The organism is Idiomarina sp. A28L, from assembly GCF_000218785.1.
Classification (GTDB): Bacteria; Pseudomonadota; Gammaproteobacteria; order Enterobacterales; family Alteromonadaceae; genus Aliidiomarina.
The window spans coordinates 230,687-346,029 of record NZ_AFPO01000021.1 but is presented as its reverse complement, the minus strand read 5'-3'; the positions used below and the strand labels follow the sequence as shown (position 1 = coordinate 346,029).

Below are 115,343 nucleotides of genomic sequence, written 5' to 3'. Positions count from 1 at the left end.
CTTTAGGTGGACGACTCGCTAAGGCTGCGGATATATTTGAACAGCGCACGGGAAGCCGCCGGTGGTTTGTTTTGTTCCAGTTCTTTCGCAGCTTGCCGGGCATATTGGCGTAATTGCTGGCGATCGCCATGGGGATATACATCCAATAGTTCTTGAATGGCATCATCGCCTTGATTAATAACCCGATCACGCCATTTTTCGAGAGCATGGAAATGAGCTGCTTGGTAAAGCGCTCGGTTTTCGAGCTCATCAATAGCGGCTAAAATTGGCGCTGTATCACGTTGGCGCAAGAGCTTTGCTACCAACTGTAGTTGTCGGCGATAGCCTTCACGCTTATTTTCGATTTTTTTCGCAAGTTTAACGGCGGCAAAAGTTTCATCATCAAGCGGTATTTGTTTTAGGCCGTTGCTGCCCATTTTTACCAGTTTAACGCCGAGGTCGTGCATATCTTGGGAATGGCGTTTCAGTTGTGTTTTACTGAGGTCGCCATCATCTAAATGTTCATCTTGGTTATCGCGTTGCATGTTCAGGTTCACCTAACTATTCAATGCGCTAAGTTTATCAGGAAGCAGGCTTCGGTGATATACCGGCCGTTCACCATAATATTTGAGGTTTTTTTTGGCTAATTTAAATAACAATACGGGTTTAACATCGCGCGAACAGTTGCAACCGGATTTAGAACGGGCAATTTCAGCTGTAGAAGCGGCATTAGCAGCAGCAAAAAAACGCGGAGCTTCTGCAGCTGAGTGTGCCTTAGCACACAGCCGGGGCTTGAGTGTAAGCACCCGTTTAGAAGAAATTGAAACAGTAGAGTTTAACCAAGATGGCACGCTTGGTATTACCGTATATCGCGGCCAAAGCAAAGGTAGCGCAAGCACTTCCGATCTTTCATCGGAAGCGGTATTGATTGCAGTTGAAAAAGCCGATGCTATTGCCCGGTGGACAGAAGCAGATGCTTGTTCCGGGCTTGCCGATAAAGAGCTTATGGCAAGTGGTTACGCAGATCCAGAATTGTTTTATGCTGCAAACCAATCACCAGATTACGCAGCCGAACAAGCCTTGGCCTGTGAAAAGGTAATGCTGGCAGCAGATCCGCGTATTATTAATTCCGATGGTGCCCACTATTCTAGCCACTGTGGCTTTCGCGTGTATGGTAATAGCCATGGCTTCACCGGCCATTATATGAGTTCTCGGCAAAGCTTAAGTTGTATGCCGATCGCTAAAGAAGGCGATAAAATGGAGCGCGATTACGCCTACACTATGGCCCGTAACCCGGCATTATTGAACACTCCAGAAGCAGTGGCGTTAGAGGCGGCAGCAGCTACAGTATCTCGTTTAGGTGCGCGTTCGATACCTACGTGTTCAGCGCCGGTTATTTTTCATAGCGATTTGGCTCATGGTATTTTCGGGCAGTTTGCGGGGGCCATTAGCGGCGGCAATCTATATCGTAAAAGCACGTTCTTGCTCGATCATCTCGGCAAGGAAATATTCCCAGATTGGTTAAGCATTCATGAAAACCCATTGGTGCCAGGCGGATTAGCAACGAGCCCTTTCGATCATGAAGGCGTGGCCACAAAAGAGCGCGATATTGTTACTGCGGGTGTGCTCGATACCTATTTGTTAACCAGTTATGCGGCGCGCAAGCTGGGTATGCAAACTACAGGGCATGCGGGGGGTATTCATAATTGGTATGTGCAAGCGCAAGCTCCTCAGTTAGATGCCGATTTAGCGGCATTGTGTAAGCGTATGGGCACAGGCTTGCTGGTTACTGAACTTATGGGCCAAGGTATTAACTTAGTTACCGGTGATTACAGCCGCGGCGCTGCGGGCTTCTGGGTTGAAAATGGTGAAATCCAGTTTCCAGTAACCGAAGTAACGATTGCGGGTAACTTGCGCGATATGTTTAAGAACATGGTGGCAATGGCGGCCGATGTTGATCCGCGCCATGGCGTACAATGTGGTTCGGTACTGCTCGCAGATATGAAGATAGCGGGTTCGTAAGCACGGCACATGAGCGAAGCATAATAAAAAAGGAGCCTAGGCTCCTTTTTTATTATGCTGTAATTAGAAGGTTCGATGAGCATTATTCTTCTTCATGAAAACGCTCTTGTACCAACGTAGTAATGGCTTCTAATGCGGCTTCGGCATCTTTGCCGGTAGCTTTTACCTCAATGTGCTTGCCCTGTTGGCTGGCCAAAAGCATTAAGCCCATTACGCTTCCAGCATCTACTTCCTTGCCATCTTGAGCGATGATTACCTTGGCATCAAATTCACTCGCTAAGCGGGCAAGTTTGGTGGCGGCTCTGGCGTGCAGGCCCAGTTTGTTACGAATTTCTACTTTACGAGTTAGATTTGGCATTGTTTTTTCTTTCTAATTCCCGATGTTTAATTCGTATGTTGGGGTGTTGCGATGCAATACCTTCCGCTAATTTTTCGGTGATATAAACTGAACGATGTTGGCCACCTGTGCAGCCAACCGCGATGGTAAGATAGCTACGGTTGCTGCGTTGAAAATAGGGTAACCAAGTGCTGATAAAATTTTCGGTTTGGTAAATAAACTTGGTTACTAATTGCTGTTGGCTCAAATAGTGCTGCACCGGCGCATCGAGGCCGGAATATTGGCGCAATTCAGGTTCCCAATGCGGATTAGGCAAGATGCGTGCATCGAACACTGTATCAGCTGTAGTAGGAATGCCATGTTTAAAGCCAAACGACATAAATACGAGCATGAGCTTATTTTGTTTACGCCCTAATACGCGTTCTGTTACTTGTTCAATCAGCTCATGGAGGCTTAATTCGCTACTATCAATTCGCCATGTGGCCAAGTTAGCTAAAGGTTCTAAAATTTGCCCTTCTGCTTGAATAGCATCAGCAAGGGTTAAATCTGATTGTGAAAGCGGGTGTAAACGCCGTGTTTCACCATAACGGCGAATTAGTATTTCATCGTTGGCATCGAGAAATAAGATATCAGGCTTTACATCGTGAGGAAGGAATTCTAAGGCATCACTTAACTCATTATTATCGCCGGCAAGGTTACGCACATCGATGCTAATGGCGATGTTTTCATAGCGCTCTATTACGGTATGCACAAGAGTAGGTAATAGCGCTACTGGCAGGTTATCTACACAATAATAGCCCAAATCTTCAAGTGCTCTAAGCGCTACTGTTTTTCCTGAACCGGAGCGCCCGCTAACAATAATTAGTTGCATGAATCTGCTGTATCTTCCTTCGTCATTAGTTCGTAGAGCTCTGAGCTAGAAGTAGAGTGCCGTAGAGCTCTGCAGCAATCTTTTTGATTTAGTTTTGCAGCTACCGCCGAGAGCGTCTGCAAATGTAACTCTGGGTTATCTTTCGGTACCAAAAGTGCAAAAATGATATCCACTGGTTGATTATCGATCGCATCAAAATCAATAGGTTGCGCAAGAGTAATAAGTGCCGCAACCGGTTGGCCGGCATTCTCCAGCCGGCCGTGAGGGATTGCGATACCTAGCCCTATACCAGTACTACCTAAGCGTTCGCGTTGCAGTAAGCTTTCGAAAATATCAGCTTTACTTACGCCAGCAAGTTTAGGTGCTACGAGCTGGCTTATGAGCTCAAGAATTTTCTTTTTGCTGCTTTCTTCAACCGCAACGCGAGTGCTATCGGGGCTAAGGATATCTTTTAGTTCCATGATCCTAGTGCTTACTCAATTTTTCTTTGTGTTTAATAACTTGGCGATCGAGTTTGTTGATCAAGGCATCGATGGCTGCATACATATCCTGATGCTCTGATGTGGCAAAAACTTCACCCCCATTAAGATGAATGGTAGCTTCCGCTTTTTGCATGAGTTTTTCAACATTCAATATCACATGAACGTTATTTATATGATCGAAGTGGCGCTCAAGCTTGGAAAATTTGGTGTCAACATAGTTTCTTAGAGCATCGGTAATATCAACATGGTGACCCGTAAGATTAATTTGCATAGCACATCTTCCTTCTATTGATAGTTAAAGCAGACTCTTCCGTTGGCTCGAAGATGGGATATTTAGCGATTCCCGATACTTCGCAATGGTCCTTCTTGCTACTTGAATACCCTGGTCGGCCAATAGCGTTGCTAACTTATTATCGCTCAATGGCTTCCCCGGATTCTCTGCTGCAACTAGTTTGCGAATTAACGCACGAATTGCAGTAGATGAATACTCACCGCCTTCATCTGTGCTTACATGGCTGGAGAAAAAATACTTCAGCTCAAAAACACCTTGAGGGGAATGCATGAATTTTTGCGTTGTTACTCGCGAAATGGTTGATTCATGCATATCTATACTATCTGCGACATCACTTAGAATCATTGGTTTCATTGATTCTGGCCCATACTCAAAGAATGCCTGTTGTCGTTGCACGATACAATGGGCAACCTTAAGTAAAGTTTCATTTCTACTCTCAATACTTTTAATGAACCAGCGCGCTTCTTGCAAGTGTTGTTTAATATAATCGGCATCGCCACTGCTGCAACCATTGTTGTGCTTGTTGGTGTGTATAGCAGCGTAGGTTTCGTTAACGCGTAATTTGGGCATTGCTGCTGGGTGTAATTCGGCCACCCAGCGGCCATTATTTTTTCTTACTTGTACATCGGGTATTACATAATCTGAAGAGCCGGCAGAAAAAGAATCACCCGGGCGCGGGTTCAACTGCTGAAGAAGCGCTAACACATTTCGAATAACATTTTCTTTTAAGCGTGATTTTCGCGCTAAAGTTCGGTAATCACGTTTTCCGAGCAGTTCTAAATAATTATCGACTACGTTTTTGGTTGCCGCTAGTGACGGAGTGTCATTTGGTAATTGATTTAGTTGTAAAAGTAAGCACTCACGTACGCTGCGAGACGCTACACCGATAGGATCGAAGTGCTGAATGCGCTTTAAAACAACGGCAACTTCTTCCGCATTTATTTCCTCATCGTGCTGTTGTGCCGCTTCAAGAACTTCTTCTAATGATTGCGTTAAATAACCACTATCATCGATGGCATCAATAATGATCAGAGCTATGTGTTCATCGGTTGCTGAAAAATGGGAGAGGCGCATTTGCCAAATAAGATAATCTTGCAGTGATTCGTTGGTTTCGCCCTGATAGATGTAATCATCTTCAGCGGCAACGCCGGCACTTGAAGAAACGGTTGCGGAAATGTTTTGTTCCCAAGTTGGCGTTATTTCTTCTTCTGGTAATTCAAGCAGAGGGTTATTTTCTAAAGCTTCTTGTATCTCTTGTTGCAGCTCCAACGAAGACAATTGCAGCAACCGAATTGCTTGTTGCAATTGCGGTGTCATGGTTAAGTTTTGGCTAAACTTGAGCTGCAAGCCTTGCTTCATGTAATTATTATCTCTGGCGTTAAATAAGTTTGCATGTAATGAAAACACTACCCATAGGTATATCATGGGTGCGGTAGAAGAAATTACAAGGTGAATTGATCGCCTAGATAAACATCTTTTACTTGCTGGTTTGCTAAAACTTCTTCTGCGGTGCCTTTTGCAATCAAATTGCCTTGGCTAACAATATACGCAGTTTCGCACACGGAAAGTGTTTCGCGCACATTGTGATCGGTGATTAATACCCCAATTCCACGATCGCTCAACTGTTGAATGATTTTCTTGATATCCAATACTGAAATTGGGTCAACCCCAGCAAAAGGTTCATCGAGAAGAATAAATTTTGGTTCCGCTGCCAACGCGCGAGCAATTTCTACTCGGCGGCGTTCGCCTCCCGATAAGCTCATGCCTAAGTTATCTATGATATGGCCAATGTGAAATTCATTCACGAGCTCATCAAGCTTATCTTCTCGTTGGCTAGCACTGAGCTCTTTGCGTGTTTGTAAGATGGCCATAATGTTATCGCGCACAGTTAGTTTGCGAAAAACCGAGGCTTCTTGCGGTAAATAGCCGATACCTTTGCGAGCTCGTGCGTGCATTGGCAGCAGAGTTATATCTTCATCATCAAGCCGAATACTGCCTTTATCATTAGCTACAAGGCCAACAATCATATAGAAAGTGGTGGTTTTACCTGCACCGTTGGGGCCTAAAAGGCCAACAATCTGGCCAGCATCTACTTCGATGCTGACATCTTTTACAACGGTACGGCCTTTATAGGCTTTTGCTAAATGTTCAGCTTTTAGTGTTGTCATGCTTAATTCTGCTCGTTTTCAGTGCGTGGGCGCGGCCGGAAAATAGTTTCTACTTGCTCTTCGCCGCGGGTGGCGCTTACCTGCATGGTTTCTACATAATAGAGAATGGTTTCAGCGCGTACCGAGTTGCCGTCTTGGTTGAGTTCTGCTTCGCCAATTAACTTCAATACGCGTTCAGTAGCATCATATTCAATACGATTTGCATGCGCGTTTACTATTATCCCTGGTTCAATTTCTTGCTGATAGGTAGCTGGCGCCTCATCGTTACCCTCAAGAATAAACAGCTCTGCTGCACCAGTATCGTTTTCAAAGCCGGTAATCGATAACTTGTGCGCGGTTATTTTTAAACTACCTTGAGTAATTCGAACATTGCCAGTTGCGATTTTCACTTTGTTGGCTATATCAACAAAATCCTCATCAGCAAGAATTCGCATCGGCTCTGAAAAATCGCGAGCCAGGGGAGATTCTTGCGCGTTAGCATAAGCGCTGATGCTTCCAATGCTTACGCTGGTAAGGCTAAGGGCGAGCAGAGCGAGGGTAGTAAATTGTTTCAACATGATCGATAAGCTCCAGTTGCTGTACTTCTAAATCAACGCGCATTCCGTTGCCGTTAATAGTAAATTGGGGGCCCTGAATAGTAACAGGGGAATCTGTGTGCATGATACGATTTTGTAAATCGATGCTGATGAAATCGGTTTTAATTTCATCAATGTAGCCTGTATTGGAGCGGTTAATAATTAGAACATTTGATTCTAGCTCGAGGCGTTCACCTTCATAATAGCGCCCTTTATCGGCAGACACTTCCCATACACTTCCAGTTTCTGAGCTATCCACCGCAGATTCATCGAGATAGGTGATATACACCGCTTTTTCGAGTTCGGTAAGGTTCAAAGCACTAAAATGAGCCATGTGCTCAGCTCGGATTTGTTGAGCTAAACGCCCATCAGATTCGAATACACGGGTTTCCAACCCCGTTGCGGTGAAATCTGGAATCAGTTTCTCACTGCGCTGGCCGCTTTCAATCGCCTCTTCATCATCAAAGGCGCCCCATAAAATAATAGTAGCAACAAATGCCACTAACAGAATGATGAAGATACTTCTGCGGTTCACGTACTGCTCTCCTGAACCTGATGTAACAAGCCTTGGCTGAGCAATAGTAAATCTGCGATTTCGCGAACAGCCCCAAAACCGCCGCGTTGCTGGGTTATATAATGCGCGTGCTGTTGCACCTGCGGGTGGCCATCAAATACGCTGAATGCTAAGTGTGAGCCTTGAAATAGAGCGAGATCAGGCGTGTCGTCGCCAACACTTGCCGTGCGCTCGATGCCGATGCCCGTGTTTTTCTGAATTTCTTGTAAAGCCACCAGCTTATCGTGTTGCCCTTGATATATATGTTTCACACCCAGTGCCTGCATGCGGGTTTGCACAATTTCTGACTTGCGCCCTGTGATCACGGCAACTTCGATACCGGCTGAAAGTAAGGCTTTAACTCCGAGGCCATCGCGAGTGTGAAAGGCTTTTAATTCTTCGCCCTGATTACCGAGATAAATGCGGCCATCTGAAAATACACCATCAACATCGCATACGAGCAGTTTAATGCTTTGAAAACGCGCTAATAAATCTTCGTGGATATCACCATACCAAGTACTCACATAAGGGTTTATTGTGTTTTTCATTACATAACCCCCGCGCGTAGAAGATCATGCATATTAAAGGCGCCAATAACGGTTTGCGCTTTATCTAGGACTATTAAGCCGTTGATCTTGCGAGTTTCCATTAGCTTTAGTGCTTCAGCTGCTAATGTATCGGCTGTGGTAGTAATGCAGCCCGTAGTCATTACTTCAGAAATTTTGGTTTGATGAATATCTACTCGTTGGTCAAGAATTCTGCGCAAATCACCATCTGTAAAAAGCCCGAGCAATCGGCCTTGTCCATCAACTATAGTGGTCATGCCTAGGCCTTTTTGCGATATCTCTAACAAAGCCTCAGTAATAATGGCATTGCTCGATACCTTAGGTACGCGTTCGTTAGCGTGCATAATATCACCCACACGGAGCAAAAGGCGTTTACCTAAACTGCCGCCCGGGTGCGAAAGAGCGAAATCGTTTGCCGTAAAGCCTCGTGCGTGTAAAAGCGCTACGGCTAGGGCATCACCCATTACTAAGGTGGCTGTAGTACTCGCGGTTGGAGCCAAGCCCAGCGGGCATGCTTCTTCACTTACAGCTACACTTACATGTACATCGGCGAGCTTGGCAAGGGTGGAATCAGGTTGCCCGGTAAGAGCTATGAGGGGAACGCCCAAACGCTTGATAACCGGAAGTATACTTAAAACTTCATTCGTTTCGCCGGAGTTGGATATCGCAATAACGGTATCTTGTGGCGTAATCATACCTAAATCACCATGGCTGGCTTCACCAGGGTGTACAAAAAATGCTGGCGTGCCTGTGCTGGCAAGAGTTGCGGCTATTTTGCCACCGATATGGCCCGATTTACCCATGCCAGTAACCACAACACGGCCTTGACACCGAATCAGTAATTGGCAGGCCTGCGCAAAATCTTGATTTATAGCCGCTTGCATACCTTGTATGGCCGCTATTTCTATTTCAAGAACGCGTTTACCTTGCCATATATAGCCTTCGGTGGAAGCCGGTGAGATATGTTCAGACATAGATCCCTAATCCTATTTTGCAACGTAATAAAACTCTACCAAGCAAATACACAATATTATGGGTGCAGCGCTTTAGTAACGGGTTGTTCAGTGCTGCACAACAGGGTGAGTATACCATTGCTGGTGTTTAATTCAGCTATTCTCTGGTGGTTTCTAGCAATCAAGTTGGTTATTGCGAAAAACCAGTGCGGATGATACTTTACCGAACAGACGGTTTTTATAGTGGGTGTTTAATATGACAGATGCAACGAAAACCAGCAGAGGAGGCCGGCCGAGCAAGCGTGAGTTTATTTTGCAGCAGGCTGAGCTTCTAGTGCAAGAGCAGGGTGCCTCGCATCTAACTTTTGATGCTTTAACGGAAAAAACCGGCATTAGTAAGGGCGGTTTATTATACCATTTTGCCAGTAAAGAGGCGCTCATCGTTGCTATGCTGGAACGCTATATTGGAATGCGCGAAGCAAGAACAGAAGAGCTTCTGGAACAAGGTATTGAAGGCCCAAATGCGGAAATAAAGGCGATTATTCTTGGTGAGCTGAATGTGCCTACCTCAATGCTAGCGGTTGATAGTGCTATAATTGCCGCAGCGGCTAACAATCCGAGCTTGTTACACCCTGTACGGCACAAATTTGAAGAGTTATGGACAATACTAAATGCCAGCTCTAGCGGTGGTGCGCGAGCACAAACGGTATGGAAAGCAGCGGTAGGCGATCGTTTATTGCGCCAATTTGGCTTGCTCGATTGTGAAAGTAAGGAACAAAGAGAAGCTTTTACTGCCGAAATGATGGCGTTGCTTGAGGCGCCAGAGGATAATAACGGAAATTCTGGCAGTGTATTTGGCTAGTGAGCAGAGGGAATAAGTGGATAATTTAGTAGAAGTTAAAGATATTTACTTCAAGCGTGGCGATACTCTGATTTATGAAGATGTTTCGGTGCAAGTGCCGCGTGGTAAAGTAACCGCGATTATGGGCCCCAGTGGTTGCGGTAAAACTACGCTTTTACGCTTAATTGGCGGGCAATTAAAGCCGCAGAAAGGAAGCATTCGGTTTGCTGATTACGAAATCACTAAACTAGGGCGTAGCCAGTTGTTTGAGGCGCGTAAGCGCATGAGTATGTTGTTTCAAAGTGGCGCGTTATTCAGTGATTTAACGGTTTTCGAAAACGTAGCCTTTCCTTTGCGAGAGCACACCGATTTACCCGCAGATATCATTGCCACAGTGGTAAAAATGAAACTCGAAGCGGTGGGTTTACGCGGTGCTGGAACTTTGTTTCCGCAAGAATTATCAGGTGGTATGGCGCGCCGCGCCGCATTAGCTCGATCAATTGCACTCGACCCTGAATTGATCATGTATGATGAACCGTTTGCGGGCCAAGATCCTATCTCTATGGGCATGTTGGTAAAGCTAATTCGTTCACTAAATAGCACGCTTGGGCTAACATCAATCGTTGTTTCTCATGATATTCATGAAGTAATGAGTATAGCCGACCACGTGGTGATTTTGGCAAACAAAACCGTGGTTGGGCAAGGTTCACCGGAAGAACTCAAGCAAAATGGTAATGCTTTAGTGCAGCAGTTTCTCCAAGGTGAGCCTGATGGCCCGGTACCTTTTCATTATCCCGCTTCCGAATATAAAAGCGATTTACTTGCCGGAGGCCGCGCAAAATGAATTTCTTCATTAACATTGGCCGCAATACCCTAAACACATTGCGAGGGGTGGGTGCAGCTTCAATCATGTTGTTCCAAGCTTTAGTAGGCAAGCCTCAGCCGCGGAAAATGTTTCCGTTGTTGATTCGCCAGCTTTATGTGGTGGGTGTGCAATCCATGCTAATAATTCTGATTTCAGGGTTATTCATTGGCATGGTGTTGGGCTTGCAAGGCTATACTATTTTAGTTGATTTTGGTGCTGAACAGGCATTAGGGCCAATGGTAGCGCTATCACTATTGCGTGAACTTGGGCCGGTGGTAACGGCACTTTTGTTCGCTGGCCGAGCGGGCTCAGCATTAACCGCCGAAATTGGATTAATGCGCGCTACCGAGCAACTATCGAGCCTAGAAATGATGGCGGTAGATCCTTTACGGAGAGTAGTAGCACCGCGTTTCTGGGCGGGTTTCATCAGTATGCCTTTGTTGGCACTCATGTTTAGTGCCATTGGTATTTATGGTGGTTTCTTGGTTGGTGTGCAGTGGCTGGGCGTTGATGATGGTGCGTTCTGGTCGGTTATGCAGGCAAGTGTTGAGTGGCAGAACGATATTATGAATGGCGTTATCAAAAGCCTTGTATTCGCAATCGTTGTAACTTGGATAGCACTTTATAAAGGTTACACAGCGGCACCTACCTCGCCGGGAATCAGCGCAGCTACTACGCAAACAGTAGTCTATAGCTCGCTAGCCGTGTTGGGTTTGGATTTTATTTTGACAGCAGTGATGTTCGGGTGATTTATGGAAATGCGTAAAATTGAATTATTGGTAGGTGTATTTATTTCGGTAGCGATTGCTGCGTTGATTTTTCTTGCGCTACAGGTAGCTAATCAGAGTAATGCGCTGCGAGGGGAAACTTACACCTTGTACGCGAAATTCGACAACATTGGTGGCTTGAAAGTACGCTCACCGGTTAAAGTAGGTGGCGTAGTAGTGGGCCGCGTGGCGAGCATTGAGCTCGATTCCGAGTATTTCGAACCGGTTGTTGAGATGCGTATCAGCAATAAGTATGCAAAGTTTCCGGAAACCAGCACTGCATCAATTCTTACTTCTGGTTTATTGGGTGAACAATATATTGGTTTAGAGCCTGGCTTTATGGACGATGATATCTTCGTTTTAGCCGATGGCGATTCAATATTTAACACCAATTCAGCTATGGTGTTAGAAAACTTGATAGGCCAATTTCTCTTTAGCCAAGGTGATGATTAAACAATGTCAGATCTGAGCTTCAAGGTAGATAAAGATTGTGTTCGCGTAGCGGGCAAATTGAATCGCGATAACGTGGGCGCTGCTTGGCGCGCTCGCGGCGATTGGGTTGGAAGCAGCGGTGATTTAACACTTGATTGTAGTGATGTGCAGCAGGTTGATTCTTCTGGAATCGCTATGTTCATTCAGCTAATCGCTGAGCTAGCAGAATCGAACCGCTCGTTGTCTTTACAGAATACCAACACTCAACTGCGTCAATTTGCCGAGGTGAGTGGCGTTACTGAGCTGCTTTCGTTAAGCTATGCGGAATCAAAACAGTAAACAACGGAAGAATCCATGAATCCGAATGAAATCGAAGCGCTTTTGCAAGAAGCACTCGAGCTAGATGAAGTACACGTTAGCGGCGAAGGTAGCCATTTCCAAGTGATTGCGGTTAGCGCTTCGTTTGCCAACCTTTCTCGCGTAAAGCAACAGCAAATGATTTACCGGCCTTTAAACGATAAAATTTCTGACGGTACTATTCATGCGCTAAGCATCAAAGCGTACACTCCAGAAAAATGGCAGCGTGAAAAGCTGCTTAATATGCCTAGCTGAGTGTAAAAAGATGGAAAAATTAGTAGTTCAAGGCGGTACCCGCTTAGAAGGTGAAGTTCGCATCTCTGGTGCGAAAAATGCAGCCTTACCTATTTTGCTGGCGTCGATTTTAGCCGATAGCGAAGTGTTAATTCACAATGTTCCGCGCCTTCAAGATGTAGAAACTTCACTAGATTTGCTTGGCGAACTCGGCATTCCACACCAACGTGAAGGTGCTAATAGTTACCTTATTTCCCCACCTAAACATCATCACCATATTGCACCCTATGAATTAGTTAAAACCATGCGTGCTTCTATCTTGGTGCTCGGGCCTCTGCTCGCCAAATGCGGCAGAGCTGAAGTATCTCTGCCGGGAGGATGTGCGATCGGGGCGCGGCCAGTGAACCTGCATATCGATGGTATGCGGCAAATGGGCGCTGAAGTTGTTGTTGAGAACGGTTATATCAAAGCACATGTACCAGAAGCTCATGGCGGCCGTTTACAAGGTGCGCATATCATTATGGATATGGTGAGTGTTACCGGCACCGAAAATCTGATGATGGCGGCGGCTTTAGCCAATGGCAAAACCATTATTGAAAATGCGGCGCGTGAACCAGAAATTATTGATTTAGCAGGTTTCTTGAATGCCTTAGGGGCTGATGTTCGCGATGCGGGTACCGATACAATTATTATTCACGGGGTTGAAAGGCTGCACGGTGGTGAATATACGGTGCTGCCAGATCGTATTGAAACCGGCACTTTTTTAGTGGCTGCGTTAGCTACCCAAGGGCATATTCGGTGCACTCATACTAATCCTGATTTTCTAGATTCGGTTCTGAAAAAATTAACCGAAGCTGGCGCTGAAATTATTAAGGGCGAAGATTGGATTGAGCTTATTAGCCATGGGCGGCCGAAAGCGGTGAATATCGTTACTGCTCCGCACCCGGCTTTTCCAACTGATATGCAGGCGCAATTTATAGCGTTGAATAGCATTGCGAAAGGCACTTGCTGGGTACGTGAAACCATTTTCGAAAACCGCTTTATGCATGTTCCAGAACTGCGGCGCATGGGCGCAGATATTGAGCTAGAAGGCAACACAGCGATTTGTACTGGTGTTGATAAACTTACCGGTGCGCAAGTGATGTGTACAGATTTGCGCGCTTCTGCTTCATTAGTTATTGCGGGAATGGTTGCTGAAGGCGTTACTGAAGTTGAACGGGTATACCATATCGATCGTGGGTATGAATCAATTGAAACTAAGCTTGCTGGCTTAGGCGCGAGAATTGAACGTGAGCAAATGTGCCCAACACGGATAAAACGCACTCAAGATTAGTTATTTTCCGTTTATTGATTAGAAAATAAAAAAGCAGCAGGTTTTTTAAACCGCTGCTTTTTTGTTTCTATTGCTAGAGCTCTGGGTATTACTGCAGTTGCTCAATGGTTACAATAACAGCTCTAGGCTCACCACCACGATAGAATTTTATTTCTAATTCGGAGCCTGGTGTCGCTTCCGCTACCAAATCGAGCCCTTGGTTTACTGAAGTTACAGCCCGGCCACCAATTTCATAAATAAAATCACCAGTGCGCAAGCCAGCGCGCCAAGCTGGGCCTTGTTCTACCACATCGTCTACCCGTAATCCGCGAGTAGAAAAATCATCACTGTAGTATTGCCCAGCGGTGATACCGAGATAACCGCGGGTTACTGCGCCTTCGTTAATAAGCTGGCGCATAATTCGCTGCGCTAATGGGTAGGCTAGAGCAAAATAAATACCCTGTGAGCCTCGGCTACTGAATTCAGATTGATATGAGGCACTGGCAATACCCACTAATTCGCCACGGCTATTTACCACAGCGCCACCCGAGTTGCCTTCATTAATGGCGGCGTCCATTTGAATAAACTCTGCATAGGCACTACCTAAGCTAATTCGGCCGGTAGCCGAAATAATGCCTTGGGTTACCGTTTGCCCAAGGTTGTAAGGGTTACCAATCGCTAACACCACATCGCCAGCGCGGGGGGTGTAACTCTCATTTACACTAATCGTTGGTAGGTTGTTCGCATCGATTCTGAGTACTGCCAAATCAGTAAGTTCATCGCTACCCACTAATTGAGCGCCGAATAAGCGGCCGTCTTGTAATGCTACTTCAATTTGATCTACGTTTTGAACTACATGCAACGCCGTTAAAATATAACCGCGAGAATCCATAATAATGCCTGAACCCAGGCGCATGGCTGTTGCTGGCTGGCTACGTACTCGGCCATCTCGAATCGATTGTGCAGTGTAAATGTTAACAACGGCAGGAGCAGCGCGCTCGAAGGCACTTGAGAAAGTCATTAGCTCGCCATGTATTAACTGTTCTTGCTGTTCGCCTGCTGGCTGGCGTGTTATCACCCACAACACAATAAGTGCAACAACCACACCCAAAAGTGCCGGTTTTAAGAAGTATTGCGTAAAAATTTCGCTAAACGTGCTTTTTTGGCGCTTTTTAGCCGTCATGGGTTCTCACAAAGTTTAGTGATATTGCAATTTACAGTTAGCCGAGCAAAAGCTGCTTGGTAGCAAAGTAAATCGCATATTGGTGAAATATAACACTAAATATAGCAGGAAAGGCCGGCCTCTGATAGAGGCCGGCGGAGATTGCAAACGTGCTAGTTAGGAAGCACAAGATAGAGCTGCGAGTTACCCCGAAGCAAATTTAACGCAACAACGCCCTGAGTATTTTGAATAAGATTTTGCAGTTCTCGAGTGTTGCTCACTACTTGGCGGTTAACGGCCACAATGATGTCGTTCTCACGTAAACCCAGGCGCGCGGCGGGTGAATCGGTTTCAACAGCACTAACTACAACGCCTTGCTGATCCCGAGTGCTTAACTCTGCCCCCCGAAGTGCAGGGTGCAATATATCGGCCGTTATTTGTTGGCTCTCTTGTTGGTCAAGCTCAACCGTTACGTTAAGTTCATTACCATCGCGTAGCAATGTGAGTTCAACTGTTCTCCCAGCACCTATGGTTCCTACTTTTGCGGCAAGTTCTGCAAAAGAATAAACTGGGGTGCCGTTAAGCGCTAAAATTACATCGCCCGCTTCAATACCGGCTTTATGCGCTGCGCTATCGGCAACTACTTCACTAACCCATGCGCCTTGTGCTCGATTGATATCAAGTGCTTCGGCGAGTTCTTGAGTGAGGTTACCGCCACGAACGCCCAGAACACCGCGGCGTATTTCCCCAAATTCAATTATTTGTTCAACTAAGTTATTCATCATGTTGGCTGGAATAGCAAACCCAATGCCAATGTTGCCTCCCGTTGGGCCAAGGATCGCGGTGTTGATACCAATTAAGTTACCTTCCAGATCAACCAGCGCTCCTCCAGAGTTTCCGCTATTAATGGCTGCATCGGTTTGAATAAAGTTTTCCAACCTATCAACTCCCAAGCCGCTGCGGCCCAGAGCAGAAACAATGCCGGAGGTAACGGTTTGCCCGAGGCCAAATGGGTTGCCAATGGCCACCACGAAATCGCCTACTCGTAATTGATCTGAGTTGCCGATGTTTATAGATACTAAATCTCTTGGATTTTCTAATTTCAGCAGTGCAATATCCGATTCCTCATCGCGGCCGAGCACTTGTGCATCGAATTGGCGGCCATCGCGAAGAGTAACGGTTATTTCAGTAGCATCATTAACAACGTGTGCATTGGTTACCACAAGCCCTGCATCGGCATCAATAATAACGCCTGAGCCGAGGCCTTGAAACGGTTGCTCGCGAACTTCTTCACGAGGTGAGTTTGGCCCGAAGAAAAAGCGAAAAGCTTCCGGTAAGCGTTGGCGTGTTACGCGCTTTCCTTGTACCGATATATTCACTACAGCAGGGGTAACCTCATCAAGCATAGGGGCTAGAGTTGGAATGCCTCTTTCGTTGGTATGAGCGGCAGGGAAATTGGCATAGGCTTGCTGAGTATTTGCTTGTTGAGCATTTACTTGGTTTGCAAGTGCTTGCGCGCTAAAGCCGGCTTGAAGGGTTAGAATACTGGCCAGCGCCAGTGTGGTAATGAAGGATGTTAATTTTCTCATCAATATTACTCCGAATAGACATCAATTGTTCAGGGCAAAAACCATTGAAGGTGCAAAACAAAGACCATCAAAATCGGAAATAAGTTCGCTGTAAAAAAAATTCAAGAGGATAAAAACGCAAACAGGGCGCCGAAGCGCCCTGAGAGAATATTTTTTAATGTGGTTCGAGCGTTATTCTTCTTTCAACGCTTTCGGCACTGGCGTAAATAACCCACTGCCAGGCTCAGAGTAATCACGAGGCGGAGAATCAGCTGTTTCGCTATCTTCTCTGCGATCTCTATTCATCACGTTGGCCTTGCGAATTGAGCGAATGGTTTCTTCAGAAAACAATAACGGTTGCTGCCAATCTTTATCTTGCTCAAGCAAATGCTGGCTATCTTGCAAAAACAAGTTTAAACGATGCTGAATATCGGTTACTTCAGAGGCGAGTTGGCGGGCGGAAGCAAGTTGCTCTACCACATCTTTACGATAGGCCTCAAACTGCTGTTGCGAGCTCTCTATTTGTGATTTTAATTCTGCCGTATCGCCGGTTTGGGAAAGATAAAAACGCGCGGCGAAAAAGCCGATTATCACCCCCGCGATTAGTAGTAAAATTCCTATTAACCAATCCATATTGTGTTCCTCTTACTCATATTCAGCTCATATTCAGCCGTTACTCACACCAAAACTTGGTGCTTACTAATGCTTTGTTATATTTTAGCTGGTTTCAACGCCTACCGGGGCGTTCAATTGTAATATTAGCAACAAGTTCCATAATACTAGATTCTTGTTACATAATCCTCAATGCATGATGGTATCATGTAATGATTCAAACAGTCGTCAGATGTCAGGCAAATTTGTGTCGGAAAATGTAAATACACCGTTAGCAGCATATCAACGTGATTTAACACGTTCAGATTTTCACCACGATCCAGCGCAGGAAGAGGCCGTTAAGCATCTTCAGCGTTTGTTCGATGATCTTATTGGGAATAAACCCGGCAAAGGCTTCAAAAAGATATCCAGAACCTTACTCGGTAAAAAAAAGCAGCAAATTCAAGGTTTATATTTTTGGGGTGGAGTAGGCCGGGGTAAAACCTATCTTGTAGATACCTTTTATAACGCACTGCCGTTCGAGCGCAAATGGCGTGTGCACTTTCATCGCTTTATGCATCGGGTACACGCGGAACTGAAAGCGTTAAAAGGCAAATCTGATCCGTTGCCGTTAATTGCAGCTAAGTTTGCCACCGAAGCTAGGGTTATCTGCTTCGATGAGTTTTTTGTGCAAGATATTACCGATGCTATGATTTTAGCCACTTTGCTCGAAGCTTTGTTTGAAGAGGGCGTGGTGCTGGTTGCAACCTCAAATATAGTGCCCGATGATTTATATAAAAACGGATTGCAAAGAGCTCGGTTTTTACCAGCTATTCAGTTGTTAAATCAAAATTGTGAAATTGTAAATGTTGATGGTGGTGTGGATTATCGTCTGCGTACACTTACACAGGCAGAGATTTATCATTCCCCGCTCGATAAAGCAGCCGATGAAAACCTGGTACGTTATTTCCATCAGCTTGCACCGGAACATCAAGCTCATCGTTGTGATGAACCTATAGAAGTGAATGGCCGCAACATACTAGTACGCTGTGAAGCAGATGATGTGGCATTTTTTGATTTCAAAGAGCTCTGTGAAGGGCCAAGAAGCCAAAACGATTACATTGAGTTGGCGCGGTTATATCACGCCATATTGATTAGTAATGTACCGCAATTGAGCCGTGATAAAGACGATGCCACCCGTCGGTTTATTGCTTTGGTGGATGAGTTTTATGAGCACAAAGTAAAACTTATTATGTCGGCTGAAGTGCCCATGCAAGAACTCTATAGCGGCGGCACGCTAAGCTTCGAATTTCGCCGTTGTTTAAGCCGGTTGCAAGAAATGCAATCACACGAGTATTTAGGTAGCGAGCATCTTCCATAAATTAATACGATCTAGGCCTGATCGCCGTTGCGTTTAATTGCGTCCGTGTATATAATACCCGCCGCCCACGTTACCTCCCCCGGTTCAAAGCGGGGTGAAACATAATTGGCATTTCGCGGGGAAGCCCGGAAGGCCCCAGGTAAACTCATGAATTTGGGTAATAGATAACTCATGAAAACATTTGTAGCAAAAGCAGAAACTGTAAAGCGCGACTGGTTCGTAGTTGATGCAGACGGTAAAACTCTTGGTCGTTTGGCCACTGAGATCGCAACTCGTTTGCGTGGCAAGCACAAGCCTGAATATACTCCACACGTGGATACTGGCGATTATATCGTTGTTGTTAATGCAGAAAAAATTACCGTTACCGGTAATAAAGCAAAAAACAAAATCTATCACTCGCACAGTGGTTACCCAGGTGGTTTGAAGTCTATCAGCTTTGAAAAGCTACAGGCGAAGAAGCCAGAAATGATCATCGAAGCAGCCGTAAAAGGCATGTTGCCGCGTGGTCCTTTGGGTCGTGCCATGTTCCGTAAGCTTAAAGTGTTTGCGGGTCCTGAGCATGCACATGTAGCTCAGCAGCCTAAAACTTTAGAGATTTAATACGGAGCATATACAGATGGCAGATAATCAATACTACGGTACAGGTCGTCGCAAAAGCTCTACAGCTCGCGTATTTATGCGTGCTGGCGGCGGTGACATTAAAATTAACAATCGTACGCTCGAAGAATACTTCGGTCGTGAAACTGCGCGCATGGTAGTGCGTCAGCCGTTAGAGCTTCTTGAAGTAACTGAGAAGTTCGACCTTTACGTTACCGTTACTGGCGGTGGTACTACTGGTCAAGCGGGTGCAATTCGTCACGGTATTACTCGTGCACTTATGCAGTACGATGAAGCCTTACGCGGCGAATTACGTAAAGCGGGTTATGTTACTCGTGATGCGCGTAAAGTTGAGCGTAAGAAAGTTGGTCTACACAAAGCGCGTAAGCGTCCACAATTCTCTAAGCGTTAAGCTGGAAATTGGCAGGCCTACGAAAGCCCGGATTATTCCGGGCTTTTTTATATCTACTGAACTAGTTATTACATAAACTACCTTCCGCTAGCCCTTATTTTTCCTGCCTTGCAGAATATTACTCGAACACCACACTAACGCAAAAATAAACATCAGATCTATCTGATTTGATCGTGCGTTTACCTTGTAAAGAGTGTGAATTTTCATTATCATTGGATAGATTTTTTTTCGTGCGAGCATTGAGTTAAATAAGCTGCGTAATTTCGCACAGCGTCCAAATTGGAGAGAGATGGATGAGCAATGCGCCTGTAGATAAAGGCCGCCGCCGGTTTCTGACCGTTGCTACTTCGGTAGTAGGTGGTGCAGGAGTTGTTGGTGCTGCCGTGCCTTTTATAGCTTCATGGAATCCGAGCGCTAAAGCCCGTATAGCGGGTGCTCCGGTGGAAATGAAGATTGATAAAATTGAGCCTGGTCAGTTGGTTCGCTCTGAGTGGCGAGGAAGCCCTGTATGGGTTATTCGTCGTACTCAAGCCATGTTAGATAGTTTACCACTAGTGGAAAACAACCTACGCGACCCTGATTCTGATGAACCACAACAGCCTGAATATGCCAAGAACAAACACCGGTCAATTAACCCAGAGTGGTTTGTTGCGGTAGGTATCTGTACACACCTTGGCTGCTCACCGCAGTTTATCCAGCGCGATTTTGGCGCAATGGAGGGTGTTGATGCTGGGTTCTTCTGCCCTTGCCATGGTTCGCGTTTTGATATCGCTGGCCGTGTATTCCAAGGTGTTCCGGCGCCCACCAACCTTATGATTCCACCACATTATTTCATCGATGATGAAACAATCTTAGTTGGTGAAGAAGAGGGAGCTGCCTAATGTCCTTAATGAATTGGATTGATAAACGGATCCCTTTTAGCAACTCTATGAAGTTGCACGTAACTGAGTATCCAGCGCCAAAGAACTTCAACTTTTGGTATTTAATGGGCTCACTTGCGATCGTTGTTTTGGTAAACCAAATCGTTACTGGTATTTGGCTTACCATGAGCTACAACCCAAGTGCTGAGGGAGCGTTCGCTTCAGTTGAATACATCATGCGTGATGTTGAATTCGGCTGGCTGCTTCGTTATATGCATTCTACTGGTGCATCCGCGTTCTTCGTAGTTGTGTATTTGCACATGTTCCGAGGCATGATGTACGGTTCTTACCAGAAGCCACGCGAACTACTGTGGATTTTCGGTATGCTAATCTTCCTCGTGTTGATGGCTGAAGCATTTATGGGTTACTTGTTGCCTTGGGGACAAATGTCTTACTGGGGTGCTCAGGTAATTATCTCGCTCTTCAGTGCGATACCTATTATCGGCGATGATTTAACAACCTGGATTCGCGGTGATTACGTTATTTCAGGGGCTACCCTAAACCGCTTCTTTGCATTGCATGTAATCGCGTTGCCTTTGGTTATCGTAATCCTAGTATTCCTACACTTAATTGCGTTACACGAAGTAGGTTCAAACAACCCAGATGGCATCGATATTAAGAAGCCAAAAGGTACTGTGAAACCAGAAGATCAAGCGCAATACAAGTTCCACCCACGCTACACCGATAAGTACGATATTGTGGATGCGATTCCTTTCCATCCTTACTACACAGTAAAAGATATCGTAGGCTTGGTTGGCTTCTTGATTTTGTGTTCATTGGTGATTTTCTATGCGCCAACGATGGGCGGCTTCTTCCTAGAGCCACCTAACTTTACCGCAGCTGATCCAATGAAAACGCCTGATCACATAGCGCCGGTTTGGTACTTCACGCCGTTCTATGCAATTTTACGTGCAGTACCTGATAAGTTACTGGGTGTAATTGCAATGGGTGGTGCAATCGTAGTGCTTGCATTATTACCATGGCTAGATCGCTCGAAAGCTCGGTCAATTCGTTATCGCAGCACGTTGCATAAAGTGAACTTAACTCAGTTCGTAATTAGCTTCATTATCTTAGGTTACCTAGGTGTGATGCCAGCAACTGATTTATACACACTCATTGCACGTATCTGTACAGTGTTGTACTTCGGATTCTTTATCTTCCTGTTTATATACAGTAAGAATGAGAAGATTAAGCCACTTCCTGAGAGGTTGACGAAATGATGAAGCGATTTCTAATGGCTCTGGCATTCCTAATACCTGCTGCTGCAATTGCAGCAGGTTATTCAGGCCCGCTAGATAAAGCGAACATTGATCAATCAGATAAAGCTTCGCTACAAAGCGGTGCGCAGATATACATGAACTATTGCCTAGGCTGCCATAGCATGGAATATCAGCGTTATCAGCGTACCTTTGAAGATTTAGATATTCCGCTGGATTTAGGCGAAGAATTTCTACAATTCACTGGTGATAGTGTTGGCTCGCATAAGTTTTCTTCTATCGATGCTGATGCATCTGCAGAGTGGTTCGGCTTAACACCACCAGATTTAACTATGGTAGCCCGAGTACGTGGTGCTGATTGGCTATATACTTACTTCCGTAGTTTCTATGTTGATGATAGCCGCCCGTTTGGCGTGAACAACGAAGTTTTTGAAAACGTGGGTATGCCTCACGTATTACAAGAGCTTCAAGGTGTTCCGCGCAAAACTTGGGAACGTCGCCTCGTTGATGGTGAAATGAAAGAAGTTTATGTAGGTATTAAATCTGATGGTACCGGCTCGATGAGCGATGAAGAGTTCGATCAAGCGATGCTCGATCTTACCAATTTCCTTGTTTACACTGGCGAGCCGATGATTCTTGAACGTCAGCGCATGGGTATGTTTGTAATCGGTTTCTTACTGATTTTACTTATACTCAGTATTTTGCTGAAAAAAGAATACTGGCGTGACGTTAAGTAATTAGCTGCACTAGGTATTTGAAAGATAAGTTATATTTTCGGGGGCGAAATTTCGCCCCCTTTGCTGTTTTCAGAGAGTGGAGAATCTTATGGCTGTTGCCGCCAATAAGCGTTCAGTAATGACCCTATATTCAGGGAAAGATGATTTATTCAGTCATCAAACACGTATCGTGTTGGCTGAGAAAGGCGTAACCGTTGAAATTGCATTTGTTGAACAGGATAACCAACCTGAAGATTTGCTGCAGTTAAACCCTTACGCTGATAATGTACCTACATTAGTTGACCGCGAACTGGTGTTGTACAAAGCACAGATCATCATGGAATACCTTGATGAGCGGTTCCCACATCCGCCACTAATGCCTGTATACCCGGTTGCCCGTGGCACGAGCCGCTTAATGATGTATCGCATTGAACGTGATTGGTATGCGCTAGCTGATACTATTCTGAAAGGCACAAAGAAAGAAGCTGAAGCAGCACGCCAAGAATTGAAAGAAAGCCTATTGGCTCTAGCTCCTGTGTTCGCCGAAATGCCTTATTTTATGAGTGAAGAATTTACCTTGGTAGATTGTTATTTAGCGCCGTTGTTGTGGCGTTTACCGGTGTATGGTATTGAACTTGCTGGCGCCGGCGCCAAAGAAGTAAAATCTTATATGCTTCGCGTTTTTGATCGGGAATCTTTCCGTGATTCACTAACTGAAGATGAACGTGAAATTGGCCGTAGCTAATACAGCTGAAGTTAAGGTAACAGTAGTTTGAATACTAATTTATACTAAGGTTATACTTCATAAAACAGGCCAGCTAAAACTGGCCTTTTTTGTTTTTTAATCACAGATTATCGCAGTTAATTCGGGAGCAACCCCATGACGCCGAAACGCCCATATATTCTCAGAGCGCTTTACGAATGGTTGGTAGAGAATGATTTAACGCCGCATCTTGTGGTAGATGCTGAGTACCCATACGTAGAGGTTCCGCAACAGTTCGTACAAGATGGCCAAATTGTTTTGAACGTATTGCCCGGTGCAATACAAGGCCTCATTATGGGGAACGAGCAGGTGAGTTTTAGAACGCGTTTTAATGGCCAAGATCAAAAAATTGTACTGCCTATCGGTTCTATTCTAGCGATTTATGCGCGGGAAAATGGTGCTGGCACTATTTTTGAACCCGAAGATGCGTTGCTATCTGAAGTAGAAGGAGAAAGTGCTGAGCAGCATGATAATTCCAACTCCAGTAATAATAACGATCAACCGGAAAAGCCTAAAAAAGGCCCTACATTAACCGTAGTAAAATAGTTGCACTGCTATTGAATAGTAAGCACATCGATAACTTTTCTTACGCCGCGCACGTTACGGGCAATATCAATAGCTCTATCGGCGCTTGCGCGGTCTATAATGCCTAGTAAGAATACTTCATTATTTTCGGTAATTACCTTAATACCGGAAATATCAAACTCTTGATCGCGCAACAGTAGCGCTTTTACCCGTGTGGTAATCCAAGTATCGTCAGCGCGCGCAACTAGGTTAGCAGTTTCGCCCACCCGAATCTGATTATATACGCGAACTACCCCTTCAATATTACGTGCCTTTGCTTCGGCGTTACGAGATATTGCTTCACTTTCAGCTTGTCCATACAGCAATATATCGCCGTTATAGGCTACGAACTTTATTCGTTGCTCAGCAAAAGCATCGTTTTCTCGTAAGGCAGAAGCCATTTCCAAGCGCAAACCAGAATCATCTAGTTGTTGATTTACGCCCCGGTTATCGAGCGCTACAACTGTGCCACCAACGGTTGCACCAACAATCGCAGCAGCGCATCCTTGCAGGAGCGGGGTGGTAAGAATCAACAGAATCAGGTATCTACGGAACACAGATTTCTACCCTCCGTGAAATATTCGTTGTTCAATCAAATCACATAGTAATTGGCTGAGGAACAGCTGCTGTTCAACAATACGCAGCGAGCTTGTGCTCGGGATGCGCACTTCGATATCAGCGGGGCCAAGTAAACTAGTAATTTCTTGAGCGTCATCACCAATAATGGCAATAATGGTCATTTCCCGCGAGAGCGCCGCTTCCATCGCTTGGTGTACTCGCTCTGATTGTTGCTGGCTAACGAACGCAACTAACAAATCACCTTTAGAGCCGAGAGCGCTAAGCTGACGAGCTAAACACGCTTCTTGTGCCGGATGTGTTGAATTAACGCCAAGTGTAATTGCTGGAAAAGGAGGGCGCTCTAATTGGCTACCGTGTAGCAATAAATCAGTAAAATGTTGAGCGATGAAACTGCTGTTGCCATCACCACAAGAAAAAACTCTTCTACCCTCAAGCAGTGATGAAACCATCAAATCAGCTGCATGCTGAATAGACACGGCAAGCGCATCAGAAGCGGCAACCTGAATTTGAATGCTCTCGTTAAAATAGGCCTTAATGGTATCTTGCATGTTTAAAACGCGTCCTTAAACCATTCAATGTGAAAGGGTTCACCTGTTATCGTTACTAAATCAAAACGGCATGAGGTTTGATGCTCAATGATATTTTCGGTTGTCATCCAAACTTTCGCGGCATGCTTTATCCGTTCTAATTGTGATATCCGAAGTTGTTCTAAAATCTGTGAGAAATTTTGATCACGCCGATATTTTACTTCAACGAAAACCAAATACTCGCAATCTTTCAAAATTAAATCAATTTCAGCGTAGTGCACGCGTTGATTTCGGGCTAGCGGCAGCATGCCTTTATCTTGCAAAAACTGCTCTGCTAGTAATTCGTAACTAGTTCCGACCTCGCGAGTTGACATAGCTTTGCACTTCCAGTTTGATTTCGTGTCCATCAAACCTAGCCCAATCTAGCTCGCGTTCAACTATTTGGTTAGAAATACGCAATTGCCCCGTTAATCCCGGATATTGATAACCAGAAAAACGTAACATTATCGAAAACTTAGGAACCATTTCAAATGCATCAAATCCCATCGCAATTAAGCGTTGTCGGTTTAATGTCCATGGCAACATAGCATTACTAAGTTGCTGCTTAAGATCAGGTTCAAGGCTATCGCGAAGTGTCCATGGAGCATCTGAAAAATAAACATTGTTTAAATCATTCTCACCCAAGCTCCGCTGTTCTTGGTGAACTGCACTGCTTGCATACACCGGAATTCGCTTGCCAAAAGCACTTAAATTTACGTCAATATAAGGTTTTAACAATCGAACTTGGTTAGCATCACCGAGCAAGTAAATAGCATCGATATCTTGCCGGCTACGCACTTCGTAATTTAGCTCAGCGGCTTCACCGCGTGGTGAACGCAAACTTTGATCCCGAGCCAGTACAGCTTCAATGCGATCTATTCTTTGCTGGCTTAGGGTTACACTCAGCGCTTCCTGAACCGCTTCCGGCATATCATTACTAGAAGAATAAAAAGCCGAGCGAATGCTTTGGTTACCATGGTGTTGTTGCCACCAATCTTCGAGCCGCATTGCTGTGTTGCTGCCTCGTTGCGTATCAGGCCCCAATAACAATATATTTTTGTGGCCCTTCGAATCTAACCAACGCACCGCACTTTCTGCTTCCGATTCTGAATCTAAGGCAAAAAATGCATGTTCAGATTGCATCGGCATATCGTCGGGCTGCTGATTCAACCAAAGTTGATTCCACGGGCCTTGTGCATAAGGTACGAATGCATCGATTGCCGCGCGATCCAGTGGGCCGATAACGAAATCAACCCCCGTTTCTAGCAGTCGCTTCTGAATATCCTCAGGGTTCAACGTTGCGGTATCGTAAAAGCTCACTATCTCTGGGCGATCAGCACTCAATGCACCAAGCACGCCATTGCGTACCGCGATGCCGTGGTCTGCCAATGGCCCAGATAAAGGCAATAATACGGCAATATGCTGAGGCCGATGGGTAAATATCTCTGTAGTGAGCATTTCCTCGGCTATATTTTGCGCCGGATGATCCGGGTATGTGCGCTGCCAAGCTTCCAAAGCTGTTGCCACAGGGCGGTTATAATCGAGCGCTTGGGTAAGTTGCTGCATTAAACTAAACCAACCACGAGTAAGCTCATCACTTTGGTAGCGCGATTCACGCCAATACTCTGCGGGTACTTGCGTAAGCACTTGCCAGATAACAGCATAATCAACATCATCGGTATAGCGGGTGCGCAATATTAACTGCTGCGCAGCTTCAAGCCACTTGCCAGAATTTTCAAAGGCTTGGTAGCGCAATGTGTAGAGTTGCGCTCTCGCCGCTCGTTGGTTTAATTGCTGATTTAAATCATCAGTAAGTTCAAGCACGCGTTGCCAGTTTTCCAAAGCTGCGGCGAATCGAGCTTTTTGCAATTGCAAGCGGTTCGCTGCTTCCGGGCGAATCTGCTGAGGATTTATTACACTTAATACCACGCCTGCTTTTTGGGTGTTATCTTCATTTAGAAATTGAGTTGCTGCGGCAAGCAATAATTCCTGCTGTTGGTATCCAGGAGCAGCTGAACGCGCTTCTGCCAGCAACATATCAGCTGATATTGCCGGAGCATCTGGCGTTCGGGTATCAGTAACCGGTTCGGGCTCTGTTCTTTGCTCTGGGGCAGAGCTACATCCAGCAAGCGCAATTGCGCCTACAGCGAAAACAAATATGCAACGAGCTAACTTATTTGGCACAATAACCATCTCATGTAACGAGCGATGCTCTACTATAAACTGCCATTCGCAGTGAAACAAATATCGCTGCCATACAACTGCGTAAAGAGAGCGAAAAATGAAAACCGGAACCCTTTATATCGTGCCAACGCCGATTGGCAACTTAAATGATATCACGTTACGGGCGCTTGAGGTTCTTCGCAGTGTTGATGTTATAGCCGCTGAGGATACGCGCCATAGCAGTGTGTTGCTCAATCATTTTGGTATTGAGAGTAAGTTGTGGGCGGTACATGAACATAATGAACGGCAAAAAGCCGAAGCTATCGTTCAACGTATTCAAGAAGGGCAAAGTATCGCACTAATCAGCGATGCCGGAACGCCTTTGATCAGCGATCCTGGTTATCCATTGGTGAATGCATGCCGCGGTGCTGGTGTGCCCGTGGTGGCCCTGCCAGGTGCTTGTGCTGCTATTACCGCATTGTCGGCCTCAGGGTTGCCTACCGATCGGTTTTTATTTTGTGGCTTTTTATCGCCAAAACAACAAGCACGGCTAAGTGCATTGCAACGTTTACAAGATGAAACGGCAACCATGGTTTTTTACGAAGCTCCACGCCGAATTCTTGATACTTTAGCCGCAGTGCAGGAAGCATTTGGGCCGGAACGCCAGGTTGTGATTGGCCGCGAGATTACCAAGCAATTTGAAACTTACCTAAGTGGAAGTGTTGCAGAAGTACTCGCAATGGTTACCGCTGATTCGAATCAACAACGCGGAGAAATGGTGCTAATGATTGCTGGTGCGCCGGCACATGACCACAGTATTCCTGCCGAGGCATTGCAGTTACTAACTCTATTAAACAATGAGCTCCCGCCTAAAAAGGCAGCTAAAATTGTAGCTAGCCATTATAACTTACGGGCCAATGATCTATACAAGCACACGCTTTAATTGTTGGCGGCGCGGTTAAGCAAACAGCTGGGAGTTTTAGTTGTTATGTTCAGCAATGCCTTATTCCTTTCCCCGCAAACTGCACTGAGGTATACTCGCGCTCGGAGTCAGCCAAGACAATCGCCGCTTACGTAACTTTCGGGTTAACGCGAGGGGAGGAAAGTCCGGGCTCCATAGGGCAGGGTGCCAGGTAACGCCTGGGCGGCGTGAGCCGACGACAAGTGCAGCAGAGAGCAAACCGCCGATGGCCCATGTTTTCGCAAGAAAGTGTGGGATCAGGTAAGGGTGAAAGGGTGCGGTAAGAGCGCACCGCACGGCTGGTAACAGTTCGTGGCTGGGTAAACTCCACTCGGAGCAAGACCAAATAGGGATTCTTGGGGCGGCCCGCCTCGGATCCGGGTAGGTTGCTTGAGGCTATGGGTGACCATAGTCCTAGACGAATGATTGTCCACGACAAAACCCGGCTTAATGGCTGACTCCAACTTCTTTTCTAGTTATCTTTCTTAGCTAATTCTGTGTTGCCTTTAGCTGCACTCTTTCCACCATAGCGCTCAATTAATTCTGCAATCGGCATTGGCCGGGCAAAGTAAAAGCCCTGAATTAAATCGGCACAGTGTTTGTTCAAAAACTCCACTTGATTTACTTGTTCTACCCCTTCAGCAACAACATCTATTTCCAGTGCACGAGCCATGTGAATAAGGGCGGCAAGAAGAGCGGTTTGATGTCTATCCTCAGGCACTCTATCAACAAAGCTTTTATCAATTTTTAGCATCGATACAGGGAAGTGCTGCAAATAACTCGTAGAAGAGTAGCCGGTACCAAAATCATCAATCGCAAGTTGTATTCCTTTGTGGCGAATGCTTAGTAAGAGATCGCGCTGACGTTCACGATCGGGTAACAGCATCGATTCAGTTATTTCGAAAGTAAAATTACTTGGCGCAATATTGTGTTGGGCCATAATCGCAAACCATGTATCTACGGCCATTTGATCATAAAACTGATGAGAAGAAAAATTCACCGCAACACGGCCGGTGATATGTGCTTCGCGCAGGGCTGGAATATCTAAGCAGGTTTGGTTTAACACAAAGTTACCGAGTTCACGAATAGCACCACTTTTCTCAGCTATCGGAATAAATGCTTTCGGTGCCATTAAGCCATGCACAGGATGTTGCCAACGAACTAAAGCCTCAACACTGTGAAGCGAACCATCTTTAGAATTTACAACGGGTTGGTAATCAATAAAAAATTCATCATTTTGCAAGCCCAGCATAATGGCATGATGCAATTCCACGTGTGAAGCCGCTTGTTGGCGTAAATCAGCATTAAAAAATGAGGTAGTGCCACGGCCGGTATTTTTCGCGTTGTACATAGCTAAATCGGCTGATTTTAATAATTCATCAACACTTTCACCATCGCTAGGATAAATGGCGATGCCAATCGAAGAGTTCACGATAACATCTTGGTCTCCGAGGGTTACGGGCTCGTGAATATGTTTCAGTAGTTTTTGCGCTTGTACTTGCGCATGCATGGCTTCAGTGATGTTTTTCATAACCACAACAAATTCATCACCTCCCAGCCGCGCTACAATATCGTCTTTTCGCAACGAAGCTCGCAAGCGATTGCCAATAATGACAAGCAGTTCATCACCAGCGGCATGCCCAAGCGCATCGTTTACTTCTTTGAAATGATCAAGATCGATAAACAAAAGAGCACATTTTTCGCGGCGGCGTTCGCAACTATCCAGATAGTTACCCAGTTGCTCTTGAAAGTAGTGCCGGTTGGGTAGTTCTGTGAGCGTATCAAAGCGAGCCTGCTTTGTTATCAAGCGAAAGGCTTCACGAACCCGTTGCTGGTTTAAAAGAACCATGCCGGTTAGTAATGTCAACAACAAAACTACCAACGTGCCAATTAACCATGAGGTAACCATTGGGTAATCTGCTGGCAACCAATCGCCGTCGGCGGGTGCCGCAGCCAGTACCCATGAGCCTGTGGGAAGTAAAACATCTTGAGTAATGGGATCACTTTGCCACAAATCTTCGTCACCGAATATAACGTTTCCAGCTTGCCCGAGGCCATCGTTGCCTCGCAAACTAATTTGCAGGAATGGGTGTTGATCCAAGCCAGCATCGTGAAATAGCCGTTCGTGATCAATTACTTGTGAAATAACGATATGGTTTTGGCTTTCATCTTGAGGAACGGGAACACGGGCAATAAGGGCGCTACCGCCCTGCACTAAACTTACTGGCCCATTAATAGTTATTTCACCTGTTTCGAGGGCTGCCATGAATGAATTTAATTGTTCAGGTTGGCTACGATAATCAAAATCCAAAGCACTTTCATTGCCATCAAGAGGGTAAATCATCACAATTCGATAATTCTTACCTATAGCAAGATGGCGAATATGTAACTCGGAGGTAAGTAAACTCGAAGAAATTCTTTGAAAGCGTTCTTCATCTAAGTCCGGATTTAACATTAACTCAGTGCGAAGTTGCCGAATCGCAATTAGGTTTGCTTGCAGTAAACCTTCTAAACGAGCACGAACGGTTGATAATTGCTCTAAGCCTACATAACGATTTGTTTCAATAACACTGGCACGATCGGAACTAATCACACGGGCAACTACGAGCTCGCCACACAAAAAAACAGCAATGCTGACACCGATAATCCACAGCTTAGCGCGCACGTTTCCACCTCTCGTTTAATTATTAAACAAATAGTTAACGAAAGTAACTAAATGCGCAAGTAAAAAGTAAACCAACATTGTACAAATCTTAACGTATTTTTCCTTGACAGGGGATCAGAGTGGCACCTAGACTGTATCATTGTGGGGAAAAGTGGAGAGAAGTGGATCATTCAGTGATCCCGCTAAAAAACTATGTTTCGTGGAGCAACGAGTATAAGTCTTGATGATAAAGGTCGCCTAGCGATACCAGCGCGGTATCGTAACCTTTTGTCATTGGAATGCGAAGGCAAAATGGTCTGCACTGTTGATAACAAGCAGCCTTGCCTTTTGTTATACCCGCTTCACGAGTGGCAAGTGATTGAACAGAAGCTTGCTAGCCTCTCCTCGATGAACCCAGTAGAGCGCCGTTTGCAACGTTTGTTGCTCGGCTATGCAGAAGATTGCGATATGGATAAAAACGGTCGCCTCCTCATCGCTCCGCCGTTACGTCAATTTGCAAATCTCACAAAAAAACTGATGCTTGTTGGTCAGTTAAATAAGTTTGAGATTTGGGATGAAGAAGTATGGCAGCAGCAGGTTGCAGACGATATTGCTGCAGAACAGGCTGGTGATTTCACATTAACTGATCGACTACAAGATTTCTCATTATAATGACGCATACACCGCTCCACGTACCGGTGTTGCTAACCGAGTCGATTTCAGCGTTAGCGATCCAACCGGACCAAATATACATCGACGCGACCTTCGGGCGCGGCGGTCATAGCCGAGCTATCCTGCAACAATTGGGGCCGGCCGGTAAACTTATTGCGTTTGATCGCGACCCCACCGCGGCAAAGGCAGCTGAAGCCCTTTCTGATGATCCACGTTTTCAGTTTTTCCACACTCCTTTCTCAAAACTCGCAGAAATTATTTCAGCGCAGCAACTTAACGGCCGCGTGGCCGGTATCTTATTCGATCTTGGCGTTTCTTCCCCACAGTTAGACGATGCCGATCGAGGTTTTAGTTTTATGCGTGATGGGCCCTTAGATATGCGCATGGACCCTTCAGTAGGTGAATCAGCGGCTGATTGGCTGGCACACGCGGATATGGATTCGCTTTGTTATGTGTTTCGCACGTATGGCGAAGAAAAATACGCAGCGCGAATCGCTCGAGCAATTATTGAGTATCGGCAAGATAACCAATTTACCCGTACTTCCGAGTTGGCGAATTTAATTGCGAAAGTAAATCCGAGTCGAGAAAAGCAAAAACATCCAGCAACCCGGGTGTTTCAAGCAATTCGAATTCATGTGAATCGTGAATTAGATGAAGTTCGCGAGGCATTGGTGGCAGCGCTTGATGCGTTAATGCCGGGTGGCCGCTTAGCAGTTATTAGTTTTCATAGTTTAGAAGACCGCATTGCGAAACAGTTTATCCGTGAGCAAAGCCGCCGCGCACAAGTGCCTGCAGGGTTGCCGCTTAGAGATGACCAAATTGAAGATAACCGAACATTGATTTCAATTGGTAAGGCTATTAAACCAAGTCAAAAAGAACTGAATGAAAATCCACGTGCACGTAGCAGCGTGTTGCGTATTGCCGAACGTTTATCCCACGAGGATGAGGCGTAATGATGAAGAAGCTCGATTTAAAGCGCTTTGATGCACACCAAGCCCTACTGCAGATTATCCTTGCGGATATAAAGCAGTATCGCGGCCTATTGGTGTGGTTAGTAGTGGCTTTAGGTAGTGCTTTGTTAACAGTTTATCTAACGCATTTGAATCGTGAATTACTTGCTGAACGCGAAGAGCTACTCAAGTATCGCGATGCGATAGATGTTGAATATCGCCATTTAGTGATTGAACAAACAACATTGAGTTCGCATAACCGTATTGAATCGCTGGCACAACGCGAGCTTGGTATGCAGCGGCCCACTGAAGCGCAGGAGGTATTAGTACCATGGCGGTAAAACGCAATGAAAAAATACTGCGCCCAGAGCCACTACCAGGACGCTTCATGTTCTTGCTGGTATGCATCTGTTTAGGCTTTGTATCGTTGGTTGCACGCGCGGCTTACATCCAAGTAATTGAGCCTGATCGTTTACGTTACGAAGGTGATTTACGCTCTATTCGAGTAGCGCAAGATCGCGTTCAACGGGGCAACATTACCGATCGTAACGGCGTTGAGTTGGCGGTTAGCGTGCCGGTACACACCATTTGGGCCGACCCAAAAGTGGTGCATGATCGCGGTGGCTACACTGATACACGCCGGTGGCAAGCTATGGCCGATGTGTTGAATACCACGCCAGAGCAATTATTAAGTAAAGTTGAAAATCCAGAACGCCGGTTTGTGTATCTTGAGCGCATGATTACCCCAGCGGTAGCTAATTATATTCGCGATTTACGTATTCCTGGAGTGGGTTTGAAGGAAGAATCACGGCGCTTTTATCCGGGCGGTGAAATTGCAGCGCACGTTGTTGGCATTACCAACATTGATGCCGAAGGCCTCGATGGTGTGGAATCGGTTTACAACGATATATTAACCGGAACACCCGGGCAGCGCCGCTACCGGAAAGATGGCCAAGGCCGATTGATTGAAGAGCTAGAAATAACGGCTTCTGAACAGCCACAAAATTTAACCCTGAGTATAGATCAGCGAATTCAATCGGTTGCTTACCGGGAACTGGCGAAAGCTGTGCGTTATCACCAAGCCAGTTCAGGCTCAGTGGTTGTGGTTGATGTGCAAACTGGCGAAGTGTTAGCCATGGTGAATAACCCTTCGTACAACCCAAACAACCGATCAGGCGTGCAAGCACACCAAATGCGTAACCGGGCTATAACCGATAGCTTTGAGCCCGGCTCAACGGTGAAACCTTTAGTAGTTCTCGGTGCGTTGGCTTCAGGCTCTGTAACGATTGATAGCAAACTAAACACCAGCCCAGGCTGGATGCGCGTGGGTGGCCGCCGAGTGCAAGATGCTCGAAATTACGGTGAGCTTGATTTATCCGGTATTTTGGCACACTCAAGCAACGTTGGTACCTCGCGATTAGCTTTGGATCTCGAGCTTGAAGATTTTTTAGATCTATACAGCATGGCTGGTTTCGGCTCTGATACCGGTATTAATATGCTGGGCGAGAGCATGGGTATGTTCCAGCATCGGAATCGCTGGTCGGATTTTGAAGTTGCCGCGCTTTCTTATGGTTACGGCATTAGCGTAACCACGCTGCAACTGGCGCAAATGTATGCGATTTTGGGCAATGGCGGAAATCGCCAGCCGCTATCGATTTTGAAACTAGATGAGCCACATCAAGGCCGACAAGTATTCAGCCGAGAAATTTCGCGGCAAGTATTGCAGTTAATGGAAGCGGTAGCTGAGGAAGGTGGCACTGGTACCCGAGCCCGCGTTTCCGGTTATCGTGTAGCTGGTAAAACTGGAACAACCCGTAAAGCCGTTGCCGGGGGGTATGGCGATGAGTATGTAGGTTTATTCGCTGGTGTACTGCCAGCCAGCCGCCCGCGCGTTGCAATTGCAGTAATGATTAATGAACCTGCGGGTGATAGCTATCACGGCGGCACTGTAGCGGCGCCAGTATTTTCAGCAATTGCGGAAGAAACGATGCGTATCTTGAATGTAGCGCCAGATAATTTAAATGGCCGCGAGTTACGTGTGGCCGGATTTGGAGGTGGGCAATGATCTCATTAGCCGCTTTACTTCCAGATTGTCCGTTCCCGTTGCCAGATTTAGCCGTTAGCGGTTTGAAACTGGATAGCCGCAAAATAGCCACTGGCGATGCATTTATTGCCGTGCCGGGCGCTGAAGTTGATGGCCGAGATTATATTCAATCAGCAATTGCTGCTGGCGCCAGTGTAGTGTTGGCCGATATGGATGAATGGACCCACGGTGAACTTGAAGGCGTGCCACTTATTGGCGTGCCTAAGCTAGCCACAGAAGTTTCGCATATTGCCGGTCGTTTTTATCAGCAACCTGATATTCAAATTCGTTTAATTGGAGTTACTGGCACGAACGGCAAAACTACCGTGAGCCATTTAGTAGCGCAGCTATGGCAACAATTAGAACCCACTGCGGCTGTGTTAGGAACATTGGGCAGCGGCGTGTTGCCAGTGTTATTGCCGGAAACCAACACCACGCCCGATGCGGTTACTGTACAGCAACGGTTAGCAAGCTTTGTGGCTGAAGGAGCGAAAACAGCTGCTATGGAAGTTTCCTCTCATGCCTTAGTACAGGCACGAGTTGAAGCACTGCATTTCGATACGTTGATTGCCACTAATGTAACCCGTGATCATCTTGATTATCACGGTAGTATGGAAAGCTATATTGCCGCAAAAGCACGCCTATTTACTGATTTTCCAGCGCGCGTGCGAATTTTCAATGCTGATGATGCCATCGTTGCAGCATGGGGCACAGCCGATGATCATTGGTATAGCATGGATAGCAGTAGAATTGGCCAAAAGAATACTCTTGTAGCAAGCGATATTAGCTACACAAACAGCGGTACAAGAATGCTGCTGCATTGGCACGAGCAACAAATTTCCGTAGTGAGCCCGTTATTGGGTGATTTCAATGTTGCTAATTTACTGGCAGCGCTGTTAAGCCCACTGGCAAGTGGCTTTAGCTTAACCTTTGCCGCTGCTTTAGTGCCGCAACTGCAATCAGTTGCGGGCCGCATGGAAACCTTTATGGCTGAGAATAAGCCATTAGTTTTAGTAGATTACGCCCATACCCCAGATGCTCTTGAGCAAGTTTTATTAGCGGCGCGCCGGCATTGCACTGGCAAACTTTGGTGCGTGTTTGGTTGTGGTGGCGATCGCGATCGGGGTAAACGTCCGCAAATGGGTGAAGTGGCTGCGCGGTTGGCAGATCACACGGTGGTTACCGATGATAACCCCCGTACCGAAGCGCCGGAAGCCATAATTCAAGACATTATTAGCGGAATGCCAAGCGGTTCCGTGCATACCGCGTTACCAGGCCGAGCAAAAGCGGTACGGCAAACAATTGAAAATGCAAATAAAAACGATGTTGTGGTGTGCGCAGGGAAAGGGCATGAAACGTATCAAGTTATTGGCACGAAAGTTCACGATTATGATGAACGTGCACTGGTTGCTGAAATTCTTGGGGGTGGCCAATGATTCCGGTATCTCTAGAGTGGGTTGCACAGAAAACCAATGGCACATTACAAGGCGCAAGTGGTGAAGCGCTTTTACCAGGCTCGTGCTTAGCGCAGCACTTGGTAAAAGGTGATGTGGTGATTGATAGCCGAAAAGTACAACCGGAAGATCTATTTGTGGCATTAAAAGGCCCGAATCATGATGCTCATGATTACGCCGATGCGGTAGCAGAAGCAGGGGCCATAGCTATTATTTGTTCGCGCCCGCTTGATTGTGATGTTGCGCAAATTTTAGTTGCTGATACACATGCAGCTTTGGGTTTATTAGCCGCAGCGGTAAAAGCTGAAGTAGCGCCGAAAAGCGTGGCAATTACAGGCAGTAGTGGCAAAACCACAGTGAAAGAAATGGTTGCTGCTATCCTTCGCCAAGCGCCAAGTGTAAGCGGTGAAGTGTTAGCCACTCAGGGTAACTTTAATAACGATATCGGTGTGCCATTAACATTATTATCGCTTACCCACGCGCATACTTATGGTGTGTTTGAATTGGGTGCGAATCACCGTGGTGAAATTGCTTATACCACGAGTTTAGTAAAGCCCGATGTGGCTCTTATTAACAACATAGCGCCCGCACATGTGGAAGGTTTTGGCGATGTTTGCGGTGTTGCTAAAGCGAAAAGCGAAATATTTCGTGGCTTACCAGCAGATGGTATTGCCATTACCAATGCCGATTCTGATTTTCATGAGCACTGGCAGCGTGATTTAGTGGGCCAGAAACACCTCACCTTCGGGCTAGATGCGCAAACCGCTGATATTTCCGCTAGCAACATTCGTCTTGATAGCGATGGCTGCGCGCAATTTGATTTGCATGTAAGTGCGCCTGCAGGCGAAAAAGTGCGTGATGTAAAATTAACATTGCCAGGTAAACACAACGTTAAAAATGCGCTCGCTGCGGTGGCTATTTGCCAGTCGTTAGGCCTGCCATTGGCTGAAATAGTAGGTGGATTTACCAGCATGGTAGCAGTTCCGGGGCGCATGAATGTGCATAATCCGCGTTCCGGAGTGCGGATTATCGATGATACCTATAATGCCAATGTTGGTTCGGCAAAAGCTGCCATTGATGTGCTGGCTAGTTTGCCGGGTAAGCGCATTTTTGTGTTCGGTGATATGGGTGAACTAGGAACCCAAGCTCGCGCCTACCACGAAGAAGTTGGCGCACACGCAATTACCGCCGGTATCGATGGTTTGTTTACTCTTGGTGTTTTGAGCCAAAGTGCCAGTGAAATTTTTAACGGCCATGGTGGCCGGCACTTCGATAGCGTTGAAAGTTTAGTAACGGCGTTGCTGGAATTGGTTCAGCAAACTTCCGAGATCACGATACTGGTGAAAGGATCACGTAGCTCGCGTATGGAACGCATTGTGGAATCTCTTATAACTGAAGATTTACAACCCGATTCGCGAGGAAAAGCAGCATGTTAGTTTGGCTGGCAGAATACTTACAAACAAACGTTGCCACAGGCTTCAATGTCTTTTCGTATCTTACGATGCGTACCATTATGGGCGTTCTCACCGCGCTGTTTATCTCCTTGTGGATGGGGCCACGATTAATTCGCCGTTTGCAGTTGTTGCAAATTGGCCAAACCGTTCGTGATGATGGCCCGCAAAGTCATTTGAGCAAATCAGGCACGCCCACCATGGGCGGCATTATGATTCTGTTCAGTATATTGATTGCGGGTTTATTGTGGGCGGATTTAACCAACCGTTATGTTTGGGTAACGCTACTTACGCTTACCGGTTTCGGGATTATTGGTTTGGTAGATGATTACCGCAAAGTGGTGCGTAAAGATCCAAATGGCTTAATTGCGCGCTGGAAGTATTTTTGGCAATCGGTGTTAGCGGGAACCGTAGCCGTTTATTTGTTTTGGAGCGCCAAGCAGCCGGTGGAAACGCAGCTGTTGATACCATTTGTAAAAGATGTAATGCCACAATTAGGCGCAATGTACATGCTATTAGCTTACTTCGTTATTGTGGGTACCAGTAATGCAGTGAATTTAACCGATGGCCTAGATGGCTTGGCAATTATGCCAACGGTAATGGTGGCGGGCGCATTGGGTGTGTTTGCATATGTAACGGGTAATGTGAACTTTTCCAGCTATTTACAGATTCCCTATATTCCCGAGGCTGCTGAGCTAACCGTAGTGTGCGCTGCTATTGTGGGTGCTGGTTTAGGCTTCTTGTGGTTCAACACTTATCCAGCGCAAGTATTTATGGGTGATGTAGGTTCTTTAGCCTTGGGTGCAGTGCTTGGGGTAATCGCTATTTTGGTACGCCAAGAGCTTGTGTTGTTCATTATGGGCGGTGTGTTTGTAATGGAAACGGTATCGGTGTTGCTACAAGTGGGCTCTTACAAAATGCGTGGAAAACGTATTTTTCGAATGGCACCTATTCATCATCATTACGAATTAAAAGGTTGGCCGGAACCGCGCGTGATTGTGCGCTTCTGGATTATTTCACTCATTTTGGTGGTTATCGGTTTAGCCACATTGAAGTTACGTTAAGGATAATTTGATGCAACGACATTTGCGCGATTTAACCACGATTACAGTATTGGGTTTCGGCCTAACTGGCGTTTCGTGTGCGCGCTATTTGTTATCGTTAGGCATCACACCTATTGTTTTAGATACCCGCAAGGAACCACCGGGCTTGATCGATGCTGCCGATGTAGCGGCTCAGTGTGAAACCTATTTTGGGCCGTTGCAGCTCGAACATCTATTGCAATCTGATTTGCTGCTGGTAAGCCCTGGAATTGATCGGCGAGATAGTTTGTTACAAATGGCGGCAGATGCTGGCGTAGAAATGATTTCCGATATTGAGCTGTTTGCATGGGAAGTTGAAGTTCCAGTTGTTGGTGTTACCGGATCAAACGGGAAATCAACAGTGGTTGAGCTTACTACCCATATATTGCGCCAATGCGGTATCAATGCAGTAGCGGCAGGTAACATTGGCACGCCAGTGTTAGATAGCCTGTTGCCTGGCGCGAAAAAAGCAGATTGCTATGTATTAGAGCTATCTAGCTTTCAGTTGGAGCTGGTGAATTCACTGCAATTAACAGCCGCTACAATTTTAAATATCAGTTCTGACCACCTCGATCGTTACGATGATGAGCGCGGTTATGAGCGAGCAAAACACCGCATTTATCAGCACACAAAATTGTGTGTTTGGAATCGCGATGATACTAAAACTAAGCCGCTATTTCGGCGTCAAGGTATGCAGCTGATTAGCTTTGGTAGCACAGATGCAGCAAAAGATTTCGGTATTACTACAGTAAAAGATGAGTTAGCACTCACTTACGCTAATAAACCTTTTATTAAAGAGAGTGAGTTACCTATTCAAGGCACCCACAACTTGTTAAATGTCCAAGTTGCTGTTGCATTGGCACAAGCGCTAGGGGTGAATCTTGCCGAAGCAGTTGCCGGGCTAGCAGGTTATAAATCACTGCCGCACCGTTGTGAGTTGGTGGGTGAATTCGAAAAAGTGCGCTGGATCGACGATAGCAAAGCCACTAACCCGGGCGCTACTATTGCGGCGATTGAAGGTATACGTGCAAGTGCAAAGGGTAAATTAATTCTTATTGCCGGCGGTGATGCGAAAGGGGCTGATCTTTCAGTATTGAAAGATTCCTTAGCGCAAGTAGATATACTGATAACCTTGGGCCGTGATGGCGATAAAATTGCAGAACAAAAAACACGCAGCCGCAAAGTACATAGCTTAAACGAAGCCGTGGCGTATGCAGCTAAAGAAGCAACGGAAAACAGCGTAGTGTTGCTTTCACCCGCTTGCGCTAGCTTAGACATGTTCAAAAACTACGCCGAGCGTGGGCAGAAATTCCGAGAAGCGGTGGAGGCTTGGTATGCGCTCAGCTGAACCACAACTCGAACTCGAAATTCGCGCTCAAAACAACTTGTGGCAGCAGTTTACTGGGTTGTTTCAAGGCTCAACAACCTATCAGCTGTATGATCGCCAGTTACTTTGGTTGGCCATTGTGCTTATTGCATTTGGCTTGGTAATGGTAGCTTCAGCTTCGTTGCCAGTAGGCGAGCGGTTAACCGGTAATCCGTTTCATTTTGTGATTCGCCACAGTATCTATTTGGTGTTGGGCACTTGCACTGCGGTAATTGTAACCATGATACCGGTGGCAAAATGGCAGCAATTTAGCGGCACTTTATGTTTATTAGCGTTGTTACTGTTAGTAGTTGTGCTTTTTGCAGGGCACACAGTTAACGGTGCTACTCGATGGTTAAAAGTAGGCCCGCTCACGTTGCAAGTAGCGGAGCTGGCAAAACTGTTTTTTGTAATCTATTTAGCCAGCTATTTAGATCGCCGTTACGATGAAGTACGGAAAAACTGGCGGGGCTTTATCAAAGCGTTGTTTGTGCTGGGAATATTAACCATTTTGTTGCTGATGCAACCAGATTTGGGCTCGGTAATTGTACTTGGTGTAACCGCTGTAGGGATGTTGTGGATAGCTGGCGCGAAAATGATTCAGTTCATTTCGCTGGTGATCACTTTGCTAGTGGCATTTGTGCTACTGATTATGTTTGAACCTTATCGTATGGCGCGGGTAGCAAGTTTTATGGACCCATGGGATGACCCTTTCAATAGTGGTTATCAGCTTACTCAATCGTTAATGGCATTCGGCCGTGGTGATTGGTTTGGCCAAGGGCTAGGCAATAGCGTGCAGAAATTACAGTATCTGCCAGAAGCGCATACTGATTTTATTTTATCAGTGATTGGTGAAGAGCTTGGGTTTATCGGTGTGCTCGCGGTAATTGCCATTAGTTTTGTGGTGGTTATCAAAGCCTTGTTGTTAGGGCAGCGAGCACTGCGGCAAAAGCGTCCGTTTTCCGGTTATATGGCGCAAGGCATTGGTATTTGGTTTGCATTCCAAGTGGGTGTAAACGTGGGGGCGGCTTCGGGCTTGATTCCCACTAAAGGATTAACGTTGCCACTCCTCAGTTATGGTGGCAGTAGCTTAATTATTACTATGGCAGCCGTTGCGCTGTTGTTGCGTATTGATTACGAAGTGCGCACCGGTTACCGCTTAGCGCGTTCGGCTGGCGAAGCTGCACAGCAAGCACCACAAAGGGCGCGGCGTAAAGCGCGTGGGGGTGTTTAATGAGCCATATTCTAATTAGCGCCGGTGGCACTGGTGGCCATGTTTTTCCGGCACTTGCTGTAGCTAAAGTATTAGCAGCCGAAGGCCATGATATAACCTGGCTAGGCACAACAGATCGAATGGAAGCTGAGGTTGTTCCGGCGAATGGGTTTCGTTTTATTGGTATGCGGCAGCAAGCGTTGCGTGGAAAAAGTAAGTTGAATTTGTTGGCCGCACCGTTTCGTTTAGGTAAGAGCATTTGGGTATGCCGAAAATTATTGGTAAAGGAAAAAATCGATTTAGTTTTAGGCTTTGGCGGCTATACCGCGGGCCCTGCTGGAGTAGCTGCTTGGAGCAAGGGAATTCCATTAGTTATACATGAGCAGAATGCGGTTCCTGGCTTAACAAATCGGTTGCTTGAACGCTTTGCAACGCGTACGCTGCTCGGTTTTTCGGGGGCCAATAAATATCTGCCGAAAGCTGAGGTTGTTGGCAACCCTGTTCGCAGTGAAATTGCTGCTTTGCATACACAGCCAACGCGGCAGTTAGGTGCTGAGTTAAAGGTACTAATTGTTGGCGGTAGTTTAGGTGCAGCGTATTTAAACACATGCGTGCCAGCGGCATTAAGCCAGTTACATAACGATCAACAGCAGCGCACAGTAATGGTTCGCCATCAGGTAGGTAAAGGCAATGTAGCTGGCGTACAGCAAGCTTACGCAAAAGCGGCAACAGGCAGCGCAGTAGAGGTTGATGTTGCAGAGTTTATTACCGATATGGCCGCAGCTTATGCATGGGCCGATATCGTAATATGCCGAGCGGGCGCCTTAACCGTTGCGGAATTAAGTGCGGCAGGTAAGCCAGCGATTTTAGTGCCATATCCATATGCGGTTGATGATCACCAAACTGAGAATGCAAAGGCATTAAGTGATGTGGGTGCGGCAATATTAGTGCAGCAAAAAGATTTAACCGAAGCATGGCTAGTAAAACAAATTGAGCAGTTGTTGGCGCAACCAGAGTTGCTAATCAATATGCAACTTGCCGCCAAGAAGAGTGCACAAATCGATGCGTTGAACCGCATTGTAGCAGTTTGTAATGAATTTTTAGCGCCGGTGAATACGGCTAAAGTAGTACACGATAAAAAAACGGAACCAAACGATTTATGACAGTAGCCAAAGAACAAGCATTTACCATTGTAACGGTACCGGAAATGCGCCGAGTGCGCCGAATCCACTTTGTGGGTATTGGCGGCGCGGGTATGGCGGGTATTGCCGAGGTATTGCTTAATCAGGGTTACCACGTATCGGGTTCTGATATTGCAGAAAACCCGAGCACCTTGCGATTACGTGGTTTGGGCGCAGAAGTTGCGATTGGCCACAGCGCGGAAAATGTTAGCAGCGCAAATGTGATTGTGGTTTCTACCGCAATCAAAGCGAATAACCCTGAGTTAGTAGCGGCTCGTAAACTTTTGATTCCGGTAGTGCGCCGAGCGGAAATGCTGGCGGAGCTTATGCGTTTTCGCCATGGTATTGCGATTTCCGGCACCCATGGCAAAACCACAACCACGAGCTTAATCGCGAGCATCTTCGCCGAAGCGGATCTCGATCCAACTTTCGTGATTGGCGGTTTGCTAAATAGTGCAGGCACAAACGCGCGTTTGGGTAGCAGCAAATACTTGATCGCCGAAGCCGATGAAAGTGATGCGTCGTTTTTACATTTGCAGCCGATGGTAGCAGTAGTAACGAATATTGAAGCGGATCACATGGACACCTACGAAGGTGATTTCAACCGCATGCAAGATACTTATATCGAGTTTTTGCACAACTTGCCGTTTTACGGCTTGGCGGTAATGTGTGTTGATGATCCAACTATTGCAGGTTTGTTAACCCGCGTTGGCCGGCAAATCACCACCTATGGTTTTTCTGAACATGCCGATGTGCGTGCAAGTGAATACCAACAAACTGGGAATCATTGCAACTTCGTAGTGTTACGTAAAGGTATGGAACCTTTAGCTATCGAATTGAATTTACCGGGTAAACACAATGCGCTTAACGCATTGGCAGCGATTGCGGTAGCTACCGATGAAGGCATTGAAGATGCGGCTATTATGGCAGCTCTAGCGAAATTTGAGGGCATTGGCCGGCGTTTTCAACAATATGGTAGCTTCGCTTGCGATGATGGTGATGTGTTGTTGGTGGATGATTACGGCCACCACCCATCAGAAGTAGCAGCTACGATTAAAGCTACAAAAGCGGGTTGGCCAGAGCGGCGTTTAGTAATGTGCTTTCAACCACATCGTTACAGCCGTACCCGTGATTTATACGAAGATTTTGTTGATGTATTAAGCGAAGTTGATGCCTTGATTATGCTAGAAGTTTACGGCGCAGGTGAGGAGCCGGTGCCGAATGCTGATAGCCGAGCGCTGTGCCGTTCAATTCGGCAACGTGGCAAAGTTGATCCGGTGTACGTGAAAGAAGTGGATCAACTACCAGAACGCCTTGCTGAATTACTCCAGCCGGGTGATATTGTGCTTACCCAAGGCGCGGGTAATGTGGGTGGATTAGCCAAAATTTTGAATGAGTTGCAGTTAGATAAAGCGCGTATGCAGCAGTTTGGAGTAGCAAAATGAAGCAGTTTGGCAAAGTAGCGGTATTAGCAGGTGGTAATTCGGCAGAGCGGGAAGTTTCTTTGCGCTCTGGCGCAGCTGTATTGCAGGCGCTTTGCGAACAGGGTGTGGATGCGTTTTTGTTTGATCCGGCTGAGCAACCTTTGCTTGAACTCGTGAGCCTAAACGTTAATCGCGCATTTATCGCCTTGCATGGCCGCGGTGGCGAAGATGGCCAAGTACAAGCGGTATTAGAAGTGCTCGGTATTCCCTACACCGGTAGCGGTATTTTGGCCTGTGCATTAACAATGGATAAAAGCAAAACCAAAGCATTGTGGCACGGTATGGGTTTGCCTACTGCAGCGGCTGCTACGATAACCGCAAGCGAATTAAGCACGGTAGATTGTGCAGCTTTGTTGGCCCGTTTGGGCGGCAAAGTGATGGTTAAACCAGCACATGAAGGCAGTAGCATTGGTATGGGCATGGCGCATACAGCAGATGAACTAGCAGTAGCACTAAAAGAAGCCGCGCGATTTGATGGCGATATGTTGGTAGAAACTTGGTTAAGTGGCCCGGAATACACGGTTGCGGTATTGGCTGGTGAGGCATTACCAGCAATTAAAGTGCAAACACCCCATGCGTTTTATGATTACGCGGCTAAGTATCAAGATAATACCACCCAGTATATTTGTCCGGCTGAGCTTTCTGATGAGCAGGAAAAACAAGTAAGAGATTTAGCGGTAGCGGCTTTTAAAGCGGTTGGTTGTGAAGGCTGGGGCCGGGTAGACATGATGATGAATAGTAATGGCCAATTGCAGTTGCTGGAACTCAACACCGTACCTGGAATGACAGCGAAAAGTTTGGTGCCAATGGCTGCAAAGCAAGTGGGAATTTCATTTCCTGCTTTAGTGCTACAGATTTTGGCTACAACGTTGGACGCTTGAAGTGGCGGCAGCGGCGGTTAAAGCAACCGAGGCAACTGATACGCCAAACCGTTGGGAGTTCATTGCTGGGGTTGCAGTATTTATTGTAATCGTGCTGGGCTTTTTGATGGGGAGCTATAAGTTGCTCGCTTGGATAACCGATGCAGAGCAAGTGCCATTAGAGGGCGTAATTATTCAAGGTGAGCGCTTATACACTGAGGATAATGAAGTATTAAATGCGATTATCGCTGGCGAGGTAGGTAGCTTTTTTACCGCCGATGTAGATGAGATTCGCAATCGAATTGAGGCGTTGCCATGGGTTTATTCGGCTTCAGTTCGAAAAGAATGGCCACAACGGTTGCGGGTGTTTCTAGTGGAACAAGAGCCGGTTGGTATTTGGAATGAAGAGAAGGTAATGAACCGGTATGGGGAAGTGTTTATCGCAAGCCCTGAATTAATAGCCGGAACGGTGCCACATTTTTCTGGCCCGGAAGAGGCCGAAGATGAGGTGTTAAGGCAGTATCAGCGAATTTCGGAATTACTCGCAATTCATGATTATGCCATTACCCGCATTACCTTAAGTGAACGTTTTTCAGTTCGCTTGTGGCTCGATAACGGAATTGAGTTGCAGTTGGGGCGGGAAGCCCGGTTAGAAAGGATTCAGCGGTTTTTAGATTTGTATCCGTTAATAAAGAAAGAAAGCGATAAGGCGGTGGCCTACGCAGATTTACGTTACGACACTGGTATCGCTATTGGTTGGAAAGAGCCAGAGAGCGAATAACTTTTGCAAAATAAGTGGTTAAAGGTAAGTGAGAGAGCTGTGATCGCAAAAAATGACAACGACAACATGATCGTGAGCCTCGATGTTGGCACTAGCAAAGTGACAGCACTGATAGGCGAAATTTTACCGGATGGAGACATCAATATCATTGGTGTTGGTGTAACGCCTGCCCGTGGTATGGATAAGGGTGGTGTGAACGATTTGAACCTAGTGGTGCAATCGATTCAACGTGCGGTGAATGAAGCGGAATTGATGGCCGATTGTAATGTGTCCACGGTTTATCTGAACATTTCTGGACGCCACGTTGCTTGCCAGAACGAAGATGGCATGGTGCCAATTAACGATGCAGAAGTAACGCAAGATGATGTTGATAGCGTAATTCATGCCGCTAAATCAGTGCCAATTGCACAAGAGCGCCGCATTTTGCATGTATTGCCACAAGAGTTTGTGATTGATTCGCAAGAAAGTATTAAAAGCCCAGTGGGTATGTCGGGTGTGCGCATGGAGGCTCGGGTACACATGATTACCTGCGCTAACGATATGGCGCGCAACATTGTGAAAGCGGTTGAGCGTTGCGATTTAAAAGTAGAAACCTTAGTGTTTTCGGCCTTGGCGTCAAGCCACGCAGCGCTCACAGAAGATGAGCGCGAGCTTGGTGTTGCACTTGTAGATATGGGTGCGGGAACTATTGATATCAGTATTTTTAGTGGTGGTGTATTGCGCCACACGGCGGTAATTCCAGTTGCGGGTAACCAAGTTACTAACGATATTGCCAATATTTTCCGCACACCGCTGAGCCATGCCGAAGAAATTAAAGTGCAGTATGCCTGTGCATTACGGCAAATGGTGAGTATGGAAGATAACATTGATGTGCCTTCAGTGGGCGGGCGGCCAGCGCGCTCGATGTCACGGCATACTTTGGCGGAAGTAGTAGAGCCGCGTTATCAAGAATTGTTTGAGCTGATCCGCGATGAAATCTACGGCAGTGGCTTAGAAGAACAAATTGCTGCAGGTGTAGTTTTAACCGGTGGCACCGCGAAAATGGAAGGTGCGGTTGAATTTGCTGAAGAAGTGTTTCAAATGCCGGTAAGGCTTGGAACACCAATTGGCACAAGGGGTTTAAGCGATTACGTGAATGATCCTGAATACGCTACTAGCGTTGGATTGCTACGTTTTGGCCAAATAATGCTCAACGAGCAACAAGAAGAACGGCAACGTAGCCAAAAGCCTCATTGGGGACAATGGTTCCAGCGTTTGCAAAGCTGGTTTCGAGGCGAGTTTTAAAGTACGAAGAAATTTTGCAATTTTTGGGGTAACAACAGAAAATACGGGTAAGTGGAGAGGTAATTATTATGAACATGTTTGAAATAAAGGATGATTTTGAAGCGGACGCGGTGATTAAAGTCATCGGCGTTGGCGGTGGCGGCGGTAACGCCGTGCAACATATGGTTTCGCAAAAAATCGAAGGTGTTCGGTTTATTGCGGCGAACACAGATGCACAAGCACTGCGTAAGCATGATGCTGATGTATTAGTGCAATTAGGTAGCGAAGTAACCAAAGGTTTAGGTGCTGGCGCTAACCCAGAAATCGGCCGTATTTCGGCTGAAGAAAACCGCGAAGAGATCGCCCGCCAGCTCGAAGGTGCGGATATGATCTTTATCGCCGCGGGTATGGGTGGTGGTACCGGTACTGGTGCTGCTCCTGTAGTTGCAGAAATTGCTAAAGAACTTGGCATTCTTACCATTGCGGTAGTAACCAAGCCATTCCCGTTTGAAGGTAAAAAGCGGATGGCAGCTGCCGATGAAGGTATTGCGCAACTGAGCAAGCATGTTGATTCATTAATCACTATTCCGAATGAAAAGCTTTTGAAAGTGTTGGGTAAAGGTACTTCTTTGCTAGATGCTTTCGGTGCTGCGAATAATGTATTGATGGGTGCTGTGCAAGGTATTGCTGATCTCATTACGCGCCAAGGTTTAATCAACGTCGATTTCGCCGATGTGCAAGCGGTAATGCGTGAAATGGGTACTGCTATGATGGGTACTGGTGTTGCAAGTGGGCCAGATCGAGCGCAAGAAGCGGCACAAATGGCGATTAATAGCCCGTTATTGGAAGATATCGATCTTTCTGGCGCACGTGGCGTACTAGTAAACGTTACTGCCGGCATGGATATGGGTATCGATGAATTCGAAACAGTGGGTAGCGTTATTCGTTCATTCGCATCAGAGAATGCTACGGTTATCGTGGGAACTGTAATCGATATGGAAATGTCTGATGAAATGCGGGTAACTGTTGTTGCTACTGGCATTGGTGCAGAGCGTAAGCCTGATATCTCGTTAGTAGAGAAGAAAGCTGAGCAAGCGGCATCACGGCCAAGTTCTGGCGGTTATTCACAACGCCAAGCTACGGCACCTAAAATGGAAGAAGATCTTGAATTCGAACTAGAAGAACGCAGTCCTCGAAAATCAGGTGAACCAGATATTTTAGATATTCCTGCATTTTTGCGCCGGCAAGCAGATTAAAGCAGGCGCATAAAGCGAGTATAAATTGGTATTTGCCGCGTGGTATTTTTCAAGTTGTGAGAATGCCTTGCGTTGAATAGAGGGTTGAATTATCTGGATTGACCAGTGCTCTACCATTTGCTATAGTGTTGCCCCTTTACCCGTAGCTAAATGCTGTTTGAAATATCAGCAGATAGTGGGGAAATGCAGATTAAATGGTGAGTTTGTAATTGGAAATATCAGTTACAGGCTCAAAAGAGCATCGTCAATGAGATGATGGAGGATTCAGTTATGATTAAACAGCGCACAATCAAGCAAATGATTGCAACTACTGGTGTTGGCCTGCACAAAGGTAATAAGGTCAATCTAGTGCTGCGGCCTGCTGCGCCAGATACGGGAATTGTGTTTCGCCGTTCTGATCTGAATCCTATGGTGGAAATTAAGGCATCACCGGAATTGGTGAAAGATACGCGCATGTGCACGTGCCTAATTAACGACGACAACGTGCGTATTTCAACCGTAGAGCATTTGCTTGCAGCTATTGCTGGCATGGGTATTGATAATTTGATCGTGGAAGTTGATTCTCACGAAATTCCAATTATGGATGGCAGTTCACATCCATTTATCTACCTGTTGCAATCAGCTGGTGTTCAAGAACAAGCAAAAGCGAAGCGTTTCATTAAAGTGAAACAACCAATTCGTGTGGAAGAAGACGATAAATGGGCCGAATTGTTACCCCACAAGGGCTTCAAAATCGACTTTGCCATTGATTTCGATCATCCCGCTATTGCCGGCACAAACCAAGTTGTATCAATGGATTTCAGTAGCCAAAGCTTCATTCGGGATATCAGCCGCGCTAGAACGTTCGGTTTTATGAAAGATATCGAACATTTGCGCGCTAATAATTTAGCGCTCGGGGGCGGTTTTGATAACGCCGTAGTGTTGGATGATTTCCGAATTTTGAATACCGATGGCTTGCGTTACGATGATGAATTCGTGAAACACAAAATTCTTGATGCAGTGGGTGATTTATACATGGGCGGCCACAGTATTCTCGGCCACCTGCGGGCATTTAAATCAGGCCATGCGTTAAATAACAAGTTGCTAGTTGCATTAATGCAACAGCAAGAGGCTTGGGAATTCGTAACGTTCGAAGAACCGAGCGCAAAAGCACCGATAAGCTATCTCAACCCGGTGTTAGCATAAAGTAAAAGGCCGCTACGGTAATTAGCGGCCTTTTTTGCTATTTAAGTGTTGGTTTTATTTGAATATCTAGGCTACGAATCTGTGCATCTGGATATTCTCGAAATTTATTCATAATATGAGCCTGTAGCAAGCGAATACGGGTCGACCAGGAACCATTTCTGGCGTAAATTACAAGTGTTTGCCCCTGTACCGCAAAACAGCGAGAGTTGGCAGCAAGATCAGCAGGAACTGTTTGGAGCCAAAGCGCCTGTAAACGAGAACTTTTAGCATCTTTCTTTTGCAGCTTTGCAAGGTTACCCTTTGAAAGTAGCTCTTGCACTGATTTGGGTGGTCGGTTAAGCATATAATTCGCACTTTTATTCGGGAAATTGCATGAGTTTAGCAATTATATATCGCGGCAAAAAAATCCGCATGAAACTTCGCTTTAGCCAGCGCCGGCTATTGTCGCTTCTTGGCATTTCGTTGTTTCTCGCTATTGCCTATATGCAACCATGGCAAGGTTTGAGTACGAACAAATTAGTAGTGCAAGAAAAAATCCAACAAGAGCAACGCTCGTTGGCAATGCAAGCCGAAGCTGTGCAAGATGTTCGCACTCAAGCGCAGCGTGAGTTAACCGCATTAACAATGAAGCTTGGCGACCTGCAAGCGCAGATTATGCGACTCGAAGCGCTGGGTCAACGTTTAGCTACAGCGGCTCAGCTTGATTCTGGTGAATTCAACTTTAGCCAGGAATTAGCGCTTGGTGGCCCCGATCAAGTTATGGCTGAATGGCCGGTTGTAGCGGAACACCAGTTGCTCGCAGATATCGATTTAGCCTTAGAGCAAATTTCTAGCCGTCAGAAACAACTCAGCCTACTTGAATCTTTGATGTTGAATCACCATATAGAAGATGAGCGTTTCATTGTCGGGCGTCCGGTGCAAGAAGGTTGGTTATCATCACAGTATGGGGTTCGCAAAGACCCATTCCACGGCAATCCAACCATGCACCGCGGAATTGATTACGCAGCACCAGAAGGGTCGCCTATCGTTGCTACCGGTGCAGGTATCGTAACTTTTGCAGGAAGGCGTGCAGGGTATGGTAAGCTTGTAGAAATTGATCATGGTGCTGGCTTGCGCACCCGTTATGGCCACATGCGTGCTATCAACGTGCAAGTGGGTGATGTAGTAACCCGTGGGCAAACTATTGCAGAAGTTGGCACACTTGGCCGTTCAACTGGCCCGCACGTACACTATGAAATACTAGAAAATGGCAAACACGTTAATCCGGCACGCTATGTACTTCGGCAAATGCCCGGGGAGTAGTAGCAGCTAGGGCGCAATATCCGGCACCCGATTGTGGTGCCGTTTTATTTTTTCGAACTCTAAAAATAAATCTTATAGGAATTTGAATCCACATGTTAGGTAGTCTATTCAAACGTATTCTAGGTAGCCGTAACGACCGAGTTATTCGCGGAACCCGCAAGCAAGTTGATCGCATCAACGCCATGGAAGCTGATTTCGAAAAGCTGAGTGAAGAGGAGCTGCGTGGCAAAACCGGCGAGTTTAAACAGCGCCTAGAAAAGGGCGAAACCATAGAAAGTATGTTGCCTGAAGCCTTTGCGGTTGCCCGCGAAGCGAGTAAGCGCACACTAGAAATGCGGCCGTTTGATGTGCAGTTAATTGGTGGCATGATTTTAAATGAGCACCGTATTGCTGAAATGCGCACCGGTGAAGGTAAAACATTAACGGCATTGTTACCGGCATACTTAAATGCGTTAACTGGCCGTGGTGTTCATATTATTACTGTGAACGATTACCTTGCGCGCCGCGATGCGGAATCGAGCCGCCCGTTTTTTGAATTTTTGGGTTTAACCGTAGGTGTAAATGTTGCAGGTATGCATCCGAAAGACAAAAAAGATGCTTATGCGTGCGATATTTTATACGGCACTAACAACGAATTCGGTTTCGATTACTTGCGCGATAACATGGCGTTCACTAAAGATGAGCGCGTGCAGCGCGATTTGCATTATGCAATCGTGGATGAGGTGGATTCAATCTTAATTGATGAAGCTCGTACGCCACTGATTATTTCAGGGCCAGCTGAAGATTCTTCTGATTTGTACCGCCGCATTAATGCTTTAGTGCCGCAATTGAAGCGTCAGCCAGATGAGCAACCAGACGATGCAGAGCCTGGCGATTTCACGATTGATGAAAAAGCTCGCCAGCTATATCTTACTGAGCACGGCCAAGAACATATTGAAGAGATGCTGCAAGAAAATGGGCTGTTATCAAGTGAAGATTCACTATATTCAGCAACTAACATTTCTTTGTTGCACCACGTTAACGCAGCTTTACGCGCACATCATTTGTTCCACCGCGATGTTGATTACATTGTTAAAGATGATGAGATTGTTATCGTTGATGAACACACTGGGCGTACCATGGAAGGCCGTCGTTGGTCTGAAGGCTTGCACCAAGCAGTGGAAGCTAAAGAAGGCGTGAAGATTCAAAACGAAAACCAAACGCTTGCTTCTATTACCTTCCAGAATTATTTCCGCCTCTACGATAAGTTAGCGGGAATGACAGGTACTGCCGATACGGAAGCATTCGAATTCCAATCGATCTACGGTTTAGAAACGGTTGTAGTACCTACCAACAAAACCATGATTCGCGATGATATGCCGGATTTAATCTTCTTAACTGGGCAAGAAAAGTACGATGCCATTATTGAAGATATCCGTGAACAACGTGATGCAGGCCGGCCAATTTTGGTGGGCACAAGCTCAATTGAAAGCTCTGAGCTGGTAGCACGTTTGCTGAAGAAAGAAAAAATTAAGCACAAAGTATTGAACGCAAAATTCCATGCTCAAGAAGCTGAAATTATTGCGCAAGCTGGCCAATCAGGTGCTGTTACGATTGCAACCAACATGGCCGGGCGTGGTACCGATATTGTGCTAGGTGGTAGTTGGCAGGCAGAAATTGCTGCTATTGAAGAGCCAACTGAAGCACAAATCAACGAGATTCGCAGCAAATGGCAAGAACGCCACGATGCAGTAATTGCCGCTGGTGGTTTGCATATTATTGGTACCGAGCGCCACGAATCTCGCCGTATTGATAACCAGCTGCGTGGCCGTGCGGGCCGTCAGGGTGACCCGGGTTCTTCACGGTTCTATCTTTCATTAGAAGATAGCTTAATGCGTATCTTTGCTACTGAGCGTATGGGCGCGATGATGAAGCGCCTAGGTATGAAGCCTGGCGAAGCTATTGAACACCCGTGGGTTACCAAAGCGATCGAAAATGCGCAGCGTAAAGTAGAAGCACGCAACTTTGATATTCGTAAGCAATTGCTTGAATACGATGATGTGGCCAACGACCAACGGAAAGTAGTTTACGAGCAACGTAATGAGTTGCTCGATGGCGACGATATTAAAGAAACCATCAGTGTAATTCGTGAAGATGTAATGAACCGGGTTATCGATGAATATATTCCACCGCAATCACTTGAAGAGATGTGGAATATCGAAGGGTTAGAAGATCGCTTACGCTCTGATTTTGATTTAGAGCTGCCTATTCAAAAATGGCTCGATGAAGACGATAAGCTATTCGAAGAATTACTTCGCGAAAAAATTCTCGAAGAAACGGTAAAAGCATACGAAGACAAAGAAAAGCAAGTAGGCGAGAAAGTGCTTCGCCACTTTGAAAAAGCAGTAATGCTGCAAAGTTTGGATTCGCATTGGAAAGAGCATTTGGCTGCAATGGATCACCTGCGCCAAGGCATTCATTTGCGCGGTTATGCAAACAAGAATCCGAAGCAAGAATACAAGCGTGAAGCCTATAACTTGTTTACGGATATGCTAGAAGCGTTAAAAACCGAAGTAATCAGCATTTTAAGCAAAGTGCGTGTGCGTGCCGAAGAAGATGTTGAAGAAATGGAAGAAAAACGCCGGCAAGCAGAGCAAGCGGCTCCGCGTGAATTCCAACACGAAAGCGCGCCAGGCTCAGAGGAAAACGCTGGAGCCTCAGGCCAGCAAGTAGTTCGTGAAGGCGAGAAAGTTGGCCGTAACGATCCTTGTCCGTGTGGTTCTGGTAAGAAATACAAGCAATGCCACGGTAAGCTGGCTTAAGTATTTCCTATTGCTTTAGGAATTAGGTTAAGGAGTGGCATTTGCCCGCAAATAAGCAAGTTCATGTAGCTGTTGCGGTGGTAATTAATACCGCCGCACAAGTGCTTATTAGCAAGCGCGCAGAGCATCAGCATCAAGGTGGTTTGTGGGAACTCCCCGGTGGTAAAGTTGAAGCTGGGGAAGCGTTGTTAACCGCGCTCGACCGTGAGTTGCACGAAGAGTTGAACCTGCACGTAGATAGCGCAGAGCCGTTATTGAGTGTAAGCCATAATTATGGTGATAAGCAGGTATTGCTCGATGTGTGGCACGTTACCGGTTTTACTGGCGATGTTCACCCGAATGAGGGCCAACAATGGCTTTGGGCCGATAAACCTACCTTGCAATCACTTGATTTTCCGGCCGCGAATGTGCCAATTCTTGAAGTTGTTGAAAAGCTGCTAGCCCGAGTTTAACGCTCGGTTAGCAGCTTTTTTTGTTTTAAAACTCGTCGTCTTGATTCGTGGGTAATGGCAATTCATCGCCCGGAATTCGCTTCTCTTCAGAGGCCCACTCACCTAAATCGATAAGCTTGCACCGTTCACTACAAAATGGGCGAAAGGTGGAAGCTTCTTCCCATACCACAGTTTTTTCGCAGGTAGGGCAAGGCACGGTGATAGGTTTTACTTTCGACATTTAATTCATTCCTTACGAACAACTAGGCTTACAAGCAGCGCGCCAATTCAAAATTTACCGCTTCTTGATATGCGGCACGTTCACTCGTGTTCGCATGCATGAAGCGAATATTATACCGCTGGCGATGCCCACTGATAAGCGGATAAATCGCTAATTCGGCAGGAACTCTTACGCGCAGCATCGATAATTTTTCTTCGTTGCCGAGCCAATTGCCATTTTCGGCCACCAGTGGCATGAAGTTGGCTTGTTCTCGCAACATGGTCATTTCCATGGCTAGGGCATCACGCAGCACGCTCAGTTGTTCTAACCAAGTGTGCGCATCATGCCGGCGATCAGCCGCGGTAGATTGTAGCCAATACTGCAAATCGGGCAATTCATTGTGGCATTGGCCACCCATGATCCCCATGCGTTGCCGAATATTGCCCAGCAATCGATGATCACGCAGGGCATAGCCAAACTTACGGCCCTCACAAAGGGCTTGTAAAATGGCTTGTAGCTCTTGGTGTATTTCTTGTAACCGCCGTTGATCAACATCAGGGTGATTAAAGAATGCCAGTAGCTTTGCCTCTCGGCGTTCGAGATCTTTAATTAAATCGGCGCGGGTATCGGTACGATCGAGTAAATCAAGAAGGTTAAATAAACCACCAAAAAACAATGGGTAATTCACTGGCGTTACTTGCTCTGCAGCAAGTTCCAGTTGGTCGAGCAATGCTTCGATACGTAAATATACCCGAACCCGTTCTTCTAACGGATGTTCGTATGTTTTCCAGGCCATTTTCTTCTTCTAGTTAGTGAAACAACGCCCATGATAACGAGTCGGTTACCGAGTGCAATGGTTTTTCAAAATGTTAACCCGTAATTTAACAATATACCTGTGTTTTTTGCCAATGCGCTAAGAGCATTAAACGAGCGAAAGGTATTGCTGGTGTAAATGTTCAACCTGCGGCGTGAGTGACTGCGTATCTCTGCTGTTATCTATAATATCATCGGCCTTAATTAATCGTTCTTCACGGCTCATTTGCGCTGCGATTATGGCCTCTATTTGGCTTTGGGCTACACCATCACGTTGTTGTGTGCGTTCAAGCTGCAGCGCTTCTGGAATATCAATTACAAGCACCCGTTGGCAAAGTTTATCAAGGCCATTTTCTAGCAAAAGTGGTGCTGAAAGCATTACATACGGTGATTTTGCAGCCTTTAGCTGGCTTAATATTTCATCACGAATAGCCGGGTGCATGTGCTCGTTTAACCACTGCTTTGCCGAGTTATCAGCAAAAATAATCTCGCGCAGCTTGGAACGAATTAACTGCCCCGAAGTATCCAGAAGATCGGTGTTGTAGTGTTTGGCAAAATACTCAGCGATATGCGCTAACAAAGGTGAACCGGGTTCTACAACTTCACGAGCGATAACATCGGCATCAACCACCACAATGCCGTGCGCTTGGAATAAATTTGTAACTGTAGTTTTCCCCGAACCGATACCACCGGTTATGCCAATCACTATCATAGTGCAAAGTTCCAATACCAAAGGTAAATTGGTTCGGCATAGAACAAGGCAATGCCGCCGGCAACCGCCAAGAAGGGGCCAAAAGGCATCGGCTTATCTTGGCTATGTTTGCGCAGAATGATCATGAAAATGCCATAGGCTGCGCCCACTAACGATGAGAGTAACACAATGATAGGCAGTGCTTGCCAACCCAGCCAAACACCCAGCACCGCGAGCAATTTAAAATCACCGTAGCCCATGCCTTCTTTACCAGTGGCCAATTTGAATAGCCAATACACCGACCACAAAAATAAGTAACCTGCAGCGCCACCAATAATGGCATCGGTTGGGCTTACTGGCAGAATGTGAATGCTTAGAATTAACCCTAGCCACAAGAGCGGCAAAGTGAGTTGATCTGGCAGTAACATAATTTCGCTATCGATCAGGGTAAGTAGTAATAACACATACAAGAGCACTGCAAAGGCTATGGCTTGATAAGTAAACCCAAAGTGGGCAACCGCAGCCAGTGTGAGCAATGCCGAAACCGCCTCGGTTATTGGGTAGCGCAAGGAAATATGCGTTTTACAGCTGCGGCAGCGGCCTTTTTGTATTAGGTAGCTAAGCAGCGGAATATTTTCGAACCAGCGTAGGCTGTGGCCGCACTTAGGGCAATGTGATGCAGGATAGGCTAAATTGAAGCGCTTGCTCGAGCTTTTGGTTGTTTTTGGATCGTGCGCGATCTGCGGAAAAGAAGCCGCGCACTCATCGCGCCATTGCTGCTCGAGCATGCGCGGTAGCCTAGCTACAATAACATTGCCAAAGCTACCAAATACAAGCCCGAACAACGCCGCAAATACAAAGCCAACCCACGGGAACACCTGAAAAATTTCTGCCACTTTGCTCTCCTTTTAAAGCTCTATCTTACCGCACTGTTTGCCCGAGCTGAAAGAGCGGTAAGTAGAGTGCCAGCAATAATATCAAAACCACCACACTCACTAAAATAAGCACAATGGTTGGAACAATTTGGGTTACTTGTTGCTGCTGATTATCAAGCGTTAGCGTAACCTGTTTCATGGCAAACTGTAACTGCCGCGTAAGCTGGCCGCTTTGCTCGCCAGCCGCAATAGCTTGCAGGAGTAAATCAGGTAGATTACTCGCCGCTAGCGTTTGGCTGAACGTAAGGCCTTGGCTTAAACCCGCACTGGCACTTTGCCATTGCTGTTGCCAATAACCACTTGCCGAATGTTCGCTCACCAGTTGGCAGCTTTGCTGTAAGGGAATAGCACTTTCGGTAGCGAGCACCAACATATCTAAATCATGTAATAGGTGTTGTTGGCAAAGCCACTGGCCAACAAGCGGCAGGCGATAAATAGCGCGGCAATGCTGTGGATGCCTAACCCATACTTTGAACCGATACTGAATAAAGCTTACTACCCCCGCAATCGCACCCAGCACTAGTAGTAGTTTTTGCTGCGCGGCGCGGGTTTCTAGCTGCATTAATGTCTGTGTTACTGCCGGTAACGTTACATCAAGTTGGCTATAAATGGCGGCAAAGCGTGGCAGCAAAAAAAACACCATGAGCAGCAACGTAATGGCTGCTACGCTAAGCACGATAAGCGGATAGCGCAGCGCATCGCGCATTTGTTTCTGCCGCGCTCTTTCGGCTTCCATGGTGGCCACCATGCCTTGCAAAACGTCGGGTAAGCGCCCGGTGGTTTCGCCTACCTCTACCCACGCACATACTTCAGAAGAAAATAAACGAGGGTATCTTGCCATAGCGCTGGCAATGCCACTACCTTGCGCCAATGCATTTATCACGCCCACACAAGCTTCTGCTTGTGCCTCAGTTTGGCTGTTGCGATGCAAATGCTGCCAAGCTAATTGCTGATCAAAGCCCGCCTCAAGCAAGCTTTGCCACTGGAATAAAAAGCCCGGCAAAAACAGCCGGGAATGTCGAACTCCGATTTTGCTCGGTAACTTCGACAGGGAACGAACATAAATTTGCTGAAGATATAGCTGCCGCTTCGCCAAATTAGCGGTTGAGGCTTGAATAATACCCTTCTGTGGGCCTAATTCTGCATGCAGCCCTTGCCACTGAAACCATGCCATAGAAATCCCTTTATGGTTTTGTTGTTTTACCTGCTGGGCACTCCATTAGCTTTTCTTGCTGTGGTTGCACATCATTTTCTTCGTTGTCATCTAAACATTGTTGCAAATTCTGCCAATAGTTTTCATGGGTAGGCCCCATCAACAATGCAGCTCTTAATCTTGTGTGCATTGGCTGTAAGGTAAATACGCCTTGGCGCTTTTGGCCAACGGTTAGCAATCGCTGATTCACCAAAAGTTGCCAACAAGCAGCAAGCTGATAATTATTGATACCCAGCTGCTGCAAGCGGATTATGGCGCTTAACGGCTGGCTGGCATGCAGGGTAGCTAATACTAAATGCCCAGTTTGCGCTGCTTGCACAGCAATTTGGGCGGTTTCCGCATCGCGAATTTCACCTACCATCAGCACATCAGGGTCTTGCCGTAACATTGCCCGTAGCGCCGCGGCGAAGGTAAGCCCCACGCTGGGTTTAATAGGCACTTGGTTTACCCTGGTAAGCGTTACTTCCACAGGATCTTCAACAGTGGCAATATTTTTTGCCTCCGCCGCGAGTATTTGCAGCATGGCGTAAAGGGTGCGGGTTTTGCCGCTGCCGGTTGGGCCGGTTACCAAAATCAAGCCTTCTGGAATTTTTAAAATCTGTTTAATCATTGTTAGCTGTTGCGGCAACAGGCCGAGCGCATGCAATGGTAATGCTTCTTGCTCGCTTAGTTGCAAACGCAACACCATTTTCTCGCCGTGCAACGTGTTCAGCGTATTAATTCGACAATCAACTCCGCTGCCTGGGGTGTTGGTGCCATCAGGCGCCCCTTCGGAAGCGGTTAGTTGCAAGCGGCCATCTTGGGGTAATCTGCGCTCAGTAGTATCGAGGCCAGCGGCGGTTTTAAGCGCAGCAATAATGCGAACACCTTCGGCGGTTGAAATTGAAGCAATAGGTTCTAGCAAACCTAACCGCCGGCCGCGCCACCGATAAGCATTGGGCTCCGCCTCTAAATGTAAATCAGAAACCCCAGCGTAAGCGTGTTGGCAAATAAAATTGGCTATATCAGCATTTAACGAATGCACGCATTACCCCCGGGTATCCGCCACACAATGGGGAATGCGCATGCCCATTCCTTCATTATCACCAAAATCTGAACAGGCTACTGCCCACTGCAGCTGCGTGGCGGTAGCCGCAGGGCGAAGTTCAACTATAAGCGGGTTGCCTTGGCGATCGTTCACCTGCAACGTTGCTTGAATAGAACCGGGCACCGAACCTTGAGTAATAGCGGCAATACCAGAAGGAAAGGGGGCTTGCACTGGGGGAATGCCGCGTTGGCCAAAAGCTGCGCAAGGGCTTAGCGAACCTTCCATTTGCCAGCATATATTGATAGCTGTTTGCCAAGGTTGCAGGCTCATTAATGCGGTGCTTGCGCGGGCGCGCTGGGTGTAATCGGTATAGGCAGGCACGGCAAATGAGCTGAGTACGCCAATAATGGCCACCACAATCATAAGCTCAATAAGGTTAAAGCCAGTGGCCCGGCGAGATAAATTCATGTGCAACTCCTTTTGCAAAACTCAAACAACGAAGCAAAAGTAATAGCGGTAAATTTGGCAGGGGTAAAGCAAACCAATAGGAATTCAGCAATAGCTGAAAAAAGCGGGGTCGTTGATGTGAAGCTCTGGCACTTTAAAGGTGCCAGAGCTTCACATCAACGACCCCATTTTCTTTTTAAAGGCTGGTAACGCGCAGAGATAAATCTAACGCCTGTACGTGCTTTGTGAGTGCGCCAGATGAAATATAATCTACGCCGGTAGCGGCATATTTGGCTAACTGATCGGCGGTTACATTACCCGAAACTTCCAGCTTGGAGCGGCCGCGAGTAAGGCTTACCGCGGTTTCAATATCACTCATGCTGAAATTATCGAGCATAATAACATCGGCACCGGCGGCCAAAGCTTGCTCAAGCTCTGCAAGGTTCTCGGTTTCTACTTCAACCAATAAGCCCGGTTCGTTTTTGCGCGCTGTAGCCACGGCTTTATCAATGCCGCCACAAGCCGCAATGTGGTTCTCTTTAATCAAAAACGCATCATGCAAACCAATGCGGTGATTCGCACCGCCTCCACAGGCTACTGCGTATTTTTGCGCTAAACGCAGGCCCGGAATAGTTTTACGAGTATCTAACAATTGGGTATTGCTGCCGGCTAAATGCACCACCGCGCTTGCAACCGCACTAGCGGTAGCCGATAACGTTTGTAGGAAATTCATTGCCGTGCGTTCGCCGGTAAGTATTGCTCGTGCCGGGCCCGATAAAGTGCAAAGTTCCTGATTTGCGCTAACGGCTGAACCATCATGCACATGCCATTCAATGCGCACGTTATTACCAAGCTGGGCAAATACTTCATCTACCCAAGCGCAGCCACAAATCACACCCGGCTCGCGGGTAATTAGGCGAGCGGTAGCTCGCTGATCGGCAGGAATTAAATTTGCCGTGATATCGGCACTGGCATCAGCAACACCGCCTAAATCTTCGGCCAAAGCAGCGGCTACTTGTTGCGGAATCGATTGGCGCAATGAATCGCTCATACTGGCTGGGTTTTGCATTGGCTACTACTACCTTTATGGGTTAGGAAAATATTAAGTTATTGGCGAATAGTTAGAATTTGGTTCCGTTGGCTGAATTCCAAGCTTCGCAAGGCACTCATACCCAATAAAATATGTTGGCTATCGTAATCAGGAACGATAGTGGCGGCAACATTATACAGGCGAATTTCACCAAGTTGCAGCTCTGAAACCTCAGTTTGAAAGGCATCGGCAATACCATTTGCGGTGCGCACCTGAATGCGGGTGCCTTGGCTAAGGCCTAACTCTTGCGCCAAACGCCCCGGTACTGCAACTTGGGTAGCGCCGGTATCCAATAGAAAGGTAACTTCGCGGCCATTAATAAAGCCATTTGCAATGTAATGCCCGCGCGAATTTTGCTTCAAGGTAACCACCGCTTCACCGTTTTCTTGATAGCTAACCACTTGTTGATTCGGATTTTCTTTCTTTTGCAGAAAGTTCTCGAACCCCCAATACAACACAAAAAGAGCGGCTATCCAGGCAAACCAAGAGAACCATCGGCCCATTTGCCCGCTTGAATCGTTTGAACTTGGCATAAGAGTTAGTCCCTCACTTTACCTTTTCATGTTAAATACGGATACTGAGCTACATTCCCAAGTAACATTCCTAAGTAATGTTACTGAGTTACATAGTAACAAGAGAACCCATTGGAACGGAAACGATAGAGGCACCCATTGCTAAATTTGCAAGCGCACCGATTAACCCCTGTAACTTGGCAGTGCTCACCGCATGCTGATGAGCGGCCCGATAGTAATGATATTAGCCTGCTAGTGGTGCATGGTATCAGCTTGCCCGAGGGTGAGTTTGGTGGGCCTTACATCAATGATTTGTTTCTCGGCTGCCTAGATTGTGAAGCGCACCCGAACTTTGCCATCTTAGAAGGTTTACGGGTATCGGCGCATTGTTTGATCAGGCGCAATGGTGAAATTATCCAATATGTCGATTTTAACCGCCGCGCATGGCATGCCGGAGTTTCCAGTTGGCAAGGGCGCGAACGCTGCAACGATTATTCAATTGGCATTGAACTTGAGGGAACCGATTCCACCCCCTACACTAAACTACAATATGAAGCATTGGCGGAAGTAACTCGAGTTTTACAACAACATTACCCAGCAATCACAAATGAACGCATTGTTGGGCATGAAGATATAGCACCAGGCCGGAAAACAGATCCGGGCCCGGCGTTTGATTGGCAAACATACCGCGCACTCATAAGCGAAACAGCGCACAAATAATAGGCATGATGGCAAAGCACTTGCCAGTGCAACAGAGGAATAAACAACATGATGGTGTTTTCATTATTTATCGCTTTAATTTTAGAGCGATTGCGCATTACTCCAGAAGCTTGGAAGCTAGATCCTATAGCCGATCGGTGGGATGCTTGGCTGAATGAAAAAGATGATATTAATCGCTGGCGCAATCACGATTTATTCGGTCCGCTGTTGCTGGTGGCGCCGGCAATTGTGTTAGCCATCTTGATGTGGATAAACTACAGCGTGCTAGCAGCGGTATTGGTGAATATTATTGTGCTCACTTTGGTTATTGGTTGCCGCACCCAACGTTCAGCACTGCGCCAATATTTTCTAGCGGCAAAGCGCGGCGATAATGCAGAAGTAGAAATTCATGCTGAGGCGCTAAAATATCACCCCGATGAAAACCTTAACACTGGCCAACAATTAGTTTGGTTAAACTTCCGCTTTTATGCGGCGGTTTCGATCTGGTTTATTTTGCTAGGCGCGCCGGGTGCTCTTGCATATGGCTTGCTGCGCTCACGCGCCGATGTATTTCCGAAAATTTTAGCCTGGGTAGAATGGTTGCCGCTGCGTATTTGTGCGTTTGGTTATGTGTTGGTGGGGCATTTTTCGAAAGCGATGCCGGTGTGGCTAAAAATAGTGCCTGAAGGTATTGAAAACCCGCCGCAGCAATTAGTAGATGTAGCGGTAGCAGCTGAAGAAGTGCCAGAAGATCCAGAAAACAACTGGATAGAAGCCGAAGCTTTAGTGAACTTAGTGCGGCGCAACATGATTTTAATCTTGGTTATCGTGGCATTCGCTACCTTACTAGGATGGGTGGTATGACCAATAATGCCACGCATAAATTTGGCTTCAGGGTAAATAACGGATATAATTACCGCCAGTGGTAAATTGGTATTACCAATAAGTTATTTATAATGGGCGGTATATGATTCAACGAGTGGCACAAACCAAGCTATCAGATATCATCGTTTCGCAAATCGAATCGATGATTGTTGATGGTACTTGGGCGGCCGGTGAACGTTTACCCTCAGAGCGCGATTTGGCCACGAAGTTTCATGTATCGCGGCCATCATTGCGCGAAGCAATTCAAAAGCTGGAAGCAAAAGGTTTGGTTTCTCGCCGCCAAGGTGGTGGAACCTTCGTAAGTAACGCGCTTGATCAGCAAGTGCGAGAGCCTTTATTCGAGCTGCTTGCACGGCACCCGGAATCACAATTTGATTTGCTAGAATTTCGCCACGCCCTTGAGGGCGTTTCGTCATTTTATGCGGCTATGCGTGGCACTGATTCTGATTTACAGCACATTGCTGATAGCTTTGCTGCCATTGCCGCAAAGCGCGCGCAATCGGAAGCCGAGCAAGTACACTCTATTGCTGAGCAAGCTGAAGCGCTGATGGTGTTTTACACTAGCATTGCCGAAGCTTCGCATAATGTAGTGCTATTGCATTTAGTTCGCGGTATGCGCGAATTGCTGCAAGAAAATATGCGGCGAAATCTAGAAGTGCTTTCAGAGCGTAGTGATGTAAGAGAACAACTTCATATACATCGGCAAGCAATTGTTGATGCAATTATTGCAAGAAAGCCAGAACAGGCACGTGATGCGTGCCATCAGCATTTGGCGTATATAGAAAAAACCTTGTTACACCTGAATCGGGAACACACCCGGCTGCAACGTTCGTTGCGGCGGAGTGAACCTTTATCGACTCCATTGGAGAAGTAAGGAACCAGTATGGCAGATTTAGATCAGCACGATATCGACCAGCAAGAAACGCAGGAATGGCTAGATTCACTCGAAGCCGTTCTCGATGCTGAAGGCCCAGAGCGGGCGCATTTTATTCTTGAGCAATTGATTGATAAGGCGCGCCGTAGCGGTGCATATCTGCCATATCAGCCAACCACTGCGTATTTGAATACTATTCCGGTAAGCCAAGAGCCAGTAATGCCAGGCGATCATACTTTGGAAGCGCGTATTCGTGCGGCTATTCGTTGGAACGCGTTGGCAATGGTTTTACGCGCATCGAAAAAAGACCTTGAGCTAGGTGGCCATATTTCGAGTTTTGCTTCTTCAGCAATGCTTTACGATGTTGGTTTTAACCACTTCTTCCGGGCTCCGGGCGAAGATGGCGGTGATTTCCTATTTATCCAAGGCCACGTTTCTCCAGGTATCTATGCGCGCGCTTTCTTAGAAGGCCGCATTACCGAAGATCAAATGAACAAATTCCGCCAAGAAGTTGATGGCGATGGCCTTTCTTCGTATCCGCATCCGAAGTTAATGCCAGATTTTTGGCAATTCCCTACTGTTTCTATGGGCCTTGGCCCAATGCAGGCTATTTATACTGCTCGGTTCTTAAAATACCTTACCGATCGCGGCATTAAAGATTGCTCGAAACAGCGTGTTTATTGCTTCTTAGGCGATGGTGAAGTAGATGAGCCAGAAAGCTTAGGTGCGATTGGTTTGGCCACCCGCGAAGGCCTAGATAACCTAACCTTTATTGTGAACTGTAACTTGCAGCGCCTAGATGGCCCAGTGCGTGGTAACGGTAAAATTATCCAAGAACTGGAAGGCACATTCCGTGGCGCCGGTTGGGAAGTAATCAAGGTAATTTGGGGCCGCTATTGGGATCCATTGTTATACCGCGATACCGAAGGCAAGCTTGCTGAAATCATGCAAACCAGCGTAGATGGTGAATACCAAAACTACAAAGCTAAAGGTGGCGCTTACACGCGGGAAAAATTCTTTGGTAAAACCGAAGAAACCAAAGCGATGGTAGCAAATATCTCTGATGAAGATATTTGGCGCTTGAACCGTGGTGGCCACGATCCAGTAAAAGTTTACGCTGCTTACCACAAAGCGGTGAATACCAAAGGCCGGCCACAAGTTATTTTGGCGAAAACTGTAAAAGGTTACGGCATGGGTGCTGCGGGTGAAGGTAAAAACGTAGCGCACCAAGTGAAGAAAATGGATATCGATGCGATTAAACACTTCCGCGATCGTTTCAATATTCCAATTAAAGATGCTGATTTAGAAGATATGCCGTTCTATCGCTTCCCAGAAGATAGCGAAGAGATGAAGTATATGAAAGAGCGCCGCGAGAAGCTCGGTGGCTTTATGCCCGTGCGTTTAGCGGAAACCGATAAAGAGCTAGATGTACCAAGCTTGAAAGCCTTTGATGCGGTATTGAAAGGCAGCGGCGATCGGGAAATTTCAACTACTATGGCGTTTGTACGTGTACTTACCGCTATGTTGAAAGATAAGAAAATTGGTTCGCGGGTAGTGCCCATTATTCCTGATGAAGCGCGTACGTTCGGTATGGAAGGCTTGTTCCGTCAAGTAGGCATTTACTCAAGCCAAGGCCAGAAATATACCCCACAAGATGCGGATCAAGTGGCTTATTATCGTGAAGATAAGAAAGGCCAGGTATTGCAAGAAGGCATTAACGAATTAGGTGCTATGGCCTCGTTCGTGGCGGCAGGTACTAGCTACTCCACCAACAACGAACCGATGATCCCGGTATACATCTATTACTCGATGTTCGGTTTCCAACGTGTGGGCGATTTAGTATGGGCTGCAGGCGATAGCCAAACCCGTGGTTTCTTAGTGGGCGGCACTGCCGGCCGAACTACACTAAATGGCGAAGGCTTACAGCACCAAGATGGCCATAGCTTATTGCATTTTGGCACTGTGCCAAATTGCATCAGCTATGATCCAACGTACGGCTACGAAGTAGCGGTTATCGTACAAGATGGCATGCGCCGCATGTTCGCTGAGCAAGAAAATGTTTTCTATTACATCACTGTAATGAACGAAAACTACAAGCAACCAGAAATGGCTGAAGGCGTTGAAGAAGGTATTCTGCGCGGTATTTACAAGCTGGATCAGGTGAAAGCGAAGAAAGCGAAAGCGAAAGTACGTTTATTGGGCTCAGGCACAATTTTGCAGCAAGTGCGCGCAGCAGCGAGCATTTTGGCTGAGAAATATGATGTTGATGCCAGCGTATTTAGTGCTACCTCGTTTAATGAATTGGCGCGTGATGGGTTAGATGTTGAACGTTACAACATGCTGAACCCAACCAAGAAAGAGAAAAAAGCATACATCACTTCAGTGCTGGAAAAAGAAGAAGGCCCAGTAATTGCTGCCACTGATTATATGAAACTCTATGCCGACCAAGTTCGCGCATGGGTGCCAGGTAATTACCGTGTGCTCGGCACCGATGGCTTTGGACGCTCGGATAGCCGCGAGAACTTGCGCCGTCATTTTGAAGTAAACGCTGAGTATATTGTTGTAGCCGCTCTTAGTGAGCTGGCGAAAGCAGGTGATATCGATAAGAAAGTAGTTGCGCAAGCAATTAAAGATTTCGGTATTGATGTTGATAAAGCAAACCCACTCTACGCATAAGGAGAACATGATGGCTGATGCAAAAGAAGTTCTAGTTCCCGATGTAGGTGGGGAAAGCGTTGAAGTTATCGAAGTATTGGTAAGTGACGGCGATAGCATAGAAGCAGAAGATTCGTTGGTAACCGTAGAGAGCGATAAAGCCTCGATGGATATTCCAGCTCCTTTCGGTGGCAAAGTAAAAAGCCTGAAAGTGAAGGTTGGCGATAAAATTAGTGAAGGCGATTTGCTGGCGCTAATGGAGGCGGCTGATGATTCTGTTTCAAGCGATGATTCAGGCTCTGATGCCGAATCTGATGAAAAATCACCCGAAAAGAACTCAAACGAGGAAGAAAAATCCTCGAGTGAAAGCAAAAAAGACTCAAACGAAGATGATAACTCCTCAAATGAGTCCAAGAAAGATGATTCGAAATCTGCAAGCAAGAAGAAACCTTCTGGTGGCACGCAAACTATTGAAGTAAACGTGCCCGATATCGGTGAATCAGGTGAAGTTGAAGTAATTGAAGTGTTAGTTGCCGAAGGCGATGATATTTCAGAAGAAGATGGCCTGATCACGCTAGAAACCGATAAAGCCACCATGGATGTGCCTAGCCCGAAAGCCGGTAAAGTGAAAAGCTTGAAAGTGAAAGTGGGCGATAAAGTGAAAGAAGGTTCGCTCGTGCTTGAGCTAGAAATCGCTGGTGAAGATGATGGTGAGGAAGAAGATACTGCCGATTCTGCCTCTGATAGTAGCTCTGATGAGAAAGAAGAGAAGAGCTCGAAAAGCGATTCTGATTCTAAAGACGATACAAGCGAACGTGATTCTGGTAGCAGAAAAGAACCACCAGTGCCTGATCATCCGTTAGGACGCAAAGGTAAAGACGATGCTCTAGTGCATGCTTCACCTGCAGTGCGCCGCGTAGCGCGTGAGTTTGGTGTTGATCTTAGTAAAGTTTCTGGCACCGGCCCGAAAAACCGCGTGTTGAAAGAAGATGTGCAAGAGTTTGTGAAATACGAACTTTCGCGCCCGAAAGCTTCTTCTGCCCCTTCTTCAGGCGGTGCTGGCGGCCTGCAAGTAATTGCCCAGCCGAAAGTTGATTTCAGCAAGTTTGGTGAAATCGAAGAAGTGGAAATGTCGCGCATTCAGCGTTTATCGGGGCCGAATCTACATCGCAACTGGGTAACCATTCCGCATGTAACGCAGTTTGATGAAGCGGATATCACCGAGCTTGAGAAATTCCGTAAGGCAGAGAACGAGCAGTTGGCGAAGAGAAAAGCCGATGTGAAGTTCACGCCACTGGTATTTATCATGAAAGCGGTTGCAAAAGCGCTGGCAGAATTCCCAGAGTTCAATTCTTCGTTACACGAAGATGGCGAGCACTTGATTCTGAAGAAATACATCAATATTGGTATTGCCGTAGATACGCCGAAGGGCCTAGTGGTGCCGGTTATCCGTGATGTGGATAAGAAAGGTATTGCCGAGCTTTCTCGCGATTTGGCCGATGTAAGCATTCGTGCCCGCGATGGCAAGCTAAAATCTGCCGATATGCAGGGCGGCTGTTTCTCAATCTCAAGCTTAGGCGGCATTGGTGGTACGGCGTTTACGCCTATCGTAAATGCGCCAGAAGTAGCTATTCTCGGGGTATCAAAAAGCGATATCAAACCGGTATGGAATGGCAAAGAGTTTGAGCCACGGTTAATGCTGCCACTGAGTCTTTCCTATGATCACCGAGTAATTGATGGTGCATTAGCGGCGCGGTTCTCAGTGTATTTGGCCGGCGTGCTTTCCGATATCCGGAAAATTATACTCTAAACAAGACGTACCGAGGATTTCTCGGTACAATACAGCGCAAATTTGAGCGCGAATTTGAATTTTATTTTTGGCGCAGCAGTTAGCGAAAAAATAGGGGTTATCATGAGCAACGAAATTAAAACACAGGTTGTAGTTCTTGGCGGAGGCCCGGGTGGTTATTCAGCCGCTTTCCGTGCAGCCGATTTAGGTTTGGATGTAGTAATTGTTGAACGTTACAACGTGTTAGGCGGTGTTTGTTTGAACGTGGGTTGTATCCCTTCAAAAGCCCTGCTGCACCTAGCTAAACATATTGAAGATGCCAAGCATTTAGGCGATGCAGGTGTTACTTTTACTGCGCCGAAAATTGATTTAGATAAAATTCGCTCGCATAAAGAAAAAGTAATCAGCCAGCTTACAAATGGCCTTGGCCAAATGTCGAAAATGCGCAAAGTGAAAGTTATTGTGGGTACTGGTGAATTTACCGGTGCGAACGAGCTTAAAGTAACTGGCGATGAAGAAACGGTTATCAAATTTGATAACGCCATTATAGCTGCCGGTTCAAAACCCGTTGAATTGCCATTTATCCCGCATGAAGATGAGCGCATTTGGGATTCAACCGATGCACTAGAAATGCCGTTCATTCCAAAGAAAATGCTGCTTTTGGGCGGCGGTATCATTGGTTTAGAAATGGGCTGCGTATATAGCGCATTAGGTTCAAAACTAGATGTAGTTGAGTTCATGGACCAACTAATTCCTGCGGCTGATAAAGATTTGGTGAAAGTATTCACCAAAGCCATGAAGCCTAAGTTCGATAACATCATGTTAGAAACTAAAGTAACCGCAGTTGAAGCTAAGAAAGATGGCATTCACGTTACTTTTGAAGGCAAAAACGCACCAGAAAAACCAGTGAAATACGATGCAGTATTAGTAGCCGTTGGCCGTACACCAAATGGCGGCAAATTAGGTGCTGATAAAGCAGGCGTTAATGTAACCGATCGCGGTTTCATTGAAGTTGATAAGCAAATGCGCACTAACGTTGACCACATCTTCGCTATCGGCGATATCGTTGGCCAGCCAATGCTTGCGCACAAAGCGGTTCACGAAGGCCATGTTGCTGCCGAAGTAATTTCTGGCAAGAAACACTTCTTTGATCCGAAAGTAATTCCTTCAATTGCCTATACCGATCCAGAAGTTGCATGGGCAGGTTTAACCGAGAAAGAAGCGAAAGAGCAAGATATCGCCATTGAAACCGCCGTGTTCCCATGGTCGGCTTCAGGCCGCGCAATTGCTTCTGGCGCAACCGATGGCTTCACGAAATTGATTTTCGATAAAGAAAGCCACCGCATTCTCGGCGGTGCCATTGTAGGTTCGCACGCAGGTGAGCTACTGGGCGAAATCTGCCTAGCCATCGAAATGGGTGCGGATGCCGAAGATATCGCACTAACCGTACACGCTCACCCAACATTGCATGAATCAGTTGGCTTGGCCGCGGAAGTGATGGAAGGTTCTATTACTGATATGCCAAACAAGAAAGCTAAGAAGAAGTAATTTTTAGTTTTTAACGATAATAAATAGCTGCGGAAGCTAAATGCCAATGCCGTAGCACAGAAAATAGGCCTACCATGGTGCAAACCGTGATAGGCCTTTTTTATTGCACACCACCCGCTTATAGCGTTATTCGAGCATGCACAATTAGCCGCAACCCAATTCTCGTTATCAACTTGCCTCCCTCCAAAAAAAGCCGTAATGTTAAATACTTGTAAGTTAAACAACTTAGATAATGAGCACCGGTGCCTGAGATAATGCGCACGCATATTATCTGCAATTAACAAGCACGGTCACTTTCACATCTAAAAATACAGGGATGCATCTCATTTTATTACTTAATTTCAATACCCTGTATATTTTTTTAGCTCTCTGCCATGCGCCACAAAGTGTCGGGCTTTATATATAAATGTTATGTTTTCTCAGGGGGCTTTGAATGCTCGAATATCTGAAGTTGCTTGTTGATCTTATTGGCCACATTGCTTGGCCTGGGCTGATATTGTTGGTTGTATACCAATTTAAGGACGAGCTTCCCGCTTTATTGACGCGCATTAAAAAAGCAAAAGTTGGAAATGCTGAGTTTGATTTTACAGAAGCTGTTACTGAAGTTAAAAACCTCGCTTTTCAAGCCGGTATTAGTATTTCTGGAATAAGTGGTTTATTTAGTAATCAAGACATGATGCTGTTTAAAGAAGCACCTGAGTGGGCATTTATCAAATCGTGGCAAAAAATAGAAAGTCTATTGCTCAGGTCAAACGTAGGTAAACCCATAGCTTCCATTAATCGCATGATTGATGAACTACTAAGTTTGTCTTTAATCGATAGCGAAGTCGGCAACCTAGTTGTAAAAATGTATCGTTTAAGGAACGAAATCGTTCACGCCAAAAATCCTGAGATCTCTCGCGGTGAAGTTTTGGAGTGGCTGGGTTTGTCTAAGAGTGTTCATGATCGATTAGAACAACAACTATCAAGTGCTGGTTTATTAAAAACATAACAATCAAATTTTATCGCCAGCAAAAAAGCGCTGGCTGCGACTTCAACCCGCTGCGCGGCTTTCCGCGCTAAATTTGGGCGTTATAAATCTCAAAAGGAGTAAATATGGATATCAATGGAACAGTTACAGGACTATTTCTTTTCTTTTGCGGAGTGGTCATCGGTTTAATTGGTTATTGCTTAGGTCGCCGGAAAACTCAAACTCCATTTCTTGCTGGCGTACTTGGCTTTTTTCTGGGACTTATACCAATTTTTGGCATAATCTATTTAGTTATTCTAATGCTGAAAAATGACGTGGCTACTAATGAAAGTGCAGCGCATTCGAAGAATGATTTATAACAAGTCGCAGCAGTACGCGCCTTTGGCGCCGGACACTCACTTCGTTCGTGCCGCTGTGCTCGGGCGTTATGTTTCGTCAATCCTTTTCTTGCGAATTCCTAGACTGTAACGTACATTTATAAGTACATAAAGTTGTACGTAGGTGATGCCAATGAAAAGAATGCGTGTAGACGAAGATATTCGACCTCTATCTGAATTTCGGGCCGGGGTTGCAAAGTTTGTTAAGCAAATTCATGAAACGCGGCGCCCGATGGTTCTTACACAGCGAGGCCGCGGAGTTGCAGTGCTGGTTGATGTTCAAGAGTACGAAAAGATGCAAGAGCGTTTGGAAGTGCTCGAAGAGGTTTACCGCGCTGAAGAGCAAATCGCTAATGGTGCCGGAATTTCTCATGAAGATGCAAAATTGCGCATTTTGAGTAAATTAGCCCAATGAAATTAGTCTGGTCTCCGCTTGCGCTAGAGCGCGTAGAAAGTATCGCTCAATACATTGCCGAAGATAAACCGAGTGCGGCGCTATATTGGGTTGATGGATTATTTTCTTGCGTCGATCGGTTAGCTGAATTTCCGGAGAGTGGGCGAGTCGTCCCTGAGGTGCGTTTGCAGCGTATTCGAGAAGTGATGTTTGGCTCTTACCGGGTTATTTACAGCGTAACAAATCGGGTGGATATTCTAACGGTTCGTCGCAGCAGTCAGTTATTAAAAGCCTCTGAGCTCGGTGTTGATGAAACATAACAAGTCAATAAACTGCGCGCCTGCGGTCGCCGGACGCTCGTTCCTCGCGCCGTTTATGGCGGGCTGGTGTGATTTTTATTCTGTGCAGAGATAGCGTGTGTTAGCTATTAGAATTCTCGGAAGCGCTCATTCCTTCGAATCGGCTAATCGGGGAACTACTTTTCATTTCTTTTCTATTCTATTCAAGATATTCCTGCTCTACTCACGGAGTGGTATGGTTGGCAAAGCTAGGTTTTCTGGTAATATAAATGTTATGTGATGTGAGAATTTTGAACCTATGGGATTTGAGTTTTAGGTAGTTAACTATAGGAACAAACGCGCGTTTTCAGCGCTGAACAACAGCTTCTCGGGTGCTTTTTTCTTGGGCGTTAAGTGGATACCAAAGGCTAGCGTAATGAAAAAACCTAATATAACAAAAGACGAGCAAGCTAGGCTTAATACCCTTAGATCACTCGGTGTTCTAGATACACCAAAAGAAGAACGATTTGACCGCCTGACGCGGTTGGCGAAAAGGCTGTTTGATGTGCCTATTGCGCTTGTTAGTCTTGTCGATGAAAATCGTCAATGGTTCAAATCTTGCGTAGGCTTAAGTATAAGTGAAACACCACGCGATATCTCATTTTGTGGCCATGCAATCCTAGGTGAAGATCTGTTTATCATTCCAGATACGTGCAAAGATGCACGCTTTGCGGACAATCCCTTGGTTGTTGATGAACCTTATATTCGCTTCTATGCCGGATGCCCACTCAGCGCACCGGATGGAAGTAAGCTTGGTACTTTGTGTATTCTCGATTGCAGGCCCAGAATCTTTGATCAGGAAGATATGGAAGCTTTAGCAGACCTTGCATCGATGGTAGAACGTGAACTTTCAGCTATACAGCAGGCGACATTAGATGAGCTTACCAATATTTCAAACCGGCGCGGATTCATAACGCTCGCTGAACAAAGCCTGAAGCTTTGCGCGCGACAAAAACTTGCCGCTTCGCTGATATTTATCGACTTGGATAATTTTAAGCAGGTAAACGATACTTTTGGGCATGCGGAAGGGGATCGCGCATTGATTGCCTTTGCAGAACAAATTAAAGCAGTGTGCCGAGAATCGGATATTTGTGGAAGATTAGGAGGCGATGAATTTGCCATGCTATTGGTTGATTTATCCGAGGAAGAGGCAAACTCTGTTGTTTTAAGGCTTAATCAGTCAGTGAATAAATACAATCAGGAAGCAAAGCGCGGGTACGATATTCTCTTCTCTAATGGTGTGCTGCAAATCTGTTCTGATAAGCACCCAACAATTGAAGCTATGTTGGCGGAAGTAGATTCTCTAATGTATGCACATAAAGGATCTAAAGATTAACCTAACTTAAGCACCAAACTTTTACTTCACGAAATCAATGAAGCATTTATTAGTTGAATCTAGGAAATGCTATTATAAGGCACAAATCACGGCTTAATTTATATGAGATGTAGGGCAAAACACCTATGAAAAATGCGTTACAAGAGCAACTGCTGAAAGCGGGTTTGGCAGATGAAAAAAAGCTCAAGAAGATGAAAAAAGAGAAGCATTTGCAGCGCAAGCAAGTGGGCAAGAAGCAGAAGATTGTGAATGAAGCTACGCTTTCAGTTGCGGAGCAGCGGCGTGAGCAGGTGGCGCGTGATCAAGAGCTTAATCGTCAGCGCAAAGCCGAAGCGGAAGAAAAAGCGATTGCGGCGCAAGTGCGGCAGTTAATTAACGTGAACCGAATATCTCACCAAGGTGAAGTGGCGTTTAACTTTGCCGATGGTAACTTGGTGAAGCGGTTATATGTGAATCAGAAAATTCATAATGAGCTTACTAAAGGCAAGCTTGCCATTGCTCGCGATGCCATTGCTCCTGATAAGAATGGTTATGCCCTTATTCCAGCACAGGTTGCCGATAAAATTCAGCAGCGCATTCCAACGGCAATTGTTTTATTGAATGTGAATGATGTAGTTGAGAATGATGCCGACGAAGAAGATCCGTATGCGGATTACAAAATTCCTGACGATTTAATGTGGTGATTGTTTTACGGGCAATTGTTTCACAGCTAATGGTTTCACCGGTAACGGCTTCACACGAGAAGCGCCTAACTTTGTTAGCAACACTCGGCTAGCAAACACCAGCTAAACATTGGAGCACGGTTACCTTGCCCGCTCCAGTATCTCCATAGCCACTAATCTGGATTCGAAACGCACATCGGTAACTGAGCCGCTTTCGCCTTTGTAGTTTTCGAACCACAACTGCAATATTTCCGGAATAGCGGGGTGGGTTTCGGTGAGCTCGGCAATATCGGTCACCGCGCCGAAAACTGGGTGGTTTGGGTCTACCGCGATAAGTTTATCATCTTGCTCGCCATTATCGAGCATGGTCATGATGCCGATAATTCTTACTGCGATAAGTTCACCTTGTTGTAGTGGTGAACCTAAAACCAATACATCTAGAGGGTCGCCATCGCCACCCTCTGATTTTTCCAGCAATGTATTCGGAATAATGCCGTAGTTTGCTGGATAACCAAGAAACTGAACCCAACGTGGGCTGCCGTTTTCGAGTTCCCACTCTAGCCAATTCTCATCACTGTGATTTTGCTGCCATTTTTGTTGGCTGCCGCTGGTGATTTCAATCATTGCCAGTACAAGCCCTTCGGCAACTTCGGGTTCAGCACTTGCAATAGGCTGTTGATTGAAAACACAGTGCCGCAATTCCGCAGCATTGGTATCGAGCAGCGCATAAGCAAGTTTACCAAGCTTTTGGCTATCGCAAATTAGCGCTTCAAGTTCACGCTCAGTGCCTGCTGCAAATTTTCCAAGTTCAGCCGCAGTTTGCTGCTCACGCCCGCCGCTTTCATTCAAAACGATATCACCACTCATGCCGCCAATATATCCGGCTAGCTTACTCAACCAACGCATATAGGTTTGCATATTTTCTAGGTTTGCAGGCGGCTGTAACATGGCTTGTTCCCGCAAATGATTCGCCCAATAAAACTCTACGAATGGAACTGAAGGGGCAGGCTTGCTCCATACCAACCCGCGCAAAAAATATAGGGCTGCACGAAAATCATCGTTAGCTATGTTGGAACGGCCAAGTTTACTTGGTAATTGCTGCGGGCTAATGGCGTGGCCTTCTGCATTTCGCAACCATGTAAGTTGATTCTGCTGCATCCAGCGCCAGAATTCGGCATCTGTAAGCTCTGATTTATCATGGGTAATTAACACGCTAACTGTAAAATCGGCACCGCCTTCGGGCATTTCATAAAAAATAGAAAAAGTATGGTGGCCATCGGTGAGGTAGAGCTGCCCACCGGGGCCAACTATTGCGGTTTTGAGCTCGTTAAACTTAGGGGGCTGGCCGTCACCAGTGCAATTGGGTAAGTGCAAGCTTGCGGTTTGTATTTGCATAGCACGGCCTAATCCGCGAGCTTCGCAGATATCATCTAACCGCTTTTGTGGCTCAAACCGATAGCGATTGAGTTTATAGGCCACTTGGGCGTGCGCAATAACCCCCTGGGTGGGGTGCAATTCGCTCAAGTCTATTTCAATCACGTGGTTTACTCTCGGGGCTTGCGCCTGCCCGGGCGCTCGCTCCTGTGCATGGGCAACGTTGGCATAAAGCAACTGCAGCATGATAGCAATAAGGAGGCTAGCGGAGAGAGCTGAAAATGCTTTGAAAATTGGCATGAGGTGATTTCATATTAGGTCATTTAATGTTCGTAATATAACAACTTTTGATGACTATTCGATGACAAAACTACTGGTATTCTTTGTCTTGTCACTGAACAGTCGTTGATTTGTAACAGGAACTGCGCAAAAGCGTCATTTACCTTCTATACCGTTGAGCGGTCTTTTCATTACAATTTTATTGAAGGTGCTCACAATGTTGCGAACTCCTCGGTTCTCTCGGAAAGTAACCACACAAGCGGTGCTACTTGCACTAGCTTTACCCATGGCTGGTGTAGTGCAAGCCGCTACTACAGTGCAAGGGGAAGTAAAGAATGCCAACGGCCAACCGCTAAGCGGTGTTCAAGTTGAGGTTGTAGGCACTTCTCGTAGTGTATTCACGGATCAAGATGGGCGTTTTGTGCTGCGCCAAGTGGAAGATGGCACTGTTACCTTGCGCTTTCAATACCTTGGGTTACCAAGTGTTGAGCGAGCGGTTCAAGTAACAGGCGCGAATACGGAAGAGTTAGATGTTGTGTTAACAGCGCGAGTTGAAAGCATTGAGCGGATTCAGGTAACGGGTCAGCGCGAAGCGCAAAACCGAGCTCTGAATGCTTATCGCGCGTCTGATGCAATTGCCAGCTTCGTTGAATCAGATGATATGGGTCAGTTTGTTGATCAGAACGTGGCTGAATCGCTACAACGTATTGTTGGTGCTTCTATCTCACGCGACCAAGGTGAAGGCCGTTTTGTGAGCGTGCGCGGTGTTGATGCTGGCTTAAGTACCGTAACGGTTAACGGTATGCGTATCGGAACACCAGAAGATGGTTCCCGTGCGGTACCGCTCGATGTTATTCCTACCGGCTCAGTAGAGGGTATCTCGGTTGTGAAAGCGCCTACTCCGAATATGCCTGGCGATGCCATCGGTGGCTCGGTAGATGTGCGTTCAGCATCACCTTTCGATCGCGAAGGCCGCAGTATTCGTTATCGTGCGGAAGCTTCCTATAACGAGTTGAGTGGCGAAACTAGCCCGAAATTGCAGTTTAACTTCAGCGATGTATTAAATGATAACTTCGGTGTTTCATTTGGTGTGAACTTCCTTGACCGCAAGCTGGAATCGGACAATATCGAAGCCGAATACGATATGGTAGATTTTGGTGATGGCGAAGTGTTCTCCATCATCGAAGCGCAAGAGCGGAAATACTATGTGAATCGTGAGCGTTTAGGCACGAACTTAAATTTAGAATATCGCCCTGATAGCAACACGAAATTTTTTGCGAATACTGTATACAGCGAGTTTAAAGATGCAGAAACGCGCCAGCGCAGTATCTACATCTTCGAAGATGGCGATTTAACCAGCTTTGATGGTGAACAAGGCGCAGTGGCTGACATGCCGGAAGATTCATTCCGCCGCCGCATTCGTTTCCGGACAAAAGAGCAAGATACACTCGCGTTTTCAGCGGGCGGTGAGCATATGTTCGAAACCTGGGATTTGAGCTACCGTGCTGGTATTTCAACTACCAAAGAACGAGTGTTAGACGAGAACGAAGGCCGCTACGAATATGATCAGGGTAATTTAGACGCGACCTATAGAATTGGCTCTGGTATTCCATCGTTCGAAATCTTACGCAACGGCACTGCCGATACTACGCATCGCGATAACGCCAACTATGTGCTTGATCGCGCGGTATTGGAGCCGAAGTTAATTGATGATAATGAATACAGTGTTGGTTTCGATGCAACCTACCCTTATGCCTTTAACAACCAATCATTAACGCTACAAGCAGGTGTTGATTTACGTTGGAAGGATAAAGATGTTGATGTGAACGAAATTGAATTACGCAGTGTGCCCGATGCGCGTTTAGATGCGCTCACCATTACGGCGCCGAGCTATGGCTTAGGAAACCTTGGTCAAGGTATTAGCTACAGCCGGTATGTTGATTTCTTTACTGCGAACCGTTCTGAGTTCAACCTCCGCCCACGAGATGAGCAAGAAGCGATTGAGCTGCTTTTGGCAGAAGATTTCGTGGCGGATGAAGATGTGTTCTCGGGTTACTTAATGGGTACTTGGGACCTTGACCGCACACGCGTAATTGCAGGTGCTCGAGTTGAGCGTACTAAATACTCAGCAACTGGCAATCAGCTTGATTTCCTAGGAGATGGAAGTTTGCAGGTAACCGATCGTTCGGTATCTTCGGATTATACTAATGTGCTGCCAGGCATTCATGTAGCTTACGATTTATCACCAGACATGGTATTGCGTGGTGCTTGGACAAACACCATCGCGCGCCCTAGCTTCTCGGATATTTCGCCACGCGCTTCGGTTGACCGTGAAGATAACGAAGTTGAATTGGGTAACCCAGATTTAAAACCATACGAAGCGATGAACTTTGATTTGGTGTTTGATTGGTATTACAACCAAGGCAGCGTGCTTTCAGTGGGTGCGTTCTACAAAGATATTGATAACTATGTTGTGGAACTGACATCCAATGATGTGCCTGAGTTTGATGGCTTTGATGTAACTCGGCCAACCAATAGTACCAAGGCTTCGATTGCAGGTATGGAGTTTAACTTGCAGCACAGTTTTACATCTGAGAACTTGCAAGGGTTCTTAGTTGGCGCGAATTTAACCGCATTGGATACTGATTTAGAGCTGTTCGAACGTCAAGGTGAGAGCTTTGCTTTACCTGACGCGGCAGAGCTATCGGGTAACTTATATGTAGGTTACGAGCGTGAGCGCTTTGGTACCCGTGTGAGCCTTTCTCACCGTGATAAAATGCTTACAGAAGTTGGTGATGACACGCGTTATGATATTTATGTTTCAAAGCATACGCAGTTGGATTGGACAGCATCTTATAATATCAACCGTCACTTCCAGTTAGTATTTGAAGTAACCAATATTACGGATGAGCCGCTTGAGTTATACCAAGGTACTTCAAACTATACTTTGCAGTTTGAAGAATACGGGCGCACCTTTGCTATCGGATTTAAAGGCCAGTTCTAATTAATCGGGCTTTGAAACCGTGTGTTGAAATTTAAAAAGCTGCCAACGAGTTGGCAGCTTTTTTTTGCATGATTGGAAAGATAGGGCTTGCTGTTAGATCGCTGTGTGCTTTGTATTATTTATGGTATATGCTTTTGTAAGAATATAAACATTAGACTTTGCCCGACTATATTTTAGGTAGGGAAGACGGAACTTTATAACATGCCCGTTAATATAAAAGCGCTCGCCCCCAAACTAATCAATTTAATGCTCGATACCGTTTTTGTTGTGGACCCGGAAAATCATATTGTTTTTGTAAGTGATGCCTGCGAAGAGTTGCTCGGTTATCCGCCTGCAGAACTAATTGGCACAATGATTACCGATTATATGCATCCGGAAGATCTGGAGATATCAAAAGCTTCGATTGAGCGCGTAATGCAAGGCCAACCTCATATTGATTTTCGCAATCGCTATCTGCGTAAAGATGGTGAAGTAGTGTACATTTTATGGGCGGCCCGCTGGTATGAAGAAGAACAAGTGCGCATTGGTGTTGCGCGCGATGTAACGGCACTCAAAAAAGCGGAAGATGAACTGCGTTTTCTTGCCCATCATGATCCACTAACCGGTTTAACTAACCGCTCTTTGTTTAACGACAGGTTAAGTTCGGCGATGAGCTCAGCTCGCCGCCATAAATCTCATTTTGCTTTGTTGTTCCTTGATGTGAATAACTTTAAAAATATTAACGATGAATATGGGCATTCAATGGGAGATCTTGTACTCCGCGAAGTGGCTCAGCGTTTGCAACAACATCTTCGTGAAACGGATACCGTGGCTCGCATGGGCGGCGATGAATTTACGGTATTGCTAACGGATATCCAATCGGTTGATGCGGTTACTACTGTGGTTCAGCAAATAATGACGGTAATGTCGGAACCTTTGGGCACTGAGTTTAAAGGGTTAGACATGCCCTCGTGTAGTATCGGCGTGGCTTGTTATCCAGATGATGGTGAAGATATTGATACGCTTTTGAGTGTTGCAGATAGCAACATGTATGATATTAAAAGAAAAGGTATAGAAGAAGAGCGACAATAATAAGCTGAGGGAGCTTTAAATGATCATTAACCTGTTGCTGGTTGCGTTGGGCGTGCTGTTGTTAACTACGGGTGGTGAAGCGTTGATTCGTGGTTCGTTAGCAGCGGCGAATAGAATGGGTGTTTCGCCGTTACTGAGTGGCCTGCTTATTGTGGGGTTTGGTACTTCTGCTCCTGAATTGGTGGTTTCAATTGATGCAGCTATGAATGCGCGGCCAGATATTGCTATCGGCAACGTTGTGGGCAGTAATATAAGCAATATTCTATTAATCCTAGGCTTGTGCGCGGTGATCACTCCCTTGGCTGTGAAGCCCTTAATACTGCGCCGCGATGCGGTAACCGTAGTAGCTGCAAGTTTACTGTTTTTGGCTTTGGTAGGTGGAAGCGCGTTGGCGCGTATCGATGCCGCAATTTTCTTGGCGGCTTTATTTGCTTATCTATTCTGGGCTTACCGAACTGAGCGCTATGGCACAGCACCTTCAGCTGAATTGCACAAAGCTGAGGCAAAAGAACTTACCGCGCTTCCGCGAACAGCTTTGTGGATTATTGCTGCGGTTGTGTTCGGTTTGCTGCTGCTCATTGGTGGTTCGCAAGTTTTGTTAAAAGGCGCGGTGGGTATCGCTGAAGCACTAGGGCTTTCAGAAGCGGTAATCGGTTTAACGTTAGTGGCGGTTGGTACATCGTTGCCCGAACTTTCAATTTCAATTATTGCTGCATTTCGGCGCCATGCCGATGTGGCGATAGGTAATATTCTTGGCAGTAATATATTTAACTTACTCGGTATTCTTGGTATTTCGGCGTTATTGCAGCCGTTGCCGGTACACAGCCGAATATTACAGTTTGATCAGTGGGTTATGCTGGGTGCTGCGTTGGTATTATTATTGTTTCTGTATACCGGCAAACGCTTATCACGTGTTGAAGGGGCGTTGTTGCTGCTCGGTTATGGCGCTTATGTGGGCCTGAGCTTCACTGTGTTTAATGGATAATTCCTTTGAAAAAAATATTGGCGTTGATTTTTTTTGTTTTAGTGAGCATTGGTGTCTACCAAGCCTATAAGCCACTGCCAAAGGGGTTAGATTTCACCGGCCCAGTTCGCATTGTGAACGATGCTCAATTTCTATTTGATAGCACCTATATCAATGCCAACGGCGATCGGGTTATTGAGCAGCAGATATTCGATGAGATATTGGCAATCATCGGCAATGCTCGCAAGTTCGTGCTGGTGGATATGTTCTTGTTTAATGGCTTTCATGGCTCGATGGGTGATTCTTATCGAGCGCTTTCTGATGAATTCACCGAAGCCCTTATTGCACAGAAGCAGCGTTTCCCTGAGCTTGAAGTACAGGTAATTTCCGATCCGCTTAATAATATTTATGGTGGTTGGCCTTCGCCACATTTTACCGCTTTAGAAGCTGCCGGTATTTCGGTTACGCTCACGAATTTACCGCGCTTGCGTGATAGTAATCCTTTGTATTCAGTGTGGTGGCGCCTGTTTATTAAGCCTTTTGGCAATAGCGAAGCAAATACTTTGCCTAACCCCTTCGATGAAGGGCGGGTTTCATTGCGTAGCTATTTGGCGCTTTTGAATTTTAAGGCAAATCACCGCAAGTTGGTAATAGCGGATAACGGCAATGAATTAACCGCGTTAGTTACTTCGGCAAACCCACACGATGGCAGCAGTGCGCATAGTAATGTGGCGTTGCGCTTTGGTGGCGAGGCGGCTTGGGATTTATTGGAAACCGAAGCGGCGGTGTTGGCGTTTTCTAATGGCCCAGCGATCGCGTTCACTAAACCGGAACCTGAGTTAGAAGCCGTTGCTGATACCGATGCAGGCTCGGATAGCGAACTAACATTGCAAATCTTAAGTGAACGGGCAGTAGAACGCGCACTGCTGAGCGTGATTAATGAAGCTCAAGCCGGTGAAAAAATTGATATGGCCGCTTTCTACTTATCAGATCGCCAAGTTATTCGTGCTTTGCGACATTCTGTGTCGCGAGGTGTGGAAGTTAGGGTTCTACTTGATCCCAATAAAGATGCTTTTGGCCGCGAGAAAAACGGTGTTCCGAACCGGCCAGTAGCGCATGAATTAATGAGCGCAGGCATTCCTGTGCGCTGGTGTGCCACTATCGGTGAGCAATGTCACTCCAAGTGGGTGTTTCATCGCGATGCCGAAGGGCGGGCAACAATGTTGCTCGGCTCTACGAATTTTACCCGCCGTAATTTTCATAACCTGAATCTTGAAACCAGCGTTGTGTTAAGTGGGCCGATATCGGCAGAACCTTTAGCACAAGGTGAGCAATGGTTTGAAAACCAATGGCACAACGTTGATGGCATAGAATTCAGTTTAGATTACGCTGCCTACGCCGATGATAGCTTGTGGCTTCGGGTGTTGTATCGCACTATGGAAGCAACTGGGGTGAGTACGTTTTAGCCCAAGCTTTCCGATAACCACAATCGAGCGTTAGCGCATACCTAAACGCGCAATTGTTTTGCCTTCCTGCTATAATCGCGGCGATTTTAGTTGCTGAATGAGAGCTGTATTCATGACCAACGTTGCAAAAATGAAAGTTGTTGCGCAAACCCGTTTACCCACCCCATTTGCCGAATTCACTTTGGTAGGTTTTGAAGATCCTAAAGGCAAAGAACATGTTGCGTTAACTTTGGGTGATATAACCACCGACGAGCCGGTATTAGCACGGGTGCATTCTGAGTGCTTAACGGGTGATGCTCTATTTAGCCAACGTTGTGATTGTGGGCCGCAGCTGGAAGCCGCGATGCGAAAAATTGCCAATGAGGGGCGCGGCGTAATTATCTATTTACGCCAAGAAGGCCGTGGAATTGGCCTGTTGAATAAGATTCGAGCCTACGCGGAGCAAGATAAGGGGCTAGATACTGTTGAAGCGAACGAAATTTTAGGGTTTGTAGCGGATGCACGGGAGTATGATATTGCCGCTGGTATGCTTGCGCAGCTTAATGTGAAATCAATAAAGCTGATGACGAACAACCCAAAGAAAATAGAGAAGCTTACTGATTGTGGTGTAAAGGTAGTAGAACGTATTCCGCATCGCACCGAAGGAACGCCTCATAACGAATATTATTTGGCAACAAAAACGAAAAAATTCGGCCATATGCTGTAATTTGCGACCAACACGCGGTTAACCGCGCGGTAGACCTTTGCCAAATATAGGTGAAAGCCTTAAACTGATTATGTTGTAACACTCTTATTACATAATTCAGGTGGACACAAAATGAAGAAGGTAACTTTGGTAGCGGCGAGCATTGCTATGGCATTAGGCCTAGCTGCTTGCTCACCAGCAGAACAAACTCAGAATAATCAACAAAGCCAACAAGTTGAACAGCAACTTACCTCAGGCTTATTTCTCCAAGATTTCGATATGGATGTGCGGCCGCAAGACGACCTATTCATGTTCGTAAACGGCACCTGGTATAACAACACTGAAATTCCAGCAGATCGCTCCACTTATGGTGCGTTCAACATGCTCGCCGAAGAAAATGAAATTCGGTTACGTAGCATTATCGAAGATGCTACCGCGGCTTCCTCGGCTCCAGGCTCAAACAACCAAAAAATTGGTGATTTCTATGCCAGCTTCATGAATGAAGATCGCATTGAAGAACTGGGCATTACCCCAGTGCAGCCAATGCTTGATCGCATCTCTGGCGTTGAGAGCCATGCTGATTTAACCACAACTATGGCCGATATGCGCCGCAGTGGTTTAGGCGGACCATTCAGTTTTTATATTTCAACTGATGCCAAGAACCCAGAAATCTACGCATTACACATGAGCCAAGCAGGCTTAGGTTTGCCAGATCGCGATTACTATTTCCGTGATAGTGATGATTTCGAAAATATTCGCCAGAAATACGTGCAGTATCTTGGCGATATGTTAACTGCAGCAGGCCACACTGATGCAGAAGCAGCAGCTCAACGCATTTACGACCTAGAATACACATTAGCCGGCCACCACTGGACCCGAGCTGAGATTCGTGATGCCGAAGCGCGCTACAACAAAATGACCATCGATGAAGTGCGCGCGCTTATGGGCAGCATTGATTATGATGCGATGGCCGAAGTAGCAGGCATCGATCACGCTGAATACGTGATTGTAAATACACCTTCGTACATCGAAGCACTAGGCGAAATTTACGCTGATACAGATCTGCAAACTTGGAAAGATTACCTACAAGTTCGCTTGATGAGCTCATTCGCATCACGCCTACACAGAGAAGTAGCTGATATTCAATTTGATTTCTACTCAACTACGCTAAGCGGCACACCAGAACAGCAAGAGCGCTGGAAACGTGGCGTTCAAGCAACCAACGGCGCATTAGGCGAAGTACTAGGCCAAGAATATGTGGCACGCCATTTCCCACCAGCAGCCAAAGAGCGCATGGGTGAGCTGATTGATAATCTATTAGAAGCTATGGAAGAATCGATCGAAGATCTTGAGTGGATGACAGCCGACACCAAAGAAAAAGCACTTGATAAGTTAAATAACTTTACGCCAAAAATTGGTTACCCAGATGAGTGGAAAGATTACTCAGAACTAGAAGTAGCCGCTGATGATTTAATCGGCAACACTATTCGCGTAGCGCAGTTCGGCTACGACGAAAACATAGCTGATCTAGGCCAGCCAGTAGATCGCACGCGTTGGGGCATGACACCGCAAACGGTTAATGCATACTACAGCCCAACCGCCAACGAAATCGTATTCCCAGCCGGTATTCTGCAACCGCCATTCTTTGATATGAATGCCGAAGATGCAGTGAACTACGGCGGCATCGGTGCGGTAATCGGCCACGAAATCGGCCACGGTTTCGATGACCAAGGTTCACGTTACGACGGCGGCGGCAATCTAGCCAACTGGTGGACAGAACAAGACCGCGAGCAATTTGACCAAAAAGCCAACGTGCTAGTTGATCAATACTCGCAGTTCGAACCGCTTCCTGGCATGAACGTTGATGGCCGCGTATCACTTGGCGAAAACATCGGCGATCACGTAGGCCTGTTAAGTGCTTACCGTGCATACCAAAAATCGTTAGATGGCGAAGCATCACCAGTAATGGACGGCTTCACCGGCGAGCAACGTTTCTTCATCAGCTGGGCGCAAATCTGGAAAATTAAGTTCCGCGAAGATGCAATGCGCGCGCAGCTAGCCCGAGGCCCGCATTCGCCAGGCAAATATCGTGCCCTAGGTGCTCCGCGCAACATCCCAGGCTTCTACGAAGCGTTTGATGTGCAGGAAGGTGATGGAATGTACTTGCCACCAGAAGAACGCGTAATCCTTTGGTAGGAGGCTTGCCAGAATCAACGCTAGCGGCGTTATAATCGAAGCTCAATCGGTCACGTACTATGCGTACGCTCCCTCAATCGCTCCGATTATGCCTTGCTAGCCCCGATTCTGGCTGCGCCTCTGGTTTAGAGGTTAAGTGTAAATAAAAAGTCAGCGCTTGCGCTGGCTTTTTTATTGGGTGAAAAGTGGCGGTTCCTTGGGGCGAGGTTAAAGCACAGCCGGATGCATAACAGGAATAGCGTTCGGGGGTGAGGTTCTAGCGCTGCAGGGTGTCTGCCGCAGGGATGCGGCAGCTCAAGCCTACATGGAAGTACTTGCGGCGTCCCCGCAGTACTAGAGCCTCACCCCCGAACCAATCTATTCCAAAGCAGGCAATAAAAAAGGCTCCCGAAGGAGCCTTTTTAGTGCAAGGAGGTTATTAGCCTTCCATTGCGCGATTAATCATCATGCGTAAGTAATCGTAGTGTGCAGTGGCCGCGAAATCAGATCGACGCGGAGCACGCATAGCTTTGATACGGTTAAGCTGCGCAGTAGCTGCTACTTTACTCATGTTATCGTAGCTCGCGCTACCTTCGATACCAGCAACTGCCAACAAACGCGTTACGTATTCGATTTGTAGATTTTTAGCCGTAGTAGAAAGGGCTTTATCTGTTTGGAATACCGCATCAGTAAGATCACCCATTACTTCATGTAACGGATACTCATTACCATAGCGCGTTGAATCAGTTACACGTTGAAGAACAGCAGGGTGTAACAAATGATTAAACGTGTTGCGTTGCATGTTTAGAATCATTTCGTGGAACTTCGGGTCTTCGTTACGACCAGAATGGCTAAAACCACGACGTTGATTTTGCATATACGCCAATACTGGCTCCATGCTGCTCAATACATCTGGTGCATAAACGTAATCTTTCAGAGCTTGAATAGCTGCTTTCTGGCGTTCACGAGATACTGGGCTAAACGGCTTCACATCATCGGTTTGGCCAACCAAAGCACGCTCAACATTTACACCACCGATTTGGCGGGTAATAACGCCCGCTTGGCTCGCATACTGGCCAAACAAACGGCCCGCAGAAGTAGCCGTGCGCTGGTGCGATTGACCCGCAACCATTGAACGTTCAAGCAAGTTTTCTAGCGTATCGTTTACCACTGCAAAACGGCCCACAGCGTAAGCTACTGGGTTCGACGACATATCACCAATCATTACATCTGGATCAATGTGACGACCAGGCGCACGCATATCATCAGCATCGTTACCGAACGCTAAACCATGCTCATGTGAACGGCTTAAGATGGCTTCTAAACGCGCTTCTTCAGCTTCTGCATCATCAAGGCCTTGCGAGTAACCATATTCAATTGCCCACTCATCGTATGGGCCAACCACATACTGGTAGAAATCACCTTGTGAAACACCCGGTGGTGCAATGTTTACTGGTGCGTAATCCATAACAGAACCGGTTAATACGCCTTGTGTTAACGAGGCATCATGAACTTCGTTCTCATCCCAAAGGATAGAGGCTTTCATGTTGTGGTTTAAGCCTAGAGTGTGGCCCACTTCGTGCAAGATTACGTGAATCATACCTTGGCGTAACAATTCGTTATCTTCGATTGATTCAGTGCCTAACAAATCAGCCATCGCACTACCGGCGATTAGGTTCTGATGAATTAAGTGGCCTTGGCTACAATATAAATCTTGTGCTTCATAACCCGCATCGCTATCACCGTGAAGTTGATCTTCTAACCAACGGTTGGTCATGTACACATATTCCATCATGATATCAGCACCAATCAGCTGGCCCGTTAATGGGTTAGCTAATGATGGGCCGTAACCACCAAATGGAGGGCGAGGTGAAGAAGTCCAGCGCACAACATTGTAGTTGATATCGCCCGCATCCCACTCGGCATCGTCTGGTTGAACGCGAACTTCGATAGCGTTCAAGAAGCCAGCCGTTTCAAATGCTTTGTTCCAAGCTAAAATACCTTCAGCAACCACATCGCGCCATTCTACTGGCGTAGTGTTTTCAATCCACCAAACGATAGGCTCTACTGGCTCAGAAAGCTCAGCTGAAGGATCTTTTTTAACTAAGTTCCAACGGTTGATGTAATCGTTGAACGGTGCCCAATCTGCCGTGGTCATATCGGTGAACTGCTGGCCAAAGTAGCCAACGCGTGCATCATCGCGACGTGGTTGGAAATCGTTTTCTGGAATTTCAATGAACGAGTGTTGTAGCTTGATAGAAATTGAGCGTGGATCAGTAATACCGCCACCGCCCCAAACTACTGGGTTCGGGTTGTTGAACACGTAATCAACCACGATATCCATGTTATCTTCGTATGCGCGCTGATTAAGAACACGTGATTGGCTCTTGCTCAAGTTACCTAACGAGAATGAAGGGCCTTGAGCGCCTGGGCGCGACCATGGCGCAACACGGTGAAGCGCTTCACTGATGAAAAGCTCATCGGCGTCTAACAAAATACGGCCTTCGCTTTCTTCTTTGATTTTCAGGCTGGCAACAGTAGCTTCGCTGATATTGGCATCTTTAGCGCGGCTTAATGCGCTATCTTCATCGAAATGGAAGTTGTTGTTCAGAACAACAACATCGATACGATCGAAATAACGGCGGAATTCAATAAGTTTCGTATCGCGATAGTTGCCCCGGAAGTGGCCGGCTTCAACTACACCATCTACAGTTGTTGCGAAGTAGATGAATGGCTTATCTAACTGCTCAGCAGATAGAGAAAACTGCATAGCACCAGTTTTTTCATCTTGATAAAAGTTAAATAAACCTTCCGCTTTGGTGAGGTCTTTTACAATTTCACTATACGTTTTTGTTTCTTCTGCCTTTTCAGCTTCAGCTTCGGTTGTTTCCTCGGCATAAGCAAACGGCGTGAGCAGAATGGCAGCCAAACTGCTCGCGATCAGTGTTTTTTTCATGATTATTAGTTCCCTGATGAATTTTCACCCTGATTCTATCTATTCTTGGGGCAAATGAAAAAAAGAAAGCGTAAAAAAATGTGTATTTGCGATAAGTGGTGGGGAATTACTGATTAATGTCTATTTTCTAACAATCTAGGCTGACGTTCCTAACTACATTAGCTATTGTGGGTGGGTTATAATTCGTTTTTACAATTGAATTATCAGCAAGCATTGCAAAATGAGGAAGTTAGCGTATGTTGCGTTTCTTTTGATTGCAGTTTACTTGCGAGTTAATTAAATAGTTTTAACAAGGGGAACATATGTTCAACAAAACGATTTGGGCGATTACATTGTGGTTTGCTTTAGCATTAACAAACATTGCCTTCGCTCACAGTGCCGTGGTGTTTTCATCACCAGCAAATAATTCGCAGCTAAGTGAGGCTCCAGATGCCATTCATTTGGAATTTAATGAAGATGTGCGTTTGCTGGCTCTTGAACTAAGTGGGATGGAACAGGGTGACGTGGTGATTGATTTTCAACGCGATCGCCAAGCAAAAGATGTTTTTCACATTAACTTGCCTGATCTCGCTGATGATATTTACACCATTACATGGACACTTATTGGCGCAGATGGCCATCGGGTATCGGGTGATATCGTGTTTACGTTAAGCTCTGCTGGGTGATTTAGTTGATGTATTGGGATATTGCGGTAGCCACAAGCCAAGCGCTAGTTTACGTTGCTGTTGCTGGTGTTATTGGCGGTGGTTTCAGCCTTTGGTTGCTGGATCGCTATGTACCGGAAGCTATGGATTTCGCTGTAGCAGTGCGGTTGATAAAGCACTGGATATGGGGAAGCATTATTCTCGGTGCGATATTCGCTAGCGCGGGCTATTTAATGTTTATTGGTAGCATCAATCAAACCGGTGTGCCGGGTATGTTTGATGGCGAATTGATAGTGTTTTTGCTCTACGATCCACCAGGAAAAGTGGCAATTTCCCAGCTCATTGTATTTTCTTTGTTAGCTGGCTTGCTGCCCTTTATTGCTCGCAAGCCGGTAGCGGTAGTGTATTGCTTCGTTGCAGTTGTACTCGCAACTACTTTTATCTTACGTGGGCATTTGGCTAGCGCGCCGGCCTGGGCGCAAGTGCTCTTGATTTTGCACGTGCTGAGTATGTCAGTATGGGCTGGCGCACTCTTACCCCTTTGGTTACTTGCTCGTGGTAAACAGATACAGCAATGGCAGTTGGTTTTCGAAAAGTTTGGTTATATTGCGCAAATAGTTGTTGGCACATTGATGTTATCTGGGTTGATTATGCTGGTATATTTACTGGCAAGCCCTATCGATTTATTCAACAGCAGATACGGCATAGCGGTAACTTTAAAATTAGTAATAGTAGTTCTTTTGCTTGCCTGCGCGGCGGCGAATAAATGGTTTATTGTGCCTTATTTACATATCCCCGAACGTGCACGTTGGTTAGCACGAGTTATTCACTTAGAGATGCTCTGTGTAATGTTGATTTTTTCACTCACTGCAACTTTTACGGTGGTAATTGGCCGCAGCTAGCGCACTTGCAGCAGCACGCGAGCAGGGTAAACTAACCACATGATTCGATTCGTGCAATTGAAACGCGAGATACTGGCTAGCATTCGATATCACCGGCGAGCCTTGTTGGCTTTCCACCTGTATTTCGCGTTATTACTACTTACCGTATTCACACCACTTAGCGTGTGGCTTTTGCGTGCACTAGTTACTCTTAGTGGCGAAACACTGGTGGGCAACGAAGCGCTCTTAGGCTTTATGTTCAATCCCAGCGGGATGTTGTGGTTATTGGTATCGGTTACTTTTTTTGCAGTGTTTATCTTTCTGCAACACGCCGGCATGATATTAATTACTAGCCGCAACGCTTCTGGAAAATTTCATACCGCCGCAGGTGCTCTGTGGTTAGTGGTTAAGCGGTTAAAATCGCTGTTGGCGCTAGCTGGCATACAAGTAGCCGTTCATTTAGCGCTGCTTCTGCCGCTTTTGGCGATAATTGGTTTTGCCTTTCAGCATCTGCTTGGCGGTTACGATATCTACTTTGTTATCAACGCGCATCCTCCTGAATTTTGGCAGTTTATGTCAGTGTTGGCGATTGCCGCAATTTGGGTGATTGCTGTGCATGGCAGTATCCACCTGCGCTGGGTGTTGGCACTACCGTGTATGCTTATCGAAGAATGTTCGCCACTACGAGCATTACGCCGTAGTGCTGAGCTTACCAAGGGCTCACGGCATAAAATTGCTTATGTAGTGCTTACGGTTGCAGCTGTTGTTGCGCTACTCCCCATATTAATTTCACTGCTGTTTGATACCTTAGGGTGGGGTTTATTTCAGATATTGCCCGCCCAGCAATGGTTAGTTTTGAGCGCCATTGTGCTGCTACTGTTTAGCTACACACTAACTAGCTTAGTGGCGAGTTGTGTGGGCGTGAGCATTAATAGCTTGTTGATGCTTAGGCTCTATCACCGTTATGCAGGTAAGAAAATTTGCCGCAGTGCTATTAATGAACCCCGTAACACGGGTTTGTTTGCGATAGGTATTGAAGCGGTGTTAGTTATTTTTGCATTAGTGCAAGTTGGTTATGCACTACAGGTGTTTAATCCAAATGATGAGGCGCTGAATATTGCCCATCGCGGTAACTCATGGGATGCGCCAGAAAATACACTCGCAGCGGTTGACCGTGCGATTCACGACGGTGCTGATTATATTGAACTCGATGTGCGTCACACGGCTGATGGCGAATTAGTGATTATTCATGATCGCGATTTGTTGCGGATAGCGGGAGATCATCGCCCAATTTGGGATGTGAACTATACTGAACTTTCGAACCTTGATGTAGGTAGTTGGTTTGCGAGTGAGTTTGCCGATCAACGTTTGCCAACATTGGCGGAAACTGTGGAGCTTATGCGTGGCAGAGCAGGGCTATATTTAGAAATTAAGGGTGCTCCGGAAATGCCAAATTTAGTGCCTAAAGTTGTCGCCGAACTGCAACGTTTGGAGTTTATTAACAACACTATTTTGGCATCGTTGGCCCCCAATGATTTATGGCAAGCGCGGGAAATTGACCCTGAGTTGCGAACGAGTTTATTAGTGCATACTTCGATTGGCAGGCTGGAGGGGCAACCGGTTGATGCGTTGGCGTTGCGAGCAGCGTTAGTTACGCCAAGCAGATTAAGCAGGGTTCGCCGCCATGGGCATGAATTACATGTTTGGATATTGAACGATACGGCCAGCATGGCACGAATGGTTGATTTGGGTGTTGATGGCATTATTACCGATAGGCCTGATCTGTTAACAGCGGTGCTAGCAGAGCGAGCAGAAATGAATGCAGTTGAACGTTGGTTGTATCGCTTTAAACATTGGATTTGGTAGTCTTTGCAGGTAGGCAATACGAGGAAATAAAGGATGATTAGCCAAGCGGAACGATATATTCGAAGCCCAGTAGGAACGCTGCATCTACGTGCGAATATTGATGGTATTCAATCGGTGAACTTTGTGAAAATCGTGCCAAAAGTAGGGCATGGTTATCATACCCATAATCAAGCGAATCTCTGGATAGAAAGGCTGGAGCAGCAGCTGAATGAATATTTTGATGGTGATCTAAAAACCTTTGATGTGCCTTTAGTTACTGTTGGAACTGAGTTTCAAAAAGAGGTTTGGGCCGCTTTACGAGAAATTCCCTTTGGTGGAACTTGGTCGTACCGGCAGTTGGCGGAACGAGTAGGAAGGCCTCGCGGTTATCAAGCAGTAGGGCAAGCGAATAGCCGTAATCCGCACGCTATTGTTGTGCCTTGCCATCGGGTAGTGCAAGCTAATGGAAGTATCGGTGGTTATGCCGGTGGTGTAGAACGAAAGAAATGGTTGTTAAAACATGAATCTAGTTAAAGTATGTTTGTTGCTATTGGGTACTTTAGCGGTTTCTGCTTGCAGCGAAGCCCCCAGCCGTACCCAATCAAACTGGCCTGAGGGCGAATTACCTACTATTCAGCACCAACTAGCGATATTGAATCAATTTCAACTTTCAGAATGGAATGGTTGCAATACCGATTTTGAGCGCGGGCAAATTCTTGGCCAGCAAGGTTACCAAAACTATTGGGTGTGTTGGGGCACCACTTCTTCAGAACACCGGTATGCCATTACATTATTGGCTGCACCAGGAAATGAAACTGGTGGGCAACTAACGCTAGAGTTTTTGCGTGGGCATGAACAAGGAATGAATGCTTTGATTGGCACCTACTTATCAATGGCTGGCCTTGATAATGTGGATCAGCGAATGCGTGTGCGCTCGGATATTAGCCGTTACTTAATTACCCCACCCGATATTCGCACCATGATTCAAGCAAGCATGACACCCAACCGCTTGCCGGTGAATATGGGATATAACATGCCCCGCTCTGGCTATACAACGTTGCAAATTCAAGCGCGGGTGCAACCTAAGGAGCAGCCGGTGGATGAAATGCAAGAGGGTGAACTACCTGAAGCTAGTGAAGCTATTTCGAACTAACTGCCAGCGCTAACGCAAGTGAAAGCGCAGGCAGTTGGTGAATTCGTATCAGCTATTCCATATTAGCTGTTGCGGTATTCTGATTTACGCATAATTAGGCTATACATTACCGGCACCACAATCAATGTAAGTAGCGTAGCAAAACCCAAACCAAACATAATGGTTACCGCCATGCTGGCGAAGAACTCATCAAATAGCAGCGGAATCATGCCTAAAATGGTGGTTACCGCAGCCATACCTACCGGCCGCACCCGGCTTACCGAAGCATCTACTAATGCTTGATAACCTGATTTACCGCTGCGCTCCTCAGTAAGTACTTGCTCGAGCAATACAATTCCGTTCTTAATTAACATGCCACTAAGGCTCAAAATACCCAGCAAAGCCATGAAGCTAAACGCTTGATTAGTAATGAGCAAACCCAAGGTAACACCAATAATGGAAAGCGGAACCGTTGTCCAAATTACCGCCGCGCGGCGCACTGAACTAAACAGCAGCACAGTAATTATGAACATAGCTAAATAGCCAAGAGGCAAGGTTTTAAATACGGCGGCTTTGGCATCACCAGAAGCTTCATGCTCACCACCCCATGCCATTTCGTAGCCTGCAGGCAGAGGAATAGCTATTATTTCTGCTTCAATGTTACTAAATATTTGCGCCGGTGTGCCGGCAAACAGCGGATCTGGATCTGCCATTACCGTAAGTGTACGCTTTCGATCGCGCCGGTGAATAACTTGGTCTTCCCACTCGAGTGGCATGGCATCAACCACCTGCGGCATTGGCACATAACGGTTTAAAGCGGTGCTAAATACCTGAATATCTTGCCACTGCTCTAAGTAAACTCGCTCGTTTTCCGGAGCGCGCACTAAAATAGGCATCAGCTCGGTGCCATCACGATAAATGCCAACGCGTTTGCCACGGAAGTTTGCGAGCAATAAATCATCCACATCTTGCTTGCTAATACCTACCCGGCGGGCATGGGTTTCGTTAAATTGTGGGCGCAATACTTTCGCGCGCTCGCGCCAATTATCACGCACATAAGCCAGAGCAGGCTCTCTGCTCAACACTTGCTGTGCTTGTTCTGAGAGCTGGCGTAAGATATCCGGGTCAGCACCACTGTAACGAACTTCAATGGCCGCTTTTACTGGCGGGCCGATTTCCATGCGGCGTATTTTTGGCCGCGCATCAGGGTGGGCGTGAGCCAAGTAATCACGAGTTTTGCCCATTAAGCTGGGTAAAATATCAGTGTTTTCGGTGCGCACGATAAGCTGAGCGTAGTTTTCATGCTGCATTTCTACAATATACGGCAGCGTGAAACGGGGTGCGCCCTGGCCTATGGTAGTAGCTACTTGAGCAATACCTTCTTGCCTGAGTAACCATTGCTCAGCGTGGGCAATATCTTCGCCCGTGGCGCGAATATCGGTGCCTTGCGGATACCACATATCAACATAGAAAACAGGCGTGTTTGAACTTGGAAAGAAGCTTTGTTTTACTTGCATAAAACCTAGCACCGAAACCACTAATAGCAAACCCATCAACCCCATAGTGAGCAAGCGGAAACGCAGGGCGGTTTTCAATAATAACCGATAACCTTGGTAAATTGGGTTGCCGTAGAGCGCTTCTTCGCTTTCTGCTTGTTTAACGCCTTTTCGAAATAGCCGTTCGCCCAAAAATGGAATTAACAGAAGTGCGGTAAGCCAACTTAAACTTAACGATATCAACAGCACCCAAAACAGTGAACCGGCGAATTCGCCCGTGGCATCGTTTGATAGGCCAATAGGCGCGAAGGCTAATATTGCAATGAGTGTGGCACCTAAAAGCGGCCATGCATTTTGCCGCAGTACGTTTTGCGCCGCCCTCAATCGAGTTTGCCCACGCTGCACGCCAACCAGCATACCTTCAGTAATTACAATGGCGTTATCAACCAGCATACCTAGGGCGATAATCAACGCGCCAAGTGAAACTCGATGCAGGTTGATGCCTGCAAGAGCCATGAAAATAAAAGTACCAAGAACGGTAAGTAGGAGTACCAAGCCGATTAAAAAGCCGCTGCGTAAGCCCATGGTAAGCAGCAGCGCAACAATCACAATCACAATGGCTTGGGCGAGGTTATTCAAAAAGCCAGAAACTGAACTTTCTACTTCTGCAGGCTGATCATAAATAGAGTTTAATTCCATGCCTACAGGAGTGGCATAGTTTAGCTCGGCTATTCGTTCGCGTAAGTGAGCGCCCACTTCAACCACGTTTACATCACGGGTAAAGGATACGCCCAACCACAACGAAGCTTCACCATTAAAGTGCAGAACGTGGTTTGGAATCGGTTGTTCTTGGCGATAAATGTTCGCTACATCGCCCAGATAAATTTGTTCACGCGCGCCTGGGTTGCTGATAATCAGCGTATTCAATTGCTCCACAGAGGTAAACTCACCGCTCGTGGCAAAACGCACAGCATCGTTGCCGAGGCGAACACGGCCAGCATCGGAAATAGTGTTCTGGGTAGAGAGCAATTCATAAATACGTTGTGGCGGAATACCTAAGTTTGCTAACCGAGCACGGGAAACCTCGGCTACCACTTGTTCCTGTTGTTTGCCGCTAATCACTACTTTGGCAACGCCTGGAACTAACGCGAGCTCACGGCGAAGATACTTGGCATGATCATACAGAGCGGGCAAGCTATAGCCATCACCAGTTAAGGCGAGTAGCACACCATAAACATCGGAAAAATCGTCTTGCACCATGGCGGGCCCAGCGCCCGGTGGTAGGTGTCGAGATTGATCGTTGATTTTACGGCGAAGTTCATCCCAAATTTGTGGAAGTGCATCGGAGCGGAAGGTTTCTCTTACTTCCACCATAATTTGCGATCGGCCGGGCATTGAATTGGAAGTAACGTGTTTTATATAAGGCAATTCGTGTAATGCGTTTTCAAGTAGTACGGTTACCTCTTCTTCCACCTGTTGCGCTGATGCGCCAGGGTAGGGTGTAACCACTAATGCTTGTTTGATTGTGAATTCAGGGTCTTCAAGGCGGCCAAGGCTTTGCAGCGCTAAAAAACCGCCGATTAAAAGTACTAGCAGCAGAATCCAAGAGCTAGTAGGCCGTTCAATACTATAGCGGGCGATATTCATAGCTTACAGGCCCCGCTCGCGGATCCAAGGGCGCACTGTTTGCGCTTCTTCAAGCTGATGAACCCCAGCAACTACAACATGCTCACCAACACTCAAGCCATCGAGAATGGAAATACCCGACGAGCTGGCCGCACCGATAGTAACTTGCCTAGCGAAAAGCGTGCCTTGGCTGCCTTGTTCTGCGGGTTGGTATATCCATACCATGCGAATATTCTCAGCCAGCGCTTTATCACTTGGCGTGAAAACAGCAGCAATTGGAACCGTGATGGCGTTGGTATGCGCCGGCATCACTTGGGTACTATCGATAGCTACTGAGGCTGTCATGCCGGGTAATATATTGCCAGCTTCAGGTTTCGGCAAAGTAAACACTACGCGGTAGGTATTCGTTGCCGCATCGGCAATTCGATCCCATTCGCGAAGTTGGCCTTGAAAGGTTTGCCCCGGTAAACTTTCGAAGGTGATATCGGGTTGGTAGCTTAAATCACGGCGAACTTGCGCAAATAACTGTTCAGGCACTTGAATGCGCACATCAACCATATCATCTACTTGCAGGGTAATAATCGGTTGTTGTGGCCCGATATTTTCGTATAGCTCAACATGCAAGTTGGCAATGATGCCAGCAAACGGCGCATGCAATTTGGTGTAACCTAAATTTGTTTCAGCAGTGTTCAGGTTAGCTTGGGCTACTTGTAGCTCGGCTTTCGCTTCATCGAACTGTGAGCGTGAGATAATATTTTGCTCCGCCAATTGGGCAATGCGATCATATTGCGCTTGTGCCAGTTCAGCTCGAGCGCGGGCTTGTTCAGCGGTAAGCCGGTAATCGGTAGGATCGAGAGCTGCAATAAGATCGCCTTGTTCTACCTGATGCCCGGGCCGCCAGGGTAACTCTACTAATTCACCACCAACACGGAAGGTTAAATCAGCGGTTTGTGTTGCTTCAACCACGGCGGGAAAACTGCGAATATCACTAATATCATCACTACCTACAGTAATTAGCTTTACTGGGCGTAATGGTTTTTCGGCTGGCTCTGAGGCAGTTTCACTACAGGCTGAAAGGCCGAAGGCTAGCGCAATCACAGTGAGGGCGAGTAGGGGCCGAACATTAAATTTTTTATACCGCATGAGTTACAACCTTTCAGGTAAGTAGGTTATTAATGAATACTGCCAATGCAAACAAGTGTAGTGTATTTTTTCGTAAAGAAATATTTAAATAAACTTGCTATATTGTTAAGTATTCCTTAATAAGTTTTGGTGAAACTGTGAAAATATGGCCGTTGAAAGTTTTGTTTATGGTGTTGGAGAAAGGAAGCTTGCAAGGCGCCGCAAAAGCGTTACACAGAACTGCACCCGCACTCAGCATGACCTTGCAAAAACTAGAAGATGAAGTTGGCTTTGCCATTCTTGATCGCAGCGGTTATCGCTTGCAACTCACGCCGCAAGGTACTCAATTTAAGCGCCACGCTGAAGAACTCATGCGCCAACATGAGCGCCTAAACTCTGCCATTGGGCAACTCAGGGAAGGTGCTGAGCCGCAACTGCGCATTGCTTATGATTATACCTGTAATCCTGAGCTGCTCATCGAGGCATTGCGCCAAGTGCAACTGCAATTCCCCTTTACCGAGGTGATTGTTTCTGGCCATTCGCAACTGGAATCGTTACGCGATATTCAAACCGGTGCAGCCGATTTGGCACTCACACCTTGGCTGCCTACCTTTCAGCAACTTGCTGATTTCGAGAGCCTGCGCATTGGTGATTTTCAATTAGTAGTGGTAATGGCACAGAGCTTGATTGCTGAATATGGATTACCTGAAAGCCGCGATGCGCTCAGTGCATTGCCGTATATTTTGCCGAAAGAGTTAAATATGGGTATTAATCCTGAACAGATATATCGGGTTTCTGGTAGTTCACGGTTGCGTGTAAATGATGCGCATACCTTGGTACAGTATGTAAAAGCAGGAATGGGTTGGGGCGTAGTGCCACGCGATTTGATCAGCCGAGAATTAAAGAACAAAAAATTGGTCGAAATTGATATTCCAGGCTTCCTTGATCATATTCATGCGGAAATTCATGTGGTGAAAATGGCAGCAAAACATTTAGGGCCGGCAGCAACTTTAATGTGGCAAACCTTCACCAAGCAAATTCACCGCTGCTAGTTTCTGTTATCTTTAGCAAAACAAGCGCGAAGAAGAATAAGCGCGGAAAATAATGAGGCAGCAACCTGATGAATGAAAGCGCGAGTGAACTTCAAAAATCCCAATCTATTCCGTTTGCTGAAGCGCTTGCTGTTTGGTGGCGCATTGGCTTGCTTAGTTTTGGCGGCCCTGCTGGGCAAATTGCGCTAATGCACCGCATGATTGTGGAAGAAAAGAAGTGGCTTGATGAATCTCGTTTTTTGCATGCGCTGAATTACTGCATGTTGTTACCCGGGCCAGAAGCGCAACAATTGGCTACCTATGTAGGTTGGCTATTGCATGGCGTGAAAGGCGGGTTAGTAGCCGGTATTCTGTTTATTTTACCCGGCGCTGCAATGATTTTGGCGCTCTCATGGGCGTACGTGTTGCTCGGCGATGTCAGCATTGTGGCAGGCCTATTATTTGGCCTGAAAGCGGCCGTTTTGGCGATTGTTTTTCAAGCCATGATGCGTTTAAGCCAGCGGGCTTTAAAAACACCTATTGCCGGTTTACTAGCGGTGGGTGGTTTTTTTGCACTGTTTGTATTTGATGTTGCTTTTCCATTGGTAGTTTTGGGCGCGGCTATTATCGGTTGGGCATTTGCTAGCAAAATAAACGCAAAAACCGCTGAACCCGAAGATATTCTTACTACCGATATTCGGCCCGGCACCAAACGCGCGGCCTTTATTTGCGCAGCCCTTTGGTTACTCAGCGTAGTAGGGCTTATTGCGCTATTTGGTGATAGCTCGGTGTGGGCGCAAATCGCTTTATTCTTTTCCAAGCTTGCGGTGGTAACCTTCGGTGGCGCCTATGCTGTGCTCGCTTATGTTGCTCAGCAGGCGGTTGAGCTGTATGGCTGGTTAGAACCAGGAGAAATGCTCGATGGCTTGGGCTTAGCGGAAACTACGCCGGGCCCACTTATTTTGGTTACTCAGTTTGTTGGCTTTTTAGCAGGTTTTCGCGAAGCCACAGGCATGCATCCATTATTGGGTGCAACGCTTGCGGCACTGCTCACTACTTGGGTTACTTTCTTACCGTGTTTTGTGTGGATATTCGCTGGCGCTCCCTACGTTGAGAAACTGCGAGGAATGCCGCGTTTAAATGCCGCACTATCGGCAGTAACGGCCGCGGTAGTAGGCGTTATCGCAAATTTGGCGCTTTGGTTTGCGCTGAACTATTTATTTGCCAATAACTTCACCTGGGAAGCTGCCGGCATTTCCGTGTTGTTACCAGAATTGAGCTCGTTTGAAACCGGTGCGTGGGTGTTAACCGCGGTTGCATTCGTGTGCATGTTTGTTCTGCGGCTTGGGTTGTTTTCACTGCTTGGCTTGCTTTGCTTAAGCGGTGTGTTGTGGCAATGGTTGATCTAGATCGCGTATTCGCAAGGCTTTGAATCGCAATCTATTGCGAACTAAAGCTCAGGCAAGTAAGATTTGCGCTCTGTGCGGTAATGTAAGTTAACCACAAGGAAATCGCTGCGTTTGGGTTATTTAAAAGAGTTTTCCCATGCACTAGCACATGCATTTAAGAATTTAATGCCTATCGTTGTTGTGGTATTGGTTTTTCAATTGTTGGTGTTAAAGCAAGTGCCCGATAATAGCCTGAGTATGGCCATAGGCTTAGGTATTGTTGCTGTGGGCGTTGCACTCTTTTTGCAGGGTTTAGAACTAAGTATATTCCCCGTAGGTAAGAGCCTTTCCAACCAGTTTGCTAAAAAAGGCTCAGTGCCTATTTTACTTGCTTTCGGCTTTGCTATCGGCTTTTCTGCTGTGGTTGCCGAGCCTGCTCTTATTGCCGTGGCCCAACAAGCCCAAGAAATTAGTGGCGGCCGCATTGATGCCCTTACCTTGCGCTTGCTCGTAGCAGTTTCTGTGGGTTTTGTTATTTCTCTTGGGGTATTTCGAACTATTTTTGGGTATCCGCTGCAATGGTTCATGATTGTTGGCTACATTCTCGTTGTCATTGTTACCTATTTTGCACCCGAAGAAATTGTTGGCTTGGCTTACGATTCGGGTGGTGTAACTACCAATATTGTTACCGTTCCTTTAATCGCTGCGCTAGGTATTGGCTTAGCCGCTTCAATCCGCGGCCGTAACCCACTTATTGATGGTTTTGGGCTTGTTGCATTGGCGGTAATGGTGCCAATGATCAGTGTGCAGATTTATGGCATTATTGTGTTTAGTGGCCCGGCTCCAGATGCCGATGCCATGCTCCTGCAAGCTGGCGCTGCCGAGGAGGTGCTCGGTGGCTTTATGGCTATGCTGCTCGATTTAGTGGAAATGTTCCGCGATGTTATTCCAATCATTCTTACCATCGTATTCTTTCAATACATTGTGTTGCGGCGGCCTTTGGCTAACCCACGAAAGGTGTTGCTTGGCTTTTTATTAGTAATTTTTGGGTTATATGCTTTTGTGGTTGGCTTAAAAATGGGCCTGTTCCCGATTGGTAGCAGCATGGCCGAGCAGCTCATACAACGCGATAACCTTATTTTTATTTACCTCTTTGCTTTCACTATCGGTTTTGCCACTACGATGGCAGAACCAGCATTAATTGCGGTTGGCCAACAAGCCGAGGAAGCGGCCGCGGGCAAATTGAATGGTAATGCTATCAGGCTGTTAGTTGCGTTGGGTGTTGCCATTGGTATCACTATTGGCGTACACCGCATCATTGAAGGTGGCTCCATGCACTATTATGTGATTGGCGGCTACTCGATAGTGATTGTGCTCACTATAATCGCACCGCGTTACATCATAGCGCTGGCTTATGATTTAGGCGGCGTAACCACATCAGAGGTTACCGTTCCGCTTGTTACTGCCCTAGGTATTGGTTTGGCTACCCACATTGAGGGGAGGAATGTACTTATTGATGGTTTTGGCTTAATTGCTTTCGCCTCAATATTCCCCATTATTACCGTTATGGTATACGCTATTCTTATGCAGTGGATGGCAACATACCGAGCGAAACAGCAAAACACTTCGATCGAAAAGGTAGAATCATGAAATTTTCAGTGTTAGTTGCAATTGTTCCAGAAGAGTTAGAGCAAGAAGCGATTGATGCAGCGCGAGAACTCGGCGCTGGCGGTATTACGGTGATGTCTGGTCGAGGTATTAGCAATAACCAGAAGAAATCGTTTTTTGGCTTAACTTACGATGGTAGCCAACAAGTGTTGTTGATGGTTTTGGAGAAAGGGTTATCGTTGCAAATACTCAAAGCCGTTCAACATGTAATTATGCCCGATAGCGAAGATTCGAAGGGGTTAGTTTTTACTTTACCACTTGAGCACCTGGGCGGTATTGATGTTTCCCAGTTAGAAAAATTTGAGCAGCATATAAAAGATACTTTATAACCCTTAGGTTAATGATAGGAACTAATAATGATCGTACGCGATGTAATGATTAACAATGTAATTACTATTTCGCCTTTTGCTACCTTGCGACAAGCGTTGAGCTTGCTAAAAAGCAAGAATATCAAATCGTTGGTGGTAGAAAAGCAATCAGACCACGACGCTTATGGGTTAATTACGTACACCAATATTTTAAAAACCGTTATCGCCGAAGATGGTGATATCGATTTATTGAATGTTTACGATGTATGCGTAAAACCTGCGTTGTCGGTAGGCGAAAGTTTGGGCTTGAAGCATGTGGCTGGGTTGATGTCGCAGCACCACGTGAAACGCTTATTGGTGGTGAGTGATAATAATCTCGTAGGTTTTGTAACCATGAACGATATTATGGAAGAACTCATGAAGCGAATTGATTAATGCCCAGTTTATTCTTTTTTCATGGCCTTGAAAGTGGCCCTCATGGCTCGAAATATCAGCTGATTAAAAAAGCGTTTCCGGAACTTGAATCGCCTGATTTTCAAGATATGGATTTGCATCAGCGGTTGGCAAAAGCCGCCGAGGTAACCCAAGGTTTAACCGGGGTTACTCTAATTGGCTCTTCGTTTGGGGGGCTTTTAGCGGCGCGTTTATACTCGTTATACCCAGAACGCTTTAAAAGTTTGGTGTTGTTGGCGCCGGCAGTGCACACAGATGAAGGTGAGCAGGTTACTGAGTTACCCCCAGCTTCTCGTATTCGCGTTATTCATGGCAAATCCGATGAAGTAGTGCCGCACGCTAAAGTAGCTGAATTTTGTAAGCGTTTTGGCATTTCGTTGATTACCGTTGAAGATGAACATCGCTTAGCTTCGGAAACCTCGCAACAAACTATGCTGGCCGCACTCGATGAAGTGTACAGCGGCGTGTGATCACAAAGCTGATTTTTGGCACCTCGCGTTAAAGATTATAAAGCCCGTTAAATTAGCTTCTTGCGGTGAATTAGCGTACAATTCGCCGCCTGAATTTAGCTTTGTTTGCAAATCTAAATGGTAATTTTTTTGCTAAAGCGCGGTGCTATAAACTAATGAATCAACCTTCTGTTCTCGATATCCCATTAATTTCTCACCTTATTCACGAATCGCTCGCTGGGCATGATTTGCATGCAAACGAGCCTTCGGTTGATTTGCGGGTGCTTAAGCGTGAAGCTGCGCGTGGCATTGTGCGCCGCGATGAGAAAATCTTGTTGTTATATACCGAGCGCTATGATGATTTTAGCTTTCCGGGTGGTGGTATCGATGCCGGCGAGAGCCCAATTATTGGTTTAAAGCGAGAGCTGCAAGAAGAAACCGGCGCACAAGATATTCAAGTGCTCTCAGCCTTTGGTAAAATTACCGAATACATGCCCACTTGGAAGAAAGATTGGGATCTTATGCACCAAACCTCTTATTGGTTTCATTGCGATATTGCTGAGGAACTTGGCAGTAGCAACCTTGAACATTACGAGATTAATAATGGCATGTCGGCGCATTGGGTATCTTTAGAAGAAGCGGTTTCGCATAACCAAAATGTTATCAAACAACGCCCTGCAACCATGGGCCTCTCGATTCATCGAGAAACCCTAGTGTTGAAACAGTTATTAGAACTATAACTAACTATTACGCACACCATAAACACGGTGAATGGCTGATATAGCCCTTATCAGAGCCGCTTAAATTCATTTCCGAGTGAATTTGGCGTATAATTCGCCCGTTTTCACATTGCCCACGCTCGTTTCATGTTGAAGTTAGCGGGGGCTTTTATTAAGAGGAATTATTTGTGTTAGAACAATACCGTGCACATGTGGCCGAACGCGCCGCCGAAGGAATTCCAGCAAAACCACTTAGCCCAGAGCAAGTTTCTGAGTTGATTGAGTTATTGAAAAACCCACCAGCAGGTGAAGAAGATTTCTTACTAGAGCTACTTAGCGAACGCGTGCCTCCTGGCGTTGATGAAGCAGCCTATGTAAAAGCTGGCTTTTTAGCCGCGATCACCAAAGGTGAAGTAGGCAGCCCTGTTATTGATAAGAAACTTGCCGTGAAGCTTTTGGGCAACATGCATGGCGGCTATAACATTGTAACCTTGGTTGAGCTTCTAGATGATGCAGAATTAGCCGAGCTTGCTGGCGTTGAATTGAAGAAAACTATCTTAATGTTCGATGCGTTCCATGATGTAGAAGAGCGCATGAAAAACGGCAACGCCGTGGCAAAAGATGTTGTTGAATCATGGGCGAAAGCCGAATGGTTTACTAATCGTGCGGAAATGCCAGAAAAAATCACTACTACTGTATTTAAGGTTACCGGCGAAACCAATACCGATGATCTTTCACCTGCACCAGATGCATGGTCGCGCCCAGATATCCCATTACATGCGAAAGCTATGTACAAGATGCCACGTGAAGGCATTACAAATGCGGCAGCACAGATTGAAGAGCTGAAGAAAAAAGGCCACCCAATCTCATTCGTAGGTGATGTGGTAGGTACCGGTTCTTCACGTAAATCAGCCACTAACTCTGTGCTTTGGTGCATTGGTGAAGATATGCCAGGTACGCCGAACAAACGTTCTGGCGGTATTTGCATTGGTGGTAAAGTAGCGCCTATTTTCTTCAACACCATGAAAGATACCGGAACTTTGGTATTTGAAGCTGATGTAGAAAAAATGAATATGGGTGATGTGATTCACATTTATCCATACGCTGGCAAAATCGAAAACGAAGCTGGCGAAGTGATTGCTGAATATGAGTATGCTTCTGATGTAATTATTGATGAAGTACGTGCCGGTGGCCGTATCAATCTAATTATCGGCCGTGGTTTAACCACGAAAGCACGTGAATCATTGGGCCTTGGCCATCACGATTTATTCCGTGCCCCAGATCAGCCGAACGATAGTGGTAAAGGTTTCACCTTAGCACAGAAAATGGTAGGTAAAGCGTGTGGCATCGAAGGTGTGCGCCCAGGTACTTACTGTGAACCACGCATGACAACGGTAGGTTCGCAAGATACTACCGGCCCAATGACGCGTGATGAGCTGAAAGATTTAGCATGTTTAGGCTTCAACGCTGATTTAGTAATGCAATCATTCTGCCACACAGCGGCATATCCAAAGCCAGTAGATATCGATACTCAGCACACATTGCCAGATTTCATTATGAACCGTGGCGGTGTATCGTTGCGCCCTGGCGATGGTATTATTCATAGCTGGTTAAACCGCATGTTGTTGCCAGATACTGTAGGTACGGGCGGCGATTCACATACTCGTTTCCCACTAGGTATCTCGTTCCCTGCAGGTTCAGGCTTAGTAGCATTCGCTGCGGCTACCGGTGTAATGCCGTTAGATATGCCAGAATCAGTATTGGTGCGTTTCAAAGGCAAAATGCAGCCGGGCGTTACCTTGCGTGATTTAGTACATGCCATTCCTTTATACGGTATCAAGCAAGGCCTACTTACAGTTGAAAAACGTGGTAAGAAAAATGCCTTCTCTGGCCGTATTTTAGAAATCGAAGGTTTAGATGATTTAACCGTTGAGCAAGCGTTCGAGCTTTCTGATGCCTCAGCAGAGCGTTCAGCTGCGGGTTGTACCATTAAGCTTTCAGAAGAATCGATTGCCGAATACCTACGTTCAAACATTACCATGTTGCGTTGGATGATGGCTGAAGGTTACGGCGATGTGCGTACACTTGAACGCCGCGCGAAGAAAATGGAAGAATGGTTGGCCAACCCTGAACTAATGCAGGCTGATAAAGATGCCGAGTATGCTGAAGTTGTGGAAATCGATTTGAACGAAATCGTAGAACCAATTCTTTGCTGCCCGAACGACCCTGATGATGCGAAAACCTTATCAGACGTTGCTGGCAACAAAGTAGATGAAGTATTTATCGGTTCTTGTATGACTAATATTGGCCACTTCCGTGCTGCTGGCAAATTGCTTGAGCAAAATACCAAGCCATTAAATACTCAATTGTGGATCGCGCCACCAACGAAGATGGACGAAGCGCAATTGATGGAAGAAGGCTATTACAACATTTACGGCCGCAACGGTGTGCGTACTGAAATGCCAGGCTGCTCATTGTGTATGGGTAACCAAGCGCGCGTGAAAGCTGGTGCAACTGTACTTTCTACCTCTACGCGTAACTTCCCGAACCGTTTAGGTGATGGCGCAAACGTGTACCTTGCTTCTGCCGAGCTCTCTGCAGTAGGCGCGATTTTGGGTAAAATCCCAACCCGTGAAGAGTACATGGAATACGCACAAAACATCGATGCGATGGCAGGTGAAGTGTATAAATATCTGAACTTTAATCAAATGCCTGATTTCATGGCAGCTGAGAAGAAAGCGAAAGATACGATTATTCCAACGATTAGTGTTGCATAAATTATCTAGCGATTAATTTCAGCTAGTAGAATAAAGCCCGGTACTTATCTAAGTGCTGGGCTTTTTGTTTCTTGGGGCTTGAATCTTGTGAATTTATGATAAATGGTCTATAAATAGTTCATATTTGGGCTGCCGTACTGTGTTCTGCTTTGGCGGTGTTCTACTTTGGGCTGTTTTCTATTATGAGTAAGTGTTTACGGGGGGCTTATGCAAATTAAAACCATTAGCTATATAAAGCAAAATGCGGCAACTCTTGATGTTGAAGAGCCTATTGTGGTTACTCAAGGTGGTACGCCGGTATATCGAATAGAATCTGAGGCGAGTGCGCAAATACGCGATGAAGGCATTGCGCTACTTAAGCTTATGAACCTTGCCGAACGAGATATTCGCGAGGGCAGAACTATCGGTGCAGATGAGCTTTTGCAGCGAGTAGGTTTGGATTCACAAGATTAGGATCCAAGCAAATATGAATACAGCAAGAACGCTCGTAAATTACACTCATGTTTCTCAAGTAACGCTAACCATTCTGATTCGCTATATGAACCAATTTATAGGCGAGGTAGAGGCTAGTGCAATCGCGCGCGAGTTGGTTTTAGCCACGGAAAGCAAGTTAGCCAATAACCCGAAGCAGTTTCCGGTATGCCCAGAGCTTGAAATGCTGGGCATTACTGATTATCGTCAGGTAACCTACAAAAAATACAAAGTTTTATTTCGATTGGATGAAAGTAAGCAGGAAGCTCACGTGATGGCGCTTATGCGCCAGAAACAAAGCGCACAGCAGTTGCTGATTGATTATGTAATCAAAGCGCCTACTTAACATAGCTGGAGAATACCATGCATGCATTTGTTCAAAAGGCAGCCGTTGCTGCTATCACCGCGGGCCTAGTTACCGCTGCCGCACTTGCTCCAATATATAACGCTACTGCTGCCGATAGAATTACTGGCCACCATTTCGCTAGCCGTTCTGAAGTAATGGCACCTGAAGCTATGGCAGCAACTAGCCAAGGGCTCGCTACACAAGTAGCGCTCGATATAATGCAAGCGGGTGGCAATGCCATTGATGCAGCTATAGCCGCCAACGCTGTGCTGGGGTTGGTTGAGCCAACGGGCAACGGCATAGGCGGCGATCTCTACGCTATTATTTGGCATGCGGAAAGTGAGCAGCTGTATGGATTAAACGCTTCTGGCCGCTCGCCTATGAGCCTATCGCTCGATTACTTTATTGAAAATGGCTATGAAAGCATTCCGGCTCGGGGTTTATTGCCGCTTTCGGTGCCGGGCGCTGTGGATGGCTGGTTCGAGATGCATGGCCGCTTTGGCGCATTGCCGATGAATGAAATTCTTGCGCCTTCTATTCATTACGCAGAAAACGGCTTCCCAGTAACTGAAGTGATTGCCTATTACTTCGAACGCAATGCCGAAGTATTGCAAGATTTCCCTGGTTTTCGTGAAGTATTCATGAAAAATGGGCACCCGCCACGTAAAGGTGAGATGTTTCGTAATCCAGATTTGGCCAACACTTACAAACAGCTGGCTAGCGATGGCCGAGATGCTTTTTATGAAGGCGAAATTGCCCGCACCATTGGCAATTTCGTGCAGGAGCACGGCGGTTTTCTGAGTTACGAAGATTTAGCTGCGCACCATTCCGAGTGGGTAGACCCGGTATCTACTAATTACCGCGGTTACGATTTGTGGGAACTACCACCGAATACCCAAGGTATTGCTGCACTGCAGATTCTTAATATTCTTGAGCATTTTGATATAGCTGAAATGGGGTTTGATAGCCCAGAATATATTCATCATTTTGTAGAAGCGAAAAAACTGGCGTTCGAAGATCGCGCTAAGTTCTATTCCGATACCGCGTTTAACGATATTCCGGTTGATTGGTTAATTTCAAAAGAATATGCCCAAGAACGTGTGCAATTGATTAACCCTCAACGTGCTGGGCGTAGCTATGAACCGGGTAATCCGCCAACTACCGGCGATACCATTTACCTTACTACCGCCGATAAGCACGGCAATATGGTTTCGCTAATTCAGAGTAATTATCGTGGCATGGGCTCGGGTGTTACGCCTGAAGGCTTGGGCTTTGTACTGCAAAACCGCGGCGAGCTATTTGCTCTGGAAGAAGGCCATATGAACGTGTTTGAACCGGGTAAGCGGCCTTTCCAAACTATTATACCGGCGTTTGTTACTAAAGATGGTAAGCCATTAATGAGTTACGGTGTAATGGGTGGGGCAACGCAGCCGCAAATGCATGCGCAAATTCTGATTAACATGATTGATTTTGGCATGAACTTACAAGAAGCAGGTGATGCACCGCGCATTCTGCATACCGGCTCTAGCCAACCAACTGGCGAAACTATGGTTGATGGTGGTGCGGTTAGTTTAGAAAATGGCTTCTCAAATAACACTCGGCGAGAATTAGTGAAAATGGGCCACCGCTTGCAAGAAGCGGTTGGGCCTTATGGTGGTTATCAAGCGATTTGGTTTGATGCGGAACAGGGCATTTACATCGGTGCTTCCGAGAGCCGCAAAGATGGTTACGCTGCGGGTTATTAATTAGAAAAGTAGGTTTACTTCATGCGCCGTAGCCCTGAAAATACACCAATAGAATAGTACATAACGATTGTTTTGAAGGTGTATTGAGGGCTAAACAGGCGCATGAAGTTTGATTTAACTAAAGCCGGATTCCGTAACGATATTAATGGCCTGCGCGCATGGGCTGTGATGTCGGTGGTGCTATTTCACTTTTTAGTGCCAGGTTTTTCCGGTGGTTTTACCGGTGTTGATATTTTCTTTGTTATCTCCGGTTATTTAATGACCGATATTATTGTGAGCGGCCTTGCTCAGAATAAGTTCAGCTTCCGGCTATTTTACCTCGCGCGCGCAAAACGCATTATTCCCGCGCTATACGCGATGATTTTGCTTCTGCTTGGAGCAGGCTGGTTCTTTTTACCCACGCCAGATTATCAAGAGCTCGCATCTCAGGCGAATTATGCCTTAGCATTTATTTCTAATATCGATTTTGCCGGTGCGGCCGGGTATTTCGATAGTGAAGCCCATGAAAAGTGGTTATTACACACTTGGAGTTTAGCCGCGGAATGGCAGTTTTATTTGCTCTTTCCGGTATTTTTGTGGCTCGCTTTTCGCCTGCTACGGGGCAACATAACCGCGCTATTTATAAGTATTGCTGCGCTGTTTTTGCTATCTCTTGGCTATAGTATTTATATTTCGCCGCAAGATCCGAACGCAGCATTTTATTTATTACCAGCGAGAGCATGGGAAATGGCCGCAGGCGGCTTGGTATTCTTTTTTACTCGTTGGCAAGGTAGGCCGCAACTTAGTACTAGTATAGCGAACGTGGGTTATGCTGTTGGTTGGCTGCTGATGATAATGCCATTTGTGTTTTTCCATGCAGAGCTTGTTTGGCCAGGTGCGTGGGCATTGTTACCGGTAATCGGCACCATGCTGGTGCTAGGGGCTGCTCGGCAGAACAACCCGATGGTAAGCCACCCAATTGCGCAATGGCTGGGTACGCGCTCTTATTCGATTTATTTGTGGCATTGGCCCTTTGCTGTATTGCTATTCTTCATGGGTATGCAAAATTCGGTGCCTGCAGTTATCGGTGCGATTCTCGCCAGTTTATTACTCGGTGATTTATCCTATCGGCTCATTGAAAACCCGGTTCGCATCCTGTTTTATGGCCGCCGGAAGCGGGCATTAACAGCTATTTTCGTTACCGCTTTGGTAGTGTGTGCGGTGCCAGCGCAATGGGTTCGAGGTGGTGATTTGCCAGAACGTTTACCGGCTAATGTTGAGCAGCTTGCTGGCGCTATTAACGATATTAATCCACGCCGAAGCGAGTGTTTAGGCTCTAGTTCTCGTGGAACCTCGGCTGAATGCACCTATGGTGGGGCGGAACTTGGGTTAATTGTGCTTGGTGATAGCCACGGCGGTTCCGTGGTGCGAACAGCAGAGGCGGCGCTGCCACATGAAAGTTTGCACGTGCTTGATTGGACAATGACAGGTTGCCCCGCTATTGAAGGTATTCGATCGGCGGAAGACGGCCGTTACCGATGTGCCGAGTTTATCGATTTCGCCCTTGAGCGTAGCGAACAACTGCCGGCTGATGTGCCGATGTTAATGGTGAATCGTTTTGCCCAATATGTTATTGGCCGCGATCCGATGGAAGCTACAGGATTAGGGGAAGTGCCCGAGTATTATATTTCTGAACCTTACGCTGAACGTACGATGGCGTTTTTTCAGGAATTTAGTGCCGGGATCACTGCTACCGCTTGCGAATTTGCCGAAGATCGGCACGTGTTTATGCTGAAACCCACACCGGAAATGCCGGTAAGCGTGCCACAACGTATGGCAAGAACGGAGTTTTTCCAAGGCAAGGCTGAGCGCGTAAGTTTGGATCTAGAGCACTACTATGCTCGGCAAAGTGTGATACTCACCGCACTGGAACAGGCGGTTACCGATTGTGGAGTAACTTTACTCGATCCGGTGCCGATTTTTTGCCAAGATGGGGTGTGCTGGGGTGATAAGGCAGGTTTACCTATATATTTCGATGACGATCATTTGAACGAATACGGTGCTAGCTTTTTAAAGCCTGTGTTAATGGAAATATTTGCTGAATAACTGGTTCAAAAAATAAGTATTAGAACCATATAAAACATAAATGGGAAGACTATGAATATACTACAGAAAGGCGTGCTGGTGCTTACACTAGCCACGCTGCAATTAGGGTTTGTTTCCTACACAAATACCGCACATGCGAACGATGAGCACCGCCGTAGCATTGATGTGGAATCGGTAGTGGTTACGGATCATCGAGCAGAAATTAATGGTTCACGCATTGATTACAAAGCCTATGCTGGAACCATGCCGGTATGGAATGAAGAAGGGCACCCAACGGCAACCCTGCAATATACGTATTACGAGCGCCAAGGCGTGCGCAACCAAGAGCGCCGGCCTCTAATGATTTCATTCAACGGTGGCCCAGGCTCAGCATCGGTTTGGATGCACGTAGCTTATACCGGCCCGAAAACCTTATTACTCGATGAAGAGGGCTTTCCAACCCAGCCCTACGGCGTGCAAGAAAACCCATATTCAGTGTTAGATGTAGCCGATATTGTATTTGTGAATCCAGTGAACACCGGTTATTCACGGGTGCTCCCCGGCCCAGATGGCAATATGCCTTCGCGCGCGGAACAGCAAAAAATGTTCTTCGGCGTGAACGAAGATATTCGCTATCTTTCCGAGTGGGTAAATACGTTTGTTACTCGCTACGAACGCTGGCGCTCACCGAAATTCCTGATTGGTGAAAGCTATGGCACTACCCGTGTTGCGGGTATGGCATTAGCTTTGCAAAACAACCACTGGATGTATTTAAACGGTGTGATTTTGGTATCGCCAACCGATATGGGTATTAGCCGTGATGGCCCAGTAAAAGCGGCCAATCGCTTACCCTATTTTGCAGCTGCGGCCTGGTATCATGGCGTACTAGCGGATGATCTACAAAGTGGCGATCTCTACGATTTACTGCCAGAAGTAGAAGCGTTCACGTTGAATGAATATCTACCGGCGTTGGCCAAAGGTGCTTGGTTACCGGCAGAGGAAAAACAAGCGATTGCTGAGCAAGTAGCGCGTTATTCTGGCCTTTCCGTTGAAGCAGTGCTGCAAAGCAACTTAGATATCGATACGGCATTTTTCTGGAAAGAGTTGCTGCGTGATGAGGGCGTAACCATTGGCCGTTTAGATTCGCGTTATAAAGGAATTGATCGCAAAGATGTAGGTGTGCGTCCTGATTTCAACTCAGAGCTAACTTCGTGGTTACACTCATTTACGCCGGCGATTAATTATTACCTGCGAGAAGAGCTAGGTTATAAAACCGATGTGGCGTACAACATGTTTGGCCCGGTTCACCCTTGGGATCGCAGCGGCAACAATACGGGTGAAAACTTACGCCAAGCGATGGCGCAAAACCCGTTTTTGAACGTGTTGTATCAATCAGGTTACTACGATGGCGCCACCAACTATTTCGATGCGAAATACAGTATGTGGCAAATGGACCCGAGCGGAAAAATGAAAGATCGCTTGTTTTTTGAAGGCTACCGTAGCGGCCACATGATGTATTTGCGCCGCCATGATCTAGAGCTTTCGAATCAACACTTGCGTGAGTTTATTTTAAACGCATTGCCCGCAGCAGGTGCTCCGGCACAATATTAATGCTCGCTAGGCGATAGTGATAGATGAAACCCGTGCTGTGATGGTGTAGCATCGCAACATGGGTTTTTTTATGGTTATTCCATAAGTATTTCGGCAACTAAGCGTTTGTTGAAACAAGCGCAAATGAGAGCAAATAGATGCAAGCAATTTCAGCGCGGGTAGCACCGCAACGTTGGTATCGTGGGATTCAAGGGCAACTCGCACGCTTAGCGGTAAGTGGCGTGCTACCTATTCGTTGGCTGTATCCGCAACCGAAGAAACAGTATGAACCGAAAACCGGCAAGCTGCATTTAGAGATTGTTAGCCATTGCTGGCAATATGCGCATTTGCAGGCTTACCAACTAAGTTCGCTAGTGCAACATGCGCCGAAAGATATCAACGTAACCATGACAGTGTATTACAGCGAAGAAGATGAAAAAGCCTGTGAGCTGCTCGATTTTTTTGCAAAGCAAAATGTTGAAAATGTGCAGTGGCAATGGCGAGCTATGCCAAAAGAGCAACTGTTTCGCCGTGGCATTGGCCGTAATCACGCAGCGTTAAATAGCAACGCTGATTGGGTGTGGTTTACCGATTGCGATGTAGTTTTCCATGAAGGGGCACTTGATAAACTGGCCGCTGAATTGCAAGGTTGCACCGAGCCTTTGGTGTATCCGCAAGAAGAGCGCGTAACCTCGTTATTAGCGGAAGATGATCCACTATTGCAAAAAGCGGCAGAGCCGCAAGTGGTAAACCTCGATGGTACCGATTTCATTACCAAAGCGATTACTAAGGCTACCGGCCCACTGCAAATTACTCATGGTGATGCTGCACGAGAAATGGGATATTGTGATGCAATGTCGGTGTATCAAACTCCGGCCGATAGCTGGCAAAAATGTTATGAAGATCGTGCCTTTCGGTGGATGTTAAAAAGCCAAGGCAAAGCGATAAACGTACCTGGTGTATACCGAATTCGGCATATCTTTAAAGGCCGTTATACTGGCTCGCAAGCGAATACCTCGGTGCGCAGCGGCATTCGCCAAGTGCAAACGTGGTGGCGCGATCGTAAAGATAAGCGCAAAAATAAGGCGCAAAAGTAAGGCGCAAAAGTAAGTTTTCAAGGCACGCATAGAGCCAGCATCGGTAGTGTTCATTCACGTTTAGCAAGGAAGTTCGTAGATATGGGGCAGCTCATTCGTTCACAATCGGGAATATGCGCAGAGGCAAGCCTGCATGGCTTGGTAATGCTTTTGCACGTAACTTCTGAAGATGTGGCCAAGGTTCGCCGAAAGCTTGCAAGCTTCGCTGAGCAAGCGGAGCAATTGGAAAACCGTTTTTCTGAAAGCATGCTGAATATCGTGTTGGCCATTGGCGAACCCTACTGGGACGTTATTTCCCCCGATGAACGGCCCGATGCACTGAAAACTATTCCAGATTACATTCGTAGCGAACACCCTTTACCGGTTACGCCATTTGATATGGCAATTGTGGTGCGTTCCGATCGTGCTGATGCTAATTATTTAACCGGTTTGCAGCTGCTGCACTGGTTAGGTGATTTAGTAACCTTAGCTGAACAATCTATGCCATTCCGCTGCCTAGATGGCCGTGATTTGTTTGGTTTCAAATATACTAATGAAGCTTTAGCGGGTGCTACACGCCGGCAAAATGCTTTGGTTTCGGAAGCGCAAGATCCAGAGTACGCTGGTGGTAGCTATTTTTGGTTGCTGCAAAGTAAATTAGATGTGCAACGATTCAGTAAGCTTACGCAAGCGGAGCAAGAACGCGTTATGGGCCGCGAGAAAAGCTCGGGGCGGCGTATGAAAACCACCAATGGCGCTACACATGCGAGTAAAACCGAAGGTGATATTTGGCGTTTGCATATGCCTTATGGCTCATTACAACGGCCACAAGAAGTGAGTTTTTTGTTTTCAAACCAGGTGAGCTTGTTAGATCAATGGATTCGCAATCGCTTTATTGCAGATGAAAATGGTTTGAGCGATCCGTTGCTCGATTATGTGAACGTTGAGCACTCGAGCGCTTATTTCGTGCCTGCGTTGAATTGGTTTAACAGCTTGGATAACTAATTTAGACCGTTAATTACTAATATTAGTGGCTTTCAAACAGCCGCTGAATATTATGCAAGGTTTCATCAATATCGCTCACTTTTACCGGCGCGATGAAAATTGTGTCATCACCTGCAATCGTTCCGAGTACACCCTCTTTTTTACCCACAGAATCAAGCAGGCGGGCAATAAGCTGAGCTGCCCCTGGGGTAGTGCGGATGATAACCATGACATCGTTGTGCTCAACATCAAGCACAAGCTGGCGCACAGAGCTACGAGCCGAAGGCATGGAAAGTTCAGGCGGTAAACAATACACCATATCTTCACGGGCATTGCGCGCACGTACAGCACCGAACTTACTCAGCATGCGTGATACTTTAGATTGGTTCATTCCATCGAACCCACGATCTTGCAGCGCTTCAACGATTTCCGCCTGCGATGAATAAGATTCTTCTTTTAATAATTCCCGAAATGCTTCTATGAGCAAATCTTGCTGAACAGAGGCCATACGATCGTCTAATTGTTTACCAAGAATAAGAGATACATAGTGTATCGGATATTTTCCGCAACACCTAGTTTTGTAAATAAATGTCCCCATATATAGAAGCAGTTAAACGAGCGTTTTATTGTTTTTTTAGGGCTGATCGGCTAAGGTTTAGCCCCCCGCAACAGATTGATTGGAGTGCAATATGAAAGTAACAGTATTAGGCGCCGCTGGCGGTATTGGTCAGGCGTTATCTTTGCTATTGAAAACTCAGCTTCCAGCTGGAACTGACCTTGCCTTGTTCGACCTTGCACCAGTAACGCCGGGTGTTGCTGTTGATTTGAGCCATATTCCAACCTCGGTAAAGGTAAAAGGTTATGGTAAAGAGAACCTAACTGAAGCACTAGAAGGTGCTGATGTAGTATTGATTCCAGCAGGTGTTCCGCGTAAGCCAGGTATGGATCGTTCAGATTTGTTTAACATGAACGCTGGTATTATTAAAAACCTAGTTGAAAATATTGCCGATACTTGCCCGAAAGCATGTATTGGAATTATTACCAACCCAGTAAATACCACAGTAGCAATTGCTGCTGAAGTATTAAAAGCCAAAGGTGTTTACGATAAGAATCGTTTATTCGGCGTAACTACGCTTGATGTTATCCGCGCTGAAGCGTTTGTGGGTGAACTCAAAGGTCTGCCGCTAGAAGACGTTCATGTACCCGTAATTGGTGGCCATAGCGGCACCACGATTTTACCATTGCTTTCACAAGTGAAAAGCGTTGAATTCACGCAAGAAGAAATTGAATCACTTACTCACCGCATTCAAAACGCGGGTACCGAAGTGGTTGAAGCCAAAGCTGGCGGCGGCTCTGCAACCCTTTCAATGGGCCAAGCAGCAGCACGTTTCTGCTTATCAATCGTGAAAGGCTTACAAGGTGTTCACGTTACTGAATACGCGTACGTTGAAGGCGATGGCAGCGATGCTAAATACTTCGCTCAAGCGGTAGTATTAGGCGCCAACGGTATCGAAGAAATCTTACCATACGGCGAATTAAGCGATTTCGAAGCGAAAGCCAAAGCCGATATGCTTGATGGCCTGAAAAAAGATATTCAAATGGGTATCGATTTCGCCAATCAGTAAACCTGATTGCTTGAAATTAAAAACCGCGCTAGGTGCAAACCAGCGCGGTTTTTTTTTGTTTTAGTATTAAGTGAAACTGGAATTGCTTAGAAGGCTTTATTACATATCTTAAGCACCTACAGCAGCAAATGAAATCTTACAGAATTATTAAAATTTAACTTTATGTTAAAAATGCTATTGCAATACCCCCCCCCAATGTACATATGATGGTTAGCATATTGGTGTTCAGGGATGTAAGCAGCGCATGGCACATAATGGATTATTTAGAGAATCGGCGATAAAAGAACAGGCAGGGAGACTTGAAGGCGATGTGATCATTGCGCAGCCGCTCTCCAATAGTGTTCTTACGCTGATACTGTTGCTGTTGGTTGCTGCGCTTATCACTTTTCTAACACTCTCTTCCTTTAATCGTAAAGAAACCGTTCAAGGTTATTTAACGCCCTCCTTAGGCCTTGCTAAAGTTACAACACCGCGAGCGGGCATTATTCAACAGCGTTTTTTGAATGATGGCGAGCACGTAATTGCGGGTGCGCCTATTGCCTTATTGCACATTCCTGAACATTTAGCTGATGGCAGCAGCTTGGCACAAGGATTAAACCGTGAGCTTACCCAGCAGCTGGCGCTAATTGATATGCGTGAATCTCAGATGTATCAATATTTTCAACAACAAGTGCAGGAAACCGAGCGTCGGCTTCTTCTGAGTGAACAAATGCTTAGTGAACTGGAAAATCAGCAGGCACTGCTACAACAACGCCTTGGGCTGCACGAGCGCCGGTATGAAAACTATAGGCAATTACAGAACGATGGGGCGATATCTCTATTAGAGCTACAACAGCAACACGAAGTGCTACTTAACGTTCAGCAGCAACACGCGGAGCTCAATGGAAGCCGCCAGCAACAACAAGGGTTAATAGAACAATTGAGAGGCCAAATCGAGCGCTTACCAGGTGAACAAGCTCAGCAATTTGCGGGGCTTGAACTCGAGCGATCGCGCTTACAACAGCAACAGGTTGAGCTTACCGCCCGCAGCGAAATTTTAATTACTGCGCCCATCAGTGGCCGTGTTACTAATTTTGTAGCAGATATAGGAGCTACGGTTAGTAACACGCAACCGCTGCTCACGATTATCCCCGAAAATACTGAGCTGCATGCCGTGCTGCTTGTGCCTACTCGCGCTTATGGTTTTGTAGAACAAGGTCAACATACCCGCATTCGTTTTGATGCATTTC

The 115,343-nt window shown here is 46.4% G+C and carries 110 protein-coding genes, 1 other RNA gene and 1 pseudogene (1 of these 112 cut by a window edge); 78 read left to right on the top strand and 34 right to left on the bottom strand.

Annotated elements, in window-relative coordinates; translation table 11 throughout:
* Nucleotides 1-2 precede the first annotated feature (2 nt).
* Nucleotides 3-524 carry a ribosome biogenesis factor YjgA gene (gene yjgA, locus A28LD_RS09490; protein ID WP_007420867.1) on the bottom strand — a complete coding sequence of 174 codons (522 nt, stop codon included), beginning with the start codon at nucleotides 522-524 and terminating at the stop codon, nucleotides 3-5.
* Between the two features lie 139 nt (nucleotides 525-663).
* On the opposite strand from yjgA, the gene pmbA reads away from it, so the two are divergent.
* The gene (gene pmbA, locus A28LD_RS09485; protein ID WP_040487295.1) at nucleotides 664-2,001 is read left to right on the top strand and encodes a metalloprotease PmbA; all 1,338 of its coding nucleotides are present in this window, start codon (nucleotides 664-666) and stop codon (nucleotides 1,999-2,001) included.
* Between the two features lie 82 nt (nucleotides 2,002-2,083).
* Here pmbA and A28LD_RS09480 read toward each other — a convergent pair whose 3' ends face one another.
* The 10 genes from A28LD_RS09480 to A28LD_RS09435 form a co-directional block, all read right to left on the bottom strand.
* Nucleotides 2,084-2,359: an HPr family phosphocarrier protein gene (locus A28LD_RS09480; RefSeq protein ID WP_007420865.1), complete on the bottom strand. Its 276-nt coding sequence runs from the start codon at nucleotides 2,357-2,359 to the stop codon at nucleotides 2,084-2,086.
* Nucleotides 2,340-3,209 (bottom strand): RNase adapter RapZ, encoded by an 870-nt coding sequence (rapZ, locus tag A28LD_RS09475; protein WP_007420864.1) that lies wholly within the window; start codon nucleotides 3,207-3,209, stop codon nucleotides 2,340-2,342. The genes A28LD_RS09480 and rapZ overlap by 20 nt, the downstream gene beginning before the upstream one ends.
* Entirely contained in the window at nucleotides 3,200-3,670 is a 471-nt protein-coding gene (gene ptsN, locus A28LD_RS09470; protein WP_007420863.1) for a PTS IIA-like nitrogen regulatory protein PtsN, read from the bottom strand. Before ptsN ends, rapZ begins: the two co-directional genes overlap by 10 nt.
* A 4-nt stretch (nucleotides 3,671-3,674) precedes the next feature.
* Entirely contained in the window at nucleotides 3,675-3,962 is a 288-nt protein-coding gene (gene hpf, locus A28LD_RS09465; protein ID WP_007420862.1) for a ribosome hibernation promoting factor, read from the bottom strand.
* Nucleotides 3,963-3,986: 24 nt separating this feature from the next.
* A complete protein-coding gene (locus A28LD_RS09460; RefSeq protein WP_007420861.1) occupies nucleotides 3,987-5,342 on the bottom strand; it encodes an RNA polymerase factor sigma-54 in 1,356 nt (451 codons plus the stop codon).
* 83 nt (nucleotides 5,343-5,425) lie between these two features.
* Nucleotides 5,426-6,151, bottom strand: a complete 726-nt coding sequence (lptB, locus tag A28LD_RS09455) for an LPS export ABC transporter ATP-binding protein (RefSeq protein ID WP_007420860.1) — start codon at nucleotides 6,149-6,151, stop codon at nucleotides 5,426-5,428.
* 2 nt (nucleotides 6,152-6,153) lie between these two features.
* A complete protein-coding gene (gene lptA / locus A28LD_RS09450) occupies nucleotides 6,154-6,708 on the bottom strand; it encodes a lipopolysaccharide transport periplasmic protein LptA (protein WP_007420859.1) in 555 nt (184 codons plus the stop codon).
* Complete coding sequence (lptC, locus tag A28LD_RS09445; protein WP_007420858.1) at nucleotides 6,668-7,261, bottom strand: LPS export ABC transporter periplasmic protein LptC; 594 nt, start codon at nucleotides 7,259-7,261, stop codon at nucleotides 6,668-6,670. Before lptC ends, lptA begins: the two co-directional genes overlap by 41 nt.
* Nucleotides 7,258-7,827: a 3-deoxy-manno-octulosonate-8-phosphatase KdsC gene (kdsC, locus tag A28LD_RS09440; RefSeq protein WP_007420857.1), complete on the bottom strand. Its 570-nt coding sequence runs from the start codon at nucleotides 7,825-7,827 to the stop codon at nucleotides 7,258-7,260. Before kdsC ends, lptC begins: the two co-directional genes overlap by 4 nt.
* Nucleotides 7,827-8,819 (bottom strand): KpsF/GutQ family sugar-phosphate isomerase, encoded by a 993-nt coding sequence (locus A28LD_RS09435; protein WP_007420856.1) that lies wholly within the window; start codon nucleotides 8,817-8,819, stop codon nucleotides 7,827-7,829. The genes kdsC and A28LD_RS09435 overlap by 1 nt, the downstream gene beginning before the upstream one ends.
* A gap of 235 nt (nucleotides 8,820-9,054) precedes the next feature.
* On the opposite strand from A28LD_RS09435, the gene A28LD_RS12000 reads away from it, so the two are divergent.
* From A28LD_RS12000 to murA, 7 genes are read left to right on the top strand one after another with little or no spacing between them, the layout of a single operon-like run.
* Nucleotides 9,055-9,660: a TetR/AcrR family transcriptional regulator gene (locus A28LD_RS12000; protein WP_007420855.1), complete on the top strand. Its 606-nt coding sequence runs from the start codon at nucleotides 9,055-9,057 to the stop codon at nucleotides 9,658-9,660.
* Nucleotides 9,661-9,676: 16 nt separating this feature from the next.
* A complete protein-coding gene (locus A28LD_RS09425) occupies nucleotides 9,677-10,483 on the top strand; it encodes an ATP-binding cassette domain-containing protein (protein WP_007420854.1) in 807 nt (268 codons plus the stop codon).
* The gene (gene mlaE / locus A28LD_RS09420) at nucleotides 10,480-11,253 is read left to right on the top strand and encodes a lipid asymmetry maintenance ABC transporter permease subunit MlaE (RefSeq protein WP_007420853.1); all 774 of its coding nucleotides are present in this window, start codon (nucleotides 10,480-10,482) and stop codon (nucleotides 11,251-11,253) included. The genes A28LD_RS09425 and mlaE overlap by 4 nt, the downstream gene beginning before the upstream one ends.
* Before the next feature lie 3 nt (nucleotides 11,254-11,256).
* Entirely contained in the window at nucleotides 11,257-11,724 is a 468-nt protein-coding gene (mlaD, locus tag A28LD_RS09415) for an outer membrane lipid asymmetry maintenance protein MlaD (RefSeq protein WP_007420852.1), read from the top strand.
* 3 nt (nucleotides 11,725-11,727) lie between these two features.
* Nucleotides 11,728-12,042 (top strand): STAS domain-containing protein, encoded by a 315-nt coding sequence (locus A28LD_RS09410; RefSeq protein WP_007420851.1) that lies wholly within the window; start codon nucleotides 11,728-11,730, stop codon nucleotides 12,040-12,042.
* A 15-nt stretch (nucleotides 12,043-12,057) separates the two neighbouring features.
* On the top strand, nucleotides 12,058-12,315 hold the full coding sequence (locus A28LD_RS09405) for a BolA family protein (RefSeq protein ID WP_007420850.1): 258 nt from the start codon (nucleotides 12,058-12,060) through the stop codon (nucleotides 12,313-12,315).
* Between the two features lie 10 nt (nucleotides 12,316-12,325).
* Complete coding sequence (murA, locus tag A28LD_RS09400) at nucleotides 12,326-13,627, top strand: UDP-N-acetylglucosamine 1-carboxyvinyltransferase (protein WP_007420849.1); 1,302 nt, start codon at nucleotides 12,326-12,328, stop codon at nucleotides 13,625-13,627.
* Between the two features lie 88 nt (nucleotides 13,628-13,715).
* Here the strand turns inward: murA and A28LD_RS09395 are convergent, their stop codons facing one another.
* From A28LD_RS09395 to A28LD_RS09385, 3 genes are all read right to left on the bottom strand, one after another.
* Complete coding sequence (locus A28LD_RS09395) at nucleotides 13,716-14,789, bottom strand: trypsin-like peptidase domain-containing protein (protein ID WP_007420848.1); 1,074 nt, start codon at nucleotides 14,787-14,789, stop codon at nucleotides 13,716-13,718.
* A gap of 152 nt (nucleotides 14,790-14,941) precedes the next feature.
* Nucleotides 14,942-16,357, bottom strand: a complete 1,416-nt coding sequence (locus tag A28LD_RS09390) for a DegQ family serine endoprotease (protein WP_007420847.1) — start codon at nucleotides 16,355-16,357, stop codon at nucleotides 14,942-14,944.
* Nucleotides 16,358-16,528: 171 nt separating this feature from the next.
* The gene (locus tag A28LD_RS09385) at nucleotides 16,529-16,969 is read right to left on the bottom strand and encodes a YhcB family protein (protein ID WP_007420846.1); all 441 of its coding nucleotides are present in this window, start codon (nucleotides 16,967-16,969) and stop codon (nucleotides 16,529-16,531) included.
* Nucleotides 16,970-17,180: 211 nt separating this feature from the next.
* On the opposite strand from A28LD_RS09385, the gene zapE reads away from it, so the two are divergent.
* The 8 genes from zapE (at nucleotide 17,181) to A28LD_RS09345 (ending at nucleotide 23,479) form a co-directional block, all read left to right on the top strand.
* Nucleotides 17,181-18,308 (top strand): cell division protein ZapE, encoded by a 1,128-nt coding sequence (zapE, locus tag A28LD_RS09380; protein WP_040487213.1) that lies wholly within the window; start codon nucleotides 17,181-17,183, stop codon nucleotides 18,306-18,308.
* Nucleotides 18,309-18,479: 171 nt separating this feature from the next.
* A complete protein-coding gene (rplM, locus tag A28LD_RS09375) occupies nucleotides 18,480-18,908 on the top strand; it encodes a 50S ribosomal protein L13 (protein ID WP_007420844.1) in 429 nt (142 codons plus the stop codon).
* A gap of 16 nt (nucleotides 18,909-18,924) precedes the next feature.
* Complete coding sequence (gene rpsI / locus A28LD_RS09370; protein WP_007420843.1) at nucleotides 18,925-19,317, top strand: 30S ribosomal protein S9; 393 nt, start codon at nucleotides 18,925-18,927, stop codon at nucleotides 19,315-19,317.
* A 293-nt stretch (nucleotides 19,318-19,610) separates the two neighbouring features.
* Nucleotides 19,611-20,198, top strand: coding sequence for a ubiquinol-cytochrome c reductase iron-sulfur subunit (gene petA / locus A28LD_RS09365; protein WP_007420842.1), 588 nt, complete (start codon nucleotides 19,611-19,613; stop codon nucleotides 20,196-20,198).
* Nucleotides 20,198-21,457, top strand: a complete 1,260-nt coding sequence (locus tag A28LD_RS09360; RefSeq protein WP_007420841.1) for a cytochrome b — start codon at nucleotides 20,198-20,200, stop codon at nucleotides 21,455-21,457. The genes petA and A28LD_RS09360 overlap by 1 nt, the downstream gene beginning before the upstream one ends.
* Complete coding sequence (locus A28LD_RS09355; RefSeq protein ID WP_040487290.1) at nucleotides 21,457-22,191, top strand: cytochrome c1; 735 nt, start codon at nucleotides 21,457-21,459, stop codon at nucleotides 22,189-22,191. Before A28LD_RS09360 ends, A28LD_RS09355 begins: the two co-directional genes overlap by 1 nt.
* Nucleotides 22,192-22,279: 88 nt before the next feature.
* Nucleotides 22,280-22,915, top strand: a complete 636-nt coding sequence (gene sspA, locus A28LD_RS09350) for a stringent starvation protein SspA (RefSeq protein WP_007420839.1) — start codon at nucleotides 22,280-22,282, stop codon at nucleotides 22,913-22,915.
* 135 nt (nucleotides 22,916-23,050) lie between these two features.
* Entirely contained in the window at nucleotides 23,051-23,479 is a 429-nt protein-coding gene (locus A28LD_RS09345; protein WP_007420838.1) for a ClpXP protease specificity-enhancing factor, read from the top strand.
* A gap of 8 nt (nucleotides 23,480-23,487) precedes the next feature.
* On the opposite strand, the gene A28LD_RS09340 is transcribed toward A28LD_RS09345, so the two are convergent.
* Genes A28LD_RS09340 through A28LD_RS09325 form a run of 4 tightly spaced genes read right to left on the bottom strand, consistent with a single transcriptional unit; the run spans nucleotide 23,488 to nucleotide 26,826 of the window.
* A complete protein-coding gene (locus A28LD_RS09340) occupies nucleotides 23,488-24,054 on the bottom strand; it encodes a BON domain-containing protein (protein ID WP_007420837.1) in 567 nt (188 codons plus the stop codon).
* 6 nt (nucleotides 24,055-24,060) lie between these two features.
* Nucleotides 24,061-24,624, bottom strand: coding sequence for a D-sedoheptulose-7-phosphate isomerase (locus tag A28LD_RS09335; protein WP_007420836.1), 564 nt, complete (start codon nucleotides 24,622-24,624; stop codon nucleotides 24,061-24,063).
* Nucleotides 24,625-24,626: 2 nt separating this feature from the next.
* Nucleotides 24,627-24,977, bottom strand: coding sequence for a YraN family protein (locus tag A28LD_RS09330; RefSeq protein WP_007420835.1), 351 nt, complete (start codon nucleotides 24,975-24,977; stop codon nucleotides 24,627-24,629).
* The gene (locus A28LD_RS09325; protein ID WP_007420834.1) at nucleotides 24,952-26,826 is read right to left on the bottom strand and encodes a penicillin-binding protein activator; all 1,875 of its coding nucleotides are present in this window, start codon (nucleotides 26,824-26,826) and stop codon (nucleotides 24,952-24,954) included. The genes A28LD_RS09330 and A28LD_RS09325 overlap by 26 nt, the downstream gene beginning before the upstream one ends.
* Before the next feature lie 97 nt (nucleotides 26,827-26,923).
* On the opposite strand from A28LD_RS09325, the gene rsmI reads away from it, so the two are divergent.
* Entirely contained in the window at nucleotides 26,924-27,748 is an 825-nt protein-coding gene (gene rsmI / locus A28LD_RS09320) for a 16S rRNA (cytidine(1402)-2'-O)-methyltransferase (RefSeq protein ID WP_007420833.1), read from the top strand.
* Between the two features lie 103 nt (nucleotides 27,749-27,851).
* An RNA gene (gene rnpB, locus A28LD_RS12030) (RNase P RNA component class A) lies at nucleotides 27,852-28,232 on the top strand.
* Nucleotides 28,233-28,238: 6 nt separating this feature from the next.
* Here the strand turns inward: rnpB and A28LD_RS09315 are convergent.
* Complete coding sequence (locus A28LD_RS09315; RefSeq protein WP_007420832.1) at nucleotides 28,239-30,431, bottom strand: putative bifunctional diguanylate cyclase/phosphodiesterase; 2,193 nt, start codon at nucleotides 30,429-30,431, stop codon at nucleotides 28,239-28,241.
* Nucleotides 30,432-30,623: 192 nt separating this feature from the next.
* Between A28LD_RS09315 and mraZ the strand changes: the two genes are divergently transcribed.
* The 16 genes from mraZ to lpxC all read left to right on the top strand — a co-directional run bounded on the left by mraZ (nucleotide 30,624) and on the right by lpxC (nucleotide 48,691).
* A complete protein-coding gene (mraZ, locus tag A28LD_RS09310) occupies nucleotides 30,624-31,082 on the top strand; it encodes a division/cell wall cluster transcriptional repressor MraZ (RefSeq protein ID WP_007420831.1) in 459 nt (152 codons plus the stop codon).
* Nucleotides 31,082-32,035: a 16S rRNA (cytosine(1402)-N(4))-methyltransferase RsmH gene (gene rsmH / locus A28LD_RS09305; protein ID WP_007420830.1), complete on the top strand. Its 954-nt coding sequence runs from the start codon at nucleotides 31,082-31,084 to the stop codon at nucleotides 32,033-32,035. The genes mraZ and rsmH overlap by 1 nt, the downstream gene beginning before the upstream one ends.
* Nucleotides 32,035-32,373, top strand: coding sequence for a cell division protein FtsL (gene ftsL, locus A28LD_RS09300; protein WP_007420829.1), 339 nt, complete (start codon nucleotides 32,035-32,037; stop codon nucleotides 32,371-32,373). Before rsmH ends, ftsL begins: the two co-directional genes overlap by 1 nt.
* The gene (locus A28LD_RS09295) at nucleotides 32,364-34,097 is read left to right on the top strand and encodes a peptidoglycan glycosyltransferase FtsI (protein WP_007420828.1); all 1,734 of its coding nucleotides are present in this window, start codon (nucleotides 32,364-32,366) and stop codon (nucleotides 34,095-34,097) included. Before ftsL ends, A28LD_RS09295 begins: the two co-directional genes overlap by 10 nt.
* Complete coding sequence (gene murE, locus A28LD_RS09290; RefSeq protein ID WP_007420827.1) at nucleotides 34,094-35,551, top strand: UDP-N-acetylmuramoyl-L-alanyl-D-glutamate--2,6-diaminopimelate ligase; 1,458 nt, start codon at nucleotides 34,094-34,096, stop codon at nucleotides 35,549-35,551. The genes A28LD_RS09295 and murE overlap by 4 nt, the downstream gene beginning before the upstream one ends.
* Nucleotides 35,548-37,005 carry a UDP-N-acetylmuramoyl-tripeptide--D-alanyl-D-alanine ligase gene (locus tag A28LD_RS09285; protein WP_007420826.1) on the top strand — a complete coding sequence of 486 codons (1,458 nt, stop codon included), beginning with the start codon at nucleotides 35,548-35,550 and terminating at the stop codon, nucleotides 37,003-37,005. The genes murE and A28LD_RS09285 overlap by 4 nt, the downstream gene beginning before the upstream one ends.
* Complete coding sequence (mraY, locus tag A28LD_RS09280; protein ID WP_007420825.1) at nucleotides 36,999-38,084, top strand: phospho-N-acetylmuramoyl-pentapeptide-transferase; 1,086 nt, start codon at nucleotides 36,999-37,001, stop codon at nucleotides 38,082-38,084. Before A28LD_RS09285 ends, mraY begins: the two co-directional genes overlap by 7 nt.
* A 10-nt stretch (nucleotides 38,085-38,094) precedes the next feature.
* Nucleotides 38,095-39,450 (top strand): UDP-N-acetylmuramoyl-L-alanine--D-glutamate ligase, encoded by a 1,356-nt coding sequence (gene murD / locus A28LD_RS09275; protein ID WP_007420824.1) that lies wholly within the window; start codon nucleotides 38,095-38,097, stop codon nucleotides 39,448-39,450.
* Entirely contained in the window at nucleotides 39,437-40,702 is a 1,266-nt protein-coding gene (gene ftsW, locus A28LD_RS09270; RefSeq protein WP_007420823.1) for a cell division protein FtsW, read from the top strand. The genes murD and ftsW overlap by 14 nt, the downstream gene beginning before the upstream one ends.
* Entirely contained in the window at nucleotides 40,702-41,844 is a 1,143-nt protein-coding gene (gene murG / locus A28LD_RS09265) for an undecaprenyldiphospho-muramoylpentapeptide beta-N-acetylglucosaminyltransferase (protein ID WP_007420822.1), read from the top strand. The genes ftsW and murG overlap by 1 nt, the downstream gene beginning before the upstream one ends.
* Nucleotides 41,841-43,307 (top strand): UDP-N-acetylmuramate--L-alanine ligase, encoded by a 1,467-nt coding sequence (gene murC / locus A28LD_RS09260; RefSeq protein ID WP_007420821.1) that lies wholly within the window; start codon nucleotides 41,841-41,843, stop codon nucleotides 43,305-43,307. The genes murG and murC overlap by 4 nt, the downstream gene beginning before the upstream one ends.
* On the top strand, nucleotides 43,304-44,227 hold the full coding sequence (locus A28LD_RS09255) for a D-alanine--D-alanine ligase (RefSeq protein WP_007420820.1): 924 nt from the start codon (nucleotides 43,304-43,306) through the stop codon (nucleotides 44,225-44,227). Before murC ends, A28LD_RS09255 begins: the two co-directional genes overlap by 4 nt.
* A gap of 1 nt (nucleotide 44,228) precedes the next feature.
* Entirely contained in the window at nucleotides 44,229-44,987 is a 759-nt protein-coding gene (locus A28LD_RS09250; protein WP_007420819.1) for a cell division protein FtsQ/DivIB, read from the top strand.
* A gap of 66 nt (nucleotides 44,988-45,053) precedes the next feature.
* Complete coding sequence (gene ftsA / locus A28LD_RS09245) at nucleotides 45,054-46,271, top strand: cell division protein FtsA (protein ID WP_237704262.1); 1,218 nt, start codon at nucleotides 45,054-45,056, stop codon at nucleotides 46,269-46,271.
* 74 nt (nucleotides 46,272-46,345) lie between these two features.
* On the top strand, nucleotides 46,346-47,506 hold the full coding sequence (gene ftsZ / locus A28LD_RS09240; RefSeq protein ID WP_040487282.1) for a cell division protein FtsZ: 1,161 nt from the start codon (nucleotides 46,346-46,348) through the stop codon (nucleotides 47,504-47,506).
* Nucleotides 47,507-47,776: 270 nt separating this feature from the next.
* The gene (gene lpxC / locus A28LD_RS09235) at nucleotides 47,777-48,691 is read left to right on the top strand and encodes a UDP-3-O-acyl-N-acetylglucosamine deacetylase (protein WP_007420816.1); all 915 of its coding nucleotides are present in this window, start codon (nucleotides 47,777-47,779) and stop codon (nucleotides 48,689-48,691) included.
* A gap of 37 nt (nucleotides 48,692-48,728) precedes the next feature.
* Here lpxC and A28LD_RS09230 read toward each other — a convergent pair whose 3' ends face one another.
* Nucleotides 48,729-49,034, bottom strand: coding sequence for a DciA family protein (locus A28LD_RS09230; RefSeq protein WP_007420815.1), 306 nt, complete (start codon nucleotides 49,032-49,034; stop codon nucleotides 48,729-48,731).
* Nucleotides 49,035-49,063: 29 nt separating this feature from the next.
* On the opposite strand from A28LD_RS09230, the gene A28LD_RS09225 reads away from it, so the two are divergent.
* The 3 genes from A28LD_RS09225 to A28LD_RS09215 all read left to right on the top strand — a co-directional run bounded on the left by A28LD_RS09225 (nucleotide 49,064) and on the right by A28LD_RS09215 (nucleotide 53,246).
* Nucleotides 49,064-49,993 (top strand): M23 family metallopeptidase, encoded by a 930-nt coding sequence (locus tag A28LD_RS09225; RefSeq protein ID WP_007420814.1) that lies wholly within the window; start codon nucleotides 49,064-49,066, stop codon nucleotides 49,991-49,993.
* Between the two features lie 92 nt (nucleotides 49,994-50,085).
* Entirely contained in the window at nucleotides 50,086-52,794 is a 2,709-nt protein-coding gene (secA, locus tag A28LD_RS09220) for a preprotein translocase subunit SecA (RefSeq protein WP_007420813.1), read from the top strand.
* Between the two features lie 41 nt (nucleotides 52,795-52,835).
* Nucleotides 52,836-53,246, top strand: coding sequence for an NUDIX domain-containing protein (locus A28LD_RS09215; RefSeq protein ID WP_007420812.1), 411 nt, complete (start codon nucleotides 52,836-52,838; stop codon nucleotides 53,244-53,246).
* A 25-nt stretch (nucleotides 53,247-53,271) separates the two neighbouring features.
* Here A28LD_RS09215 and yacG read toward each other — a convergent pair whose 3' ends face one another.
* The 9 genes from yacG to A28LD_RS09165 all read right to left on the bottom strand — a co-directional run bounded on the left by yacG (nucleotide 53,272) and on the right by A28LD_RS09165 (nucleotide 60,194).
* Nucleotides 53,272-53,466: a DNA gyrase inhibitor YacG gene (yacG, locus tag A28LD_RS09210; protein ID WP_007420811.1), complete on the bottom strand. Its 195-nt coding sequence runs from the start codon at nucleotides 53,464-53,466 to the stop codon at nucleotides 53,272-53,274.
* Between the two features lie 28 nt (nucleotides 53,467-53,494).
* The gene (locus tag A28LD_RS09205) at nucleotides 53,495-54,241 is read right to left on the bottom strand and encodes a cell division protein ZapD (RefSeq protein ID WP_007420810.1); all 747 of its coding nucleotides are present in this window, start codon (nucleotides 54,239-54,241) and stop codon (nucleotides 53,495-53,497) included.
* A gap of 126 nt (nucleotides 54,242-54,367) precedes the next feature.
* A complete protein-coding gene (gene coaE / locus A28LD_RS09200; protein WP_007420809.1) occupies nucleotides 54,368-54,970 on the bottom strand; it encodes a dephospho-CoA kinase in 603 nt (200 codons plus the stop codon).
* Nucleotides 54,967-55,845 carry a prepilin peptidase gene (locus tag A28LD_RS09195; RefSeq protein WP_007420808.1) on the bottom strand — a complete coding sequence of 293 codons (879 nt, stop codon included), beginning with the start codon at nucleotides 55,843-55,845 and terminating at the stop codon, nucleotides 54,967-54,969. The genes coaE and A28LD_RS09195 overlap by 4 nt, the downstream gene beginning before the upstream one ends.
* A gap of 25 nt (nucleotides 55,846-55,870) precedes the next feature.
* Complete coding sequence (locus A28LD_RS09190) at nucleotides 55,871-57,058, bottom strand: type II secretion system F family protein (RefSeq protein WP_007420807.1); 1,188 nt, start codon at nucleotides 57,056-57,058, stop codon at nucleotides 55,871-55,873.
* A 10-nt stretch (nucleotides 57,059-57,068) separates the two neighbouring features.
* Nucleotides 57,069-58,121 carry a GspE/PulE family protein gene (locus tag A28LD_RS09185; protein WP_007420806.1) on the bottom strand — a complete coding sequence of 351 codons (1,053 nt, stop codon included), beginning with the start codon at nucleotides 58,119-58,121 and terminating at the stop codon, nucleotides 57,069-57,071.
* Between the two features lie 3 nt (nucleotides 58,122-58,124).
* Nucleotides 58,125-58,592 carry a pilin gene (locus A28LD_RS12430; RefSeq protein ID WP_007420805.1) on the bottom strand — a complete coding sequence of 156 codons (468 nt, stop codon included), beginning with the start codon at nucleotides 58,590-58,592 and terminating at the stop codon, nucleotides 58,125-58,127.
* Nucleotides 58,593-58,767: 175 nt separating this feature from the next.
* Nucleotides 58,768-59,640 carry a carboxylating nicotinate-nucleotide diphosphorylase gene (nadC, locus tag A28LD_RS09170; protein WP_007420804.1) on the bottom strand — a complete coding sequence of 291 codons (873 nt, stop codon included), beginning with the start codon at nucleotides 59,638-59,640 and terminating at the stop codon, nucleotides 58,768-58,770.
* A gap of 38 nt (nucleotides 59,641-59,678) precedes the next feature.
* Nucleotides 59,679-60,194 (bottom strand): retropepsin-like aspartic protease family protein, encoded by a 516-nt coding sequence (locus tag A28LD_RS09165; RefSeq protein ID WP_007420803.1) that lies wholly within the window; start codon nucleotides 60,192-60,194, stop codon nucleotides 59,679-59,681.
* A gap of 138 nt (nucleotides 60,195-60,332) precedes the next feature.
* On the opposite strand from A28LD_RS09165, the gene ampD reads away from it, so the two are divergent.
* From ampD to A28LD_RS09105, 12 genes are all read left to right on the top strand, one after another.
* Entirely contained in the window at nucleotides 60,333-60,893 is a 561-nt protein-coding gene (ampD, locus tag A28LD_RS09160) for a 1,6-anhydro-N-acetylmuramyl-L-alanine amidase AmpD (RefSeq protein ID WP_007420802.1), read from the top strand.
* Nucleotides 60,894-60,941: 48 nt separating this feature from the next.
* Complete coding sequence (ampE, locus tag A28LD_RS09155) at nucleotides 60,942-61,736, top strand: regulatory signaling modulator protein AmpE (protein ID WP_007420801.1); 795 nt, start codon at nucleotides 60,942-60,944, stop codon at nucleotides 61,734-61,736.
* 103 nt (nucleotides 61,737-61,839) lie between these two features.
* Nucleotides 61,840-62,631 (top strand): pyruvate dehydrogenase complex transcriptional repressor PdhR, encoded by a 792-nt coding sequence (gene pdhR, locus A28LD_RS09150; RefSeq protein ID WP_007420800.1) that lies wholly within the window; start codon nucleotides 61,840-61,842, stop codon nucleotides 62,629-62,631.
* Nucleotides 62,632-62,640: 9 nt separating this feature from the next.
* Nucleotides 62,641-65,307, top strand: a complete 2,667-nt coding sequence (gene aceE / locus A28LD_RS09145; RefSeq protein ID WP_007420799.1) for a pyruvate dehydrogenase (acetyl-transferring), homodimeric type — start codon at nucleotides 62,641-62,643, stop codon at nucleotides 65,305-65,307.
* 10 nt (nucleotides 65,308-65,317) lie between these two features.
* A complete protein-coding gene (aceF, locus tag A28LD_RS09140; RefSeq protein WP_007420798.1) occupies nucleotides 65,318-67,096 on the top strand; it encodes a dihydrolipoyllysine-residue acetyltransferase in 1,779 nt (592 codons plus the stop codon).
* Nucleotides 67,097-67,198: 102 nt separating this feature from the next.
* Nucleotides 67,199-68,623 carry a dihydrolipoyl dehydrogenase gene (gene lpdA, locus A28LD_RS09135; RefSeq protein ID WP_007420797.1) on the top strand — a complete coding sequence of 475 codons (1,425 nt, stop codon included), beginning with the start codon at nucleotides 67,199-67,201 and terminating at the stop codon, nucleotides 68,621-68,623.
* A gap of 433 nt (nucleotides 68,624-69,056) precedes the next feature.
* Nucleotides 69,057-69,614: a hypothetical protein gene (locus A28LD_RS09130; protein ID WP_007420796.1), complete on the top strand. Its 558-nt coding sequence runs from the start codon at nucleotides 69,057-69,059 to the stop codon at nucleotides 69,612-69,614.
* 104 nt (nucleotides 69,615-69,718) lie between these two features.
* A complete protein-coding gene (locus tag A28LD_RS09125; RefSeq protein WP_007420795.1) occupies nucleotides 69,719-69,952 on the top strand; it encodes a hypothetical protein in 234 nt (77 codons plus the stop codon).
* 151 nt (nucleotides 69,953-70,103) lie between these two features.
* Nucleotides 70,104-70,385, top strand: a complete 282-nt coding sequence (locus A28LD_RS09120) for a type II toxin-antitoxin system Phd/YefM family antitoxin (protein ID WP_007420794.1) — start codon at nucleotides 70,104-70,106, stop codon at nucleotides 70,383-70,385.
* A complete protein-coding gene (locus A28LD_RS09115) occupies nucleotides 70,382-70,684 on the top strand; it encodes a type II toxin-antitoxin system RelE/ParE family toxin (RefSeq protein ID WP_007420793.1) in 303 nt (100 codons plus the stop codon). The genes A28LD_RS09120 and A28LD_RS09115 overlap by 4 nt, the downstream gene beginning before the upstream one ends.
* Nucleotides 70,685-71,078: 394 nt before the next feature.
* Complete coding sequence (locus tag A28LD_RS09110) at nucleotides 71,079-72,038, top strand: sensor domain-containing diguanylate cyclase (RefSeq protein WP_007420792.1); 960 nt, start codon at nucleotides 71,079-71,081, stop codon at nucleotides 72,036-72,038.
* Between the two features lie 125 nt (nucleotides 72,039-72,163).
* Nucleotides 72,164-72,721, top strand: a complete 558-nt coding sequence (locus A28LD_RS09105; protein WP_007420791.1) for a DUF2058 domain-containing protein — start codon at nucleotides 72,164-72,166, stop codon at nucleotides 72,719-72,721.
* Nucleotides 72,722-72,841: 120 nt separating this feature from the next.
* Here A28LD_RS09105 and A28LD_RS11995 read toward each other — a convergent pair whose 3' ends face one another.
* Complete coding sequence (locus A28LD_RS11995) at nucleotides 72,842-74,374, bottom strand: ParB-like protein (protein WP_007420790.1); 1,533 nt, start codon at nucleotides 74,372-74,374, stop codon at nucleotides 72,842-72,844.
* A 196-nt stretch (nucleotides 74,375-74,570) separates the two neighbouring features.
* Here A28LD_RS11995 and A28LD_RS09090 point away from each other — a divergent pair, with 196 nt between their 5' ends.
* The 6 genes from A28LD_RS09090 (at nucleotide 74,571) to A28LD_RS09065 (ending at nucleotide 83,739) form a co-directional block, all read left to right on the top strand.
* Nucleotides 74,571-77,357: a TonB-dependent receptor gene (locus A28LD_RS09090; protein WP_007420789.1), complete on the top strand. Its 2,787-nt coding sequence runs from the start codon at nucleotides 74,571-74,573 to the stop codon at nucleotides 77,355-77,357.
* A gap of 201 nt (nucleotides 77,358-77,558) precedes the next feature.
* A complete protein-coding gene (locus A28LD_RS09085; protein ID WP_007420788.1) occupies nucleotides 77,559-78,428 on the top strand; it encodes a diguanylate cyclase domain-containing protein in 870 nt (289 codons plus the stop codon).
* A 19-nt stretch (nucleotides 78,429-78,447) separates the two neighbouring features.
* Nucleotides 78,448-79,413, top strand: a complete 966-nt coding sequence (locus A28LD_RS09080; protein ID WP_007420787.1) for a calcium/sodium antiporter — start codon at nucleotides 78,448-78,450, stop codon at nucleotides 79,411-79,413.
* Between the two features lie 5 nt (nucleotides 79,414-79,418).
* A complete protein-coding gene (locus A28LD_RS09075) occupies nucleotides 79,419-80,858 on the top strand; it encodes a phospholipase D-like domain-containing protein (RefSeq protein WP_007420786.1) in 1,440 nt (479 codons plus the stop codon).
* A gap of 112 nt (nucleotides 80,859-80,970) precedes the next feature.
* A complete protein-coding gene (gene ribA / locus A28LD_RS09070) occupies nucleotides 80,971-81,564 on the top strand; it encodes a GTP cyclohydrolase II (RefSeq protein WP_007420785.1) in 594 nt (197 codons plus the stop codon).
* 111 nt (nucleotides 81,565-81,675) lie between these two features.
* Entirely contained in the window at nucleotides 81,676-83,739 is a 2,064-nt protein-coding gene (locus A28LD_RS09065; RefSeq protein ID WP_007420784.1) for a M13 family metallopeptidase, read from the top strand.
* 418 nt (nucleotides 83,740-84,157) lie between these two features.
* On the opposite strand, the gene A28LD_RS09060 is transcribed toward A28LD_RS09065, so the two are convergent.
* Nucleotides 84,158-86,674 carry a zinc-dependent metalloprotease gene (locus A28LD_RS09060; RefSeq protein WP_007420783.1) on the bottom strand — a complete coding sequence of 839 codons (2,517 nt, stop codon included), beginning with the start codon at nucleotides 86,672-86,674 and terminating at the stop codon, nucleotides 84,158-84,160.
* Nucleotides 86,675-86,976: 302 nt separating this feature from the next.
* On the opposite strand from A28LD_RS09060, the gene A28LD_RS09055 reads away from it, so the two are divergent.
* From A28LD_RS09055 to A28LD_RS09035, 5 genes are read left to right on the top strand one after another with little or no spacing between them, the layout of a single operon-like run.
* Complete coding sequence (locus A28LD_RS09055) at nucleotides 86,977-87,339, top strand: copper resistance CopC family protein (RefSeq protein ID WP_007420782.1); 363 nt, start codon at nucleotides 86,977-86,979, stop codon at nucleotides 87,337-87,339.
* Nucleotides 87,340-87,347: 8 nt separating this feature from the next.
* Complete coding sequence (locus A28LD_RS09050) at nucleotides 87,348-88,220, top strand: copper resistance D family protein (RefSeq protein ID WP_007420781.1); 873 nt, start codon at nucleotides 87,348-87,350, stop codon at nucleotides 88,218-88,220.
* Nucleotides 88,221-88,259: 39 nt separating this feature from the next.
* On the top strand, nucleotides 88,260-90,065 hold the full coding sequence (locus A28LD_RS09045; protein ID WP_007420780.1) for a glycerophosphodiester phosphodiesterase family protein: 1,806 nt from the start codon (nucleotides 88,260-88,262) through the stop codon (nucleotides 90,063-90,065).
* 33 nt (nucleotides 90,066-90,098) lie between these two features.
* The gene (locus A28LD_RS09040; RefSeq protein ID WP_007420779.1) at nucleotides 90,099-90,578 is read left to right on the top strand and encodes a methylated-DNA--[protein]-cysteine S-methyltransferase; all 480 of its coding nucleotides are present in this window, start codon (nucleotides 90,099-90,101) and stop codon (nucleotides 90,576-90,578) included.
* Nucleotides 90,565-91,197 carry a hypothetical protein gene (locus tag A28LD_RS09035; RefSeq protein ID WP_007420778.1) on the top strand — a complete coding sequence of 211 codons (633 nt, stop codon included), beginning with the start codon at nucleotides 90,565-90,567 and terminating at the stop codon, nucleotides 91,195-91,197. Before A28LD_RS09040 ends, A28LD_RS09035 begins: the two co-directional genes overlap by 14 nt.
* Before the next feature lie 62 nt (nucleotides 91,198-91,259).
* Here the strand turns inward: A28LD_RS09035 and A28LD_RS09030 are convergent, their stop codons facing one another.
* A complete protein-coding gene (locus tag A28LD_RS09030; RefSeq protein ID WP_007420777.1) occupies nucleotides 91,260-94,319 on the bottom strand; it encodes an efflux RND transporter permease subunit in 3,060 nt (1,019 codons plus the stop codon).
* Between the two features lie 3 nt (nucleotides 94,320-94,322).
* The gene (locus A28LD_RS09025) at nucleotides 94,323-95,441 is read right to left on the bottom strand and encodes an efflux RND transporter periplasmic adaptor subunit (protein WP_007420776.1); all 1,119 of its coding nucleotides are present in this window, start codon (nucleotides 95,439-95,441) and stop codon (nucleotides 94,323-94,325) included.
* Between the two features lie 137 nt (nucleotides 95,442-95,578).
* Here A28LD_RS09025 and A28LD_RS09020 point away from each other — a divergent pair, with 137 nt between their 5' ends.
* From A28LD_RS09020 to A28LD_RS08950, 16 genes and pseudogenes are all read left to right on the top strand, one after another.
* On the top strand, nucleotides 95,579-96,472 hold the full coding sequence (locus A28LD_RS09020) for a LysR family transcriptional regulator (protein WP_040487209.1): 894 nt from the start codon (nucleotides 95,579-95,581) through the stop codon (nucleotides 96,470-96,472).
* A 68-nt stretch (nucleotides 96,473-96,540) separates the two neighbouring features.
* Entirely contained in the window at nucleotides 96,541-97,860 is a 1,320-nt protein-coding gene (gene chrA / locus A28LD_RS09015) for a chromate efflux transporter (protein WP_007420774.1), read from the top strand.
* Between the two features lie 165 nt (nucleotides 97,861-98,025).
* A pseudogene (locus A28LD_RS12390) lies at nucleotides 98,026-98,652 on the top strand (DUF1538 domain-containing protein); the annotation flags it as partial.
* 96 nt (nucleotides 98,653-98,748) lie between these two features.
* On the top strand, nucleotides 98,749-99,489 hold the full coding sequence (locus tag A28LD_RS12385; protein ID WP_443134843.1) for a DUF1538 domain-containing protein: 741 nt from the start codon (nucleotides 98,749-98,751) through the stop codon (nucleotides 99,487-99,489).
* Entirely contained in the window at nucleotides 99,486-99,836 is a 351-nt protein-coding gene (locus tag A28LD_RS09005) for a P-II family nitrogen regulator (protein WP_007420772.1), read from the top strand. The genes A28LD_RS12385 and A28LD_RS09005 overlap by 4 nt, the downstream gene beginning before the upstream one ends.
* Before the next feature lie 27 nt (nucleotides 99,837-99,863).
* Nucleotides 99,864-100,250 carry a CBS domain-containing protein gene (locus A28LD_RS09000; protein ID WP_007420771.1) on the top strand — a complete coding sequence of 129 codons (387 nt, stop codon included), beginning with the start codon at nucleotides 99,864-99,866 and terminating at the stop codon, nucleotides 100,248-100,250.
* A complete protein-coding gene (locus tag A28LD_RS11990; RefSeq protein ID WP_007420770.1) occupies nucleotides 100,250-100,738 on the top strand; it encodes an alpha/beta hydrolase in 489 nt (162 codons plus the stop codon). The genes A28LD_RS09000 and A28LD_RS11990 overlap by 1 nt, the downstream gene beginning before the upstream one ends.
* A gap of 155 nt (nucleotides 100,739-100,893) precedes the next feature.
* On the top strand, nucleotides 100,894-101,457 hold the full coding sequence (locus A28LD_RS08990; RefSeq protein ID WP_007420769.1) for an NUDIX domain-containing protein: 564 nt from the start codon (nucleotides 100,894-100,896) through the stop codon (nucleotides 101,455-101,457).
* 167 nt (nucleotides 101,458-101,624) lie between these two features.
* Nucleotides 101,625-104,213 (top strand): bifunctional aconitate hydratase 2/2-methylisocitrate dehydratase, encoded by a 2,589-nt coding sequence (gene acnB / locus A28LD_RS08985; protein ID WP_007420768.1) that lies wholly within the window; start codon nucleotides 101,625-101,627, stop codon nucleotides 104,211-104,213.
* Nucleotides 104,214-104,420: 207 nt separating this feature from the next.
* Nucleotides 104,421-104,666, top strand: coding sequence for a type II toxin-antitoxin system Phd/YefM family antitoxin (locus tag A28LD_RS08980; RefSeq protein ID WP_007420767.1), 246 nt, complete (start codon nucleotides 104,421-104,423; stop codon nucleotides 104,664-104,666).
* A gap of 13 nt (nucleotides 104,667-104,679) precedes the next feature.
* Nucleotides 104,680-105,030 (top strand): hypothetical protein, encoded by a 351-nt coding sequence (locus A28LD_RS08975; RefSeq protein ID WP_007420766.1) that lies wholly within the window; start codon nucleotides 104,680-104,682, stop codon nucleotides 105,028-105,030.
* Between the two features lie 17 nt (nucleotides 105,031-105,047).
* The gene (ggt, locus tag A28LD_RS08970; RefSeq protein WP_007420765.1) at nucleotides 105,048-106,775 is read left to right on the top strand and encodes a gamma-glutamyltransferase; all 1,728 of its coding nucleotides are present in this window, start codon (nucleotides 105,048-105,050) and stop codon (nucleotides 106,773-106,775) included.
* A 102-nt stretch (nucleotides 106,776-106,877) separates the two neighbouring features.
* On the top strand, nucleotides 106,878-108,860 hold the full coding sequence (locus tag A28LD_RS08965) for an acyltransferase family protein (protein WP_007420764.1): 1,983 nt from the start codon (nucleotides 106,878-106,880) through the stop codon (nucleotides 108,858-108,860).
* A gap of 51 nt (nucleotides 108,861-108,911) precedes the next feature.
* A complete protein-coding gene (locus A28LD_RS08960; protein WP_007420763.1) occupies nucleotides 108,912-110,450 on the top strand; it encodes a S10 family peptidase in 1,539 nt (512 codons plus the stop codon).
* Between the two features lie 137 nt (nucleotides 110,451-110,587).
* Complete coding sequence (locus tag A28LD_RS08955; RefSeq protein ID WP_007420762.1) at nucleotides 110,588-111,526, top strand: glycosyltransferase family A protein; 939 nt, start codon at nucleotides 110,588-110,590, stop codon at nucleotides 111,524-111,526.
* 81 nt (nucleotides 111,527-111,607) lie between these two features.
* A complete protein-coding gene (locus A28LD_RS08950) occupies nucleotides 111,608-112,510 on the top strand; it encodes a Dyp-type peroxidase (protein ID WP_007420761.1) in 903 nt (300 codons plus the stop codon).
* 22 nt (nucleotides 112,511-112,532) lie between these two features.
* On the opposite strand, the gene argR is transcribed toward A28LD_RS08950, so the two are convergent.
* Nucleotides 112,533-112,997, bottom strand: coding sequence for a transcriptional regulator ArgR (argR, locus tag A28LD_RS08945; RefSeq protein ID WP_040487207.1), 465 nt, complete (start codon nucleotides 112,995-112,997; stop codon nucleotides 112,533-112,535).
* A 181-nt stretch (nucleotides 112,998-113,178) separates the two neighbouring features.
* Between argR and mdh the strand changes: the two genes are divergently transcribed.
* Nucleotides 113,179-114,114, top strand: a complete 936-nt coding sequence (mdh, locus tag A28LD_RS08940; RefSeq protein WP_007420759.1) for a malate dehydrogenase — start codon at nucleotides 113,179-113,181, stop codon at nucleotides 114,112-114,114.
* A 244-nt stretch (nucleotides 114,115-114,358) separates the two neighbouring features.
* A protein-coding gene (locus tag A28LD_RS08935; RefSeq protein WP_007420758.1) for an HlyD family secretion protein crosses the window boundary here: on the top strand, nucleotides 114,359-115,343 show its 5' portion. It continues 266 nt past the right edge of the window; the window shows 985 of its 1,251 coding nt (coding positions 1-985); it begins with the start codon at nucleotides 114,359-114,361; the stop codon falls past the right edge of the window.

Coding starts and splice junctions, on each gene's coding strand:
- lptA (WP_007420859.1), bottom strand. CDS start 6,708: ATGTTGAAACAATTTACTACCCTCGCTCTGCTCGCCCTTAGCCTTACC.
- A28LD_RS09330 (WP_007420835.1), bottom strand. CDS start 24,977: ATGTCAACTCGCGAGGTCGGAACTAGTTACGAATTACTAGCAGAGCAG.
- argR (WP_040487207.1), bottom strand. CDS start 112,997: ATGGCCTCTGTTCAGCAAGATTTGCTCATAGAAGCATTTCGGGAATTA.
- A28LD_RS09190 (WP_007420807.1), bottom strand. CDS start 57,058: ATGGCATGGTTTCAGTGGCAAGGGCTGCATGCAGAATTAGGCCCACAG.
- mraZ (WP_007420831.1), top strand. CDS start 30,624: ATGTTTCGTGGAGCAACGAGTATAAGTCTTGATGATAAAGGTCGCCTA.
- yacG (WP_007420811.1), bottom strand. CDS start 53,466: ATGTCGAAAGTAAAACCTATCACCGTGCCTTGCCCTACCTGCGAAAAA.
- murA (WP_007420849.1), top strand. CDS start 12,326: ATGGAAAAATTAGTAGTTCAAGGCGGTACCCGCTTAGAAGGTGAAGTT.
- A28LD_RS09080 (WP_007420787.1), top strand. CDS start 78,448: ATGATCATTAACCTGTTGCTGGTTGCGTTGGGCGTGCTGTTGTTAACT.
- A28LD_RS09355 (WP_040487290.1), top strand. CDS start 21,457: ATGAAGCGATTTCTAATGGCTCTGGCATTCCTAATACCTGCTGCTGCA.
- ftsW (WP_007420823.1), top strand. CDS start 39,437: ATGCGCTCAGCTGAACCACAACTCGAACTCGAAATTCGCGCTCAAAAC.
- A28LD_RS08965 (WP_007420764.1), top strand. CDS start 106,878: ATGAAGTTTGATTTAACTAAAGCCGGATTCCGTAACGATATTAATGGC.
- secA (WP_007420813.1), top strand. CDS start 50,086: ATGTTAGGTAGTCTATTCAAACGTATTCTAGGTAGCCGTAACGACCGA.
- aceF (WP_007420798.1), top strand. CDS start 65,318: ATGGCTGATGCAAAAGAAGTTCTAGTTCCCGATGTAGGTGGGGAAAGC.
- ggt (WP_007420765.1), top strand. CDS start 105,048: ATGCATGCATTTGTTCAAAAGGCAGCCGTTGCTGCTATCACCGCGGGC.
- A28LD_RS09390 (WP_007420847.1), bottom strand. CDS start 16,357: ATGAGAAAATTAACATCCTTCATTACCACACTGGCGCTGGCCAGTATT.
- rplM (WP_007420844.1), top strand. CDS start 18,480: ATGAAAACATTTGTAGCAAAAGCAGAAACTGTAAAGCGCGACTGGTTC.
- mdh (WP_007420759.1), top strand. CDS start 113,179: ATGAAAGTAACAGTATTAGGCGCCGCTGGCGGTATTGGTCAGGCGTTA.
- A28LD_RS09025 (WP_007420776.1), bottom strand. CDS start 95,441: ATGCGGTATAAAAAATTTAATGTTCGGCCCCTACTCGCCCTCACTGTG.
- rsmI (WP_007420833.1), top strand. CDS start 26,924: ATGAAAACCGGAACCCTTTATATCGTGCCAACGCCGATTGGCAACTTA.
- A28LD_RS08950 (WP_007420761.1), top strand. CDS start 111,608: ATGGGGCAGCTCATTCGTTCACAATCGGGAATATGCGCAGAGGCAAGC.
- A28LD_RS09410 (WP_007420851.1), top strand. CDS start 11,728: ATGTCAGATCTGAGCTTCAAGGTAGATAAAGATTGTGTTCGCGTAGCG.
- ampE (WP_007420801.1), top strand. CDS start 60,942: ATGATGGTGTTTTCATTATTTATCGCTTTAATTTTAGAGCGATTGCGC.
- A28LD_RS12385 (WP_443134843.1), top strand. CDS start 98,749: ATGCTGCTCGATTTAGTGGAAATGTTCCGCGATGTTATTCCAATCATT.
- A28LD_RS08975 (WP_007420766.1), top strand. CDS start 104,680: ATGAATACAGCAAGAACGCTCGTAAATTACACTCATGTTTCTCAAGTA.
- lpdA (WP_007420797.1), top strand. CDS start 67,199: ATGAGCAACGAAATTAAAACACAGGTTGTAGTTCTTGGCGGAGGCCCG.
- sspA (WP_007420839.1), top strand. CDS start 22,280: ATGGCTGTTGCCGCCAATAAGCGTTCAGTAATGACCCTATATTCAGGG.
- A28LD_RS08980 (WP_007420767.1), top strand. CDS start 104,421: ATGCAAATTAAAACCATTAGCTATATAAAGCAAAATGCGGCAACTCTT.
- A28LD_RS12430 (WP_007420805.1), bottom strand. CDS start 58,592: ATGAATTTATCTCGCCGGGCCACTGGCTTTAACCTTATTGAGCTTATG.
- ftsL (WP_007420829.1), top strand. CDS start 32,035: ATGATGAAGAAGCTCGATTTAAAGCGCTTTGATGCACACCAAGCCCTA.
- A28LD_RS09285 (WP_007420826.1), top strand. CDS start 35,548: ATGATTCCGGTATCTCTAGAGTGGGTTGCACAGAAAACCAATGGCACA.
- coaE (WP_007420809.1), bottom strand. CDS start 54,970: ATGATAGTGATTGGCATAACCGGTGGTATCGGTTCGGGGAAAACTACA.
- A28LD_RS09405 (WP_007420850.1), top strand. CDS start 12,058: ATGAATCCGAATGAAATCGAAGCGCTTTTGCAAGAAGCACTCGAGCTA.
- mraY (WP_007420825.1), top strand. CDS start 36,999: ATGTTAGTTTGGCTGGCAGAATACTTACAAACAAACGTTGCCACAGGC.
- murG (WP_007420822.1), top strand. CDS start 40,702: ATGAGCCATATTCTAATTAGCGCCGGTGGCACTGGTGGCCATGTTTTT.
- A28LD_RS09065 (WP_007420784.1), top strand. CDS start 81,676: ATGAAGAAGGTAACTTTGGTAGCGGCGAGCATTGCTATGGCATTAGGC.
- A28LD_RS08960 (WP_007420763.1), top strand. CDS start 108,912: ATGAATATACTACAGAAAGGCGTGCTGGTGCTTACACTAGCCACGCTG.
- A28LD_RS09165 (WP_007420803.1), bottom strand. CDS start 60,194: ATGCCAAGTTCAAACGATTCAAGCGGGCAAATGGGCCGATGGTTCTCT.
- A28LD_RS09435 (WP_007420856.1), bottom strand. CDS start 8,819: ATGTCTGAACATATCTCACCGGCTTCCACCGAAGGCTATATATGGCAA.
- A28LD_RS11995 (WP_007420790.1), bottom strand. CDS start 74,374: ATGCCAATTTTCAAAGCATTTTCAGCTCTCTCCGCTAGCCTCCTTATT.
- pdhR (WP_007420800.1), top strand. CDS start 61,840: ATGATTCAACGAGTGGCACAAACCAAGCTATCAGATATCATCGTTTCG.
- mlaD (WP_007420852.1), top strand. CDS start 11,257: ATGGAAATGCGTAAAATTGAATTATTGGTAGGTGTATTTATTTCGGTA.
- ftsZ (WP_040487282.1), top strand. CDS start 46,346: ATGTTTGAAATAAAGGATGATTTTGAAGCGGACGCGGTGATTAAAGTC.
- A28LD_RS09480 (WP_007420865.1), bottom strand. CDS start 2,359: ATGCCAAATCTAACTCGTAAAGTAGAAATTCGTAACAAACTGGGCCTG.
- A28LD_RS09030 (WP_007420777.1), bottom strand. CDS start 94,319: ATGAATATCGCCCGCTATAGTATTGAACGGCCTACTAGCTCTTGGATT.
- murE (WP_007420827.1), top strand. CDS start 34,094: ATGATCTCATTAGCCGCTTTACTTCCAGATTGTCCGTTCCCGTTGCCA.
- yjgA (WP_007420867.1), bottom strand. CDS start 524: ATGCAACGCGATAACCAAGATGAACATTTAGATGATGGCGACCTCAGT.
- hpf (WP_007420862.1), bottom strand. CDS start 3,962: ATGCAAATTAATCTTACGGGTCACCATGTTGATATTACCGATGCTCTA.
- A28LD_RS08955 (WP_007420762.1), top strand. CDS start 110,588: ATGCAAGCAATTTCAGCGCGGGTAGCACCGCAACGTTGGTATCGTGGG.
- A28LD_RS09090 (WP_007420789.1), top strand. CDS start 74,571: ATGTTGCGAACTCCTCGGTTCTCTCGGAAAGTAACCACACAAGCGGTG.
- A28LD_RS09060 (WP_007420783.1), bottom strand. CDS start 86,674: ATGAAAAAAACACTGATCGCGAGCAGTTTGGCTGCCATTCTGCTCACG.
- rpsI (WP_007420843.1), top strand. CDS start 18,925: ATGGCAGATAATCAATACTACGGTACAGGTCGTCGCAAAAGCTCTACA.
- A28LD_RS09120 (WP_007420794.1), top strand. CDS start 70,104: ATGAAAAGAATGCGTGTAGACGAAGATATTCGACCTCTATCTGAATTT.
- A28LD_RS11990 (WP_007420770.1), top strand. CDS start 100,250: ATGCCCAGTTTATTCTTTTTTCATGGCCTTGAAAGTGGCCCTCATGGC.
- A28LD_RS09255 (WP_007420820.1), top strand. CDS start 43,304: ATGAAGCAGTTTGGCAAAGTAGCGGTATTAGCAGGTGGTAATTCGGCA.
- rapZ (WP_007420864.1), bottom strand. CDS start 3,209: ATGCAACTAATTATTGTTAGCGGGCGCTCCGGTTCAGGAAAAACAGTA.
- A28LD_RS09115 (WP_007420793.1), top strand. CDS start 70,382: ATGAAATTAGTCTGGTCTCCGCTTGCGCTAGAGCGCGTAGAAAGTATC.
- ptsN (WP_007420863.1), bottom strand. CDS start 3,670: ATGGAACTAAAAGATATCCTTAGCCCCGATAGCACTCGCGTTGCGGTT.
- murD (WP_007420824.1), top strand. CDS start 38,095: ATGCAACGACATTTGCGCGATTTAACCACGATTACAGTATTGGGTTTC.
- nadC (WP_007420804.1), bottom strand. CDS start 59,640: ATGCAAAACCCAGCCAGTATGAGCGATTCATTGCGCCAATCGATTCCG.
- murC (WP_007420821.1), top strand. CDS start 41,841: ATGACAGTAGCCAAAGAACAAGCATTTACCATTGTAACGGTACCGGAA.
- A28LD_RS09050 (WP_007420781.1), top strand. CDS start 87,348: ATGTATTGGGATATTGCGGTAGCCACAAGCCAAGCGCTAGTTTACGTT.
- A28LD_RS09005 (WP_007420772.1), top strand. CDS start 99,486: ATGAAATTTTCAGTGTTAGTTGCAATTGTTCCAGAAGAGTTAGAGCAA.
- A28LD_RS09035 (WP_007420778.1), top strand. CDS start 90,565: ATGAATCTAGTTAAAGTATGTTTGTTGCTATTGGGTACTTTAGCGGTT.
- petA (WP_007420842.1), top strand. CDS start 19,611: ATGAGCAATGCGCCTGTAGATAAAGGCCGCCGCCGGTTTCTGACCGTT.
- A28LD_RS09345 (WP_007420838.1), top strand. CDS start 23,051: ATGACGCCGAAACGCCCATATATTCTCAGAGCGCTTTACGAATGGTTG.
- A28LD_RS12000 (WP_007420855.1), top strand. CDS start 9,055: ATGACAGATGCAACGAAAACCAGCAGAGGAGGCCGGCCGAGCAAGCGT.
- zapE (WP_040487213.1), top strand. CDS start 17,181: ATGTCAGGCAAATTTGTGTCGGAAAATGTAAATACACCGTTAGCAGCA.
- A28LD_RS09335 (WP_007420836.1), bottom strand. CDS start 24,624: ATGCAAGATACCATTAAGGCCTATTTTAACGAGAGCATTCAAATTCAG.
- A28LD_RS09125 (WP_007420795.1), top strand. CDS start 69,719: ATGGATATCAATGGAACAGTTACAGGACTATTTCTTTTCTTTTGCGGA.
- A28LD_RS09055 (WP_007420782.1), top strand. CDS start 86,977: ATGTTCAACAAAACGATTTGGGCGATTACATTGTGGTTTGCTTTAGCA.
- A28LD_RS09130 (WP_007420796.1), top strand. CDS start 69,057: ATGCTCGAATATCTGAAGTTGCTTGTTGATCTTATTGGCCACATTGCT.
- rsmH (WP_007420830.1), top strand. CDS start 31,082: ATGACGCATACACCGCTCCACGTACCGGTGTTGCTAACCGAGTCGATT.
- A28LD_RS09395 (WP_007420848.1), bottom strand. CDS start 14,789: ATGACGGCTAAAAAGCGCCAAAAAAGCACGTTTAGCGAAATTTTTACG.
- A28LD_RS09225 (WP_007420814.1), top strand. CDS start 49,064: ATGAGTTTAGCAATTATATATCGCGGCAAAAAAATCCGCATGAAACTT.
- A28LD_RS09045 (WP_007420780.1), top strand. CDS start 88,260: ATGATTCGATTCGTGCAATTGAAACGCGAGATACTGGCTAGCATTCGA.
- A28LD_RS09110 (WP_007420792.1), top strand. CDS start 71,079: ATGAAAAAACCTAATATAACAAAAGACGAGCAAGCTAGGCTTAATACC.
- A28LD_RS09360 (WP_007420841.1), top strand. CDS start 20,198: ATGTCCTTAATGAATTGGATTGATAAACGGATCCCTTTTAGCAACTCT.
- lptB (WP_007420860.1), bottom strand. CDS start 6,151: ATGACAACACTAAAAGCTGAACATTTAGCAAAAGCCTATAAAGGCCGT.
- A28LD_RS09000 (WP_007420771.1), top strand. CDS start 99,864: ATGATCGTACGCGATGTAATGATTAACAATGTAATTACTATTTCGCCT.
- A28LD_RS09105 (WP_007420791.1), top strand. CDS start 72,164: ATGAAAAATGCGTTACAAGAGCAACTGCTGAAAGCGGGTTTGGCAGAT.
- A28LD_RS09295 (WP_007420828.1), top strand. CDS start 32,364: ATGGCGGTAAAACGCAATGAAAAAATACTGCGCCCAGAGCCACTACCA.
- kdsC (WP_007420857.1), bottom strand. CDS start 7,827: ATGAAAAACACAATAAACCCTTATGTGAGTACTTGGTATGGTGATATC.
- A28LD_RS09230 (WP_007420815.1), bottom strand. CDS start 49,034: ATGCTTAACCGACCACCCAAATCAGTGCAAGAGCTACTTTCAAAGGGT.
- A28LD_RS09385 (WP_007420846.1), bottom strand. CDS start 16,969: ATGGATTGGTTAATAGGAATTTTACTACTAATCGCGGGGGTGATAATC.
- A28LD_RS09205 (WP_007420810.1), bottom strand. CDS start 54,241: ATGGCCTGGAAAACATACGAACATCCGTTAGAAGAACGGGTTCGGGTA.
- aceE (WP_007420799.1), top strand. CDS start 62,641: ATGGCAGATTTAGATCAGCACGATATCGACCAGCAAGAAACGCAGGAA.
- A28LD_RS09460 (WP_007420861.1), bottom strand. CDS start 5,342: ATGAAGCAAGGCTTGCAGCTCAAGTTTAGCCAAAACTTAACCATGACA.
- mlaE (WP_007420853.1), top strand. CDS start 10,480: ATGAATTTCTTCATTAACATTGGCCGCAATACCCTAAACACATTGCGA.
- lpxC (WP_007420816.1), top strand. CDS start 47,777: ATGATTAAACAGCGCACAATCAAGCAAATGATTGCAACTACTGGTGTT.
- A28LD_RS08990 (WP_007420769.1), top strand. CDS start 100,894: ATGAATCAACCTTCTGTTCTCGATATCCCATTAATTTCTCACCTTATT.
- ftsA (WP_237704262.1), top strand. CDS start 45,054: ATGATCGTGAGCCTCGATGTTGGCACTAGCAAAGTGACAGCACTGATA.
- A28LD_RS09040 (WP_007420779.1), top strand. CDS start 90,099: ATGATTAGCCAAGCGGAACGATATATTCGAAGCCCAGTAGGAACGCTG.
- ribA (WP_007420785.1), top strand. CDS start 80,971: ATGACCAACGTTGCAAAAATGAAAGTTGTTGCGCAAACCCGTTTACCC.
- chrA (WP_007420774.1), top strand. CDS start 96,541: ATGAATGAAAGCGCGAGTGAACTTCAAAAATCCCAATCTATTCCGTTT.
- A28LD_RS09085 (WP_007420788.1), top strand. CDS start 77,559: ATGCCCGTTAATATAAAAGCGCTCGCCCCCAAACTAATCAATTTAATG.